Origin of the sequence: Cellulosimicrobium sp. MI9406, from assembly GCF_040595865.1 — a bacterium.
In the GTDB taxonomy this organism is placed as follows: domain Bacteria; phylum Actinomycetota; class Actinomycetes; order Actinomycetales; family Cellulomonadaceae; genus Cellulosimicrobium; species Cellulosimicrobium funkei.
On the sequence record NZ_JALIZI010000010.1, the window covers coordinates 1 to 112,838 of the forward strand.

At 74.0% G+C, this 112,838-nt stretch carries 104 protein-coding genes, 2 tRNA genes, 1 other RNA gene, 1 pseudogene and 1 riboswitch (1 of these 109 running past the window's edge); of the genes and pseudogenes, 61 read left to right on the plus strand and 47 right to left on the minus strand.

What is annotated here, in order from left to right; all coding sequences use genetic code 11:
• Positions 1–3,898, plus strand: a pseudogene (locus MT994_RS17250) (hypothetical protein); the annotation flags it as partial.
• Positions 3,899–3,929: 31 nt separating this feature from the next.
• Here MT994_RS17250 and MT994_RS17255 read toward each other — a convergent pair.
• The 3 genes from MT994_RS17255 to upp all read right to left on the minus strand — a co-directional run bounded on the left by MT994_RS17255 (position 3,930) and on the right by upp (position 6,426).
• Positions 3,930–4,652 carry an NAD(P)-binding oxidoreductase gene (locus tag MT994_RS17255; protein ID WP_034651883.1) on the minus strand — a complete coding sequence of 241 codons (723 nt, stop codon included), beginning with the start codon at positions 4,650–4,652 and terminating at the stop codon, positions 3,930–3,932.
• 139 nt (positions 4,653–4,791) lie between these two features.
• Positions 4,792–5,475: a winged helix-turn-helix domain-containing protein gene (locus MT994_RS17260; protein ID WP_354807237.1), complete on the minus strand. Its 684-nt coding sequence runs from the start codon at positions 5,473–5,475 to the stop codon at positions 4,792–4,794.
• A gap of 315 nt (positions 5,476–5,790) precedes the next feature.
• Entirely contained in the window at positions 5,791–6,426 is a 636-nt protein-coding gene (gene upp / locus MT994_RS17265; RefSeq protein ID WP_021482058.1) for a uracil phosphoribosyltransferase, read from the minus strand.
• 325 nt (positions 6,427–6,751) lie between these two features.
• Between upp and MT994_RS17270 the strand changes: the two genes are divergently transcribed.
• The gene (locus tag MT994_RS17270) at positions 6,752–7,183 is read left to right on the plus strand and encodes a nucleoside deaminase (protein ID WP_074804208.1); all 432 of its coding nucleotides are present in this window, start codon (positions 6,752–6,754) and stop codon (positions 7,181–7,183) included.
• A gap of 144 nt (positions 7,184–7,327) precedes the next feature.
• Here MT994_RS17270 and MT994_RS17275 read toward each other — a convergent pair whose 3' ends face one another.
• The 4 genes from MT994_RS17275 to MT994_RS17290 form a co-directional block, all read right to left on the minus strand.
• Positions 7,328–8,131: an NAD-dependent protein deacetylase gene (locus MT994_RS17275; RefSeq protein WP_043656515.1), complete on the minus strand. Its 804-nt coding sequence runs from the start codon at positions 8,129–8,131 to the stop codon at positions 7,328–7,330.
• An 800-nt stretch (positions 8,132–8,931) separates the two neighbouring features.
• Positions 8,932–11,025 carry a carbohydrate-binding domain-containing protein gene (locus tag MT994_RS17280; RefSeq protein ID WP_354807238.1) on the minus strand — a complete coding sequence of 698 codons (2,094 nt, stop codon included), beginning with the start codon at positions 11,023–11,025 and terminating at the stop codon, positions 8,932–8,934.
• Positions 11,025–11,909, minus strand: a complete 885-nt coding sequence (locus tag MT994_RS17285; protein ID WP_354807240.1) for a polyphosphate polymerase domain-containing protein — start codon at positions 11,907–11,909, stop codon at positions 11,025–11,027. Before MT994_RS17285 ends, MT994_RS17280 begins: the two co-directional genes overlap by 1 nt.
• Positions 11,906–12,589 (minus strand): DUF4956 domain-containing protein, encoded by a 684-nt coding sequence (locus MT994_RS17290; RefSeq protein ID WP_354807241.1) that lies wholly within the window; start codon positions 12,587–12,589, stop codon positions 11,906–11,908. The genes MT994_RS17285 and MT994_RS17290 overlap by 4 nt, the downstream gene beginning before the upstream one ends.
• A gap of 223 nt (positions 12,590–12,812) precedes the next feature.
• Between MT994_RS17290 and MT994_RS17295 the strand changes: the two genes are divergently transcribed.
• From MT994_RS17295 to MT994_RS17305, 3 genes are all read left to right on the plus strand, one after another.
• Positions 12,813–13,652, plus strand: coding sequence for a siderophore-interacting protein (locus tag MT994_RS17295; protein ID WP_354807243.1), 840 nt, complete (start codon positions 12,813–12,815; stop codon positions 13,650–13,652).
• An 8-nt stretch (positions 13,653–13,660) separates the two neighbouring features.
• Positions 13,661–14,683 carry an iron-siderophore ABC transporter substrate-binding protein gene (locus MT994_RS17300; RefSeq protein ID WP_354807244.1) on the plus strand — a complete coding sequence of 341 codons (1,023 nt, stop codon included), beginning with the start codon at positions 13,661–13,663 and terminating at the stop codon, positions 14,681–14,683.
• A 201-nt stretch (positions 14,684–14,884) separates the two neighbouring features.
• Positions 14,885–14,974: transfer RNA gene (locus tag MT994_RS17305), tRNA-Ser, on the plus strand.
• Positions 14,975–15,020: 46 nt separating this feature from the next.
• Here the strand turns inward: MT994_RS17305 and MT994_RS17310 are convergent.
• From MT994_RS17310 to MT994_RS17330, 5 genes are read right to left on the minus strand one after another with little or no spacing between them, the layout of a single operon-like run.
• Entirely contained in the window at positions 15,021–16,256 is a 1,236-nt protein-coding gene (locus MT994_RS17310; protein ID WP_354807245.1) for a tyrosine-type recombinase/integrase, read from the minus strand.
• Between the two features lie 3 nt (positions 16,257–16,259).
• Positions 16,260–16,493, minus strand: a complete 234-nt coding sequence (locus MT994_RS17315) for a helix-turn-helix domain-containing protein (protein ID WP_354807247.1) — start codon at positions 16,491–16,493, stop codon at positions 16,260–16,262.
• Positions 16,490–18,058 carry a replication initiator gene (locus MT994_RS17320; protein WP_354807248.1) on the minus strand — a complete coding sequence of 523 codons (1,569 nt, stop codon included), beginning with the start codon at positions 18,056–18,058 and terminating at the stop codon, positions 16,490–16,492. Before MT994_RS17320 ends, MT994_RS17315 begins: the two co-directional genes overlap by 4 nt.
• A complete protein-coding gene (locus tag MT994_RS17325) occupies positions 18,051–19,562 on the minus strand; it encodes an FtsK/SpoIIIE domain-containing protein (RefSeq protein ID WP_354807250.1) in 1,512 nt (503 codons plus the stop codon). The genes MT994_RS17320 and MT994_RS17325 overlap by 8 nt, the downstream gene beginning before the upstream one ends.
• Positions 19,559–20,005 (minus strand): plasmid replication, integration and excision activator, encoded by a 447-nt coding sequence (locus MT994_RS17330; protein ID WP_354807377.1) that lies wholly within the window; start codon positions 20,003–20,005, stop codon positions 19,559–19,561. Before MT994_RS17330 ends, MT994_RS17325 begins: the two co-directional genes overlap by 4 nt.
• A gap of 259 nt (positions 20,006–20,264) precedes the next feature.
• Between MT994_RS17330 and MT994_RS17335 the strand changes: the two genes are divergently transcribed.
• The 4 genes from MT994_RS17335 to MT994_RS17350 all read left to right on the plus strand — a co-directional run bounded on the left by MT994_RS17335 (position 20,265) and on the right by MT994_RS17350 (position 25,450).
• Positions 20,265–21,029, plus strand: coding sequence for a DUF5919 domain-containing protein (locus tag MT994_RS17335; RefSeq protein ID WP_354807252.1), 765 nt, complete (start codon positions 20,265–20,267; stop codon positions 21,027–21,029).
• Positions 21,013–21,795 carry an inositol monophosphatase family protein gene (locus tag MT994_RS17340; RefSeq protein ID WP_354807253.1) on the plus strand — a complete coding sequence of 261 codons (783 nt, stop codon included), beginning with the start codon at positions 21,013–21,015 and terminating at the stop codon, positions 21,793–21,795. Before MT994_RS17335 ends, MT994_RS17340 begins: the two co-directional genes overlap by 17 nt.
• Before the next feature lie 257 nt (positions 21,796–22,052).
• Positions 22,053–23,993, plus strand: coding sequence for an N-6 DNA methylase (locus tag MT994_RS17345; protein ID WP_354807254.1), 1,941 nt, complete (start codon positions 22,053–22,055; stop codon positions 23,991–23,993).
• Positions 23,990–25,450 carry a hypothetical protein gene (locus tag MT994_RS17350; protein WP_354807255.1) on the plus strand — a complete coding sequence of 487 codons (1,461 nt, stop codon included), beginning with the start codon at positions 23,990–23,992 and terminating at the stop codon, positions 25,448–25,450. The genes MT994_RS17345 and MT994_RS17350 overlap by 4 nt, the downstream gene beginning before the upstream one ends.
• A 651-nt stretch (positions 25,451–26,101) precedes the next feature.
• Here the strand turns inward: MT994_RS17350 and MT994_RS17355 are convergent.
• Both MT994_RS17355 and MT994_RS17360 read right to left on the minus strand, forming a co-directional pair.
• A complete protein-coding gene (locus MT994_RS17355; protein ID WP_354807257.1) occupies positions 26,102–28,567 on the minus strand; it encodes a TIR domain-containing protein in 2,466 nt (821 codons plus the stop codon).
• Between the two features lie 1,236 nt (positions 28,568–29,803).
• Entirely contained in the window at positions 29,804–30,211 is a 408-nt protein-coding gene (locus MT994_RS17360) for a hypothetical protein (RefSeq protein ID WP_354807259.1), read from the minus strand.
• 230 nt (positions 30,212–30,441) lie between these two features.
• On the opposite strand from MT994_RS17360, the gene MT994_RS17365 reads away from it, so the two are divergent.
• Positions 30,442–31,107, plus strand: a complete 666-nt coding sequence (locus MT994_RS17365; RefSeq protein ID WP_354807261.1) for a Type 1 glutamine amidotransferase-like domain-containing protein — start codon at positions 30,442–30,444, stop codon at positions 31,105–31,107.
• A gap of 85 nt (positions 31,108–31,192) precedes the next feature.
• Here MT994_RS17365 and MT994_RS17370 read toward each other — a convergent pair whose 3' ends face one another.
• Both MT994_RS17370 and MT994_RS17375 read right to left on the minus strand, forming a co-directional pair.
• Positions 31,193–32,863 carry a DHA2 family efflux MFS transporter permease subunit gene (locus MT994_RS17370; RefSeq protein ID WP_354807262.1) on the minus strand — a complete coding sequence of 557 codons (1,671 nt, stop codon included), beginning with the start codon at positions 32,861–32,863 and terminating at the stop codon, positions 31,193–31,195.
• A gap of 82 nt (positions 32,864–32,945) precedes the next feature.
• Positions 32,946–33,536, minus strand: a complete 591-nt coding sequence (locus tag MT994_RS17375; protein WP_354807264.1) for a helix-turn-helix domain-containing protein — start codon at positions 33,534–33,536, stop codon at positions 32,946–32,948.
• A gap of 21 nt (positions 33,537–33,557) precedes the next feature.
• Between MT994_RS17375 and MT994_RS17380 the strand changes: the two genes are divergently transcribed.
• Positions 33,558–35,021: a YbfB/YjiJ family MFS transporter gene (locus tag MT994_RS17380; RefSeq protein WP_354807265.1), complete on the plus strand. Its 1,464-nt coding sequence runs from the start codon at positions 33,558–33,560 to the stop codon at positions 35,019–35,021.
• Here the strand turns inward: MT994_RS17380 and MT994_RS17385 are convergent.
• Complete coding sequence (locus MT994_RS17385; protein WP_354807267.1) at positions 34,916–36,409, minus strand: DNA polymerase IV; 1,494 nt, start codon at positions 36,407–36,409, stop codon at positions 34,916–34,918. The genes MT994_RS17380 and MT994_RS17385 overlap by 106 nt on opposite strands.
• A 216-nt stretch (positions 36,410–36,625) precedes the next feature.
• On the opposite strand from MT994_RS17385, the gene MT994_RS17390 reads away from it, so the two are divergent.
• Positions 36,626–38,293, plus strand: coding sequence for a glycosyl hydrolase family 18 protein (locus MT994_RS17390; RefSeq protein WP_031316338.1), 1,668 nt, complete (start codon positions 36,626–36,628; stop codon positions 38,291–38,293).
• A gap of 141 nt (positions 38,294–38,434) precedes the next feature.
• On the opposite strand, the gene MT994_RS17395 is transcribed toward MT994_RS17390, so the two are convergent.
• The 3 genes from MT994_RS17395 to MT994_RS17405 are packed head-to-tail and all read right to left on the minus strand — an operon-like array spanning position 38,435 to position 40,279.
• Positions 38,435–39,130: a phosphatase PAP2 family protein gene (locus MT994_RS17395; protein WP_076404469.1), complete on the minus strand. Its 696-nt coding sequence runs from the start codon at positions 39,128–39,130 to the stop codon at positions 38,435–38,437.
• On the minus strand, positions 39,130–39,828 hold the full coding sequence (locus tag MT994_RS17400; protein ID WP_354807269.1) for a phosphatase PAP2 family protein: 699 nt from the start codon (positions 39,826–39,828) through the stop codon (positions 39,130–39,132). Before MT994_RS17400 ends, MT994_RS17395 begins: the two co-directional genes overlap by 1 nt.
• Positions 39,829–39,883: 55 nt before the next feature.
• Complete coding sequence (locus MT994_RS17405; RefSeq protein WP_021483795.1) at positions 39,884–40,279, minus strand: RidA family protein; 396 nt, start codon at positions 40,277–40,279, stop codon at positions 39,884–39,886.
• 159 nt (positions 40,280–40,438) lie between these two features.
• Between MT994_RS17405 and MT994_RS17410 the strand changes: the two genes are divergently transcribed.
• Positions 40,439–40,936: an NUDIX domain-containing protein gene (locus tag MT994_RS17410; RefSeq protein WP_354807270.1), complete on the plus strand. Its 498-nt coding sequence runs from the start codon at positions 40,439–40,441 to the stop codon at positions 40,934–40,936.
• Positions 40,937–40,982: 46 nt separating this feature from the next.
• On the opposite strand, the gene MT994_RS17415 is transcribed toward MT994_RS17410, so the two are convergent.
• The 5 genes from MT994_RS17415 to MT994_RS17435 form a co-directional block, all read right to left on the minus strand.
• The gene (locus MT994_RS17415; RefSeq protein ID WP_255179672.1) at positions 40,983–41,111 is read right to left on the minus strand and encodes a hypothetical protein; all 129 of its coding nucleotides are present in this window, start codon (positions 41,109–41,111) and stop codon (positions 40,983–40,985) included.
• A 193-nt stretch (positions 41,112–41,304) separates the two neighbouring features.
• Positions 41,305–42,537, minus strand: coding sequence for an acetyl-CoA C-acyltransferase (locus tag MT994_RS17420; protein ID WP_354807272.1), 1,233 nt, complete (start codon positions 42,535–42,537; stop codon positions 41,305–41,307).
• 115 nt (positions 42,538–42,652) lie between these two features.
• Positions 42,653–43,894, minus strand: coding sequence for an acyl-CoA dehydrogenase family protein (locus tag MT994_RS17425; protein WP_021482598.1), 1,242 nt, complete (start codon positions 43,892–43,894; stop codon positions 42,653–42,655).
• 165 nt (positions 43,895–44,059) lie between these two features.
• Positions 44,060–44,767 carry a nicotinamide riboside transporter PnuC gene (pnuC, locus tag MT994_RS17430; RefSeq protein ID WP_144722001.1) on the minus strand — a complete coding sequence of 236 codons (708 nt, stop codon included), beginning with the start codon at positions 44,765–44,767 and terminating at the stop codon, positions 44,060–44,062.
• 149 nt (positions 44,768–44,916) lie between these two features.
• Positions 44,917–45,042: riboswitch (FMN riboswitch) on the minus strand.
• 197 nt (positions 45,043–45,239) lie between these two features.
• Positions 45,240–45,998: a TetR/AcrR family transcriptional regulator gene (locus MT994_RS17435; protein WP_175009273.1), complete on the minus strand. Its 759-nt coding sequence runs from the start codon at positions 45,996–45,998 to the stop codon at positions 45,240–45,242.
• Positions 45,999–46,082: 84 nt separating this feature from the next.
• Here MT994_RS17435 and MT994_RS17440 point away from each other — a divergent pair, with 84 nt between their 5' ends.
• The 3 genes from MT994_RS17440 to MT994_RS17450 all read left to right on the plus strand — a co-directional run bounded on the left by MT994_RS17440 (position 46,083) and on the right by MT994_RS17450 (position 51,041).
• A complete protein-coding gene (locus MT994_RS17440; protein WP_168945307.1) occupies positions 46,083–46,544 on the plus strand; it encodes an MOSC domain-containing protein in 462 nt (153 codons plus the stop codon).
• Positions 46,545–46,734: 190 nt separating this feature from the next.
• Positions 46,735–48,306 (plus strand): 3' terminal RNA ribose 2'-O-methyltransferase Hen1, encoded by a 1,572-nt coding sequence (locus tag MT994_RS17445; RefSeq protein ID WP_251176759.1) that lies wholly within the window; start codon positions 46,735–46,737, stop codon positions 48,304–48,306.
• The gene (locus MT994_RS17450; protein ID WP_354807274.1) at positions 48,303–51,041 is read left to right on the plus strand and encodes a polynucleotide kinase-phosphatase; all 2,739 of its coding nucleotides are present in this window, start codon (positions 48,303–48,305) and stop codon (positions 51,039–51,041) included. Before MT994_RS17445 ends, MT994_RS17450 begins: the two co-directional genes overlap by 4 nt.
• A gap of 42 nt (positions 51,042–51,083) precedes the next feature.
• On the opposite strand, the gene MT994_RS17455 is transcribed toward MT994_RS17450, so the two are convergent.
• The 3 genes from MT994_RS17455 to MT994_RS17465 all read right to left on the minus strand — a co-directional run bounded on the left by MT994_RS17455 (position 51,084) and on the right by MT994_RS17465 (position 52,513).
• Entirely contained in the window at positions 51,084–51,344 is a 261-nt protein-coding gene (locus MT994_RS17455; RefSeq protein WP_061268988.1) for a hypothetical protein, read from the minus strand.
• Positions 51,345–51,593: 249 nt separating this feature from the next.
• Positions 51,594–51,881 carry a hypothetical protein gene (locus tag MT994_RS17460; RefSeq protein ID WP_240949347.1) on the minus strand — a complete coding sequence of 96 codons (288 nt, stop codon included), beginning with the start codon at positions 51,879–51,881 and terminating at the stop codon, positions 51,594–51,596.
• Positions 51,878–52,513 (minus strand): TetR/AcrR family transcriptional regulator, encoded by a 636-nt coding sequence (locus MT994_RS17465; RefSeq protein ID WP_163188691.1) that lies wholly within the window; start codon positions 52,511–52,513, stop codon positions 51,878–51,880. Before MT994_RS17465 ends, MT994_RS17460 begins: the two co-directional genes overlap by 4 nt.
• Positions 52,514–52,655: 142 nt before the next feature.
• Between MT994_RS17465 and MT994_RS17470 the strand changes: the two genes are divergently transcribed.
• Both MT994_RS17470 and MT994_RS17475 read left to right on the plus strand, forming a co-directional pair.
• Positions 52,656–54,503, plus strand: a complete 1,848-nt coding sequence (locus MT994_RS17470; RefSeq protein ID WP_354807275.1) for an ABC transporter ATP-binding protein — start codon at positions 52,656–52,658, stop codon at positions 54,501–54,503.
• Between the two features lie 102 nt (positions 54,504–54,605).
• On the plus strand, positions 54,606–55,205 hold the full coding sequence (locus MT994_RS17475) for a dihydrofolate reductase family protein (protein WP_354807276.1): 600 nt from the start codon (positions 54,606–54,608) through the stop codon (positions 55,203–55,205).
• Between the two features lie 33 nt (positions 55,206–55,238).
• Here MT994_RS17475 and MT994_RS17480 read toward each other — a convergent pair whose 3' ends face one another.
• A complete protein-coding gene (locus MT994_RS17480; RefSeq protein WP_076404477.1) occupies positions 55,239–55,439 on the minus strand; it encodes a DUF2510 domain-containing protein in 201 nt (66 codons plus the stop codon).
• A gap of 136 nt (positions 55,440–55,575) precedes the next feature.
• Here MT994_RS17480 and MT994_RS17485 point away from each other — a divergent pair, with 136 nt between their 5' ends.
• Positions 55,576–55,872 carry a hypothetical protein gene (locus MT994_RS17485; RefSeq protein WP_354807277.1) on the plus strand — a complete coding sequence of 99 codons (297 nt, stop codon included), beginning with the start codon at positions 55,576–55,578 and terminating at the stop codon, positions 55,870–55,872.
• 31 nt (positions 55,873–55,903) lie between these two features.
• Here the strand turns inward: MT994_RS17485 and MT994_RS17490 are convergent, their stop codons facing one another.
• Together MT994_RS17490 and MT994_RS17495 are read right to left on the minus strand one after the other, a co-directional pair.
• On the minus strand, positions 55,904–56,797 hold the full coding sequence (locus tag MT994_RS17490; protein ID WP_354807279.1) for an LLM class flavin-dependent oxidoreductase: 894 nt from the start codon (positions 56,795–56,797) through the stop codon (positions 55,904–55,906).
• Positions 56,798–56,807: 10 nt separating this feature from the next.
• A complete protein-coding gene (locus MT994_RS17495; protein ID WP_354807280.1) occupies positions 56,808–57,254 on the minus strand; it encodes a hypothetical protein in 447 nt (148 codons plus the stop codon).
• Between the two features lie 49 nt (positions 57,255–57,303).
• Here MT994_RS17495 and MT994_RS17500 point away from each other — a divergent pair, with 49 nt between their 5' ends.
• The 3 genes from MT994_RS17500 to MT994_RS17510 all read left to right on the plus strand — a co-directional run bounded on the left by MT994_RS17500 (position 57,304) and on the right by MT994_RS17510 (position 60,038).
• Positions 57,304–57,603, plus strand: a complete 300-nt coding sequence (locus MT994_RS17500; protein WP_354807282.1) for a Dabb family protein — start codon at positions 57,304–57,306, stop codon at positions 57,601–57,603.
• A gap of 77 nt (positions 57,604–57,680) precedes the next feature.
• Positions 57,681–58,604 (plus strand): LLM class F420-dependent oxidoreductase, encoded by a 924-nt coding sequence (locus MT994_RS17505; protein WP_031315298.1) that lies wholly within the window; start codon positions 57,681–57,683, stop codon positions 58,602–58,604.
• A 99-nt stretch (positions 58,605–58,703) separates the two neighbouring features.
• A complete protein-coding gene (locus tag MT994_RS17510; RefSeq protein ID WP_043652277.1) occupies positions 58,704–60,038 on the plus strand; it encodes a solute carrier family 23 protein in 1,335 nt (444 codons plus the stop codon).
• A gap of 77 nt (positions 60,039–60,115) precedes the next feature.
• Here the strand turns inward: MT994_RS17510 and MT994_RS17515 are convergent, their stop codons facing one another.
• Genes MT994_RS17515 through MT994_RS17525 form a run of 3 tightly spaced genes read right to left on the minus strand, consistent with a single transcriptional unit; the run spans position 60,116 to position 61,751 of the window.
• On the minus strand, positions 60,116–60,724 hold the full coding sequence (locus MT994_RS17515) for a GNAT family N-acetyltransferase (protein WP_061268979.1): 609 nt from the start codon (positions 60,722–60,724) through the stop codon (positions 60,116–60,118).
• Between the two features lie 54 nt (positions 60,725–60,778).
• Positions 60,779–61,429: a LytR C-terminal domain-containing protein gene (locus MT994_RS17520; protein WP_061268978.1), complete on the minus strand. Its 651-nt coding sequence runs from the start codon at positions 61,427–61,429 to the stop codon at positions 60,779–60,781.
• Positions 61,430–61,454: 25 nt separating this feature from the next.
• The gene (locus MT994_RS17525; protein ID WP_021480409.1) at positions 61,455–61,751 is read right to left on the minus strand and encodes a type II toxin-antitoxin system VapB family antitoxin; all 297 of its coding nucleotides are present in this window, start codon (positions 61,749–61,751) and stop codon (positions 61,455–61,457) included.
• Positions 61,752–61,980: 229 nt separating this feature from the next.
• Between MT994_RS17525 and MT994_RS17530 the strand changes: the two genes are divergently transcribed.
• The 8 genes from MT994_RS17530 to MT994_RS17565 all read left to right on the plus strand — a co-directional run bounded on the left by MT994_RS17530 (position 61,981) and on the right by MT994_RS17565 (position 70,524).
• The gene (locus MT994_RS17530) at positions 61,981–62,118 is read left to right on the plus strand and encodes a hypothetical protein (protein WP_163188684.1); all 138 of its coding nucleotides are present in this window, start codon (positions 61,981–61,983) and stop codon (positions 62,116–62,118) included.
• Entirely contained in the window at positions 62,115–62,204 is a 90-nt protein-coding gene (locus tag MT994_RS17535; protein ID WP_021480408.1) for a potassium-transporting ATPase subunit F, read from the plus strand. Before MT994_RS17530 ends, MT994_RS17535 begins: the two co-directional genes overlap by 4 nt.
• Entirely contained in the window at positions 62,204–63,877 is a 1,674-nt protein-coding gene (gene kdpA, locus MT994_RS17540) for a potassium-transporting ATPase subunit KdpA (protein ID WP_354807285.1), read from the plus strand. Before MT994_RS17535 ends, kdpA begins: the two co-directional genes overlap by 1 nt.
• Positions 63,878–63,880: 3 nt before the next feature.
• Positions 63,881–66,034, plus strand: a complete 2,154-nt coding sequence (kdpB, locus tag MT994_RS17545; protein WP_354807286.1) for a potassium-transporting ATPase subunit KdpB — start codon at positions 63,881–63,883, stop codon at positions 66,032–66,034.
• A gap of 25 nt (positions 66,035–66,059) precedes the next feature.
• A complete protein-coding gene (kdpC, locus tag MT994_RS17550) occupies positions 66,060–66,674 on the plus strand; it encodes a K(+)-transporting ATPase subunit C (RefSeq protein ID WP_354807288.1) in 615 nt (204 codons plus the stop codon).
• 2 nt (positions 66,675–66,676) lie between these two features.
• A complete protein-coding gene (locus MT994_RS17555) occupies positions 66,677–69,190 on the plus strand; it encodes an ATP-binding protein (RefSeq protein WP_354807290.1) in 2,514 nt (837 codons plus the stop codon).
• A complete protein-coding gene (locus MT994_RS17560; protein WP_021483553.1) occupies positions 69,187–69,897 on the plus strand; it encodes a response regulator transcription factor in 711 nt (236 codons plus the stop codon). Before MT994_RS17555 ends, MT994_RS17560 begins: the two co-directional genes overlap by 4 nt.
• Positions 69,898–70,029: 132 nt before the next feature.
• On the plus strand, positions 70,030–70,524 hold the full coding sequence (locus MT994_RS17565; RefSeq protein WP_354807291.1) for a hypothetical protein: 495 nt from the start codon (positions 70,030–70,032) through the stop codon (positions 70,522–70,524).
• A 28-nt stretch (positions 70,525–70,552) separates the two neighbouring features.
• Here the strand turns inward: MT994_RS17565 and MT994_RS17570 are convergent, their stop codons facing one another.
• The 5 genes from MT994_RS17570 to MT994_RS17590 all read right to left on the minus strand — a co-directional run bounded on the left by MT994_RS17570 (position 70,553) and on the right by MT994_RS17590 (position 75,119).
• Positions 70,553–71,380 (minus strand): hypothetical protein, encoded by an 828-nt coding sequence (locus MT994_RS17570; RefSeq protein WP_061268970.1) that lies wholly within the window; start codon positions 71,378–71,380, stop codon positions 70,553–70,555.
• 64 nt (positions 71,381–71,444) lie between these two features.
• On the minus strand, positions 71,445–73,112 hold the full coding sequence (locus tag MT994_RS17575; RefSeq protein ID WP_354807293.1) for a hypothetical protein: 1,668 nt from the start codon (positions 73,110–73,112) through the stop codon (positions 71,445–71,447).
• Complete coding sequence (locus MT994_RS17580) at positions 73,109–74,044, minus strand: ABC transporter ATP-binding protein (RefSeq protein WP_354807294.1); 936 nt, start codon at positions 74,042–74,044, stop codon at positions 73,109–73,111. The genes MT994_RS17575 and MT994_RS17580 overlap by 4 nt, the downstream gene beginning before the upstream one ends.
• Positions 74,041–74,742, minus strand: coding sequence for a TetR family transcriptional regulator (locus MT994_RS17585; RefSeq protein ID WP_076404487.1), 702 nt, complete (start codon positions 74,740–74,742; stop codon positions 74,041–74,043). Before MT994_RS17585 ends, MT994_RS17580 begins: the two co-directional genes overlap by 4 nt.
• Positions 74,743–75,033: 291 nt before the next feature.
• A tRNA-Ser gene (locus MT994_RS17590) sits at positions 75,034–75,119 on the minus strand.
• A 166-nt stretch (positions 75,120–75,285) separates the two neighbouring features.
• Here MT994_RS17590 and ffs point away from each other — a divergent pair.
• From ffs to MT994_RS17635, 9 genes are all read left to right on the plus strand, one after another.
• An RNA gene (ffs, locus tag MT994_RS17595) (signal recognition particle sRNA small type) lies at positions 75,286–75,382 on the plus strand.
• 474 nt (positions 75,383–75,856) lie between these two features.
• The gene (locus tag MT994_RS17600; protein WP_354807295.1) at positions 75,857–76,756 is read left to right on the plus strand and encodes a MetQ/NlpA family ABC transporter substrate-binding protein; all 900 of its coding nucleotides are present in this window, start codon (positions 75,857–75,859) and stop codon (positions 76,754–76,756) included.
• A gap of 215 nt (positions 76,757–76,971) precedes the next feature.
• Positions 76,972–78,135: a methionine ABC transporter ATP-binding protein gene (locus MT994_RS17605; RefSeq protein ID WP_354807379.1), complete on the plus strand. Its 1,164-nt coding sequence runs from the start codon at positions 76,972–76,974 to the stop codon at positions 78,133–78,135.
• A complete protein-coding gene (locus MT994_RS17610) occupies positions 78,135–78,797 on the plus strand; it encodes a methionine ABC transporter permease (RefSeq protein ID WP_021483094.1) in 663 nt (220 codons plus the stop codon). Before MT994_RS17605 ends, MT994_RS17610 begins: the two co-directional genes overlap by 1 nt.
• Before the next feature lie 78 nt (positions 78,798–78,875).
• On the plus strand, positions 78,876–82,058 hold the full coding sequence (locus MT994_RS17615) for a DNA polymerase III subunit gamma and tau (protein ID WP_354807297.1): 3,183 nt from the start codon (positions 78,876–78,878) through the stop codon (positions 82,056–82,058).
• Between the two features lie 43 nt (positions 82,059–82,101).
• Positions 82,102–82,698 (plus strand): RNA polymerase sigma factor, encoded by a 597-nt coding sequence (locus MT994_RS17620; protein WP_163188676.1) that lies wholly within the window; start codon positions 82,102–82,104, stop codon positions 82,696–82,698.
• Positions 82,695–83,561 carry a hypothetical protein gene (locus MT994_RS17625; protein ID WP_168945297.1) on the plus strand — a complete coding sequence of 289 codons (867 nt, stop codon included), beginning with the start codon at positions 82,695–82,697 and terminating at the stop codon, positions 83,559–83,561. The genes MT994_RS17620 and MT994_RS17625 overlap by 4 nt, the downstream gene beginning before the upstream one ends.
• An 86-nt stretch (positions 83,562–83,647) precedes the next feature.
• Entirely contained in the window at positions 83,648–84,247 is a 600-nt protein-coding gene (gene recR, locus MT994_RS17630; protein WP_021483478.1) for a recombination mediator RecR, read from the plus strand.
• A 15-nt stretch (positions 84,248–84,262) separates the two neighbouring features.
• Positions 84,263–84,832 (plus strand): DUF5063 domain-containing protein, encoded by a 570-nt coding sequence (locus MT994_RS17635; RefSeq protein ID WP_043659926.1) that lies wholly within the window; start codon positions 84,263–84,265, stop codon positions 84,830–84,832.
• A 33-nt stretch (positions 84,833–84,865) separates the two neighbouring features.
• On the opposite strand, the gene MT994_RS17640 is transcribed toward MT994_RS17635, so the two are convergent.
• Both MT994_RS17640 and MT994_RS17645 read right to left on the minus strand, forming a co-directional pair.
• On the minus strand, positions 84,866–85,420 hold the full coding sequence (locus MT994_RS17640; protein ID WP_354807299.1) for an SRPBCC family protein: 555 nt from the start codon (positions 85,418–85,420) through the stop codon (positions 84,866–84,868).
• Complete coding sequence (locus MT994_RS17645; RefSeq protein ID WP_168945295.1) at positions 85,417–85,782, minus strand: metalloregulator ArsR/SmtB family transcription factor; 366 nt, start codon at positions 85,780–85,782, stop codon at positions 85,417–85,419. Before MT994_RS17645 ends, MT994_RS17640 begins: the two co-directional genes overlap by 4 nt.
• A gap of 114 nt (positions 85,783–85,896) precedes the next feature.
• On the opposite strand from MT994_RS17645, the gene MT994_RS17650 reads away from it, so the two are divergent.
• The 8 genes from MT994_RS17650 (at position 85,897) to MT994_RS17685 (ending at position 93,462) form a co-directional block, all read left to right on the plus strand.
• Positions 85,897–86,712, plus strand: coding sequence for a TSUP family transporter (locus tag MT994_RS17650; protein WP_354807300.1), 816 nt, complete (start codon positions 85,897–85,899; stop codon positions 86,710–86,712).
• Positions 86,713–86,806: 94 nt separating this feature from the next.
• The gene (locus tag MT994_RS17655; RefSeq protein ID WP_354807302.1) at positions 86,807–87,337 is read left to right on the plus strand and encodes a histidine kinase; all 531 of its coding nucleotides are present in this window, start codon (positions 86,807–86,809) and stop codon (positions 87,335–87,337) included.
• A 73-nt stretch (positions 87,338–87,410) separates the two neighbouring features.
• Positions 87,411–88,253, plus strand: coding sequence for a DUF4097 family beta strand repeat-containing protein (locus tag MT994_RS17660; RefSeq protein WP_076404493.1), 843 nt, complete (start codon positions 87,411–87,413; stop codon positions 88,251–88,253).
• Between the two features lie 31 nt (positions 88,254–88,284).
• The gene (locus MT994_RS17665; RefSeq protein WP_085387298.1) at positions 88,285–89,121 is read left to right on the plus strand and encodes an ATP-binding cassette domain-containing protein; all 837 of its coding nucleotides are present in this window, start codon (positions 88,285–88,287) and stop codon (positions 89,119–89,121) included.
• Positions 89,118–89,882: an ABC transporter permease gene (locus tag MT994_RS17670; RefSeq protein ID WP_354807303.1), complete on the plus strand. Its 765-nt coding sequence runs from the start codon at positions 89,118–89,120 to the stop codon at positions 89,880–89,882. Before MT994_RS17665 ends, MT994_RS17670 begins: the two co-directional genes overlap by 4 nt.
• A 167-nt stretch (positions 89,883–90,049) precedes the next feature.
• Positions 90,050–90,844 carry a formate/nitrite transporter family protein gene (locus MT994_RS17675; protein WP_354807304.1) on the plus strand — a complete coding sequence of 265 codons (795 nt, stop codon included), beginning with the start codon at positions 90,050–90,052 and terminating at the stop codon, positions 90,842–90,844.
• A 138-nt stretch (positions 90,845–90,982) separates the two neighbouring features.
• Entirely contained in the window at positions 90,983–92,320 is a 1,338-nt protein-coding gene (locus tag MT994_RS17680) for an aspartate kinase (protein WP_031316267.1), read from the plus strand.
• A gap of 23 nt (positions 92,321–92,343) precedes the next feature.
• Positions 92,344–93,462 carry an aspartate-semialdehyde dehydrogenase gene (locus MT994_RS17685; RefSeq protein WP_163188664.1) on the plus strand — a complete coding sequence of 373 codons (1,119 nt, stop codon included), beginning with the start codon at positions 92,344–92,346 and terminating at the stop codon, positions 93,460–93,462.
• Positions 93,463–93,561: 99 nt separating this feature from the next.
• Here MT994_RS17685 and MT994_RS17690 read toward each other — a convergent pair whose 3' ends face one another.
• Together MT994_RS17690 and MT994_RS17695 are read right to left on the minus strand one after the other, a co-directional pair.
• Positions 93,562–93,969, minus strand: a complete 408-nt coding sequence (locus MT994_RS17690) for a VOC family protein (RefSeq protein ID WP_168945292.1) — start codon at positions 93,967–93,969, stop codon at positions 93,562–93,564.
• Positions 93,970–94,094: 125 nt separating this feature from the next.
• A complete protein-coding gene (locus MT994_RS17695) occupies positions 94,095–94,787 on the minus strand; it encodes a hypothetical protein (RefSeq protein ID WP_354807306.1) in 693 nt (230 codons plus the stop codon).
• 190 nt (positions 94,788–94,977) lie between these two features.
• Between MT994_RS17695 and MT994_RS17700 the strand changes: the two genes are divergently transcribed.
• From MT994_RS17700 to MT994_RS17725, 6 genes are all read left to right on the plus strand, one after another.
• Positions 94,978–95,397 (plus strand): GntR family transcriptional regulator, encoded by a 420-nt coding sequence (locus MT994_RS17700; protein WP_031316974.1) that lies wholly within the window; start codon positions 94,978–94,980, stop codon positions 95,395–95,397.
• Positions 95,398–95,402: 5 nt separating this feature from the next.
• Positions 95,403–96,386, plus strand: coding sequence for an ABC transporter ATP-binding protein (locus MT994_RS17705; protein WP_354807307.1), 984 nt, complete (start codon positions 95,403–95,405; stop codon positions 96,384–96,386).
• The gene (locus tag MT994_RS17710) at positions 96,383–97,174 is read left to right on the plus strand and encodes a hypothetical protein (protein ID WP_168945289.1); all 792 of its coding nucleotides are present in this window, start codon (positions 96,383–96,385) and stop codon (positions 97,172–97,174) included. The genes MT994_RS17705 and MT994_RS17710 overlap by 4 nt, the downstream gene beginning before the upstream one ends.
• Before the next feature lie 87 nt (positions 97,175–97,261).
• Positions 97,262–98,344, plus strand: a complete 1,083-nt coding sequence (locus MT994_RS17715) for an ABC transporter ATP-binding protein (RefSeq protein ID WP_354807309.1) — start codon at positions 97,262–97,264, stop codon at positions 98,342–98,344.
• Positions 98,341–99,150, plus strand: a complete 810-nt coding sequence (locus MT994_RS17720; protein WP_061268016.1) for an ABC transporter permease — start codon at positions 98,341–98,343, stop codon at positions 99,148–99,150. The genes MT994_RS17715 and MT994_RS17720 overlap by 4 nt, the downstream gene beginning before the upstream one ends.
• 118 nt (positions 99,151–99,268) lie before the next feature.
• Positions 99,269–100,003: a glutamine amidotransferase gene (locus tag MT994_RS17725; protein WP_354807310.1), complete on the plus strand. Its 735-nt coding sequence runs from the start codon at positions 99,269–99,271 to the stop codon at positions 100,001–100,003.
• An 87-nt stretch (positions 100,004–100,090) separates the two neighbouring features.
• On the opposite strand, the gene MT994_RS17730 is transcribed toward MT994_RS17725, so the two are convergent.
• Both MT994_RS17730 and MT994_RS17735 read right to left on the minus strand, forming a co-directional pair.
• Positions 100,091–101,020 carry a sulfite exporter TauE/SafE family protein gene (locus tag MT994_RS17730; RefSeq protein WP_034652036.1) on the minus strand — a complete coding sequence of 310 codons (930 nt, stop codon included), beginning with the start codon at positions 101,018–101,020 and terminating at the stop codon, positions 100,091–100,093.
• Positions 101,021–101,140: 120 nt separating this feature from the next.
• Complete coding sequence (locus tag MT994_RS17735) at positions 101,141–101,599, minus strand: Rrf2 family transcriptional regulator (protein ID WP_354807311.1); 459 nt, start codon at positions 101,597–101,599, stop codon at positions 101,141–101,143.
• A 79-nt stretch (positions 101,600–101,678) separates the two neighbouring features.
• Here MT994_RS17735 and MT994_RS17740 point away from each other — a divergent pair, with 79 nt between their 5' ends.
• Both MT994_RS17740 and MT994_RS17745 read left to right on the plus strand, forming a co-directional pair.
• Positions 101,679–102,491: an alpha/beta hydrolase gene (locus tag MT994_RS17740; protein WP_354807313.1), complete on the plus strand. Its 813-nt coding sequence runs from the start codon at positions 101,679–101,681 to the stop codon at positions 102,489–102,491.
• Entirely contained in the window at positions 102,491–104,059 is a 1,569-nt protein-coding gene (locus tag MT994_RS17745) for a PP2C family protein-serine/threonine phosphatase (protein WP_076404509.1), read from the plus strand. Before MT994_RS17740 ends, MT994_RS17745 begins: the two co-directional genes overlap by 1 nt.
• On the opposite strand, the gene MT994_RS17750 is transcribed toward MT994_RS17745, so the two are convergent.
• Positions 104,033–104,530: an NUDIX domain-containing protein gene (locus MT994_RS17750; protein WP_076404510.1), complete on the minus strand. Its 498-nt coding sequence runs from the start codon at positions 104,528–104,530 to the stop codon at positions 104,033–104,035. The two genes, MT994_RS17745 and MT994_RS17750, sit on opposite strands and share 27 nt — an antisense overlap.
• Positions 104,531–104,913: 383 nt before the next feature.
• Between MT994_RS17750 and MT994_RS17755 the strand changes: the two genes are divergently transcribed.
• The 6 genes from MT994_RS17755 (at position 104,914) to MT994_RS17780 (ending at position 112,656) form a co-directional block, all read left to right on the plus strand.
• Positions 104,914–105,996, plus strand: a complete 1,083-nt coding sequence (locus tag MT994_RS17755) for a 3-deoxy-7-phosphoheptulonate synthase (protein ID WP_074804177.1) — start codon at positions 104,914–104,916, stop codon at positions 105,994–105,996.
• Positions 105,997–106,158: 162 nt separating this feature from the next.
• Positions 106,159–106,731, plus strand: coding sequence for an ECF RNA polymerase sigma factor SigK (gene sigK, locus MT994_RS17760; protein ID WP_076404668.1), 573 nt, complete (start codon positions 106,159–106,161; stop codon positions 106,729–106,731).
• Positions 106,724–107,491 (plus strand): anti-sigma factor, encoded by a 768-nt coding sequence (locus MT994_RS17765; RefSeq protein ID WP_354807314.1) that lies wholly within the window; start codon positions 106,724–106,726, stop codon positions 107,489–107,491. The genes sigK and MT994_RS17765 overlap by 8 nt, the downstream gene beginning before the upstream one ends.
• Before the next feature lie 133 nt (positions 107,492–107,624).
• On the plus strand, positions 107,625–108,326 hold the full coding sequence (locus tag MT994_RS17770) for a fasciclin domain-containing protein (RefSeq protein ID WP_251176782.1): 702 nt from the start codon (positions 107,625–107,627) through the stop codon (positions 108,324–108,326).
• 157 nt (positions 108,327–108,483) lie between these two features.
• Positions 108,484–110,487, plus strand: a complete 2,004-nt coding sequence (locus MT994_RS17775) for a cytochrome c biogenesis protein DipZ (protein ID WP_354807315.1) — start codon at positions 108,484–108,486, stop codon at positions 110,485–110,487.
• Between the two features lie 183 nt (positions 110,488–110,670).
• Entirely contained in the window at positions 110,671–112,656 is a 1,986-nt protein-coding gene (locus MT994_RS17780) for a LamG-like jellyroll fold domain-containing protein (protein ID WP_354807316.1), read from the plus strand.
• Between the two features lie 58 nt (positions 112,657–112,714).
• On the opposite strand, the gene MT994_RS17785 is transcribed toward MT994_RS17780, so the two are convergent.
• Positions 112,715–112,838, minus strand: the 3' portion of a protein-coding gene (locus MT994_RS17785) for a DUF4232 domain-containing protein (protein WP_354807317.1). Its footprint extends 1,361 nt past the window's final position; 124 of the gene's 1,485 nt are visible here — the last part of the coding sequence; its start codon lies off the right edge, out of view; it ends in the stop codon at positions 112,715–112,717.

The window sequence follows — 112,838 nt, forward strand, 5'->3', positions numbered from 1 at the left end:
CGGGGCTGCTGCGGTGGGCGGAGCGGCGGCCGTCGGCGGTGCGGCGGCGGGCGGCGGCGCCCTGGCCGCGGCCGGGGCCGGAGGCCTGCTCGCGCTGGTCGCGTCCGCGCCGATCGCCGCGGCGGCGGTGACCGTGGGCGTGCTCGCGGTCGCCGGGCTGGGCGTCGCGGGCGCGCTCGGAGCCTTCACCCCCGACCCCACGCCGTCACCGACCTCGCAGTCGTCCCCGACGCCGTCCGGCTCGTCCCCGTCTCCGTCACCGTCGCCCTCGCAGAGCCCGGGGACGACCTCCCCGACGCCCGACCCCACGACAGACCCGACGTCCCCCACCAACATCCCGCCGGCGCCGGCGGACCCCGCCACCCCCGACGCGACGACGGCTCCGCCTGCGGATGGGGGCGCGCCCGGCGGGACGAGCCCAGTCGGCTCGACGCCCACCGACCCGGCTCCCGGCGGCTCGACCCCCGTCGACCCGGGGACCGGCGAGCCGACGCCCGTCGACCCGCCGCCGGAGCCCGCTCCGGCCGCGCTCGACGTCGCGCTCGGGACCGGCATCGAGATGGAGGCGCGCAAGCCCGCCGACGTGCGCCTGACGGTGTCGAACTCGGGCGGGAGGGCGGCGCAGGACGTCACGGTCGAGATCGACCTGCCGGCCGGCGTCGAGGCCGTCACGTCGTCGGTCGTCGCGCGCGGCGCGTCGGTCGCGCCCGTGCTGCGCACGGCTGCGCTCCCGTGCGGGCCCGCCGCTGCGGGCGGGACGCTCGCGTGCGCGGTGGGCGTGCTCGCGCCCGGCGAGGCGCGCGACCTCGTCGTCACGGTCACGGCCCGGGGCGGCGGCGTCTACGAGTTCCCGGCGCGCGTGAAGGCGGAGGGCCTGCGCACGGTGGAGCGCAACCTCACGCCGCCGCCGCTGAAGTATGTCGGCGCAGAGGTCCGGCTCGACGACGAGCGCGTGACGCTCGCGGCGAACCCCGGGTCCGCGACGCTCACGCTCACGGCCGCCAACACGGGCGACCGTGATGCCCAGGGCGTCCGCTTCACCGTGCCCGAGCTGCCGAAGGGGCTGTCCCTCCGGCCTGTCGACGACGACTGGACCTGCACCACCCCGACGCGGGGCGCCGCGCTCGAGTGTGCGAGCGACACGGTGCTGCCCGCTCCGGCGCGCGGCGCGTCTGCGGGCCGCCCGGTAGAGCTGACCGTCGAGCTGCGCGCCGAAGACGGGTTCACGCCCGAGTTCCAGCAGCGCGACGACGGCGCGCTCCGCGTGCTCCCCGCGGACGTGCCCGTCGAGGTGCGGGCCGGAGCCGACGACCAGGCAGTCACGGCGAGCCGCACCCTGAGCGCGGCGGTGCCGCTCGCGTGGCTCGGGGCCGACGACGTCCAGGTCCGCGCGGAGAACGCGGGCGGCGCGGTGCGGTTCGTCGCCGACCTGACGAACGGGACGGGGACCCCTGTCACGGTCGGCCTCGTCGCGCCCGACACGCCCGCGTGGCGCGCGGCCGACCTCCCCGGGCGCGCGAGCGTGGGGGAGAACGCCTCGCTGGTCGTCGACGTCAACGCGCCTGCGGTGCCCGCGAGCATGCTCCTGCTCTCGCAGGAGAGGCTGCTCGTCGGCCCGGGTGGCGGGACGGTCGTCTCGCGGCCGCCGAGCGATCTCGCGCTCGCGCTCGGCCGCCAGGCGATCGCGCCGAGGGTCGCGGAGCCGACGGTCGCACGGTGCGTGTTCGACCCGGCGACGGACACGTCGTCCGCGCCGGTAACGCTGCACCTGGACAACGCGGCATCGACGGTGCCGGTGACGTTCTCGGTCGTCGGCCGCGACGACCTGACCGCGACGCTCGAGGGTGGCGAGACACGTGACGTCGTCGTGCCCGGTGGTGTCGGTGCGCAGGGCGCGACGTTCGCGGTCGTCGCGGACGGGGAGACCGTCGCGCGGCACGTGGTCGACGGCGTCGACTGCTTCGAGTGGCGCGTCGAGGGCTCGGCGACGGCGGAGTGGGCGCCCACCGAGGGCGGCGGCTCCGTGGTGGTGAGCGGGACCTTCCGCAACGACCACGCGGCGGCGACGCTGCGCGTGGCGCTGGACGGTGGAGACCTCGGTACGACGCGCGCGGTCGACGTCGCGCCCGGCACGGAGGCCGTGCTGACCCTCGACACCGGCTCCCGGCAGGTCGCCGCCGGCGAGGTCGCGTTCCGCGTCTCCCGGCTCGACGGCTCGGGCAGGTCGCACGTCGTGACCGCCGCGTACGACGCCGTGCGGCACGCGCCCGCGGTGGACGCGCCGACCGTCGGGGCGTGCGTCCTCGACCCGGCGACCGAGCGGTCGTCCGCCCCGGTCGCGCTGCGCTACGACAACACGCGCTCGACCGTCCCCGTGGTGTTCGCCGTCGCCGGTCGCGACGACCTGACGCGCACGGTCGACGGCGGCCGGGACGCCGTCGTCGACGTGCCCGGCGGTGTCGGGGAGGCGTCGCTGACGCTCGACGTGCTGGCCGACGGCGCGGCCCTCGCGAGCCACGAGATCCCGGGCGTTGACTGCTTCGACTGGTCGGTCGCGGACGGCTCCGCGTCGGCGACGGCCACGTGGGTCGTGCCGGACGGTGCGGGCGCCGGCTCGACGGTCGTGCGCGGGACGTTCCACAACCCGTACCGGGCGACGACGCTGCGGGTCACGATGACGACGCCGTACGGCGGCGCCGCGCCCGTGGAGGTCGCTCCGGGCGCGACCGAGACGCTCGCCGTCGACACCCGCGTGCGCGACGTCCCGGCGGGGACGGCCACGTTCGCGGTCGAGCGGGTTCACGCCCCCGGCCTGGCGGGGAGCACGGTAACCGCGTCGTACGCAGCGACGACCTACGCGCCGTCGTGGGCGCGCACGGCGACGGTCGAGGCGCGCTGGGAGGACGGCTCGATCCGGCTCGTCGGCACTCTCACGAACGACACGGCGGAGACGCTCGACGCCCGGATGCTCGGCGGCGCGCTCGGGGACTCCGCCCCGGTGAACGGCATCAGACCCGGGGAGACGGCGACGTTCACGATCGACACGGGGAAGCTCGACGTCAAGGCCGGGAAGGTGACCTTCCGCCAGTACCGCTGGGTGCTCGGGAAGGGTTTCCAGGACTCGGCCCTCGCGGCGACCTACCGGGGCGCGGCGTACGTGCCCGACTGGGCGGCGACCCTCACGGCGACGACGCAGTGCGCGCCCGGCGGGGGCGGGGTGGTGCTCACGACCGGTCTGCGGAACGACGCCGACGAGCCGACCCGCGTCGTCGTCCGCACCCCGTTCGGCACGCGCGACCTCGGCGAGGTCGCGCCGGGTGCGAGCGCGAGCGTCGACCTGCCCGCGGGCGCCCTCGCGGTGCGGTCCGGTGCGGTGACGTTCGAGCTGTCGCGCACGGTCCTCGGCACCCCGTTCGCGGAGACGGTGACGGCCCGGTTCGACGCGCTCGACTGCGCGGTCGTGGCGCCCGGCGGGAGCCTCGTCCTCGGTGACCCGTACTACGACGCGAAGCGCGGTGACTCGTTCCGCACGGTGTCCGTGCTCCTCGACAACGCGGGCTCCAACGTCCCGCTGACCTTCCGGGTCACCGGGCAGGCGAAGGGGCAGTGGGACCTCGCGGCCGGCGAGCGCCGCACGGTGGCGCTGGGGGAGGCCGCCGGGTCCGGGGCGAAGTACGTCCTGCACGCGGGATCGTGGTCCGAGCAGCTCGTGGTCGACCCCTTCAGCGCGGCGCCCGCGTGCTACGCCGCGTGGGAGGTCGACGAGTGGTACGGCTTCGGCGACAAGGTGTCCTACGGCGGCTGGAACTACACGGCGCGGATCGCGAACGTCCTCATCCGGCCCGACCGTGACCCGCTCGGGGTGATCTGGCAGCGCGAGGCCCGCTGCGCGGGCTGACGCACCCGACGTCCGTCGCCGGGCCGGGCGGTCAGGGCAGGACGTCGGCGAGCGCGTCCTCGACGGGGCGGTCGCCGCCCACGAGGTCGAGCACGAGTCCGGCCGAGCGGGGCTCGTGGAGCACCGCCGCGAGCACGAGCGCGACGTCGTCGCGCGTCACGTCGGACCGCTCGCCGACGGCGGCGCCGGGCTTGCGCCGCTTGCCGCGCGGCTTGTCGCCGTCGCCCACGGGGGCGAGGGCCACGAGCCCGACGCCCGGGTCGTCGGTGAGACGGCCGGGCCGGACGATCGTCCACTGCAGGTCGGTGCGGGCGCGCAGGTCGTCCTCCGCAGCGGCCTTCGCCCGCAGGTAGGCCCAGAACACGTCGTCGACGCCGTCGGGGCGCTCGTCGGCACGGGCCGCCTCGACGCCGCGCGACGAGACGAGGACGTATCTCCCCACCCCGGCGCGCTCGGCGGCGTCGGCGAGGAGGGCCGCGCCCGCGCGGTCGACCGCGTCCTTGCGCGGCGCCCCGCTGCCGGGCCCGGCGCCCGCGGCGAACACGACGGCGTCCGCGCCCTCGAGCTCGAACGACACCGCGACGGCGTCGTCCTTCTCGAGGTCGACCAGCGCGACGTGCGCGCCGAGCTCTGTGAGATCCGTGATCTGCGCGGCGGACCGCACGAAGGCGACGACGTCGTCCCCGCGCTCCACCAGCGTCCGGGCCAGGCGACGGCCCACCTGGCCGTGACCTCCCGCGATGACTGTGCGCATGGGCCGAACGTATCGCCGCACGCGCGTCCGCGCCCGGCGAGCGGGCGGCCTCCGAGGGTCGTCACAGGAGGGGGTTGCGCTGCCGGGCGCGTGGTCCCCCACGTACCCCCACGTCGACCGCGGCCCGGCAGCGCGGTCCTCAGGCGGCGTCCCCCGAGCCGCCGAGGACGACGGGGGTCTGCGGGTCGAACCGGTAGCCGAGCCCGCGGACCGTGGTAATGACGTGCTCCAGCCCGAGCTTCTCGCGCAGGCGTCGCACGTGGACGTCGATGGTGCGGCTGCCGCTCGCGACCTCGTGGTCGGCCCACACGGTCTCCAGCAGCTCGGCGCGCGTCACGACGCGGTGCGCCGTGCGCGCGAGGTACGACAGCAGCTCGAGCTCGCGGAACGTCAGGCGCGCCGAGCGGCCCTCCACCGTGACCGTGCGCCCCGCGGGGTCGATGACGACGCGTGGCACGGGGGAGAGGGTCGCGAGCCGCTCGCGGAACGCGGCGATGTCCTGGACGGGCGACGTCGTCGCGGTCGTGGGCTCCGCGAGGGCGAGCGCCGTGTACGTCTCGGCGCTCGGCAGCCAGTCGCGCGCGAGCTCGCCCAGGGCCTCGGCGAGCTCGACGAGCTGCGCCTGCGGCTGCTCGCCCGGCGCGGCGTCGACGCCGACGTAGAGCACGAAGCCGGGGTTGCGCCGCGGGGCGGCGGGCTCGGGCGCCGCCGCGCGGGGTGCGGGGGCGGGCCGCGGTGCGGTGGGGCGCGGCGTCGTCGTCCGGGCAACGGGGACGCGGGCCGACGGCGTGCGGCGGGCGGTGCGGGTAGCGGTGAGCGTCATGGGTGGCTCCGGGTGCGTCGGGCCGACGGCGACGCCGGGAGTCCGGCGGGTCGGCAGGGGTCGAGGGCTGAACCGAGGTGCGGGAGAGGGTTCAGGCCTGACAACAGACGCACACGACCGCGCCCGGGAGCACGCCGGACGGCGCGCTGACGGGACGGGTCGAGGTGCTCACGGGAGCGAGCATGGCAGCGGAGCGCACGGCACGCCAAGAGGAGCCGTGGAAGTTCTCAGCATGCGGACCGCGGCGATCTCGCGTTCCGGGCGTGCCGAGCGGGCGCCGGGGCGTCCCGGCGGGTGTTCGTGCAGGTGGGAGGGTCAGACGACGCCGTACAGGCGGTCGCCCGCGTCGCCCAGCCCGGGCACGATGTACGCCTTCTCGTCGAGGCGCTCGTCGACCGCGGCGACCACGAGCTGGACGTCGACGCGCTCGCCGACCGCCTTCTCGAGCACCTGGATGCCCTCCGGCGCGGCGAGCAGGCACACGGCGGTGACGTCGCGCGCCCCGCGCGCGAAGACGTAGTCGATCGCCGCGACGAGCGTGCCGCCGGTCGCGAGCATCGGGTCGAGCAGGAAGACGTGCCGGCCCGTGAGGTCGTCGGGGAGGCGGTTCGCGTACGTGACCGCCTCGAGCGTCTCCTCGTCGCGCTGCATCCCGAGGAACCCGACCTCGGCCGTGGGCAGGAGCCGCGTCATGCCCTCGAGCATGCCGAGGCCCGCGCGCAGGATCGGCACGACGAGGGGGCGCGGCTCCGCGAGCCGGACGCCGACCGTCCTGGTCACGGGCGTCTCGATCTCGTGCGGCTCGACGCGTACGTCCCGCGTCGCCTCGTAGGCGAGGAGGGTGACCAGCTCGTCGACGAGGAGCCGGAACGTCGAGGACGTCGTCTCCTTGTTCCGCAGGACGGTCAGCTTGTGGGCCACGAGCGGGTGGTCGGCGACGTGCAGGCGCATGGTGACAACGGTATCGGACCGCGGGCCGTCCGCCGTACCGGCCGGTAACCGATCCGCGCACGGGGCGAGCGCGCGGTCGCTAGCCTGGTGCGGCCCGCTCCTACCGACCGGAGGTCCCGTGCCCGACGACGTCGCCCACCCCGGCGAGCCGGCCCACCCGGGCGGCCCCGCCCGCTCGGGCGACCCCGCCCACCGGGGCGACCTCGCGCACCCGGAGGAGGGGACGGCGTCGGGCAGCGTGCCGCGCGGGCTCGCGATCCCTGCCGCGGAGGGTGCGTTCCCGCCCGCCACGGTCGCGGGGCGCCGCCGGACGTGGGACGCCCTCATGGGCCTCGCGCTGCACGAGGCGACCCACGCGCTCGCGAGCGCCGACGTGCCCGTGGGGGCGGTCGTCGTCGGGCCGGACGGTCGGCTGCTCGGCGTGGGGCGCAACCGGCGCGAGGAGACGGGCGACCCGACCGCGCACGCCGAGGTGCTCGCGCTGCGCCAGGCCGCCGCGACGTGGGGGGAGTGGCGCCTCGAGGGCTGCACGCTCGTCGTCACGCTCGAGCCGTGCGTCATGTGCGCGGGCGCGCTCGTGCTGGCGCGCGTCGAGCGGCTCGTGCTCGGGGCGTGGGACCCCAAGGCCGGCGCGACCGGCTCGGTGTGGGACCTCGTGCGCGACCAGCGCGCCAACCACGCCGTCGAGGTCGTCGGCGGCGTGCGCGAGGACGAGTGCGCACGGCTGCTCCGCGACTTCTTCGGCGCGCAGCGCTGACCGCACCCCCTGTCGTCGCGGTCGCGGCGGGCAGGAAGGACGGCGCCGGGTCTACCATCCGGCGCCTCGTCCCTCGGCGCCTCCCGCCAGGCCCGCCACGACCCGGCGCCGTCCTTCCTCCCCACCGCTCGTGGGTCGGTCGCCTCAGCGCGCGAGCGCCTCGGCGAGGGCGGTGAGGGTCTCCGTGGTGCCGGCCTCGATCTTGAGCGTCGCGAGCGGGTCACCGCGCGTCCAGCCACGGTTGACGATGACGACCGGCTTGCCGTCCTTCGCCGCGTGCCGCACGAACCGCAGCCCGCTCAGCACCGTGAGCGACGACCCGGCGACGAGGAGCGCGTCGCCCTCGTCGACCATCGCGAACGCACGGTCGACCCGTTCGCGCGGCACGTTCTCCCCGAAGTACACGATCTCCGGCTTGAGGACCCCGCCGCAGAACTCGCACGGTGCGGGCCGGAAGTGCGACGTCTGCTCGATCACGGCGTCCGCGTCCGGCGCGATCTCCACGTCGCCGACGTCGCCGACGCTCTCCAGGAACCCCGGGTTGAGCGCGGTCAGGCGCTCGGCCAGGTGCTCGCGCGAGATGACGCGCCCGCACTGCAGGCAGATCACCCGGTCGTAGCGGCCGTGCAGGTCGATGACGTTGCGGCTGCCCGCGTCCTCGTGCAGCAGGTCGACGTTCTGCGTGATGAGCCCGACGAGCACGCCCGCGTCCTCCAGCCGCGCCAGCGCGCGGTGGCCCGCGTTCGGGTGCGTGCGGTGCACGTGCTGCCACCCGACGTGGTTGCGCGCCCAGTAGTGGCGGCGGAACGCCTCGTCCTGCACGAACTGCTGGTACGTCATCGGGTTGCGCGGCGGCGAGTCCGGGCCGCGGTAGTCCGGGATCCCCGAGTCCGTCGACACGCCCGCGCCCGTGAGCGCCGTGACCCGCAGCCCGCGCAGCAGCTCCACCGCGTCCTCGACCGTCCCCGTCCGCGGCGCCGGCTCCGCGCCCGCCGGTGGCTGGCTCGGCCGCCACGCGAGCCGCGACGACAGGGTCGGGACGGCAGACGGCAGGTCGGCGGCCGACGTCGCCACGTGCGCGGGGGAGGCGGTCGTCGGTTCGGTCGGGTCGGTCGGGGACGGTGCGGTCGGGTCGCTGGGCACGTCTCCCACGGTACGACGAGAGCGGGGACAGAACTCCGGCCTGCGGAGGTAGCGCCGGTCACCCCGAGGGAGACCCGAGGCCCCGCGAGGTAGAGCTGAGGTCGCGCGAGGTAGAGCCGTGGTTCGGTCGAGGTAGAGCCGTGGTCCCGTGAGGTGGACTCGAGGTCTGGCGAGGTAGAGCCGTGGTCGCGCGAGGTAGAGCCGTGGTTCTGCGAGGTAGAGCCGTGGTTCTGCGAGGTAGAGCCGTGGTCTTGTGCCCGACGGCGCGGGTCGGGTCTGGATGGTGGTGCCGCCTTGCTGGTGGCCGGCTGAGGCGCCCTCGCCGCGGGCGACCGACCGCCGTCGGGCACGACGGTGCTCCAACGCGAGGACGCGGCACGACCACGGCAAGGGCTCCTCGCGACCAGGTGGCCGCACGGACCGGAGTGGGGACGATCCTTGGCGCGCTCCTGCCGGTGCCCGACCGCGGGTCTCTCTCGGATGACCTCGGCTCTACTTCGCGGGACTTCGGCTGTACGTCGGGGAACCACGGCTCTACCTCGCGGGACCGGGGCTCTACCTCGGCAGGGCGCTCGGGCTGAGATCCCCGGCCGGACGACGCGCGGTCAGGACTCGGTGGTCTCGCTCTGGCCCGTGGTGTCGTCCTGAGCCCTGGTGTCGTCCTGGGCCGTGGTGCCGTCCTGCGTGCCCGGGTGGGTGGGGCGGCCCCCCATGCCGCCGCCGGTCCATTCGCCCGCGACGGCGGTCACCGAGCCGGACGGGGTGGTCACCGTGTAGGTCTCGCCGGTCGTCACGTCGGGAGAGGAGACGACGACGTTCGCCGTCTCCTTGGTGACGGTGAGCTCGGCGACGACGGTGCCGTCCGACGCCGTGACGGTGACGGTGTCGCCGGCGCTCGCAGAGACGTCGGCGGCGAGCCAGCCCTGCTCGGAGTCCGTGGCCGGTACGACGACCATCCCCGCGCTGCCCGCCGCGACGAGCGAGCCGCCGGAGACGGTGAACGTGCCGTTCACGTCGAGCGCGCCGTTGCCGTCGTTCGTCGGGCCCTGGACGACCGTCTCGCCGCCCGTGACCGTGAGCGACCCGTTCGAGTCGATCCCGTCGCCGCCCGCGTCGATCGTGAGCGTGCCGCCGGAGATCGTCAGCGACGAGCCGTCGTCGGCGTCCATGCCGCCGCCCGCCATGCCGCCCGCCCCACCGCCAGGGCGGCCCTGCGGCAGGTCCGTGCCGTCGGGGGGCTCGACACCGTCAGGCAGGTCGTCGCCCTGCGGGGGCTCGGGCATCTCGCCGTCCGCCGGCATCTCCGGCGGGGTGCCGCCCGTCGTCCCGCCCGGCGCACCGTCCGGCGGCTCCGGCATGGTGCCGGCGGCCGAGCCGCCCGCCGAGCCGCCCGCTGCCGAGCCGCCTGCGGCCGTGTCGCCTGCTGCCGTGCCGCCCTCGCCGGTGCCGGTCGTCGACCCGACCGTCGCGTTGAGGCCGTCGTCGCTCGCCGTCACGTCGACGTCACCACCGGAGATCGTGAGGGTCGCGCCCTCGATGCCCTCGACGGACGTCGTGACCGTGAGGTCGCCGCCGGAGACGGTGACGTCGCCGTCGGCGTGCACGCCGTCGTCGCCGGACGACAGCTCGACGGTCCCGCCCGAGACGGACACGGCGCCGTCCGAGTGCAGCGCGTCGTCGGCGGCGTCGACGGTGACCGTCGCGTCGTCGCCGACCACGACGCCCACGTCACCCTTGAGGCCCTTCGCGGAGGCGTCCTCGCTCACGTCGGCGCCCGCGCCACCGGCCGCGGTGACGGTCAGCGTGCCGCCGGAGACGACGACGTCCGTCACCGCCTGGACGCCGTCGTCGCCCGACGTGACGGTGACGTCCCCGCCCCGCACGTCGACGAACCCGAGGGCCGCGTCGCCGTCCTCGGTGGACTTCAGCCCGTCCTGCGCGGCGGTGACGTCGAGCGTCCCGCCTGTGACGACGAGGTAGTCCTTGCCGCGCAGGCCGTCGTCGCCCGCGTCGACGGTGAGGTCGCCGCCCGCGATGGCGAGGCCGTCCTTCGAGACGATGCCGTCGTTCGCGTGCGACGTCACGGTGACCGCGCCGTCGCCGCCGATCACGAGGTCGGCCGTCGAGAACAGCGCGCCGTCGGGCTCGCCGTCGGCGTCCAGCTCGGAGGGCTCCTCGGCGTCGGTGAGGCTGTTCGTCGAGCCGTCGGCGAGGACCACCGCGACCTTCTCCGCGTCCTGGACGTTCACGGCGGCGTTGGTCGTCGAGGTGATGTCGGCGTCGTCGAGCACGAGCTGGACGAGCCCGTCCTCGGCGGTGTCGACCACGACCTGGCCCTCCAGCGTGCCGCTCAGCACGTACGTGCCGGGGGCGGTCACGGTGACGGTCGCGCCGTCGACGGTCACGCCGTCGCCGTCCACGGTGGCGGTGCCGCCGTCGAGCGCGATGGTCGTCGCCGACGCCTCGTCGACCGCGAGGTCGGCGTCGTCCACCGTCACCTCGGTGTTGTCGGCGCGCGCCTCGTCGGGGGTGAGGCCGGCGACGGCGTCGGGCGCGGTGGTCGAGCCGCCGCTCGCGGTCGTGCTCGCGCTCGCGGACGTGTCGTCCGTGGCGGCGTCGCTGCCCAGGACCGAGCAGCCGGCGAGGACGGCGGCCGCCGCAGCCGCGGTGAGGTACGTGAGGGGTCGTCGGATGCGCATCACAGGCTCCTGTCGTCGTGCCCGGGGGTGCGGGCGAGGTGGTGGGCGGGAGTCCGGTCGGACGTCGTGCCGCCCGGGGAGGGGGTGAGGTGGCGGCGGATCACGCGCCGCCAGGGGCCGTCGGGCAGGTCGGGGCGCAGCAGCGCCAGCCCGGTGCCGTACTTCGAGATCCGCTCGGGGCGGTGGCCGTGCCGCCACAGCAGCCGGTCGAGGTCCGACGGCGTCGAGCCGCCCTTCGTCTCGACGACCGCTAGGTGGCTGACGGGCCAGGAGAGGGGCCGGGCGCCGTCGGGCCCGTCGAGCTCCCACGTGAGCCCGGTGTCGACGGTGGCGCGCGCGGCGCCGTCGGGCCGGGGGAGCAGGAGCGTCGTGCGGCGGTAGCGCGACACGAGGCCGGGTGCCAGCGCGTGCTCCGGCACGCCGTCGATGCCCTCGGCGGCGAGCGTCCGGTGGACGAACTCCTGCCCGCCGTCGAGCGCCGTCGGGCAGTCGTGGGCGACGCGCTGCTTGAGCGTCGTGCCGCGCGCGGCGCGCGTCTTGACCTCGAGGAAGCTCGTCCCGGAGTCGAGGTAGGTGCGCGTGCGGACCTTGAACCGCCGACGGCGGCGCGTCGCCGTGAGGCGGAACGACGCGAGGTCGGGCGTGTCGAAGTACACCGACTCGTAGGCCGCGCTGCGTGCCCCGTCGATCTCCAGGACGCGCGCGGCGGTCGTGCGGGCGAGGGTGTCGAGCACGGCGACTGCGTCGTCCACCGGCAGGACGTACTTGCGGTCGACCCGGGTCAGCAGCGCGGCCGTCCCGACGAGCTCGTCGAGGTCCACCCCGGCGAGCGGCTGGAGGGCGGCGCGCAAGCGGTCGTCGGCCGGGAGGGTCTGCGGGCTCATGCGCGCACCCCCGTCCGGGCGGGGAGACCGTCCGGGGCCGTGGCGGCCACGCGGAGCGGCGCGGCGTCGGCCGCGAGCGGGGGGACGGCGTCGGGCAGGACGGCGGGACGGGCGGGGCGCGCGCCCCGGCGCGGCGTCCGTGGGGCGGTCCAGCGGACGTCGACCCAGGTCGTGTCGTTGACGAGGTCGAGCCGCTGCACGCTCACCCCGCGGACCTCGGCGCCGAGCAGCTCCTCCAGGTAGCGCGTGAGCTCGGCCGGGTCGGCGAGGGCGCGGTCGACGACGACGGTCTGGCTCTGCGTGCGGCGCAGCACGCGCGGGTGGTCGACGACGGCCATCACGCCGACGACGAGCGCCATGCCGGCGAGGGACAACCAGCCGGTGGCCGCGCCGAGGCCGCCGAGGAGGCCCAGCGCGAGGGCGGCGAAGTAGTAGGCGACCTCGGTCTGCGAGAGCTCGGTCGAGCGGAGGCGGATGATCGACAGGACACCGAAGAGCCCGAGCCCCAGACCGGCGCCGACGCTGCTCGTCGCGAGCGTCGCCGCGACCGCGAGCACCCCCACGTTGACGCCGAGGTACGCGACGACGAGGTCGCGGCGGCGGTGCCGGGGGAAGTAGAGGCCGAACGCGAGGACGGTGACCGCGACGAGGTCGACGAGGTACAGGACGGGCTGGGACACGAGGCCTCCGGGTGCCGGGGCGCTGGGCGCCGTGGTCGAGGACGTCCCCATTCCGCCGGGCGAGCCTGTGCGGTCGCTGTGGAGGGCACAGGGTGCGTGTATGAGTTCCCTCGGGCGCCACGACCGCGCGACTCGCGCTGCTCCGCAGGGCGGTGACCGGCGTCACGACCCCGCGCCCAGGCGGTGATGTTAGCCTCACCTAAGTCACCGACGAGAGGTTGTCATGTCGACCACCACCGCGCCCGCCCCGCGGCGCGCCCGCCCCCAGACGGTCCTCGAGGTCCTCGAGACCGCGTGGCTCTCCCCGCACCTCGTGCGCGTCGTCGCCGGGGGCGACGGGTTCGCCGCGTTCACGACGAACGAGCACACCGACAAGTACGTCAAGATCTACTTCGCCAAGCCCGAGCTCGGCCTCGAGCCGCCCTACGACGTCGCGGCGCTGCGCGACACGCTCGCGCCCGAGGACGTGCCCGTCACCCGCACGTACACCGTGCGCTGGGTCGACGAGGCGGCGCAGCGGCTCGCGATCGACTTCGTCGTGCACGGCGACGAGGGCCTCGCCGGGCCGTGGGCCGCGCGCGCGAAGCCCGGCGACCGCCTCGTCCTCTCCGGCCCTGGCGGCGGGTACCTGCCCGACCCGGCCGCCGACTGGCACCTGCTCGCCGGCGACGACTCCGCGCTCCCCGCGATCGCCGCCGCGCTCGAGGCCATGCCGCGCGACGCCGTCGGACACGCCGTGCTCGAGGTCGGGACCGAGGCGGACCGCCTGCCGCTCGAGGCGCCCGACGGCGTCCAGGTCACCTGGGTGCTGCGCGGCGACGCACCCGCCGGGACGACGACGCTCCTGCCCGACACCGTCGCCGACCTCCCGTGGCGCGAGGGCCGCGTCCACGTCTTCGCGCACGGCGAGCGCGGGGCCATGAAGGCCCTGCGCCGCGTCTTCGCGGAGCGCGGCGTGCCGCGCTCCGACCTGTCGCTCTCCGGCTACTGGGCCTACGGCCGCGCGGAGGACCGCTTCCAGGCGGAGAAGCGCGAGCCCGTCGGCCAGATCTTCGAGGACTGAGGAGTCCCATGCACCGCACCAGCACCACCCGTCCCCGCCGCGCGCTCGCGGCCGTGTCCGCGCTCGCCGTGCTCGCGCTCGCCGCGTGCTCGTCCGGCGACGGCGACGCCGAGGCTTCGCCGTCCGGCAGCGCGACCGCCGACGGCGCCGCCGACGCCTTCCCCGTGACCATCCCCACGGCGTTCGGCGACGTCGAGATCCCCGAGGAGCCGGAGCGCGTCGTCGCGCTCGGGTGGGGCGACGCCGAGACCGCCCTCGCGCTCGGCGTCCAGCCCGTCGGCGCGAGCGACTGGCTCGCGTTCGGCGGCGACGGCGTCGGCCCGTGGCTCGCCGACGCGTACGACGAGTCGCCCGAGATCATCGGCACCCTCGAGCCGTCGTACGAGCAGATCGCCGTGCTCGACCCCGACGTCATCCTCGACGTGAAGTCGTCCGGCGACCCCGAGCGGTACGAGCGGCTCTCCGAGATCGCCCCGACCGTCGCCATCCCCGAGGGCGGCGAGGCCTACCTCACGCCCATGGAGGACCAGGTCGGCATGATCGCCGCCGCCCTCGGGCGCAGCGAGGCCGGCGACGAGCTGCTCGCCGAGGTCAACGACGCGTTCGCCGCCGCGCGCGACGAGCACCCCGAGTTCGCGGGCAAGACCGCCGTCATCGGGTCCTACTGGGCCGAGGGCTTCGGCGCCTACGTCTCGACCTCCAGCCGCGGCGAGTTCATGCAGGGCCTCGGGTTCGACACCAAGCCCGAGATCGACGAGGCCGCCGGCGAGGAGTTCTCCGCCACCCTCGGCACCGAGAACGTCGACCTGCTCGACGCCGACCTCACCGTCATCCAGCCCATCGGCTTCACCGCCGCCGACGTCGAGGCCCTCCCGATCTTCCAGACCGTGCCGTCCGTCGCCGACGGCCGCTACGTCGTGTTCGACGACAAGGACCTCTCCAACGCCTTCTCGCTCGGCACGCCCACCGCCGTGATCTACGCGATCGACAACGTCACCCCGCTGTTCGCCGAGGCGCTCGCCGGGAAGTGACGCCCGTGCCTCCGGCGTGGTGCGCGACGCCCGCGCGGTCCGGCGGCGGGTGTTGCCCGACGGCGTGGGGTGGGCCGGGTGGTCCGGCTCCGCGCGGGCGTCGAGCGGGGCGGGCGTGACCCGACGCAGGACCGGCTGACCGGCCGATTCGGTGTCCGGGGGTGTGACCAGGTATCCTTCCTGGGCCGGGTATCCCGGCGAGGTAGCGTGTCCGAGCGGCCTAAGGAGCACGCCTCGAAAGCGTGTGTGGGTGAAAGTCCACCGTGGGTTCAAATCCCACCGCTACCGCCACCCGAAGGGCCCCACCCGCAGAATCCTGCGGCGGTGGGGCCCTTCGTCATGTGGAGGTCACCGGAAACTCACCTGTTTCGTGCTCGGTGGCCGTCGACCCGGCCGCCGAGATCAGCTGGTCGATGACGACCCGCAGGTCCGGCGCCACGTGGGTGCGCTTCACGTAGTGCCGGACGGTCGTGCCCTCGTCGGCGTGGCCGAGCAGCGCGGTCGCGTTGCCGATCGTCGTCGAGTTCGCGACCTGCGTCGCCACGGTGCGGCGGAAGTCGTGCGGGGTAACCGTGGTGCCGATGGAGGCCTGCGCGTCGCGGAGCTGGTCACGCACCCGGCTGGGGGAGCGCGGCGTCGCTCGCGTGGACGGGAACACCAGGGCGTCCGGACCGCCGTCCAGCCCGAGGTCCAGCGCCTCGCGGATCGCGGTGACGACGAACGCGGGGAGCGTGATCGTGCGCCGCGACGAGTCGGACTTTGGCTTGGGCTGCCGCACGAGCCGTCCCTCCGCCCGGACGACGGTCCCGGTCACCGTGAGCGTCGGGACCTCGGCGTCGAGGTCGGCATCCGCCTCCCGCAGCGCCAGGCACTCACCGATCCTCAGCCCGGTGCCGAGCATCGTGTCCACGATCTGCGGCAGCAGCGTGACGTTGCGACGCCCCCGTGCGAGCGCGGGACGGTCCTCCCACTCGCGCACGGCCTTGCGCAGCAGCGCGATGTCCTCCAGCCCGAGCGTGCGGACCTCGGCACGGCGCGGCTTGCGGACGGTCACTGCGTCGCGGACCGGGTTGAACGGCGCAGCCCCGTAGCGCACGCACAGCATCATGACCTGGGACATGACGTTGCGCGCCTGCCGCGCGGTGTCGAACTTCTGCGCCGTGCTGAGCGCCATGAGCACCCGGTTCACCGCGACGGGCGTGACCTCACGGACCCGCAGCAGGCCGAACGCAGGCCGCAGGTCGCGTTCGAGGACGCCGCGATAGGTCTCCAGCGACTGCATGGTGATCTGGCCCTCGACGCGCTTCTCGACGAGCCAATGGTCGAACACCACCCCCATGCGGGTCGCCGGGGTGATCGTCGCCGTCCCCGCGACCGCGGTCTCCGTGCTCGCCTGGTGCAGCTTGTCTTCCAGGGCTCGCTGCGCCGCCGCACCGGAGCGGCCTCGCGCTTCGACGGCTCGGAGGTTCCCGGCCAGGTCGCGGTACCTCGCCCGCGCACGCCAAATCCCCGGGGCGATCTCCGTCCGCGTGATCCGTCCCCAGCGGCCGGGCTCGATGGGCTTGCGCGCCATGCTTCAGCCCGCCGTGCCGCAGTCGGTCACGCGGTCGAGCCACTGCTCGACGTCGGCCGGCCGGTACCGGAGCCGCGCCCCGACCCGCACGACCTTGGGACCGCCGCCGCGGCTGGACCACGCGTACACGCAGTGCAGGCTCACGCCGAGGTACTCGGCCAGCTCCTCGGGCGTCATGAGCCGCGGCCTGCCGCTCGGCCTGTCCATCGTCGGGGTGTTCGTGGTGGTGCTCGTCATCGTGCTGCCTCCCTGCTTCCGTTCCGAACCGATGCCGTCGCGTGCGCCTTCCACTGCGCGTACTCGCGGGCGCGTGCCGCCGCCGCGTCGGCCAGGGCCTTGTCGCCCGGGTTGGTCCACCCGGAGCCCTCGTAGGTCCAGGAGCCGACGACGAGGGTCGTCTCGTCGTCCTCGGCGAGCAGGCGTGCTTCAAGGTCGGCGACGTCCATCGGCGTGCCATCGCGCTCGGCGTCTGCCTTGAGCCGCTGGAACCTCATGCGGGCCCGGCGCAGCCTTCCGAGCGGGATCGAGTAGCGCCGCGACTTGCTCGAGAAGTGGCCACGGAAGCCGAGCATGTGCGCCCACTTCGCGAGCAGCCCGTACGGGCTGTCCGCGCACTGCCCGCAGACGCAGCCCTCGTCGTCCTCCGGGTCTGGCCCGGCGAGGCCACGGCACGCGGTGCGGGCGCGCTCGGCGAGCCACCGGCAGGTGCGGACCATGCGCTGGTGGTGCGGGCGCGGTGTCGCGAGATCGGTGCCGGTGCCCTTGGTCGAGTACTTCGCGAGGTAACCGGCCACCTGCTCGGGCCGTAGGTCGTCGGAGCCGTCGTCGTTCTCCGGTACGCCAGTGCGCACGCACCGCACGTCGAGCTGCGTACCGAAGCGCAGCACGCGCGGGACGTCCGCACCGTCCACCGGAGGAGCCGTGACGGCCACTGCCCGAGCAGCAGCCCGCGCGGCGTGCGCGAGGGTCGACCCGTCGACGGGAGCGGGGCTGCCCGGGCCGTCGGGGCCGTCGAGCCGGATGAGGGCGTGGAAGTGCACGAGGCCGCGCACCTGATACTCGGCGACCTTCGCGAACTGCACCGAGGCCACCGTCCCGAGCGTCGACTCGCGCACGCCCAGAGCCTCGGCGACCTGGCGACGCAGCGCGATCGTGAAGCGCCGCCACAGCTCTGGGGCGTGCCACTGCCACACGACGGCTGAGTGCCAGTCGTAGCAGGCGTCGCACAGCGGAGACCCGACGGCGGGGTCGGGGTCAGCGTGCTGCGTGGTGCACCCGCGTGGGCGGCCGTGTGGGCACGTCCCGGTGCTGTGCGGACGGCAGCGCGCGGACCTGCCGTGCTTGGCGCGGGTGCCGTGCACGTGACCGAAGGACGGCGCGGTGAGGGTCGCGAAGACGAGCGGGTTGTCCGCGACGGTCGCAGGGACGGTCTTGCCGCCCAGGAGGCCCGCCCGGATCATCTCGAACGTGTCGCGCGCGTAGACGCGGGAGCAGGCCGGGCAGACCGACTCGCGCCGGTTGCCGCACGCGCGGTACAGGACGCCGAGCGGCGCGTCGTCGGAGCTGAACTGCGACAGCACCTCACCCGTGGCCGCGTCGACGGTGGTCGAGGAGCCGCGCAGCCGGATCGGGTGAGAGCAGAAGCCCGTGCGGGCGGCGGCGTCGGAGAACGCGGCGGCGGTACGGTCGCGCAGCCGTGCGGCGATCCCGACGACCGCCGCCGGGGTGAGGTTCCCGAGGTCGAGCGGGGCGTCCAGCCCGAACCCCGGGAACCCACCCTGCGCGGGAGCGACGTCAGGCATCCGACGCCTCAGCGGCGGACGTCGTGCGGGTCGCCGTCTCGCGCGGCTTGCGAGGAGACCGCGGCTTGCGCGGTGCACGCGGAACCCGCTGCTCCTCGGCAGGGACCCGCGTGGGCGTGGTCGCCTTGTCGTCAGCGTCGGGAGTTGGCGGGCCGACGAAGATCGGCGGCGGCATGTACCGGTCGGGCGCGGGGTAGGTCTCGGCGACCATCCGAATGAACGTGTCCTCCCAGAAGTCCGCCCGAACCCGCTCCACGTTCCCGTCGTCTGCGACCACGTAGCCCGTGCCGGGGTGGGCCGGGCTGATCTGGTGTGCGGGCGCGACGTCGGCCATGCCCTCGCCGAGCACCATCACCGTCTCGGACGCCGACCGCAGCCGCAGCGCGACGGTCTGCGTGAACAGGCCACGCATCGCCACGGTCTCCTTGCGCGGGTCTTGCACGAACGCGACGACGAGCACGCCGAGCGCCCGGCCCTGCGTGAGGACGCGCCGCAGCAGGTCCGACGCCTCGCTCTGCACCTGCTTGGACGCGTAGGCGGTGAGGACGGCGAGCTCGTCGATGAGGAGCACGTGCACCGGGTCTCCGGGCGTCGGCACGAAGTCGCGCGTCCGCCCGTACATGGCCCGCTGGCGCTGGTCGACGACGGCGAGCAGGTCGCGCAGCGCGTCCACGGCCTGGTGCTCGTCCGTACTGACCCGGTAGAAGAGACGGTCGCCCATGCCGATCTCGATGCCGCCCTTGAGGTCGATGCCCCAGAGCCGCACGAGGCCCGCCTGCACGGCCGGGGCGAGGTTCCCGGCGATACCCCAGAACACCGACCCCTTGCCGGAGCCGGAGCAGCCCACGACGAGCGTCTGCAGCCCGCGCAGCGTGAGGCGCCACCGGTTGCCGTCCTGGATGCGGCCAAGCTGCACCCCGGTCGGGTCGACGTCGTTCGGGATCGTCGCGTAGAGCGGCTGGTCGAGGAGGTCGGCCATCGTCAGCACGATGTCGAGCACCCCGGGCCGCACGCGACGACTCGTCGACGCCTCGGCGCCCATGATCGTGCCGACCGCCTCGACGGCGCCGCGCAGGTCGTCGAGCGTCTGACCTGACCGGGCGCGGACCCGGATCGTCAGCGTGTTGTCGCGTGCTCGGACGCGGAGCAGCCGCGGGACGGTCCGGTTCTCCCGGACGACTCGGTCGGCGAGCCCGCAGGACTTCGCCATCGACGGCCACTGCCGACGCACGAACCGCCGCCACCGGTGACGACGCAGCGGCCCGCCGAGCAGCGGCTCGTACGTCATCGGGCTGAACACCGCCCAGAACGCGCGGACCAGGTTCCATGCCGGGACGGACCAGTAGAGCGCCGCCGACAGCCCGTCGTAGGCGAGGAGGCCGACCACGCCGCCCACAAACAGGGTCGCCACGATCCACCGCCACGCCCGCACGGTCCACCGCAGCGCGAGCCACAGCGCTGCGAGGACCCGGCGAACCCCCTGCCAGAGCCGGGCGGTGATCACGCCGCGGCCTTCGGGGTCGTCTTCGCCGCGTCACGGGCCTGGCCGGGCGCGACGAGGTCGGACGCACGGAACGACCAGGCGATGCGGGGACGCATCCCGTTGTCGTCGACGTAGGGCAGGGCCGTGAGGCCCACGAACTCGACGGGCGTCCACGGGAACCCGGACTTGTTCTCCGGCGGAACCGGCTGGTACTTCGCCGCGAACTTCACCGTCACGCCGATCTCCTTACGGCCGGCGTCCTCGTCACCGTCGATGACGACGCACTGCCACAACGGCAGGCCCGTCTCCTTGTCGTGCTGCTGCGGGCGCGTGCCGTCCGGTCGCTGCGCCGCGTTGAAGTCCGCTACGGGCTCGACCTCGCCGCGCAGGAACGCACCCTTCGGGAACGCCACCGAGTGCTCGATCTCGAACCGCTGCTTCATCGCCATGTGGATCACTCCCATTCGCACGTGGAGCGCGCTAGTCGCTGCTCCTGCGAATGACTACACACCCAAGCGAGTCGCGTGTCAAGCGACCAAGCGCATGAGATTCGCGTGTCACGCGATCCGTGCGAGGATGACGGATGTGAGCGGGACATGGGATGCAGTGGTTCGCGAGGTGCTCGACCAAGCCCGCAAGGCGGCTGGAGGTGGTGCGCCACTCGCGCTCGCTCTGCGCTCTGCCGACGTCGGCCCGGACTCGGGCACCTACTCGGAGTCGGCCGTGAGCAACTGGATCAAGGGCCGCGCTCGTCCCCCAGCGGACGTCGTCCTCGCGGCCGCGTCGCTCTACGGAATCTCGCTCGATTCCCGACTTGGCTCCACATCGGAGTCCGATCCCAAGGAAGCAACAGACCTCGAGCAGCTTCGCGGTGCTCTGAGTCGGCTCGAGACCCTTGTTCACGAACGACTGAGGCCTCACGGCGCCGTGAGTTCGTTCACCACACGGGACGTTCGTGGCGTCTTTGCCACGCGATCGGAGGCTCAGGCAGCCATGCCCGTGCTTAAGACGCTTGCCAACGCTGAGCGAGTCGATGTTATGGGGCTCAGTCTCAACGCTCTGTGTCAGGGCGTGTCGGACGTGACGCTCGCCGAGTTCGTCGAGAACGGGCTCACGCTTCGATGCCTGTTCTTGGACCCGGACGGCGATGCGACGGCCGCGCGGGAGGCCGAGGAAGAACTACCCGTCGGACACATCGCCGAGCTCACACGAACAAACATGCTCGCCGTAGCGCGACTCCGGAGGCGGCTCTCGCCCGAGGCGCGTGAGCGGGTGCACGTGCGGACCTACGACGAGCCAGTCCGCTTCAACATCACCACGGTCGACTCAACCCGCACCCTAGTGCAGCTCTATCTCCCGAATCTCCGCGGCCTGGACGCACCTACGCTCCTGATCGAGCCCGATGATGCGGAGCCACATGGGCTATTTCCGGTGTTCGAACGCATCTTCGCTGAGTCATGGGAGCGCGGTCGTGCTGTCGGAGACTGAACGGGCTGCGGAGAGCGCGATCGACCTCGCGCTCTCGATCCTTCACGCGGGAGTCAACGGCGACCGCGTATACAAGACGGATCGAGACTTTGCGACGGCCACAGACTTCGCGATCGAAGACGCCGTCCGGGAGCACCTCGCGCGTGAGACCCCAGGGTTGGGCTTTCTTGGCGAGGAGCGTGGCCACACCGGCAGCCGCGACCGATACTGGTGTCTTGACCCCATCGACGGGACAACGAACTTCGCGCGTGGATTGCCCAACTACGGGGTGTCGCTTGCTCTCATCGAGGATGCGGCACCGGTAGCCGGCACCATTGCGCTGCCTGCACACGATGAGCGCTACGTCACACGCGGCGGTATGGCCTGGCTCAACGATCGACACGTACGGGTTTCGACGACGTCAGATGCGCGTGAGGCCGTCGTCTCGATGGGCGACTTCGCCACCGGGCCACGAAGCACTGAGAAGAACGAGCGACGGCTCGGCATGATCAAGAGGCTTGCTGAGTCGGTAGGTCGTGTCCGTATGCTCGGGTCGGCTGCGACCGACCTCGCGTGGCTGGCGGCTGGCCGACTCGATGCTGTCGTCATAGATGCGAACCGCACCTGGGACGTCGCCGCAGGTATCGCCCTCGCCCGGGCGGCGGGCGCAGTCGTCAGCCAGACGGATGGCACGCGCTATGCACTCGACGGGCGCGACCTCCTCGCGGCGGTCCCCGGAGTGCACGCCTCGCTGATCGCAACCCTTGTGAGCGTCGAATCTGGGTAGCGGGTCGGCCTTGTGTCAGTCCGTGGAGCCGTACACCCGTGCCCGACCATCTGGGAGGCGGAGCACGGATGAGATCCGCCTCCTGAGCCAAGGGAGCTAGTCGCTAGCGGCGACAGAGTAGGCTCTGCCGGGCTGCGAGGGCCCCAGGATGTTTAGGCCGGTCGCTCGAACGGGTGTGCGGTCGGTGGTCAAGTAGGGTTGCGGTGTGCCGCTTGTCGGCATCGTCCCTGTTCCACCCCAACCGTGTTGGAGTCCTCGTGACCACTTCCGCCCTTGTCCGCGACGACGGATTTGCCATCGTCCCTCCCGGCAAGGTGCTGGACTTCATCAACGGCACGCTACGCAACGATACTCCGGAGGAGTACGTGCGTCAGGAGACGCTCAAGTCCCTGGTGCGCGAGTACAAGTACCCGAAGGAAGACATCGCGGTCGAATGGCCGATGCGGATTGGGTCCAGGAATGTCCGCGCGGACATTGCTATTTTCCCTTCCGGGACCGCACCCGAAGCGCGCAGTCAGGAGAACGTCTACCTACTGGTGGAGTGCAAGAAGCCGGGCACCAACGAGTCCGACCGCAATGATGGCGTGCGCCAGCTGCAGAGCTACATGGCTGCCTGCCCGAACGTCAGCGTCGGGATGTGGACGAACGGGCCCACCGGTGGCATGAAGGCGTACCGCTCGGTCATCGAGGGTGGCAAGCGTCGGTTCCCCGAGATCCCGGATCTTCCGCGCTATGGCGCCGATGAAGAGGTCGACCGGCCCTCTTTCGAGCAGTTGCGCCCTGCTGCTTCGGCTTCGCTACTGTTCGCCTTCCGCCGCTCTCATGACTACATTTCCGGCAACCAGGGAATCCACAAGGAAGGCGCCTTCTGGGAACTGCTGAAGCTGATCTTCTGCAAGATTGATGACGAGCGGAACTCCGAGCGACCCGAGTTCTACGCCACCCCGGACGAGCGCGGGTCGGCGCTCGGCCAGGGCCGCGTAAAGAAGCGCATCGCTGCGCTGTTTGAGCACGTAAAGGCCGAGTATCCGCAGATCTTCAAGGCGGCCGACGTCATCGAACTGCAGCCACCAATCCTGGCCTACATCGTTACCCAACTTCAGATGTACTCCCTGCTTTCGTCTGATGTAGACGTCAAGGGAAAGGCGTATGAGGAGATCGTCGGGTCGAATCTACGCGGGGACCGGGGTGAGTTCTTCACCCCACGCAACGTGGTTCACATGATGGTCGCCATGACCGATCCCAAGGAGGATCAGCTTGTTCTGGACCCGGCTTGCGGCACGGGCGGGTTCCTCATCTCGGCTATGAATTACGTTGTGGACGGCATTAAGGAGCAGGTGCTCGCTTCTGGACGTCGCCCCGCCGACCGGGAGAACGCGATCCGCACCCGGGTCCAGCACTTCCTGAGCAACAACCTTGTCGGCCTGGACTTCAATCCCGAGTTGGTCAAGGCCACGAAGATGAACATGGTCATGAACAACGATGGGTCCGGCGGCCTGTACCAGGCGAACTCACTGGCAGCACCCCCGACCTGGGCCGACGACTTGCGCAATCGCAAACTCATCGGCTCGGTCGACGTGGTCCTGACCAACCCCCCCTTCGGCTCAAAGATCCCCATCGACGACCCGGCGATTTTGGACCAGTATGAACTCGGGCACCAGTGGGTCTACGACGAGGACGAGGACACCTGGTCGAAGCGACCGGAAACTACCTCCCGTCCGCCCGAGATTCTGTTCATCGAGCGGTGCGTGAAATTCCTCAAGCCCGGTAGTGGAGTGGCCGCGATGGTCCTGCCCGACGGCATCCTCGGCTCTCCCGGCCTCGGGTTCGTGCGCCAGTGGTTGCTTGACAACACCGTCATCCTGGCCTCGGTAGACCTGCACCCGGACACCTTCCAGCCGGGCACCAGCGTGCAGACCTCGGTGCTGGTCGTGCGTCGCAAGTCTGATGAGGAACGCCGCTATATGCCGGACTACCCGGTGTTCATGGCCATCTGTGACCGCATCGGGCACGACAAGCGCGGGAACACCATCTACGTGCGCGACGACGAGGGCTTCGAGGTCGTGGCCGAGGTCGAGGACGCCGTGACTGTGGACGAAGACCGGGTCGAAGAAGAGTCGTTCAAGACCCATGCGCGAGTTGTGGACGATAACACCAAGGAGATCGCTGACGCCTTCCGCGAATGGATGAGCGCATGACTACCGCCGCCCCGACTCCGACGCACTTGAAGGACCTAGACCGCTCGGTCGCCTGGGGTGAGGTCGCCGTATCTCTGTTCTCGTCCGGCGACCGGCGCCTGGAAGCGCACACCTACCTGGCCGACGGCTACGGCCTGCGCAAGCGCATTGAGACCAAGGACGGCATCAGCGTCCCGTTGAGCACCCTGGCCAGGGTGTGGCAGCCTTCCCGGCTCAAGGGGTACGTCGTGCCCGCCGGCAAGGGGCTGCCATTCCTTTCCGCCGGGCAAGTGTTCGAGGCGCGCCCGCGCGTGCGCAAGTGGATCGCCACCGCCATGGTTAGGGACGCTGTCCTGCGACAGGTCGAAAAGGAGTGGCTGCTGCTGTCGTGCTCCGGAGAGGTCGGTAAGCTCACGGCGGTATACGACGAGCATTTGCACAAGGTCATCACGCACGACCTGCTGCGCATCGTTCCACACAATGCCTCGGATTACGGGTGGCTGTACGCCTACATGCGCACGCCGACGTTCTACTCCATTGCCCGCTCTGCTCAGTACGGGCACATGATCAAGCATCTTGAAGCGGCCCACGTGCTGACAATGCCGGTCGTGATGCCGGACTTGTCCACGCGGGCCTTGATCGGGCACAAGGCGTCCCGCGCGCTGGAACTGCGTCAGGAGTCGCGCCGCACCCAGATCGCGGCAGACGCCGAGTACGCCAGGCTCATCAACCCGACCGGACTACCCGTGGCCCAGGAGGTGTTCCAGGAGGTCAATGCGACCGAGCTAATGTTCGGGCGCCGCCGCTTCGAAGGTCAGTACTTCCGGTCGGACTTCCGCATCATCGAGTCCCTGATCCGCGCGGCGGCGACTCGAGGGGTCGACACGGTTGGATCGGCGACAAAATCAGTCACGCTCGGCAACCGATTCAAGCGGTACTTCGGCGAGAACGGCACGCCGTACCGCAGTGCTGGCGAGTTGTTCGACGTGAACGCGCCTGTCACAAAGCGCATCTACTCCGCACTGTTGGACGACCCGGAGCGCTACATGCTCCAGCCCGGGCACCTCGTCATGGCCCGCTCCGGCCAAACCTACGGGCTGTTGGGCAGGACGATGATCCTTAATGAGCAGCACCGGGGAGTGTTTGGGTCCGACGACTTTATCCGCATCGAGCCGGACCCGCAGAAAATCCGGATCGGGTACCTGCAGACGGCGCTGGCCCACGAGACGTACGGGCGCCCATTGGCTATTCGTCATGCCTCGGGCACATCCATCCCGCACCTGGACCCGGTGGATATTCGCGAGGTACCGATCCCGAGGTTTGACCCCTCCGACGAGGGTCGCATCGCTGACCTGTGCGAGAGCGCCAGCCAAATGTCTGCCGAAGCCGATGCCATGGAGACGGAGGCCATCGCCGAGGCCGAGAGCGCGATCGAGGAAATGACCGGAGTCCACGCGGTCAGCTCGCTCGACGAGTAGGCGGCAAGACAGAAGCCTCCATTCGGGTCCCCGCTACCCAGTTCACCCGCTGTCCAGGGCCACGGGCCAGGTTCGGTGACGCAAATGAGGAATGCCGGAACCCGATGTGACCGGCACGTAGCCGTTGGAGCCTGACGAGAGAATCTACCTGCCGACCGCGCCCATACTGACCCGCTTTGTTGGACGACCGCGCGGACCCGGCGGGAGTGGGCAAGCTCCGCCTGCCGTGCGTGGCCTTCCCGCTGAGCAGCTGCTGAGTAAACCCGTCTCGGGTGCGCTCCTTCGCGGGTTCTGCGTGACAGGATCTGGCAGCAGTCGCGTCGTCTGTGCTTCGGATATCTCCCCCGCGGAACTGCGTTGGGCCCTCCACCAGGGACTAAACACGCGCGGTCCATATGCGCAGTGGGCTGTCACCCTCGATCGGACCGCCTTGTGGCAAGTTGCGATGCGCCCCGTACTGCATTTCGAAGAGGAAAAGGCAAACGGGTTCCGCCATGCGACGGGGGAGATTCGCGGCTTGGAATGGGCGGCACTCGTCGTCCGCACCAACCTGGGGCAGACCGGAGGCAGCGACTGGACTCACGAACGCGAATGGTGCTACTCCTTCCCAGGAGACAGATCCGCTGCTGGCAGCAAATTCACAGGTGCTCGCTACTCAAAGTACTTCGGGTGGCGCTGCGAATGTTCCAGTACCAGCGCGAGGCCGCCGGTGCTATCCAACTCCTTGGCAAGCAACTTCACCTGCGCGGCAGCCTGTCCCACCGACATTTCATTTGCTTCCGCTCGTGCAATCAGTATCCTGATTGCTAGCGCGAGATTCTGTGAATCACGTTGCGCCTTGAGAGCTTCCTCGACGGTCGCCTGAGCTCCGGACAGATCGCGCTCCGCTAGCGCCAGTTTGGCACGAACGTTGAGTACCACTGCGCGGGGCGCGCTCGGAGATTTCTCTGCGGCGGCTAGGGAGACCTTCGCATCCTCGACTGCGCCGTCGTCGATCTGCATGCTGGCTAGCGAGAGTTGCGAGTCAACAAAACTCGGATCGATTTCTATAGTGCGCTTGAACTCTTCCATGGCCCGAGGCCGATCGTTAAGTCTTAGCGCGATTCGGCCCAGTCTGTGGCGGTATCGTGGATTGTTCGGCTCGCGGCGGACCGCGCGGATCATCATCTCCTTGGCTTCAGGGAAAAGCCCTTGCGCTTCCAGCGCTTGCGAGTAGATGGAGAGAGCGTAGGGCGTGTCACCGCCCGTGTCTATTGCTGTCTTTGCCGCTGCTGCGGCTCCGGGCCAATCCTCAAGCCGAATTCGAACCTGTGCGATGTCTGCATAGAGCTGTGCGGCGTTCCTGCGGAACGGGATAGCGCGCTCATACCATTGAATAGCCTCTCGCCACTTTCGATCAATTTGCTCGACCCGCCCGCGATCACGAAGAACGGCGCCGTTTCGTGGGTTCTCAGCTACCAGCCGGTCTCCAATTTCGCGCGCTTCAGCAAGCCGGCCGAGACTAGCCAGGGTCTTGATGATCACCTGGTTAGCAGGTAGGTCGATCTCGGCGTTCCCTGTGAGGCTCTCCTGTAGGTGCTGCAGTGCCAAGTCGTACCTCCGCTCCTGAAACAGTTCGAGCCCGGTCTGGTACAGCGTTCCGATGAGCCCTTGTCGAAGATCACGGGCTTCGCCGAGGCGACCGGCCAGACCAAGAACCTTAACGGTAGAGAGAAGCGTTGCGACGTAGGTTTCGTCTGTCGTCGAGATGGCCGAGAGGCGCTCGACGAGTAGGCTGGCTAGGGCATCGGTCCGTTCCGTGTACTCCGGATTCTTACGGTAGGACCGCAAGAAGTAGTCTCGGAGCAGGGGGTGAAGACTCAGGGTTCTTGAGTGTCCGATCCGAACGAGCGAATACTCAGTGCCTTCATCTACGGCAGCGTTGAAGTCCTCCGCAGATAGGCCAAGCACCGCGGCAAGATCCTCACCGCTCAGTGGCCCATCTACGAGAGAGAGCGCCTCAAGAAGATGCCATGTCGATGGCGCGACGCGCGCTGGGTCGATGAGGTCGGTGGCTATCTCATGACGCTTATCCATGAGGGCTGTGGGCGCGAGTGGCAATTGGGGCGCGATTACCTCGAGGGCAAGAGGGTGTCCGTCGAGTTCTTTCGCAATCTCGGTCAACTCAGGGTCACTTCCGATCGCCCCGTGGGATCGAAGGAGTGGTAGTGCGTGCTTGTTAGCAAGACCCTGGAGGTAGAAGCTTGCCATGGCCTGCTGCGCCTTTGGGCGTCTGCGTGATGTGAAGACGATGAGTCGATCGGTATTCTCGCCAGGCTTGAAGACCGCGTCGACGACCTGAGCGGCGAGGCGACCATATGAGCCGTCCTCTGTGATCCAGTGCTCGGCGTCTTCGAATACGAGTACGCCCCCGGCATCGACGAAGTCGGCAATGAGACCGTGACTATGTGCCACAAGTGTGGTCAGGTCGGCATCCGAGTCTGCGGGTACTGAATGTACAGCGGAAGCTAGTTTGAGGTTCAGTTCTGGCTCTGCGGTTCCCTCAGTAACCACAATGGTCGCAACGGTTCCGGATCCAGCGGTGAGTCGATGCAGTGCTTCGTGCGCAAGAGAGCGTTTACCGCTTCCTGGTACTCCGCATATCCATACGGCTACGTGTTCTGAGTCATATAGGAGTTCTTCAATCCGCCCGATCTCATCGTTGCGATTGAAGAAGCGGCGCCTTGGAACAGGCGCCGGAGAGGTTCGACTCAGAGCAGCAGCAATTTCGTGGGCGGTCTTGGCGTTCCTTGCTTGCAAGAAAGGCCGGAACCGAAGCGGAGGTTTCGTGTCATCAAGGCAGACAATGCGAAGTGCGATGGCGCTGTCTTCGAGGTATCGAGTGAACGCGAGCGTTGTCTCGTACTGCACCCACTTCGATGCGGCGGAGTGGCGCGACCAGAGCAGGACAAAGTCCGTGGCGGCCTCGATCCCGTCGCTGATTTCGTGCCAAAGAATGTCGCCAAGGTCGATTTCGTGCAGATCGACCCAAGCGTCACCGTGCAATTGGTCCTTCAACTCTAGGGCAATGGGCTTGTCTGGTCCGGCATGGGAGATGAAGAACCGCTTAGTCGCCATTTACGCCCCTCGTGTCGGACCTGGTCATCCTGTCTGGAGCCATGCTACGGCCTACGCTCCGCTCCATGAGAGAGTCCGGCATCGCGGAGGAGGCCGTCGCCGAGTGCGGAGGATCGCCCTGAAGCTCCTCGCGAAGGGGTCTGTGTAGTTGTGGTCGACTCCCGCTACGGACTCAACTCGGTGCCGCGGTGCTCTTTTCGTCTCCTCACGAGGTGGCGTGAGTAGTTTCCCTACTGACTCAAGGAGCGCGCGCCCCGAGCCCGGCGCGCGCTCGGCGTCGTCCACGGACAGCGAGACGAGGCGCGGCGGCTTGTCGCGCGTCGTCCATGGGTATTTGGTGGCGCCCCCGTCATCGCGCCGAAGGCGACGACGTCGCGGCGGCCAGTTGCGCGGCCTCCCGGTGGGGCCCCGCGCTCCGCTCGCTGCGCTCGCTACGCGCACCCCACCGCTCGACCGCGCTGCCCGACCGCCGCGTCGTCGTCGCTGGGGAGCGGTACCGGGGTTGCGCTCCGTAACCTGCGGACGGTCACGGCGGGCGGCACCCGTAGCCCCGTGCGTGCCGCTGCCGCCTACCAACCGCCCGCGTCGGAGCCTCCGAGCTCCGGAAGCCATGGGTATTTGGTGGCGCCCCGTGTGCCTGAGGGGGTCCGCGATGCGTCTCCGCAGGTCAAGCCATGTTCATTTGGTGGCGCCCCACCTTGCTCCTGAGCCGGATGCCGGAAGATCCAGGCCACCGGACCGTGGGCGATGCGCACCGCCATGTCTCTTGCGCGACCCTTCGGGATCACGCTCGCCCCCATGCACATCTGGTGGCGCATCGCGAGGGCGACGTGGCCCGATCTCCGGTATATGCGCAGGTCGGGCCATGGGTATTTGGTGGCGCCCCCGGGCTTCGCCCCGAAGCCGGGGGGCCGCTCCGCAGGGGCGACCGGTTCTGCATCCCTCCGGGTGTAGCCGGATGCCTCACCTCTTTCCCTCCGTTTTGGCGACAGATCCCGTGCTCCAAGACGCAGACCAGTCCAGACTGCTCCTGAGTATCGCCGCATGTCAGATGCGTTTTCTTCCGGGTTCGACCTACGACGTCGAAGGCGACCATCCAAGCCCACCGCTACCGCCACCCGAAGGGCCCCGCCCGCAGAATCCTGCGGCTGTGGGGCCCTTCGTCATGCGGAGGTGGCGGTCGCTCTCTCGGACTTCCATGGCCCGGCCGGGGCGCGCCGAGCGCTCCGCTGCTCGTCACCCCACGGTTGTCGGCTGTGCCGCTGCTGCTCGTCGCTCCTGCACAGCGTGCAGCTGCGCGGCGATGTGCCGGGCAGCGGCCCACATCGCGCCGTACCGGGCGATCGCTCCGAGGACGCAGCCCATGCCGCCCCACATTCGCATGGCGTAGTAGGCCGCCACGAGCGCCGTCACCACCGCGACGGCGCCCGCTGCTATCCGTCGGGGCGTCTTCTCGTCCGCCGGGGGATGCCATCGGCGGGTCCGTGCTTGCTCCCACATCAGGACGATCGTGCTGGGGGTGAAAGCCGCCAGCAGTAAGGCGGTCATGCCCGGCGGGACCGGGACGAGGACAGCCGACACCAGGAACGGCGGACCCATCAGCGGAGGGGCCCACAGTCGGAACTTCCAGGTCCACGCGTCCATCCGGGCCAGTCGGGGGTGTTGGACTGATACCGGTCGCACGGCGCTCTCCTTGTCGCCGGCTGTCCGACCGACGACCGCCGTCGGTGACCGCACTGTAGCGAGCGCCGAGCACCCGCGGTGACGGACGACGGCCGGTCGCCTTAAGACTCTCGGGCCGTGCGGCGGTGCAGCGATGAGTTCCCCTCCGCGCCGCGGTCTGCGGTGCAGACCGTCGGAGCCAGGAGGACGCGATGAAGCTGTTGCTTACGTCAGGGGGAGTCACGAACCCGACCATCGAGGGGGCGCTCGTCGGGCTGCTGGGCCGGCCGATCGGTGAGTGCTCGGCGCTGTGCATCCCGACGGCGTTGTACGGCCACCCGTGGGCGGGGCCGGGGAAGAACGCCCGGGACTTCATCACGGGGGAGTCGGACCACATGGCGGGGCTGGGGTGGGGGTCGGTCGGCGTGCTGGAGCTGACGGCGCTGCCGAGCATCCCCGCGGACCGCTGGGTGCCGCTCGTCCGGGAGACGGACGTCCTGCTGGCCGCGGGCGGTGACGCGGGCTACCTGGCCTACTGGATGCGACGGTCGGGGTTCGCGGACCTCGTGCCGTCGCTCACTGAGACGGTCTACGTCGGGATGAGTGGCGGCAGCATGGCGCTGACGCCGCGCATCGGCGAGGAGTTCGTGGGGTGGGAGCCGCCCGACGGCGAGGACGCGACGCCGCTGGGGCTTGTCGACTTCTCGATGTTCCCCCACCTGGGCCACCCGGACCTGCCCGACAACACGGAGGCTGCGGCGCGGCGGTGGGCCGCCGCCCTGGGCGGGCCGGCGTACGCGGTCGACGACGAGACCGCCTTCGTGGTCGACGGCGCGGTCGAGGTCGTGTCCGAGGGCGTCTGGCACCGCCTGGCGTAACCCGCGTCGGCTCGACCCGGCCCCGGCCCCGGGCCCGGCGCGACCCCGCGCCGCTCGACCCTCGCTCCGGCGTCGGGCCCGACCCTCACCCCGACCGACGCGACGCCCGCACGACGGCCGTCGCGGACGCGAGGCCGAGCACGAGGAACGCCCCGGCGACGAGCAGGGACCCGCGCGTCGCGTCGGCGAACCCGGACGCGAGCGCGTCGACGACCTCGGGTTCCTGCGGCCCGAGCTCGCCGTGCGTGCCCTCCGCGCGCAGCTTCGCGATGACGTCGCCGGCGGAGCCGCTCGTCGCGTCGGCGAGGCGCGTGACCTCGGCGTCGGGCAGGCCCTCGCCGTCGAGGGCCGCGGGCACGGCGCTCGCGAGCAGGACGGCGAGCGCGGTCCCGACGAGCGCGGTCCCGAGCGCGGAGCCGACCTGTCGCGCCGTCGACTGCGTGGCGGAGCCCTGGCCGGACTCCTCGGCGGGGACCTGCACGAGTGTCGTGCTGGTGAGCTGCGCGGAGGCGAGGCCGAGCCCGACGCCGTAGACCACGAGGAGGACCGCGAGCAGCCACGGGGAGACGGTCGCGGTGACGGTGAGCGCGACGGCGGCGACCCCGACGATCTCGAGCGCGAGGCCGATGACCACGACGAGCGGGGCGCCGACGGCGGCGGCGAGGTGGCGCGCCGACGCACCGGAGAGGAACGCGCCGAGCGCCATCGCCGCGAGCACGAGCCCGGCGCCCATGGTGGACAGCGCCAGCACGTTCACGAGGAAGAGCGGCAGGACGAAGATGATGCCGAACTCGCCGACGGCGACGGTCGTCGCGGTGACGTTGCCCCACCGGAACGTTGGGATGCGGAAGAGCGTGAGGTCGAGCAGCGCGGACCGCCGCACCCGCGCGCGGTGCCGCTCCCACACGACGAAGAGCACGAGCAGGAGCAGCCCGGCGGCGAGGAAGACGGGCGTCGGCGAGACGGGCGCGGACGCCGGCCAGGTCGCCCCGAGCAGCTCGACGTTACCCTTCGGGCTCCACCAGCCGAACGTCTGGCCCTCGATGAGCCCGAACACGAGCGCGCCGAACCCGAGCGCGGACAGCAGGAGCCCGATGAGGTCGAGCCCGGGGGCGAACGCGTGGGCGCGGGTCTCGGGCACCCAGAGGTAGGCGCCGACCATGACGAGCGCGCCGACGGGGACGTTCACGAGGAAGATCCACGGCCAGGTGAACGACGTCGTGATCCACCCACCCGCGAGCGGGCCGACCGCGGCGGCGCCCGAGATGACGGCGCCCCACACCCCGAACGCCGCGGCCCGGTCCTTGCCGCGGAACGTCGCGTTCACGGTCGACAGCGTCGAGGGCAGGATCGCGGCCGCGCCGAGGCCCTGGGCGAGCCGCCCGACGATGAGCGAGCCGCCGTCGTCGGCCGCAGCGGCGAGCAGTGACCCGGCGAGGAAGACGACGACGCCCACCACGAGGAGCCGCCGTCGCCCGAGCCGGTCCCCGAGACGGCCCGACGAGAGCAGCAGCGCGGCCAGCACGACGGCGTACGAGGCGCTGATCCACTGCGCCTCGCTCAGCCCGAGGTTCAGGTCGGCGACGATGTCCGGGACGGCGACGGCGACGATCGTCCCGTCGATGACGACCATCGACAGCGCGACCGCCAGGACGACGAGCGCCCGCCACCGGTTGGCGTGGGCCCGCGGGTCGACGGCGGGTTCGTCGTCCTCGGGCGGTTCGGTCTGCGGCGCGTTCCCCTGCACGGACTCCACGGGGCCTCCCTCGTGTCGTGACGCGGCCCTGCCTCCAGGATCGCCGCGCACGCGGGGGAGCGCATCAGCAGCGCCGGGCAGGTCAGGCGCGGTGGCGCGCGACCGCCCCGGCTGCGAGGTCGCGCCACGGGAGGGGCGTCGGGCCGTCGTCGCCCGCGACGGCGCGGCGCGTGCGGGAGGCGAGCGCGGCGTCGTAGAGCGCGAGGAGCGCGGCCGCGAGGGCGTCCGGGTCGCCGGCGCCGGTCGCGGCGGCCAGGTCGCGCAGCCGGTCGACGAGCAGCCGGGTGTCGGCGGCGAGCCACCGGTATGCGGGGTGCTCGGGGTCGGTGACCTCGACCGCGGCGGCGAGGAAAGCGCAGCCTCGAGTGCTCGTCGCGGTGGGGAACCCGTCGAGCGCGTCGAAGACGGCGAGTATCCGCGCGTCCGCGTCGTCACCGCAGCGGTCCAGCGCCGCGTCCCACGCGGCGCGCCAGCGCTCGTGCCGCCGCTCCAGGTAGGCCGCGACGAGGTGGTCCTTGCCCGGGAAGTGCGCGTACAGGGTCGCGGGGGAGACCTCGGCGCGGCGGAGCACGGCGTCGACGCCGGTCGCCGCGATCCCGTGCTCGACGAACAGCGCTTCCGCGGCGTCGAGCAGGCGGTCGCGGGCCGGTCGGCGTGCGTCGGTCCGGGGCATGGGGATAGCGTAACGATCACTATGCTGAAACGATCGTTATACCCCGCCGCGCCCATCCCGGGCCGCCTGGTCGCCGCGGGCACCGGCCTCGTCGCGGTGACGTACGGCGTCGTCCGCTACGGGTACGGCCTCCAGCTCCCGACGCTCACGACCGAGCTCGGCCTCTCGTCCGCCGCCGCGGGCGCGATCGCCGCGGGCAGCTTCGCCGCGTATTGCGCCGCCGCGCTCGGGGCGCAGCGCGCGATGGCCCGACGCTCCCCGCGCGCGGTCGTCTGGGCCGCAGCGGCGCTCGCCGCGGCCGGGGCGGTCCTGGTCGGGCTGTCGTGGTCGTCCGCGAGCCTCGCGGCGGGCGTGCTCGTCGCGGGCAGCGCCGCCGGTGCGGCGTCGCCCGCGCTCGTCGCCGCGGTCGGCGCGACGGTCGACGGCCGCCGGGCCGGGCGCATGCAGGCCGTCGTGAACTCCGGGACGGGCGTCGGCGTGGCGCTCGTGGGGGTAGCGACGCTCGTCGCGCCGGACGTCTGGCGGCCCGTCTGGTTCGCCGCTGCGGTCGGGGCGGTGGTCACGGCGGTAGTCGTCGACCGGAGCGCGCGCTGGCCCGCGACCCCCGAGTCGCCGCCCGCGCCCCGCGGCGCGGGCGAACGCTCGCTCGCACGCGCCGGGGTCGCGGCCGCGGTGGCCGGGGTCGGCAGCGCCGCGGTCTGGACGTTCGGGCGCGACCTCGTCACCGTGACCGGCGGCCTCCCCGGCCGCACGACGGCGGCCCTCTGGTGCCTCCTCGGCGTGGCGGCGGTCCTCGGCGCGCTCAGCGGCGACGCCGTCCGCGTGCTCGGCCTGCGCGGCGCCTGGGTCGCGACGGCCGTCGCGACGGCGGTCGGCACCGCCGCCCTGGCACTCACCCCGGGCAGCGTGCCCGTCGTGGCGGTGGCGGGCGCTCTCTTCGGCGGCGCCTACACCGCCCTCAGCGGCGTGCTCATCGCGTGGGGCACCGTGCTGCGCCCGCACGCCGCCGGACGCGCGACCGCCGCGCTCTTCGTCGCGCTCACGGCCGGGCAGGCGGTCGGCGCGCTCGCGACGGGCGGGCTGAGCGACGTCGTCGGGCCGCAGGCCGCGTTCTGGGTGGGCGCGGCGCTCCTCCTCGTCGCGGCCGGGGTCGTCCCGCGGCTGCCCGACGGCGCGGGGCCCGGTCGGGAGCGCGCCGACCGCCCGTCGTCGGGCAGGACCGGGACGGTGGGCGCGCGCACGGACGGCGCGCGCACGGACGGCGCGCGCACGGACGTGGCGAGCGCGGACGAGATGAGCCCGGACGGGACGAGGGCGGTCGGGACGAGCACGGACGGGACTAGCGCGGGCGGTGCGAGCGCGGGCGCGACGGCTCGCGGCTACGCGTCGTCGTCCGCGGGCGAGGCGCGCACGGGCTCGCCGTCCGGGCCGAGCGGCTCGACGAGCGCGAGCTCCTCCGCCTCCGGATCGACCCAGCGCTGGTAGCCCGGGCCGGTCCGCGCGGTCTCGAAGCGGACGGCGACACGGCCGTCGTCGCCGACGCGCACGACCCACCCGCGCCCGTCGGCCGGGGTCGCGACGTCGAGGCCGGGGGCGAGGAGGGCCGCTGTCGTCCGGACGGGGCCTGTCGCGGCCGGGCCGGGCGCCTCGGCACCCGCCGACTCTGCACCCACCGACTCTGCACCGACCGCCTCGGTGCCGGCCGTCTCATCGCCCGCCGCCTCGGCGCCCACCACCTCCGCGGCGATCGGAACGGCGGGGTCCTCCGCCGCGTCCGCGCCGAGCGGCAGCATGAGCTGCGCGTGCTCGGACAGCGCGTGGAACGCGACCCCGAGCAGGCGGACGGGCTCGGTGACGTCCGCGAGGCGCAGCGCGCGGTGGGCCGCGTCGCGGAGGGCGCCCTCGTCGGTCGTCGGGCGGGACAGCGTGACCGAGCGGGTGAGGGTCGTGAACGAGGCGAGGCGCACCTTGACCACGACGGTGCGCGCCGCGACGGCGTGCCGCTCGAGGCGGGCCAGCGCGGCGTCGACCACCGGGTCGAGCGCCGCGGCGATCGCGGACCGCCCGTGGAGGTCGGTGTCGAACGTGTGCTCCGCGCCCGCGGACTTGCGCTCCCGCACCGTGGAGACCGGGCGGTCGTCCCAGCCGCGCGCGATCCGGTAGAGGTTGGTGCCGCCCGCCTCGCCCGCGACGAGGAGCAGCGTGTCGAGCGGCTGGCGGCGCAGGTCGGCGACGGTGCGCACCCCCAGCTCGTCGAGCCGCGCGGCCGACACCGGGCCGACGCCCCACAGCGCCCGCACGGGCAGGTCGAGCAGGAACGGGTCCTCGTCGTCGGCCCCGACGACCCGGACCCCGCCCGGCTTCGCGGCCTCCGAGGCGAGCTTCGCGACGAGCTTGGACCGCCCGAGCCCGAGCGAGACGGGCAGGCCGCTCAGCTCGCGCGCCCGCTCGCGGATCCCCGTGGCGAGCGCCTCGAGGTCGGTCTCCGGCCCGACGGCCGCGGCGACGTCGGCGAACGCCTCGTCGATGCTCACGGGCTCGACGAGGTCCGTCACCTCGCGCAGCGCCGCCATGATCCGTGCCGAGTAGGCCGAGTACGCGGCGAACCGCGGCACGACGACGACCGTCGACGGCGGGCACAGCCGTCGCGCCTGCTCCATCGGCATCGCCGAGCGGGCGCCGTACTGCCGGGCCTCGTACGACGCCGTCGCGACGACGCTGCGCGGCCCCACGCCGCCGACGAGCACCGGCCGCCCGCGCAGGGACGGCCGCTGGTGCTGCTCGACGGCGGCGAAGAACGCGTCGGCGTCGAGGTGCGCGATCGTCGGGCGGGCGCGCAGCAACGGGGCGTGCGGCGCACGGTCGAAGCTCACCGCCCTACTCTGCGCCCTGCCACCGACAGCGGTAACGGTTTCGTTCGGACCCTGGCGTTTCGGGGATGCGCACGGGTATCTTGCAGGAGACCGAACAAATCCCGGGATCCCCAGCCCGGGCCGAAGAGCAACGAGGCCTTCATGACCGATCGATCGACACCCAGCGCGGCTGCCCCCGGCCGCTCGTTCGCCAGGACCTCGCCACGACGCTCGCGCGTGGTCACGGCCTCCGCCGTCGTCGGGGCGCTCGCCCTCACGGCCGCCACCTTCGCGTCGCCCGCCGCGGCGGCGCCCCAGCCCACGGCCAAGCCGGCGGCCTCCGTCGCCGGGCCGTCGGACATCAACGGGTTCCGCAGCGTCGGCTACGTCATGGCCGACTCGCGCGTCACCCGCGACTTCCACGTGGCCGACCTCGTGCGCACCGGAGCGATCGAGGACCTCACCCACATCAACTACGCGTTCGGCAACGTCACGACCGACCTGGTGTGCGACATCGCCGACGTCCCCGGCGAGGGCGACCCCCTCAACGACTTCGTCGCGGAGGTGCCCGCCGCGGACTCCGTCGACGGCAAGGCCGACAAGCCGGGCCAGAAGCTCGCCGGCAACTTCAACCAGCTCAAGAAGCTCAAGGCCGTCAGTCCGGAGACGAAGATCCTCGTCTCCCTCGGCGGCTGGACCTGGTCGGACAACTTCTCCGAGGCGGCGTCCACGGCCGAGGGTCGTACGCGGCTGGTCGACTCGTGCCTCGACCTCTACATCGACGGCAACCTGCCGGTCGTCGACGGCAAGGGCGGCCCCGGCGTCGCGGCCGGCATCTTCGACGGCATCGACATCGACTGGGAGTGGCCGGTCACCGGCGGCGAGACGGCGAACGTCCGCCCGGAGGACAAGGAGAACTTCCTGCTCCTCATGGAGGAGTTCCGTGCCGAGCTCGACGCGCGCGGCGCGACGACCGGCCAGGACTACCTGCTGACGGCGTTCGCGCCCGCGGGCGGCTGGAACGCCGGGCAGGGCGGCTGGCTCGACCCGCGCCTGTTCGCGGTCGTCGACTTCCTCAACGTCCAGGGCTACGACTTCCACGGCGGCTGGGTCCCGAACAAGACGGGCCACCAGGGCAACCTGCACCCCGACGGCGCGGAGAACTGGGGCCTCGGCCTCGACGGCGCGCTCGGCATGTACGTGAAGGCGGGCGCGGACCCGTCGCAGATCAACGCGGGCCTCGCGGCCTACGGCCACGGCTGGTACGGCGTCAAGGACGGCACGAAGGGCTGGCAGCCCGCCGCCGGGTACGTCGGCACCAAGACGTACGCCGAGCTGCGCTCCTTCGGCGGGAAGAAGTTCTTCGACCCGAAGATCGGCGCGAGCTGGCTGTACAACGGCGACCAGTGGTGGAGCTACGACGACCCGGCGTCGGTGACGGCGAAGGCCGAGTTCGTCGCGACGCAGGGTTACGGCGGCGCGATGTGGTGGGACCTCTCCGGCGACTACCGCAACGAGCTCGGCGACGCCCTGGGCTCGACGCTGCGCGCCGCGACCCCGGGTCCCGGCGTGGCCGAGGAGTGCGCGGTGCCCTGGTACGGCACGGGCGTCTACACCGGTGGTGAGGTCGTCTCGCACGAGGGCACGGAGTACAAGGCCCAGTGGTGGACCCGCAACCAGGAGCCGGGCGCCAGCAACGCCTGGAAGAAGATCGGCCCCTGCGGCACCGCGCCCGAGGTCGAGGCGGCGGTCTGCGCCCCGGCCTGGTCGCGCGAGGCCGTCTACACCGGCGGGCAGACCGTGTCCCGTGCGGGCGTGAACTACACGGCCCAGTGGTGGACGAAGGGCGAGCTCCCCGGTTCCGTGACGTGGGGCTCGTGGGACCCGGTGGGTCTGTGCGAGTGATCTGACGGGTCGTCCGGGCGCCGCGTGCGCCCGGACGGCCCCCGCACGACGACGGCGGGCCCGGTCTTCGGACCGGGCCCGCCGTCGTCGTGGTGGGGGAGCGCGGCGCCGACGGGCGCCGGGAGCGCGTCCCCGGGGGTGTCAGCGCTTCGCGCGCAGGTCGCGGCGCAGGTAGTGCCACGCGAGGACGCAGCACACGATGCCGTTGAGGAGCCCCACGACGACGTCCGCCGGTCCGTGGGCACCGCGGTAGAGCCGCGAGAGACCCACGCCGAGCGGCACGAGGCAGCACAGCACCGTCACGACGACGCGCAGCACCGGGTTCGTGATGCGCTGCGCGAGCAGGGCGAGCGTCAGGTAGAACGCCGCCGACGCGCCCGTGTGCCCCGAGGGGAAGCTGGACGTCGGGGGCGCCTCGTCGAGCCGCGAGACGTCGGGCCGCTCACGCCCCACGACGATCGACGACGTGAGGAAGATCAGCGCCTGCAGCGCGACGGCGAGCGCGGGAACGAGGGCGAACCACCACTGCCGGGTGCGCCACCACACGAGCGCGACGGTGAGCAGCGTGCCGCCGATGATGAACTCGGTCGTGCCGATGAGGGAGAGCACGTCGGTGACGGTGTCCCAGAACGGCGTGCGCCGTTGCTCGAACCACCGGTTGACCGCGACCTCGCCCGGCAGGTCGCCGAGCGGCCCGGTGACGAGGAAGCCCGTCGCGACGATGACCACCCACAGCACCGCCCCCGGCAGGAACGCCCGCAGGCCGACGTCGCGCAGCACCTCCTTCGCCGTGGGGCGGGTCGTGTCCAGCTCGTAGCGGTGCACGAAGGGTTGCATCAGACCTCGTTCCTGGGAGTGTCACCGGAGGGACGGCCGGACCGCGCGGCGGTCCACCCGTGGTAGCCGACGGCGGACGCCCCCGCGACCGCGCCGCCGAGGAGGATCCCGCCGACGACGTCGGAGGGGTAGTGCGCACCGAGCAGCACGCGGTCGGCCGCGGTGACGAGGGCGAGCGCCGTCGCGCCGCCGACCACCCCGACGCGGCCTCGCCGCCCGAGCAGCGGCCAGACGAGCACGCTGAGCGTCACCCCGACGGCCGCCGCGTTCATCGCGTGCCCGGAGGGGAAGCTCGCGCCCGGCACGGTCGACACGGCGTCCTCGAGGACGGGCCGCGCGCGGCCGACGACCTCCTTCGCGCCGAGGCCGAGGGCCCACGCGCCCCAGATCGTCCCGGCCGCCCAGGCCGCGCGCGACCCGAGCCCGTGGCGTCGCCACGCCCAGACGCACACGCCCATCGCGGCGAGGTTCATCCACCGCGCGGCCAGGGCCTCCTGCCCCACGAGGAGCGCACGCTCGAGCGCGGGGCGCTCGCCGGCGAACCGGGTCGCCGCGGCGACGGCGGCGCGGTCCGCGTCGACGACGACTCCCGACTCCGCACGCACGAGCCACGCGAGCGCGAGCACGGGGAGGGATGCCGCGACCCCGTACGCCGCGGCCCGCCAGAGGGCGCGGTACGGGGTCCGGTGGGCTGGCACCCCCGGACAGTAGCGGCACCCCCGTGTCGTCGCGCGCGGGAGCCGGTGCCCCGCGTCAGGCGGGGAGCGCCGCGACCGCCTCGATCTCGACGAGCGCGCCCGGCCGTGCGATCCCGACCCGCAGGACGGTCACGGCGGCGGGGTGCTGGCCCCAGACCTCTCCGACGGCGCCGAACCCCTCCATGAGGTCGGCCTCCGGGTCGAGGTAGACGGCGAGCCGCGCCACGTCCTCCGGCCCGGCGCCTGCCTCGGCCAGCACGGCGAGGACGTTGCGCAGCGCCTGGGCCGTCTGGGCCGCGATGCCGCCCTCGACGATCGCGCCGTCCGCGTCGGTGCCGTTCTGGCCCCCGACGTAGAGCGTGCGACCGGTCTCGACGATCGTGCCCTGGGAGAACGCCGGGTTGCGGTGCAGCCCGGGCGGGTTGAGGTGCGTGACGCTCTGCGTGGCCATGGTCGTCCCCTTCTGCGGTCCCGGTCCTGGTGCTGCCGACGCTACGCCGCGCCCCTGACACGCCCCGAAGATCCCCGACACCACCCCGAGACGACCCCCGGCGGGTGGTCCGCGCGGCCCCGACGGGCCGGTCCGGCGTCGGCTGTGTAGGAAGGAGGGGTGAAGCAGTCAGCAGGGCTCGTGCTCTACCGGTTCCGTGCCGACGTCGTCGAGGTGCTCCTCGGGCACATGGGGGGCCCGCTGTGGGCGCGCAAGGACGCGGGCGGGTGGACGATCCCCAAGGGCGAGGTGGAGCCGGGGGAGGACGAGCACGCGGCGGCGCTGCGCGAGTTCGCCGAGGAGCTCGGCGTCCCTGCTCCGTCCGGCGCGGTACCGGACCTCGACCTCGGCACGGTGCGCCAGCGCGCGGGCAAGCTCGTCGCGGCGTGGGCGCGGGAGGCGGACCTCGACGTCACGACGATCGCGAGCAACACGTTCGCGCTGGAGTGGCCGCCGCGCTCGGGACGGATGCAGGAGTTCCCCGAGCTCGACCGGGCCGGCTGGTTCTCGCTCGCGCGCGCCCGCGGGCTCGTGGTCGCGGGCCAGGTCCCGCTGCTCGACCGGCTGGAGGAGCTGCTCGCGCGCGAGCCGGCGCAGAGCGCGACGACCGAGGGATGACGAGAGCCCGGGACCGTGCGGTCCCGGGCCCGTCGAGCGGGAGGCGTCAGCCGAGCAGGTAGGGCGCCGCGGCGAAGCCTGCGGCGAGCCCGACGAGCGCGACGGCGACGGCGGACAGGTGCGAGCGGCGCGCACGGCTCGCGGTACGGCGGGCTGCGTCGGTCACGGTGGTCATGACGGTCCTCTCGTGGGGGGCGGTTCCAGGGAGAGGGACCACGTCAGACGCGATCCATGACGCGAAACCCGGCCGTCGTGGCGCGATCTGCGTCACACCGCGGCGGCCGAAACGCGCCAACCCTGGTGCAGCATCGTGCACCAGGGTTGGTCGGCTCGCGCGGCGGAGCCCCGACGAGGGCTCGTCCGGAGGGTCAGGCGCGCAGGACGAGCGCGTCCCCCTGACCGCCGCCGCCGCACAGCGCCGCCGCGCCGACGCCGCCCCCGCGGCGACGGAGCGCGAGCGCGAGGTGTAGCGCGAGCCGGGCGCCCGACGCGCCGACCGGGTGGCCGAGCGCGATGGCGCCGCCGTCGGCGTTGACGACGTCCGCGTCGATGCCGAGGTCCGCGACCGACTGCAGCGCGACGGCGGCGAACGCCTCGTTGATCTCCACGAGGTCGAGGTCCGCCGCGGCGATCCCCTCGCGCTTCACGGCAGCCTCGATGGCCCGCGCCGGCTGGGAGTGCAGCGAGTTGTCGGGTCCCGCGACCTGCCCCGCCGCTCCGATCTCGGCGAGCCACGGCAGGCCGTTGCGCTTCGCGAAGGCGCGGCTCGCGACGACGACCGCCGCCGCGCCGTCGGACAGGGGCGAGCTCGACCCGGCGGTGATGGTCCCGTCCTGCACGAAGGCGGGGCGCAGGCGCTCCAGGGCCTCGAGCGTCGTGTCGGCGCGCACGCCCTCGTCGTGCTCGACGACGACCGGCTCGCCCCGCCGCTGCGGCACCTCGACGGGGGCGATCTCCTCGGCGAGACGCCCGGCGTCGCGCGCCGCGGCGGCCCGCTGGTGCGAGCGCAGCGCGAACGCGTCCTGCTCGGGGCGGCCGATGCCGCGCGTCACGCAGCCGCGGTCGGTGAGCTCGCCCATGACCTCGCCGCTGAACGGGTCGTTCAGGCCGTCGTGCGTGAGCGAGTCGGCCATCGTCACGTCCCCGAACGCGAACCCGGAGCGCGACCCGACGACGAGGTGCGGCGCGTTCGTCATGGACTCCTGGCCGCCCGCGACGACGACGCTCGCCTCGCCCGTGCGGACCAGCCGGGCCGCGTCGATGATCGCGGTGAGGCCCGAGAGGCACAGCTTGTTGATCGTCACGGTGGGCACGTCCCAGCCGAGGCCCGCGAGGATCGCGGCCTGGCGCGCGGGGCCCTGCTTGGCGCCCGCCTGCACGACCTGCCCGACGATCACCGTGTCGACCTGCTCCGGCGCGACGCCCGCGGCCGCGAGCGCGCCCCGGATCGCGTGCGCGCCGGGCTCGGCCGCAGAGAGCGAGGCGAGCGCGCCGCGGAAGCGCGCGAAGGGGGTGCGCGCGCCGTGCAGGAGGACCGGGGTGACCTCGTCCTCGGGGGTGACGGCGGCGGCGTCGGGCAGGGGGCTGGCGTCGGTGCTCATGGGACTCCGATCCGGGGAGGGCGAGGAGACGGGGCGAACAGGAAGGAGCCCCGGCGCCGCGAGGAGGGGCGAGCGGCGCCGGGGAGCGGAGGGAGGGCGTGCGCCCTCGGGACCGTCAGACGAACGCGGAGACGCCCGTGATGTCGCGCCCGACGATGAGCGCCTGGACCGACTCGGTGCCCTCGTAGGTGTGCAGGGCCTCGATGTCGGCGAAGTGCCGCGCGACGCGGTTCTGGAGCAGGATCCCGTTGCCGCCGAGCAGGTCGCGCGCGCTCGCCGCGACCTCGCGCGCCCCGCGGGTGCACGTGTACTTCGCGAGCGACGCCTGCGGGCCGGTGAGCGTCCCCGCCTCGTCGAGCCGCGTCATCTGCGCGACGAGGAGCTGCAGCTGCGTGATCGTCGAGAGCATCCGGGTGAGGCGCTCCTGCACCATCTGGTTCGCGGCGAGCGGGCGCCCGAACTGGACGCGCTGCTTCGCGTACGCGACCGCGGCCTCGTAGCACGCGACCGCGTGCCCGACGGCGGCCCACGCCACCCCGAGGCGCGTCGCGAAGAGCACGCGCGAGGTGTCCTTGAACGACCGCGCGCCCGGCAGGGCGTTCTCGGCGGGGACGAACACGTCGTCGAGCACGACGTGCGCCTGCCAGATCGCGCGGAGCGACACCTTGCCGGTGATGGTCGTGCCCGTGTAGCCCGGGGTGTCCTGCGGCACGACGAACCCGTGGACCTGACCATCGCCGTCGTCGCCGACGAGGCGCGCCCACACGACCGTGACGTGGCCCGACGACCCGTTGCCGATCCACTTCTTCTCGCCGTTCAGCACGTAGCCCTCGACGCCGTTGCGCGTCTCCTTGCGCGCCGTCGTCTCGAGCGAGACGGAGTCCGAGCCGTGGGTGGGCTCGGTGAGCGCGAACGCGCCGAGGATCTCCCCGCGCGCCATGGGCTCGGCGTACTTCGCCCGCTGCTCGTCGGAGCCGAGCATCTGGATGCTGCGCAGCGCGAGACCGCCCTGGACGCCGCAGATCGTCGCGACGGAGCCGTCGCCGCGCGACATCTCCATGGCGGCGAGGCCTGCCGCGAGCTGGCTCACGTGCGGACGACCGTCGACGTCGACACCGTCGCGCAGCAGGTCGAGCTCGCCCATGCGCTTGACGAGGTCGAACGGGACCTCGGCGCGCTCCCAGTAGTCGTCGATGACGGGGAGCACCTCGTCCTGGACGAACTGCCGGACGCGCTGCAGGTGGGCGCGGTCCTCCTCGGTCGCGTCGGCGAACGCGCCGGCGTAGTCGAGGTCGAGCGGGGTCGCGAGGTCGTAGGTGGGCTCGGTGACGCCGGGCATGATCGGGGTGGTGGGCATCGGTGCTCCCCTGGGAGGGCGGCTGCGGTCGGTCGACCGTCCTCGACGCGGTTGCCCGGGGTGCGGGCCCGGCTTCGGCGGCGGTCCCTCCCATAGTGCAGCGATACCCCGTCTCAGTCAATCGAGACGGGGTATCGGGGTGGGTGGGGCCGGGTGACCGGCGGGTCAGGCGGGCGCGCCCGCCGCCGCATCCGCCTCGGCAGCGGCGGCCGCGCGGCGGTTGACGCGCCACCACACGAAGAACCCGACGAGCGTGAACGCGCCGTAGAACACGTACATGAACGCCGACGCGTAGAAGCCGGCCGAGATCAGCAGCGGCACGCCCACGACGTCGACGGCGACCCAGATGAGCCAGAACTCGACCCAGCCCTTCGCCATGCCGTACGTCGCGAGCAGCGAGCCCATGAAGATCCACGCGTCGGCCCAGACGGGCTCGTACGACTCGAGCGCGCGGAACACCGGGGTCAGCAACGCCGTGCCGCCGACGAGCGCGACGACGAGGAACACGCGCTGGCGCCACGACGCCCAGCGCGGCACGACGGCGACGCCGTGGCTGTCCGCGTCGGCGTCACCGAGCCGCGCCTGGGTCTTGCGCCACTGCACCCACCCGTAGACCGACACGACGACGAACATCACCTGGCGGCCCGCCTGGCCGAGCAGGTTGACGGGGTTGGGCGTCGCGAACACCGCGCCGAGGAACACCGTGAGCAGCAGCAGGTTGCCGACGATGCCCACCGGCCACGCCCACACCTTGCGCCGCATGCCGCCCAGCGCCGACGCCAGGCCGAACCCGTTGCCCACGATCTCGCGCCACAGCAGGTGCTGGTCGCCGATCGTCAGCTGCGCGTCGAACAGCGCGTGGATCAGGTCCATCGGATGTCCTCGTCCTCCCGGGCACGGGCGCTCCGGGGTGAGGGCGGGCGGCGGGACCGGGCCACGAGGGCCCGACGGCGTCGCTCACCACGGCGAGAGCGCGCCCCGTCGCGCGGGCTCGCGAGAGCCCGGCCGAGGACGGCCGCGCCGCACGTGCTTCCTCCCATCCGGACTTTCACCGTCGGTCCTGGAGTTCCACCAGGTCAACCGCGCGTGGGCGCGGGTCGCGGACTGTCACCGCCGGCTCGGAATTGCACCGACCCCGGAGCACGTTCGTGCGTACTGCGTTCTGCAACCGCCGATGCTACTCGTGCATTCCACGCTCGGCGCGAACCGTTCGGCAGCGCGGACGCGGTTCGGCACCCGGAGCGGCATTCGGCGTCTCGTGCTGCCGACCTGCATGCTCCGGTGCCGAAGCGTCGTGCGCTGACCGAGTCCCAGGGCGGGACCGCGGGGTGGCGGGAGGTGGTGCTCAGGCCAGGGCGTCGCGGACGGCGCGCGCGACGTCGTCCGCGACGCCCTGCGCGTCCGCGTCCGCGTCCACCACGGTCACGACGACGCGGCGCGCCGCGGGCACGCCGTCCCCGCTGCGCTCCTGGGCGGCGCCGTCCGGCGCGGCGTACCGGCCGACGGCGGCGCGGCGCAGGTCCGCGAACGCCTCCTCGAGCTGGGGGCGCAGGTCCTGCTCGGGGGAGCGCAGCCACCGGCGCAGGAGCGCGTTGTGCACGGCGACGACGGACGCCGCGAACGCGATGGACGCCGTCGAGCGGCGCTCGTCCGGCGGGAGCGCGTCGCGCAGGTACGCGGTGAACGCGCGCTCGTAGCGGTGGGTCGTGACGAGCTCGCGGTCGCGCAGCGCCGGCACCTGCTGGAGGAGCTGCCAGCGGGCCAGGGACGTCTCGCGCTGCCCGACGTGGTGGTCGAACACCAGCCGCGCCGCGCGGCACACCTCGAGGTACGGGTCGACCGTCGGGTCGGGCGTGAGGTGCCCCTCGGCGTCGGGCACGGGCCGCGTCGCGGCGAGCATGACGACGACCTCGTCGAGCAGGAGCTCGTGGTCCGCGAAGACCACGTCCTCCTTGGACCCGTAGCGGCGGAAGAAGGTGGCGCGGCTGACCTGGGCGGCGTCGGCGATCTCCTCGACGGTCGTCTGCTCGTACCCCTTGCGGGTGAAGAGCTCGATCGCTGCGTCGACGGCCTGGGCATGGGTGCGGCTGCGGACGTCGGTCATGCACCGGACGGTACACCGGTACCCGGCGCTCGCCCGGCCCGGGGACGGTGGTCCCCGGGCGGCGCCGGGTGCGAGGCTGGTGCCATGCCGGACCAGCCTCGTGTGCACGCGATCCACGTCGCGAAGGCCCGTCGGCTGCCGACGCGGGTCGTCGCGTCGGTCGAGGCCGAGGAGGGCAAGGGCCTCGTCGGCGACCGGTACCACGGGTCGAAGCACCGGCACGTGACGATCCAGACGCTCACCGACCTGGCGGCCGCCTCCGCGGACCTCGGGCAGGAGATCGACCCCGGCCTCACCCGGCGCAACGTCACGCTCACCCACGGCGACCTGCCCACGAAGCCGGGGTCGTTCCTGCGGATCGGGGACGTCGAGCTGCAGGTGCTCCGGATCGCCGCCCCGTGCCGGCTGCTCGACGACTGGATCGCGCCCGGCGCCATGCGCGCGATGCACGCGCGGGGCGGCGTCGTGTGCCGTCTGCTGTCGTCCGGCACGGTCCGGGCGGGCGACGTCGTGGTGTGGGACGCGGCGGGTGCCCGCGGGGTCTGAGCCCCGGGGCGGCCTCCGGCCCGACGGTGGCCGGGCGCGTGCCGTCGGCAGCGGCGCCCGTGCTTCGACGGTAGACCTGTGGTGGCCCCGCGTCGATGGCTGGGGCGGGTGAGACGACGGCCGTCCACAGCCCCGACGGTCGTCCACAAACCCGGTGCCGTGGTCCCCGCAGGGTGGCACCATGGCGGCCATGCTCGTGACCCTCGCCGCGACGGCGTCCCCCGGGACGCTCGACGACGCCACCGACCTCGGCTTCCTGCTGCACAAGCACCCGGACCGGGCGCAGGTGTTCGACCTGCCCGTCGGCCGCGCGCACGTCTTCTACCCCGAGGCGACGGCGGAGCGGTGCGAGGTCGCGCTGCTGCTCGAGGTCGACCCGGTGGGGATCGTGCGGAACAAGCGGTTCGGCGGCGGCGACGCGTTCGCGCTCGCGCAGTACGTGAACGACCGCCCGTACGCCGCGTCGTCGATGGTCGCGGTCGCGCTCGGCAAGGTGTTCGCGACGGCGATGAGCGGCCGGTGCGACGCACGACCGGCGCTCGCGGACGCCCCGATCCCGCTCGACGTGCACGTGCCGTCCCTGCCGTGCCGGGGCGGCGCGGACCTTGCGCGCCGGCTGTTCGAGCCGCTGGGGTGGAGCGTCACGGCGACGGCGGAGCCGCTCGACCCGACCGTGCCGTCGTGGGGCGCGTCGCGCCACGTCGACCTGCGCCTGCGCGGTACCCGCCGGCTCGCGGACGCGCTCGCGCAGCTCTACGTGCTGCTGCCCGTGCTCGACGACGCGAAGCACTACTGGGTCTCGACCGACGAGGTGGACAAGCTCGTGCGCGCGGGCCGCGGCTGGCTCGCGGACCACCCGGAGCGTGCGCAGATCCTGCGCCGCTACCTCGCGCACCAGCGCCGCTACGTCGAGGACGCCACCGCGCGTCTCACCGCGCTCGACGGGGACGTCCCCGAGGAGGGCGCCGCACCCGCCGCCGGCACGCCGGCCGGCGCCGTCGCGTCGTCCGACGTGGGCCCGCAGGGCGCCCTGACGGGGACCGGCGTCGTCACGGCGGGCGACGCCGAGGACACGCCGGAGCCGCCGCTCGCGCGGCAGCGGGCCGACGCGGTGCTCGCGGCCCTGCACGACGCCGGGGCACGGACCGTCGTCGACCTCGGGTGCGGCGAGGGCGCGCTCCTGCGTCGCCTCGCCGCGGACCGGACCTTCACGCGCGTGCTCGGGACCGACGTGTCGGCGCGCGAGCTCGAGCGGGCGGCGGTGCGCCTGCGCCTGCACGAGGCGAGCGACGCCGAGCGGGAGCGGGTGCGGCTCGTGCAGTCGTCGCTCACGTACGTGGACGACCGGGTGGCGGGGTTCGACGCCGCGGTGCTCATGGAGGTCGTCGAGCACGTCGACCCGTCGCGCCTCGACGCGCTCACGGCCGCGGTCCTGGGCCACGCCCGGCCGCGGACCGTCGTCGTGACGACGCCGAACGCCGAGTACAACGTCCACTACCCGAACCTGCTGGACGGGCCCGGGGGCGCGCTCGTGCGCCACCCCGACCACCGGTTCGAGTGGACGCGCGCGGAGCTGCGCGCGTGGGCGGCCGCGGCGGGGGAGCGCTACGGGTACGCGGTCGAGCTGCGCGACGTCGGCCCGCTCGCCCCCGACGTCGGGGCGCCCACCCAGATGGCGGTGCTGACCCTCGTCGGGGACGCGGCGTCGCCCGACGTCGCGCCGGCCCCGGCCGCGGCACGGACCACGGAGGAGACCCGATGACCGGGCAGGAGACCGAGAGCGCGAGCCCGACCTCGGGCGCGACGCCGACCCCGACCCCGACCTCGACCTCGACCCCGAGCACGACGCGCGAGCTGCGCGTGCCTGCGTCGAGCCTCGTGGTGCTCGTCGGCGTGTCCGGCTCGGGGAAGTCGACCTTCGCGCGCGAGCACTTCGGGCCGTACGAGACGGTGTCGTCGGACGTGTGCCGCGGGCTCGTGTCGAACGACGAGAACGACCAGGCGGCCACGCGCGCGGCGTTCGAGGTCCTGGAGACCATCGTGTCCAAGCGGCTGGAGGCGAACCTGCTCACGGTCGTCGACGCGACGAACGTGCAGCGCGAGGCCCGCGGGTCTCTCGTCGCGCTCGCCCGCGCGCACGACGTCCTGCCCGTCGCGATCGTCCTCGACGTGCCGGAGAAGGTGGCGGTGGAGCGGAACGCGGCGCGCCCGGACCGCGGGTTCGGCGCGCACGTCGTCAAGCGCCAGCGCGCGGCGCTGCGGTCGTCGCTGAAGAGCCTCCAGCGCGAGGGCTTCCGCACCGTGCACGTGCTGCGCGGCGAGGACGAGGTGGCAGCGGCCCAGGTCGTGCGCACGCCCCTGCTCACCGACCGTCGCGACGAGCACGGTCCGTTCGACGCGATCGGCGACGTGCACGGCTGCCTCGACGAGCTGGTGGCGCTGCTCGGGGTGCTGGGCTACGCCGTCGTGCGTGACGACGCCGGCCGGCCCGTCGACGCCGTGCACCCCGAGGGCCGGCGCGCGATCTTCCTCGGCGACCTCGTCGACCGCGGGCCCGACTCCCCGGGGGTGCTGCGGCTCGCGATGGGCATGGTCCGTGCGGGGCACGCGCTCGCGGTGCCGGGCAACCACGAGCACAAGCTCGTGCGCGCGCTCGGCGGGCGCGACGTGAAGGTCTCCCACGGCCTCGAGACGACGCTCGCCCAGCTCGCCGCGGAGCCCGAGCAGTTCCGGCGCGAGGTCGAGGCGTTCTGCCGTGACCTCGTGTCCCACCTCGTGCTCGACGACGGTCGCCTCGTGGTGGCGCACGCCGGGCTCAAGGAGTCCTACCAGGGCCGCGCGTCGGGCCGCGTGCGCAGCTTCGCGCTGTACGGCGACACGACCGGCGAGACGGACGAGTTCGGGCTGCCCGTGCGCTACCCGTGGGCCGACGACTACCGCGGACGCGCCATGGTCCTCTACGGGCACACGCCGACGCCCGAGGTCGAGTGGGTCAACGGCACGATGTGCCTCGACACCGGGTGCGTCTTCGGCGGGAAGCTGTCCGCGCTGCGCTACCCCGAGAAGGAGGTCGTGCAGGTGCCCGCCGCGCGCGAGTACTACGCGCCCGCGCGCCCCTTCCTGCCCGACGGCGCGACCGGTCCCGGATCGTCCGCGCGCGCGGACGACCTGCTGAGCGTCACGGACGTGCTCGGCCGCCGCGGCGTCGAGACGGGGACGCACGGGCGCGTGAGCGTGGGCGAGGAGCAGGCGGCGGGGGCGCTCGAGGTGATGAGCCGGTTCGCCGTCGACCCGCGCCTGCTGCTCCACCTGCCGCCGACGATGAGCCCGGTCGCGACCTCGACGCTGCCCGGCCTGCTCGAGCACCCCGACGGGGCGTTCGCCGCGTACGCGCGCGACGGCGTCGACCGCGTGGTGTGCGAGGAGAAGCACATGGGGTCGCGCGCCGTCCTGCTCGTCGCGCGCGACTCGGGGCCGGGCGGCTCCCGCGTCGTCGCGGAGCGGTTCGGCATCGAGGCGCCCGGCGCCGTCCACACCCGCACCGGGCGGTCGTTCCTCGACGGCCCGACGACGGAGCTCCTCCTCGCGCGGGTCGCCGCGGCCCTCGACGCGGCCGGGACGTGGGACGCGCTCGGTGCCGACTGGGTCCTGCTCGACGCCGAGGTCCTGCCGTGGTCGCTCAAGGCCGACCAGCTCCTGCGCGACCAGTACGCGAGCGTCGGCGCGGCCGCGCGCGCCGTCATGCCCGCGGCGCTCGCGGCCCTCGCCGCGGCGGAGGCGCGGGGCGTCGACGTGGGCGAGCTGCGCCGTCGGACGGCGCGGCGCGCGACCGACGCCGAGCTCTTCGTCGAGGCGTACCGGCGCTACCGCTGGGACACGGGCGCGGTCGGCGACGGTGGGGGCGGCGGCGCCGACCCGCTGCACGCCGTCCAGGTCGCCCCGTTCCAGGTGCTCGCGAGCGGGACGGCGGGGCGACCGGGCTCGCCGGAGGTCACCGGAGCGACGTACGCCGGCCGTGACCACCTGTGGCACCTCGGCGTCGCGGACGCGCTCGTCGCCGCGGACCCGGCGCTGTTCCGGGCGACGCGGCGCGTGGTCGTGGACCTCGCCGACGAGGCGTCGCGCGCCGAGGGCACGGCGTGGTGGGAGGAGCTGACGGCAGCCGGGGGAGAGGGAATGGTCGTCAAGCCGCTCGCCAACCTCGTGCGGCGACAGGGGGCGCCGGGCAAGGGCGGCGGGCTCGTACAGCCCGGCCTCAAGGTCCGCGGCCGTGAGTACCTGCGCATCATCTACGGACCCGAGTACACCGAGGAGCGCAACCTCGAGCGCCTTCGCGAGCGGTCGCTGGGGCGCAAGCGCTCGCTCGCGCTGCGGGAGTACGCGCTCGGTCTGGAGGCGCTGGACCGGGTCGCGCGCGGCGAGCCGACGTGGCGCGTCCACGAACCGGTGTTCGCGGTGCTGGCGCTGGAGTCGGAACCGGTCGACCCGCGGCTCTGAGGCGCCTCGGCCGCGCTGCGGGCGTCGTGGGGGCAGGGTGGGTCAGCCGCCGAGGAACGCCTTCATCGCGAGGGTCGAGAAGAGCACCGCGCCGGCGGCGACGGCCAGGGCGACGACCCAGCCGTTCGCCCGCTCGACCGGGGGGACGGCGGGCCGACGCGCGGGGGCCGCGCCCCGCCGTCGGGCCCGGGACGCGCGGCGCGCGGTGAAGCGCAGGCCGCGCGCTGCCGCGCGGGCGGACGGCTGCTCGGGTGCGCCGTCGTGGGCGGGGAACGCGGTGTCCCGGGCGGGGGTGGGGGTCACGGTGCGCCTCCGGAGGTTGGCCGGCGCCGCTGACCGGCGCCGTACCGACAGTCTGTCCCGCGGCGCACCCCGGGCGCGTCGCCCGTCCGGTGGATCCTGCGGCCCGCCGGGGTGCGACCTCCGGATGACGAGCGCGTGGTCCTCATGGCCCGCGAGGTGCATGCTCTCGCACCGCCGACCGCACCGCCGACCGCACGGGCGACCCCACGGCCGACCGCGCGACGGCCCGCACGAGCGACCGCTCGGCGGTCAGCGCGGGGCGTTCTCCTGGTACCGGGGCCGCCCGCCCCGGGCGGCGCGCTGCAGGTAGCGGACCTCGCGCAGCGCGACGGCCGCCGCGACCACCAGCGGGACCCACGCCCAGACGCGCCCGCGCAGCACCAGCACGAGGCACACGACCGCGACGACGATCCCGCCGAGCACGGTCGCGAGGCTCGCCCAGCGCACGCCGGTCCGGACGTCGTCGGCCCGCTGCCACCAGCGGCGCAGCCGCTCGCCGAGGCCGGGGCGGGGCGCCGGCTCCGGGCTGACGCTCATGCGCGGCCCTCGCGCGTGAGGGCGACGCCCTCGATGCTGCGGACAGCCATGCGGAGCGCGTCGGCGCGCGAGATCTCGCCGTCGTCGGCCATGGACCACGCGTTGAAGAGCATCCACCACAGCGTGCGGACGATCCACGCCACGCTGAGCTGATCGTCGACGACGCCGGCCTCCTGCCCGCGGCGCAGCAGCTCCCGCACCGGCTCCTCGGCCTGCTCGGACTCGGCCCAGAACGCGGACTCGGCGTCGGCGAGCTCGGTGAACAGCACCATGTACCAGGGGCCGAGGTCGAAGTACTCGAAGGCGAGGCGGCGCAGCGCGGAAGCCGGGGGCCCGTCGTCGAGCCGCGCGGCGGCGATCGCCGCGCGCGTGCGCTCGACGGTCTCGGCGCCGATCGCCTCGACGAGGTCGGCGCGCTCGGGGAAGTAGCGGTGGAGGGTCGTGCGGCCCACCTGGGCGGCCTGCGCGACGTCGCCGAGCGACGCGGACTTGTCCGTGCTGAGCACCGAGACGGCCGCGTCGAGGATCGCGCGCCGGGTCCGGGTGCGGGTGCCGCTCGTGGGCGGCGCGTCGGGTGCCGCTCCGGAGGGCGTGGCCGCGGCGGTGCTCCGCGCGCTCGTTCGTGCCGTCACGCGGCCCACGATAGCCCGCGCCGTGACGGAACGCCGCTTGTCACGGATGGAACACTCGTGTTCCACTAGGGGCGTCGAGCGCTCCGGCGCGCGACCGCTTGCGCCGCGTCAACGACGGTTGACACGAGAGAGGATGTCAACCATGGTTGACGACATGTCCCCGACCGCCACCACGCCCGAGGCCTCGCCCGCTCCTCGCGACGCCACACCGCGGGGCCCGTTCCTCCCGCGCCTCGCGGTGCTGTGGCAGTTCGTCCGCCCGCACCGACGCACCCTGCTGCTCGGCCTCGTGCTCGGTCTCGGGACGACGGCCGCGACCCTCGCGACGCCGATGGTCACCAAGTGGGTGCTCGACACGCTCGGCACGGGGGAGTCGCTGACCCCGGCCGTGCTCACGCTCGTCGGGCTGCTCGTCGTCGGGCTCGTGCTCGGGCTGTGGCAGTGGGTCCTGCTCGGCACGCTCGCCGAGCGCGTGGTGCTCGACGCGCGGTCGTCCATGGTGCGGCGCTTCTTCCGCGCGCGGATCGGCGCGCTCACCGGCCGCCCGACGGGCGAGCTCGTCACGCGCGTCACGTCCGACACGGTGCTGCTGCGCGAGGCGGCGTCGTCGAGCCTGGTCAACCTCGTGAACCTGGCGGTGTCCCTGGTCGGGACGGTCGTCCTCATGGGCGTGCTCGACCTCGTCCTGCTCGGCACGACGCTCGGGGCGATCGTCGTCATCGGCGTCCTCGTGGGCGCGCTCATGCCCCGCATCGCGAAGGCGCAGGAGAAGGCGCAGGAGTCGCTCGGCAGCCTGGGCGGCACGCTCGAGGGCGGGTTGCGCGCGATCCGCACCATCAAGGCGAGCCGCGCGGAGGGCCGCCAGATCGACCGCGTGCTCGACGACGCGCAGGACTCCGCGCGCCACAGCGTGCGGGCCGTGCGGACCGAGGCGGTCGCCTGGAGCATCGCCGGGGGCGGCATCCAGCTCGCGATCATCGTCATCCTCGCGCTCGGCGCCTGGCGCGTGGACCAGGGGCTCCTGGCCGTGTCGAGCCTCGTCGCGTTCCTGCTCTACGCGTTCCAGATCGTCGAGCCCGTCACGGGGCTGACCATGAACGTCACCCAGCTCCAGGCCGGCATCGCGGCCGCGGGGCGGATCCGCGAGGTCCAGGCCATCGAGCCGGAGGAGGACGACGACCCCGCCGCGCGTCGCCCGGCCGGGGTGGGCGCGGCGTCGGGCACGGCGGCCCCGCACGACGCGCCGCGGCTGTCGCTGCGCGGCGTCACCGCGCGCTACCTGCCGGGCGGCGAGCCCGTGGTGCGCGACCTCGACCTCGACGTGCCCGCGCGCGGGCAGGTCGCGATCGTCGGCCCGTCCGGGGCGGGCAAGACCACGACCTTCTCGCTCCTGCTGCGCTTCCTCCAGCCCGAGTCGGGACGGATTCTCCTCGACGGCGTGCCCTACGACGACCTCACGTTCGACGACGTGCGGCGCCGCTTCGCGTACGTCGAGCAGGAGACCCCCGTCGTGCCGGGCACCATCCGCGAGAACCTGCGCCTCTCGGACCCCGCCGCGACCGAGGAGGCGATGTGGGCGGCGCTCGCGCAGGTGCGGCTCGACGCCAAGGTGCGCTCGCTGCCCGACGGCCTCGACACGTCGCTCGTCGGGACGACCGTCTCGGGCGGCGAGCGCCAGCGCGTCGCCCTCGCGCGCGCCGTCCTGCACGCGCCCGACGTGCTGCTCCTCGACGAGGCCACCGCCCAGGTCGACGGGCTCACCGAGGCCGCCGTGCACGCCGTCATCGAGGACCTGGCCCGGGACCGCGCCGTCGTGACCATCGCGCACCGCCTGTCCACGGTCATCGACGCCGACGTCATCCTCGTCATGGAGGACGGCCGCGTCCGCGCGCGCGGCACGCACCCCCAGCTTCTCGCGACCGACGAGCTCTACCGCGAGCTCGTCGCCGCCCTCCGCATCGCCACCGAGGAGGCCCCCGCACCGCGCTGACCCGGGTGCGGCGATGAGTTCCGCGCCCGCCCGCGGTCGGACGTGTCGTCAGGACGGACGACGGCGGCCGCGGCGCACGCGGACGCGGAGGGTGAGGGCGGCATGGGGAACGTGACGTGCGACGTGGCGGTGTCGGTGGACGGGTACTCCTCGCGCCCCGACCAGACGCTGGAGCACCCGTTCGGCGCGGGCGTGGACCTGCACCGGTGGATGGTCGAGACCGCCGACGAGAACGCGGCCGAGATCGCCGCGATCGTCGACGCGGGGGCGTTCGTCATGGGCAGGAACATGTTCACGCCCGGGCGAGGGGACTGGGACCCGGACTGGCAGGGCTGGTGGGGCCTGGAGCCGCCGTACCACGCGCCGGTGTTCGTGCTCACGCACCACCCGCGCGAATCGCTCGTCCTGGAGGGCGGGACGACGTTCTTCTTCGTCACCGACGGCGTCGAGTCAGCGGTCGCGCAGGCGCGGGAGGCCGCGGGGGACCGGGACGTCGCGATCGCGGGCGGGGCCGCGACCATCAACCAGGTGATCACGGCGGGGCTGCTCGACGAGCTCCGGCTGCACGTCGTGCCCCAGGTCCTCGGCCACGGCGACCGCGTGCTCGACGGCGTCCCGCCCCTCGCGCTCGAGACCGTCGCCGTGCGAGCGGCGTCCCAGGTGACCCACGTGACCTACCGGGTGCGGGGGCCGCTCGGCTGACGTGCCTCCCGGCGCGAGGCTCTCCCGGCAGGCTCAGCCGAGCACGGCGAGGAGGAGCGGCGCCGCGACGACCAGCACGACCACCGACCCGAGCACGACGACCCGCCGCCACGGCCCGACGTCGTCCCGCGCCCGGCGCTCGCGCGTCCGGTCGGTCCACGCCGCGCCGTCGTACCAGCGCTCGCTCCCCGAGCCCGGTACGTCCGCGTACCACCCCGCCGGTGCCTTGCGCACGTCGCCTCCTCGCGTCCCGGTCCGGTGAGCCCTCGCACGACATGTGTCGCGGGCCCTCTGTCTCTGACACGCAGCGACGCCCCGAGAGGTTCCACCCGGGCGGGAGGACGTGCCGGAGGTGCGGCACACTGTGCGCGTGGAGAACACCCCCGAGGCGTCGCCCAGCGGTCCCGAGCTCGACCCGGTCGGGGCGTGGGGCCTCGTGATCAGCCTCGTGCTGGGCGGGGTCGCCGCCGTGCTGTCGCTCGTCGGCTACCTGGTCGACCTGCCGCCGTGGCTCGTGGGCGTCTGCCTGGGTGCCGCGGTCCTCGGGGGGATCGCCGCCGCCGTCTTCTCCGCACGCCTGGCGCGCCTCGAGCAGAGGTCGGCCGGGCGTGTGCTGTGGGAGGCGGTGACCGCCCCGGTCCGCTTCGTGCTCGACGTCCTGTTCTAGCCCGTCAGCCCGAGGCGTGACGGACCGCGCCCTACAGCTGGGCGACCTGCGCGGCGCCGTCGGTCGCGATCTGCTCGAACACGCGCTCGTCGCCCGCGAACTGGGTGCCCGGGATGGGCCGGTGGACGACGATCTCCGTGATGCCGGCCTCCGCGTACCCGTGCGCCGTCTCGACGAACGCGTCGACCGACTCCAGCGCGGGGTCGGGCGTGAAGCCCGTGAGCAGGATGCGCTCCACCGACCCCGGGTCGCGACCGGCGTCGCGGCACGCGGTCTCGAGCCGCTCCACCTGGTCGCGGACGGCGGCCCGCGACTGCGCCGGGGTCGCGTCGTCCCCGAGGCGGCCGTCGCCCGTCGTCACCCACGCCTCCCCGTAGCGCGCGGCCAGCCGCAGCCCGCGCGGGCCGGTCGCGGCGATCGCGAAGGGCACCCGGGGCGACTGGACGGGGCCGGGGATGGTCCGCGCCTCGTGCGCCCGGTAGTGCCCCTCGTCGTGCGTGACGGCGGGCTCGGTGAGCAGGCGGTCGAGCAGGATCGTGAAGTCGCGCAGTCGGTCGGCGCGCTCCCGGGCCGACCACGGCTCGCCGCCGAGGACCGTCGCGTCGAAGCCCGTCGTCCCCGCGCCGAGGCCGACGGTCACGCGCCCGCCCGACAGGTCGTCGAGCGTCATGACGTCCTTCGCGAACGTCACCGGCTCGCGGAAGTTCGGCGACGACACGAGCGTGCCCAGCCGCACCCGCTCGGTGACGCCCGCCGCGGCGGCGAGCGTCGGGACCGCGCCGAACCACGGGCCGTCGCGGAACGACCGCCACGACAGGTGGTCGTACGTGTAGGCGCCGTGGAACCCGAGGTCGTCGGCGGACCGCCACACGTCCCGGCCCTCGCGCCACGGGTAGATCGGCAGGATCACGGTGCTCACGTGCATGGTCGCCAGCCTAGGGACAGCGGCCCACGCTGTCCGCCTGCCGGGTGTATCGCAGGAACGGCGTGGTCGTCCCCTCCGGGCACAGGTCGACGTCCGTGGCGAGCGTCCGGCCCGTCTGCGCGAGGAACCGGCAGACCGCGTCGAGGGCGTGCTGGTCGTGGATCTCCCGGGCGTCGACGTCGAAGGCGATCTCGTCGTCGGGCCACAGGAACAGGTTGACGGAGACGCCGGGGGCGAGGCGGACGAAGACCGTCGGGAGCGCGTGGTCCGCGGCGCGGTGGAGTGCGCAACCGTCCCATGGCCGGCCGTCCCGCTCGACAGACCAGCCGAGAGCGCGGTACCGCTCGACGAGCCGCGCGCCGTCGGACGCCCGGCTGCCGCGCACGAAGCCGTCCGGCAGGCGCCCGTCGACGCTCTCGTCGAAGAACCTCGCGACGTCACGCCAGAGGATGCGCACGCGGCGAGACTAGCGGGCGCAGGTGACGTGCCCCGTCTACCGTGGCGAGGTGATCCAGCACACCGTCGCCTTCCGCCTCGTCCATCCCGCCGGCAGCGCGGAGGAGGCCGAGTTCCTCGGCACCGCCCGCACGACGCTCACCGGGGTCCCGGGCGTCCGGGACTTCACCGTCTCGCGCCAGGTGAGCCCGAAGAGCCCGCTGACGTTCCAGTTCTCCATGGTGTTCGACGACGACGCCGCGTACGCCGCGTACGACGCCCACCCGGACCACCGCCGCTTCGTCGCCGAGCGGTGGGTCACCGAGGTCGCGGAGTTCCAGGAGCTCGACCTCGTTCCTCTGACGGACTGACCGCACCGCCTTCGCGGAGCGGGCGTCGTGCGGGCGGGGGCGGGTGCGCGATGTGGCAGGGTGACGGCATGACCCAGATCGACCTGCGCATCTTCACCGAGCCCCAGCAGGGGGCGTCGTACGACGACCTCCTCGCTGTCGCGAAGGCCACCGAGGACCTCGGTTTCGACGCCTTCTTCCGCTCCGACCACTACCTCGTCATGGGCGACGGCGACGGGCTGCCCGGCCCGACCGACGCCTGGACGACGCTCGCCGGCCTCGCCCGCGAGACGAGCCGCATCCGGCTCGGCACGCTCGTGTCGTCGGCGACGTTCCGCCACCCCGGCGTGCTCGCGATCCAGGTCGCGCAGGTCGACCAGATGTCGGGCGGCCGCGTCGAGCTCGGCCTCGGCGCGGGCTGGTACGCCCGCGAGCACGAGGCGTACGGCATCCCGTTCCCGGAGAAGCGGTTCGGGATCCTCGAGGAGCAGCTCGCGGTGATCACCGGGCTGTGGGAGACGCCGGTCGGCGAGACGTTCTCGTTCAGCGGCGAGCACTACACGCTCACGGACTCCCCGGCCCTGCCGAAGCCCGCGCAGGAGCGCGTCCCGGTGATCGTCGGCGGCCACGGGCCCCGGCGCACCCCGGCGCTCGCGGCCCGGTACGCCAGCGAGTTCAACGCGGCGTTCCCCGACCCGGGCGTCCTGCCCGACCGGTTCGAGAACGTGCGCGCCGCGTGCCTCGACGCCGACCGCGACCCCGACTCGCTCGTGTACTCGGCGGCGTTCGTCGTCGCGGTGGGCAAGGACGAGGCGGAGTTCCGCCGTCGGGCCGACGCGATCGGGCGCGAGCCCGACGAGGTCCGCCGCAACGGTCTGGCCGGCACGGTCGGCGAGGTCGCGGACAAGATCGCGGCCGCCGCGGAGCAGGGCGCGACGCGCTTCTACCTCCAGGTGCTCGACCTGCACGACCTCGACCACCTGGAGCTCGTCGCGAGCGAGGTCGTGCCGCAGCTGCCGTGACGCCCGTGCCCACGGGTCGCCCCGGAAACACCGCCGTGACGTCGGGCCACTACCCTGCACCGGGGGTTTTTTCACACGGGCTTCACGGACGGGAGAGACATGAGCGCCATCGGGTGGCGGTTGCACGGTGACGGGAAGACGGTCCGACCGGGGGACGTCGTCGACCCGGACGAGCGTCTGACCTGGCCGCGGACCATCGGGATCGGGATGCAGCACGTCGTCGCCATGTTCGGCGCGACGTTCCTCGTGCCGCTCCTCACGGGCTTCTCGCCCGCGACGACGCTGTTCTTCTCGGCGATCGGCACGGTCGGGTTCCTGCTCATCACGCGGAACCGCCTCCCGAGCTACCTCGGGTCGAGCTTCGCGTTCATCGCGCCGATCGGTGCGGCGACCGCGTCCCAGGGCCAGTCGGTCGCGGTCGGCGGGATCCTCGTCACGGGCCTCGTGCTCGCGGCCGTCGGCCTCCTGGTCCACGTCGCGGGCGCGCGGTGGATCGACGTCGTCATGCCGCCGATCGTCACGGGCACGATCGTGGCGCTCATCGGGCTGAACCTCGCCCCGGCGGCGTGGGGCAACTTCCAGCAGGCGCCGGTCACGGCCGTCGTCACGCTCGCCGCGATCATCCTCGTGAGCGTCCTGTTCAAGGGGATCCTCGGGCGGTTGTCGATCCTCGTCGGCGTGGTCGTCGGCTACGTCGTGGCCGTGATCCAGGGCGAGGTGTCGTTCGACGAGGTGCGCAAGGCTGCCTGGGTCGGGCTCCCGGAGTTCGTCACGCCGACGTTCGACGTCGCCGTGCTCGGCCTGTTCGTCCCGGTCGTGCTCGTGCTCATCGCGGAGAACGTCGGGCACGTGAAGTCGGTCGCCGCGATGACGGGCAAGAACCTCGACGACCTCACCGGTCGCGCGCTCTTCGCCGACGGCCTCGCGACGACGTTCGCGGGCGTCGGCGGCGGGTCGGGCACGACGACGTACGCCGAGAACATCGGGGTCATGGCCGCCACGCGCGTGTACTCGACCGCGGCGTACTGGGTCGCCGCGGCGACCGCGCTGGTGCTCTCCCTGTCGCCGAAGTTCGGCGCGCTCATCGCGACGATCCCGGTCGGCGTCCTGGGCGGTGCCGCGACGATGCTCTACGGCATGATCGGCATCCTCGGTGCGCGCATCTGGGTGCAGAACAAGGTCGACTTCTCCGACCCGGTCAACCTCACGACCGCGGCCGTGCCGCTCGTCGTCGGCATCGCCAACTTCACGTGGGCCGTGGGCGACCTGACGTTCGAGGGGATCGCGCTGGGCACCGCCGCGGCGCTCGTGATCTACCACGTGATGCGGAACCTCTCGCGGTGGCGCGGCACGACGCAGGAGCCCGCGAGCCCGGCGTCGGCCCCCGGGGGCGACGAGCCCGCCGTCCACGAGACGGTCGAGGACGCCCGCTGACGCGACACGCGGGAGCGGCCTCCTCGAGGTTCCACGGAGACGACGGCCCGGCAGGCGTGAGCCCGCCGGGCCGTCGGCTAGAGGCGCAGGCCCAGGACGAGGCCCTCGGCGACGTCGAGCCGGGTGAAGCCGAGGTGCTCGTAGAAGCCGATCGCGGACGCGTTGTCCTCCGCCACGCCGAGGTGCACCCCGGGCGACCCGGCGGCGCGGAGCGCGTCGAAGAGCACCTCCATGAGGCGGCGGCCGTTGCCGCCGCCCTGGGCGGACGGCAGCAGGTCGACGTGCAGGTGCGACGGGTAGTCGCCGAGCACGGACGGGTCCGTGCGGTGCGGGCGGTGGATCTGCTCGACGAGCGCCTCGTCGCGCGACCCCGCGGGGAAGCTCCCGAGGGGGTAGCGCTCCCGCAGCGGCGGCCACCACTCGCGCTCGCACCGGTCCTCGAACGCGGCGGTGTCGCGGGCGCCGAGCACGTAGCCGGCGGCGACGCCGTCGGCCTCGACGACGGACGCCAGGCCCGGCTCGAGCGCGAGGTACGCGCCGAGATAGACCTCGCCGAGGAGGCGCTGGTCGGCGTAGAGCCCGCTCGCGTCGGCGCCGGACGCACCGGTCCGCAGGCAGATCTCGTACAGGCGGTCGACCTCGGCGGGGTCGGTGGTCCGGGCGGGCCGGAGGGGCAGGGTGCTCATGGGTACCGTTCGGCGGTCAGGGTGCCCGGCGGGCGCCGGGCCGGGACGTGCTAGCTAGCCCTCGGCGGGGGGCACGGGCAGCGGGCGGGGCGTGATCTCCTCGATCGGGACGCACCCCGTACGGCTCTCGAGCGGGACGTCGCCGGACAGGCCGACGAGCTCCGGGTCCACGATGTTCTCGAAGTCGGCGCCCACGTAGAGGTCGACCGTCGCGTCCCCGCGCGCGTCGAGCACGAGGCCAGGGTTCTCGTAGTGCGCAGCGAGGGTGTACGCCTGCGCGATGCCCGCGGCACCGAAGTGGATCTGCGTGCGCGACACGACGTCGGACTTCCCGTCGCCGTCGAGGTCCGGGGCGTTGCCCGTTGAGAGCACCGCGAACCCGCGCGACGTGAGGATGTCCTGGTTGAGCCGACCCAGCGGGTCGTCCTTGCCGGACGCGTTGTAGACGTTGACCTGGATCTCGCCGGTGGCGACGGGCAGGGTGCCGTCCGCGAGGCAGGGGACCTTGACCCCCGCGAGGTCGTCGACGGGCTCGGGGGAGGACAGCTCCCGGTCGAACGGCGCCTCGATCGCGCCGGTGTACACGGCGAGGGCGCCGATCCCGACGACGGCGAGCGCCGCGATGAGCAGCCCGAACACGACTGCCTGGCGCTCGTGCATGCGCCGGCGGCGGACGGCGCGCGCGGTGTCGGGGCGGAGTGTCACGCCAGCAACCTACCGGACCGGCCGCTCATCGCAGCGTCAGCACGCGCGCGTGCAGGATCGCCCGCTGCTGCAGCGCGGCGCGGACGGCGCGGTGCAGGCCGTCCTCCAGGTAGAGGACGCCGTCGAACTCGACCACGTGCGCGAACAGGTCGCCGAAGAACGTGGAGTCCTCGGCGAGGAGCGCGTCGAGGTCGAGCGTGCGCTTGGTGGTGACGAGCTCGTCGAGGCGCACCTGACGCGGGGGCACCTCCGCCCAGTCGCGGGCGGTGACCCGGCCGTGGTCCGGGTAGGGGCGCCCGTCGCCGACGGCCTTGAAGATCATGCGGGACATCCTAGGTGCCCGACGGCGGCCGCCGCCCCCGATGGCGGGGCGTCGGTCACGCACTCGTCACGAACTCCCCACGGGAACCGACGGGCTCGTCCGCGACCGCCCGGACCGACGGCCGGGCGTCAGGAGATCGTTAGCGTCGCGCCCCCGCCCGTATGGGTCCCGTGAGGACGGGCTCCGCCGCGCCGGAGCGGGTGTTCGATCGTCGTCGGCGCCCCGTCCGGTGGGTGCCCGGCCGCCCGACAGGGGGCCGTCGGTCTCGACCTGGGGACGTCTCGTGCTCGACATCGTCTACGTGCTCGGCGTGATCGCCGTGTTCGTGCTGGTCGCCGGAATCGGGAAGGCGGTGGAGAAGCTGTGATCGTGCTCGAGCTTCTCGCCGTGGCTCTCGGTGCGGCGGCGATCGTGTATCTCGTGGTGGCGCTCGTGAGACCGGAGCGCTTCTGATGACCTGGATCTTCGCGCTCCTCGCGCTCGGGACCGTCGCCCTGGTCCTCGCGGCGCTCTACCGCCCGCTGGGCGACCACATGGCGCGGGTCTACTCCTCGCCGAAGGACTGGCGGGTGGAGCGGGGCCTGTACCGCGTCCTGGGCGTCGACCCCCGCTCCGAGCAGACGTGGCCCGCCTACCTGCGCAGCATCCTCGCGTTCTCGGCCGTGGGCCTCGTGCTGCTCTACCTGCTCCAGCGCACGCAGCAGTGGCTGCCGTACTCGCTCGGGCTGCCCGCGCCGTCGGAGCACCTCGCCTTCAACACGGCCGCGTCGTTCGTGGGCAACACGAACTGGCAGTCGTACTCGCCGGAGCAGACGCTCGGCTACACCGTGCAGCTCGCCGGGCTCGCGGTGCAGAACTTCGTGTCCGCGGCGGTCGGCATGGCGGTCGCCGTCGCGCTCGTGCGGGGCTTCGCGTACCGCCGGGTCGGCACGATCGGCAACTTCTGGGTGGACCTCGTGCGCGGGTGCCTGCGCATCCTGCTCCCGATCTCCCTCGTCGGCGCGGTCGTGCTGCTCGTCGGCGGGGTCGTGCAGAACTTCGACGGCTTCACGCAGGTCGCGACCCTCGCGGGCGGCACCCAGAGCGTGCCGGGCGGGCCGGTGGCCTCGCAGGAGGTCATCAAGCTGCTCGGCACGAACGGCGGCGGGTTCTTCAACGTGAACTCGGCGCACCCGTTCGAGAACCCGTCGGCGTGGACGAACGTCGTCGAGGTCCTGCTCATGCTCGTCATCCCGTTCTCCCTGCCGCGCACGTTCGGCCGCATGGTCGGCGACGACCGCCAGGGCTACGCGATCCTCGCGACGATGGGCGTGCTCTTCGTGGCGTCGTTCGTCGCGCTGACCGCGCTGGAGTCCGCCGGGAACGGCGCCGCGCCGCAGCTCGCCGGGGGTGCGATGGAGGGCAAGGAGGCGCGGTTCGGGATCATCGGCTCGACCCTCTTCGCCACGACGAGCACCACGACGTCGACCGGCGCGGTCAACTCGATGCACGACTCCTACACGGCGCTGGGCGGGATGCTCCCGCTGCTCAACATGATGCTCGGCGAGGTCGCCCCGGGCGGCGTCGGCTCCGGGCTGTACGGGATGCTCGTGCTCGCCGTCATCGCGGTCTTCATCGCGGGCCTGCTGGTCGGTCGCACGCCGGAGTATCTGGGGAAGAAGATCGGGCCGCGCGAGATCAAGCTCGCGAGCCTCTACATCCTCGTGACGCCGACGCTCGTGCTCGTCGGCACGGCCCTGAGCTTCGCGATCCCGCCCGTGCGCGAGAGCGTCGAGACGGTGTCGATCTGGAACCCCGGCGTGCACGGCACGACCGAGGTGCTGTACGCCTTCACGTCCGCGGCCAACAACAACGGGTCGGCGTTCGCCGGGCTCACCGCGAACACCCCGTGGCTCAACACCGCGCTCGGCGTCGCGATCCTGCTCGGCCGGTTCGTGCCGATCGCCCTCGTCCTCGCGCTCGCGGGCTCGCTCGCGCAGCAGGACAAGGTGCCCGCGACCGTCGGCACGCTGCCGACCCACCGCCCCCAGTTCGTGGGGCTCCTGATCGGCGTGGTGGTCCTCCTCACCGCGCTCACGTACTTCCCCGTTCTCGCGCTGGGTCCCCTGGCTGAAGGGCTGCTGTAACCCATGTCCACGCTCACCCACCCGTCCCCGCGCGCCGTGCACCAGCCGGCCGCGACCACCGGCGGCCTCTTCACCTGGTCGCAGGTGCGCCAGGCGCTGCCCGGCGCGTTCCGCAAGCTCGACCCGCGCCAGATGTGGCGCAACCCCGTGATGTTCCTCGTCTGGGTCGGGGCCGCGCTCACCACCGTGATCGCGGTCGTCGAGCCGTTCCTCGGCGGCCCGGAGGAGTCGGGCGGCACGCCCGTCCCCGGGTCCTTCACCGCGGTCATCGCCGTGTTCCTGTGGCTCACCGTCCTCTTCGCCAACCTCGCGGAGTCGGTCGCCGAGGGCCGCGGCAAGGCCCAGGCCGACTCGCTGCGCCGGACCCGCACCGCGACCGTCGCGCACCGCGTCGCCGCGTACGACGAGACGGGCGACCCCGGCGCCCTGCGCGCCCGCGCGGTCGAGGTGTCCTCGGCCGACCTGCGGCTGGGGGACGTCGTCGTCGTCGAGGCGGGGGAGCTGGTCCCCGGCGACGGCGAGATCGTGTGGGGCATCGCGTCGGTCGACGAGTCCGCGATCACGGGCGAGTCCGCGCCGGTGATCCGCGAGTCGGGCGGCGACCGGTCCGCCGTCACCGGCGGCACGCGCGTCCTGTCGGACCGCATCGTCGTGCGCGTCACCTCGATGCCGGGCGAGACGTTCGTCGACCGGATGATCGCGCTCGTCGAGGGCGCGAGCCGGCAGCGGACGCCGAACGAGATCGCGCTGAGCATCCTCCTCGCGTCGCTGTCGATCGTGTTCGTCGTGGTCGCCCTCACGCTCAACCCCGTCGCGTCGTACGCGGCGAGCCCCGTGAGCGTCGCCGTCCTCGTCGCTCTCCTGGTCTGCCTCATCCCGACGACGATCGGCGCGCTGCTCTCGGCGATCGGCATCGCGGGGATGGACCGCCTCGTGCAGCGCAACGTGCTCGCGATGTCCGGCCGCGCGGTCGAGGCGGCGGGCGACGTCACGACCCTCCTGCTCGACAAGACGGGCACCATCACCTACGGCAACCGGCAGGCCGCGCGGTTCGTCGCGCTGCGCGACGTCGACGAGCGCGAGCTCGTCCGCGCCGCCGCGCTGTCGTCCCTCGCCGACCCGACGCCGGAGGGCACGTCGATCGTCGAGCTCGCGCGCCGCGGGGGCCTCGACGTCGGGCCGACCGCGCCGGGCGAGATCGTGCCGTTCACGGCGCAGACCCGGATGTCGGGGCTCGACGAGCCGGACGGGACCCAGATCCGCAAGGGCGCCGGCTCCGCCGTGACGGCGTGGGTCGAGCAGGGCGGCGAGCGGGCGGCGTCGAGCGTGCTCGCGGAGCTCGACGACGTCGTGGAGGAGGTCGCGCAGTCGGGCGGCACGCCGCTCGTCGTCGCGGTGCGCACGCCCGACGGCGCGAGCCGCGTGCTCGGCGTCGTCCACCTCAAGGACGTCGTCAAGGAGGGCATCGCGGACCGCTTCGCCGAGCTGCGGTCGATGGGCATCCGCACGGTGATGATCACGGGCGACAACCCGCTCACCGCCGCCGCCATCGCGCAGGAGGCCGGCGTCGACGACTTCCTGGCCGAGGCCACGCCCGAGGACAAGCTCGCGCTCATCCGCGCCGAGCAGGAGGGCGGCAACCTCGTCGCCATGACGGGCGACGGCACGAACGACGCGCCCGCCCTGGCGCAGGCCGACGTGGGCGTCGCGATGAACTCCGGCACGTCGGCCGCGAAGGAGGCCGGCAACATGGTCGACCTCGACTCCGACCCGACGAAGCTCATCGACGTCGTGCGCATCGGCAAGCAGCTCCTCATCACGCGCGGGGCGCTCACCACGTTCTCGATCGCCAACGACGTCGCGAAGTACTTCGCGATCATCCCCGCGATGTTCATGGGCGTGTTCCCCGGCCTCGAGGTGCTCAACGTCATGGGCCTCAGCTCGCCGTCGTCGGCGGTGCTGTCGGCGATCGTCTTCAACGCGATCGTCATCGTGCTGCTCATCCCGCTCGCGCTGCGCGGCGTGCGGTACCGGCCGGCCGACGCCTCGACGATCCTCGGGCGGAACCTGCTCGTCTACGGCGTCGGCGGCCTCGTGGCGCCGTTCGTCGGCATCTGGCTCATCGACCTCGTCGTGCGCCTCCTCCCCGGCTACTGACCCGCACGACGACCAGGAGAACCCCATGAACACCACGGCACGCAGCACCGGGCGGGTCGTCTGGGTCGCGACCCGGGCGATGCTCGTCCTCACCCTCCTCCTCGGCGTCGGGTACACGCTCGTCGTCACCGGCGTCGGGCAGCTCGTCCTTCCGGCGCGCGCCGACGGCTCGCTGGTGCACGACGGCGCGGGCCGGGTCGTCGGGTCGGCCCTGCTCGGCCAGGCGTTCACCGACGCCGACGGCGACCCGCTGCCCGAGTACTTCCAGCCCCGGCCGTCGGCGGCGGGCGACGGGTACGACGCCGCGGCGTCGTCGGGCTCGAACCTCGGCCCCGAGAACGAGGACCTCGTCGCCGCGATCACGGAGCGGCGCGCCCAGATCGCGGAGCTCGAGGGTATCGACCCGGCCGACGTCCCCGTGGACGCGCTCACGGCCTCGGGCTCCGGCCTCGACCCTCACATCAGCCCGGCCTACGCCGCCGTCCAGGTCGACCGCGTCGCGGCGGCGCGCGGTCTGACCACCGCGCAGGTCGAGGAGCTCGTCGCGCGGCACACTGGGGGACGTGCGCTGGGGTACCTCGGCGAGCCGACGGTGAACGTGCTCGAGCTCAACGTCGCCCTGGACCGGATCGGAGGCTGAGCATGGCGCGCGGACGGCTGCGGGTCCTCCTCGGCGCGGCGCCCGGCGTCGGGAAGACCTACGCCATGCTCGAGGAGGGCCGCCGTCTGCGCGAAGAGGGCCGGGACGTCGTGGTCGCGGTCGTGGAGACCCACGGCCGCGCCGCGACGGCGGCCATGGCGGAGGGCCTCGAGGTGGTGCCGCGCGTCCGCGTGACCCACCGGGGCGTCGAGCTCACGGACCTCGACCTGGACGCCGTCCTCGCGCGGCGCCCGGACGTCGCGCTCGTCGACGAGCTCGCGCACACGAACGCGCCGGGCCTCGCCCACGAGAAGCGCTGGCAGGACGTCGACCGGCTGCTCGACGCCGGGATCGACGTCATCTCGACCGTCAACATCCAGCACATCGAGTCGCTCAACGACGTGGTCGAGAAGATCACGGGCGCCGTGCAGCGCGAGACGATCCCCGACGCCGTCCTGCGCGGCGCCGACCAGATCGAGGTCGTCGACCTCGCGCCCCAGGCGCTGCGCGACCGTCTCGCGGGCGGGTACGTGTACCCGGCCGAGCGCGTCGACGCGGCGCTGTCGAACTACTTCCGCCTCGGCAACCTCACCGCGCTGCGCGAGCTCGCGCTGCTCTGGCTCGCCGACGAGGTGGACGCGGCGCTCCAGCTCTACCGGACCGAGCACGGGATCGACAGCACGTGGGAGGCGCGCGAGCGCGTCGTCGTGACGCTCACGGGCGGCCCGGAGGGGGAGACGCTCGTGCGGCGCGGCGCCCGCATCGCCGCGCGGTCGGCGGGCGGCCAGCTCCTCGCGGTGCACGTCACGACGCAGGACGGCCTGCGCGACGCGGCCCCCGGCGCGCTCGCGCACCAGCGCGCGCTCGTCGAGCAGCTCGGCGGGACGTACCACCAGGTCGTGGGCGACGACGTCCCGACCGCGCTCGTCGAGTTCGCCAAGGGCGTCAACGCCACGCAGCTCGTCATCGGGGTCTCGCGCCGGGGCCGGCTCGCGTCGGCCCTCAGCGGCCCCGGCATCGGCGCGACGGTCACGCGCGAGGCGGGCAACATCGACGTCCACATCGTCAACCACGCCGCCGCCGGGGGAGGGGCGCGCCTGCCCCGCTCGGGCGGCGCGCTCACCCTGCGCCGCCGCGTCGCCGGGTTCGTGCTCGCGCTCGTCGGCGGACCGCTGCTCACCTGGCTCCTCGTCACGGCGCGCGACGAGGACACGCTCGTGACCGACGTCCTGGCGTACCAGCTGCTCGTCGTCGTCGTCGCGCTCGTCGGGGGCGTCTGGCCCGCGGTCTACGCCGCGGTCCTGTCGGGCGTCACGCTCGACTACTTCTTCGTCGAGCCCCTGCACACGATCACCGTGGGCGAGCGGTTCCACCTCGTGGCCCTCGTCCTGTACGTCGTCATCGCCGTCCTCGTGAGCGTCGTCGTCGACCGCGCGGCGCGCACGACGCGCGCGGCCCGGCGGGCGGCCGCGGAGTCCGAGGTGCTCGCCACGGTCGCGGGCAGCGTCCTGCGCGGGCAGGACGCCGTGCAGGCCCTCGTGAGCCGGGCGCGCGAGGCGTTCGGCATGGTGGGGGCGCGGCTCGTCGTCTCCGGGACGGAGCTCGCGGCCGACGGCGACCCGGGGCCGGGTGCGCCCAGCACGACGGTGCGCGTGGACGACCGCGCCGACCTCGAGCTGTTCGGGCCGGACCTCGCCGCGTCCGAGCGGCGCCTGCTCAACGTCATCGCCGTCCAGCTCGAGGCGGCGCTCGAGCACAGCGACCTCGCCGAGGTCGCGAGCGAGATGGACCAGCTCGCCGAGTCCGACCGCGTGCGCAGCGCGCTGCTGTCGGCGCTGAGCCACGACCTGCGCCGCCCCCTGAGCGCCGCGACCGCCGCCGTGAGCGGCCTGCGCTCGACGCGCGGCGCGCTCAGCCCCGCCGACCGGGACGAGCTGCTCGCGACCGCCGACGAGAGCCTCGGCGCGCTCGGCACGCTCATCACCGACCTGCTCGACGTGAGCCGGCTGGAGGCGGGCGTCCTCGGGGTGTCGCGCACCGAGGTCGAGCCGGCCGACGTCGTGCTGCCCGCGCTCGACGAGCTCGGTCTCGGGCCCGCCCAGGTGGAGCTCGACCTCGAGCTCGACGTCCCCGCGGTCGTCGCCGACCCGGTGCTGCTCCAGCGCGTGCTGGTCAACCTGCTCGCCAACGCGACGCGGCACTCGCCGCCGGACGAGCGCGTGCGGATCTCGACGAGCGCGTTCGGGGGGTCGGTCGAGATCCGCGTCGTCGACCACGGCCCGGGCATCCCGCCCGAGCGGCGCGAGGACGTGTTCGTGCCGTTCCAGCGCCTCGGCGACACCGACAACACGACCGGCCTCGGGCTCGGCCTCGCGCTGTCGAAGGGGTTCGTCGAGGGCATGGGCGGCACGCTCACCCCCGAGGACACCCCCGGTGGAGGGCTCACCATGGTCGTGGCCCTGCCCGCCGCAGGCCCGACGCCCCACCCCGACGCCCCGGAGACCAGCGCGCCATGAAGATCCTCATCGCCGACGACGACCCGCAGATCCTGCGCGCCCTGCGCATCACCCTCACCGCGCAGGGCTACGAGATCATCACGGCGACCTCGGGCTCGCAGGCGATCGCGCGCGCGATCGACCACCGGCCCGACGTCCTCATGCTCGACCTCGGCATGCCCGAGCTCGACGGCCTCGACGTGATCCACGCCGTCCGGGGCTGGTCGGACGCCCCGATCCTCGTGGTGTCCGGGCGCACGGGCGCCGCCGACAAGGTCGAGGCCCTCGACGCGGGCGCCGACGACTACGTCACGAAGCCGTTCTCCATCGAGGAGCTGCTCGCCCGCATCCGCGCGCTCACGCGCCGCGTCGCGCACGAGGACTCCGCGCCGGTCGTCGTGCTGGGCGACGTGACGGTCGACCTGTCGGCCCACAGCGTCGTGCGCGTGCGCGACGGCCAGACCGAGCAGGTGCGGCTCACCCCGACGGAGTGGCAGGTGCTGGAGCGGCTCGTCCGCAACCCGGGCAAGCTCGTCACGCGGCAGACGCTGCTCACGGAGATCTGGGGCTCCCAGCACGTGAGCGACACGGGCTACCTGCGCCTGTACGTCGCGCAGCTCCGCAAGAAGCTCGAGCCGGAGCCGGCGGCCCCGCGTTACCTGCTCACCGAGGCGGGCATGGGCTACCGCTTCGAGCCGGACCCCGGGGCTCCGACCGCGGCGTCCTGAGGGCCGTCCGCGGGCGGCCCTCAGGACGGGCGGCGACCACGCCCGTCGGGAGGCCGTGAGGATCCGGGCGCGGGCCGTGTGCGTTCCGTCAGGCCCGGTTCCCGCCCCCGCCGCGCGCGGTAGACCGGAGCCATGACCCTCGTGCACACCGCGTTCTCCGCCCGGCTCGCCGCGCTGCGCGGCGCTCCCTCGTCGGCCTGGCCGGGCGGCACCGTCCTCGCCCCGCACGACGTGCTCGTCGACGGGACGAGCCTCGCCGCCTGCGCCCGGCTGCGCGCGACCCCGACCGTCCACGTGCCCGCGAGCGCCGACCCGGGCCGCGTCGGGCGGCTGTGGGAGGCGTCGCCGCGGTGCGTCGTGCTCGCCGGGGTGGAGGACGTCGTCCCGCGCCTCGGGGGCCACCACCGGCAGGTGTGGCTCGACGCCGACCTCGACGCGTGCGGCGCGGCGGTCGAGGAGGCCCGGCTCGTCGGCCGCGTCTCGGCGGCACCCCTGCGCCGTTTCACCGTGCACCCCGCACCCGGTCGCGCCGGGGGCGTCGCGCGGCTCCCCGAGGACCTGCGGCGTGGTGACGTCGTCGCGGTCCCGTGCCCCGGCGTCGTCCACGAGCGCGAGCTCCGGCGCTGAGCGGGAGCCGCGGGCCGTGAGGGGACCGCTACGGTGTCACGGGGCCCGCGGCGTCGTCGACGAGGCGCGCGAGCTCGCGCACGACCGCACCCGGCAGGGCCGGAGGGAAGAGCAGCGCGCGCTGCCGCTCGCCCGCCCGCCAGCCGTCGCACGCGAGCGCCGCGAGCACGAGGGACGACGGCGCGCCCTCCTCCCGCCACGCGCGCAGCACGTCCGCGTGGACGGTGTGCTGGCCCTCGGGCACGTCGTCGCGCGCCACCCCGCCGAGGGCGTAGAGGCGCAGGAGCGCCGCCGCCTTGCGCGAGTCGTCGAGCGCCGCGACGGACGCCGCGACCGCGGCGCGCGACGGGTCGAGCCGCAGCGGCGAGAGGTCGTCGAACCCGGACTGCACGACCTCGATCGCGACGTCGTCGACCAACGTCTCCGCGTCCCCGAACATCGACCGCAGGGTCGACTCGCTGCGGTCGCACCGCCGCGCGACCGCGGCGAAGGTGACGTTCTCGACCCCCTCCTCGAGCGCGACACGCAGCACCGCGTCCACGAGCGGGCGCTCGTCGTCGCGGAACGGGTCCTCGTCGAGCTCGACGTCGCGGAACACGACGGCGCGCGCGGGCGGCCGGACGTCGGCGTACCGGGAGAGGTCGTCGACCAGCTCGTCCCACTCCGTCTCGGTGAACCGGTACGCGTCCTGGTACAGGCCCAGCCACGTGCCCTCGAGCGCGAGGGCCGCGACCCACGTGCGCGGCTCGCGGGCTCCGGCACCCTCGGTCGGCTCCCGCGTGGGGATCGCGTCGACCCACTCGTGCAGGGTGGCCCTGGCCGAGCGCGTCGCGTCGCTCCGGTCGGGCGTGGACATGACCGTCACCTCCGTGGTCGGAAAAGGTGGATCGAGCCTAGCCGGAGCCCACGACGGCCACGCGTCAGGGGCGCGGGACGTCGCGGCGGCGGAAGCCCGCGAGGCCCAGCGCGACGAGCACGACGGCGAGGAGCGTGAGCCACACGAAGGGCCACGGCTCGGCGTCGGCCCCGGGGAGCTGGGGCACGTGCCAGAAGGGCGAGAGCCCGCTCACCCACGACGGGAGGTCGAGCAGGGCGCCGAACATCGTCACGACGAACGAGTAGGCGAGGAGCGCCCACGCGAGCGCCGCGAGGCCAGGGCGCGACCCGAACGCCGCCACCGCGACCCCCGCGACGACCGCGACCGCGGGCAGGTACGCGAACGACGCGGCGAGGTGGTCCCCGAGGCCGAACGCGTCCTCCCCGACGCTCAGGGCGCCGAGCCACAGCCCGACGGCGCTCACGGCCAGCAGCACGCACGTCCCGACCAGCGTCACGACGAGCTGGCCCGCGAGCCACCGCACGCGCCCGACGCCTGTCGCGAGCACCGGCTCGAGCCGCCCCGCGGTCTCCTCGCCCCGCGCGCGCTGGGCCGAGGCGACGGCGAACCCGCCCGCGCCGAGCCCGAGGAAGAGCGCCATGACGGCGACGAAGCCGGCCACGAGGTCGGACGCGTCGCCGATCATCTGGGCGACCTCGGGGTTGGCCGCGACCATGTCGCCCACCGAGTCGACGAACGTCCCGCACGCGAGCGCCGTGACGCCGACCCCGATCGCCCACGCGAGCACGGACGCGCGCTGCTGACGCCACGCGAGGGCGAGCGGGCTCGCGAGCCAGCGGGCGGCGTCGGGCCGGCCCGCGCGGGGCGGCACGAGCCCGGCGCCGAGGTCGCGCCGGGCGGCGAGCGCCGCGCCCAGAGCGAGGAGCAGGACCACGAGCGCGACGGAGAGGCCGAGGGGCCACCAGCGCAGGTCGACGAACGCCCGGATCTGCTGCGCCCACCCGATGGGGGAGAGCCACGAGACCCAGCTCCCGTGCTCCTCCTGCACGTCGCCGACGGCGCGGAGCAGGAACGCGACGCCGAGCACGGCGAGCGCGAGCCCGCTCGCGCCGCGCGCGTGCTCGGTGACCTGGCTCGTCACGACGGCGACGGCGGCGAACACGAGGCCCGTGACCCCGACGGCGGCGCCGAGCGCGAGGGAGTCCACGGCGTCGAGCCCGGTCGCGACGAGCACGACGCCGGTCGCGAGCGCGATGGCCGCGTTCGCGACGACCGCCGCGACGAACGCCGCGGTCGCGGGTGCGTGCCGCCCCACGACGCCCGCCCGGACGAGCTCGGCCCGGCCGGTCTCCTCCTCGGCGCGCGTGTGCCGCACGACGAGGAAGATGCTCATGATCGCGACGGCGACCATGACGGTGAGCGCCATCTCGTTGGCGATCATCGCGCCGAGCGTGTAGTCCTCGATGCCGTACTGCGGCCCGGACAGCATGATCCCGGCCGGGCTCGAGACGAGCGCCGCGCGCGCCTGGCGGTCGGCCGCCGTCGGGTAGAGCGTGTCGAGGGCGACGGCCGCGTACCCGAAGAGGAGCGCGACGGACGCCGTCCACACGGGGATGCGGACCCGGTCGCGGCGCAGGACGAAGCGCAGCAGGGTGAGCCAGCCCGTCGCCGCGCGGCCCGGGCGGGGAGGCTCGGGGGCGACGGCGGTCGCGCGCCGTCCGCGGGGCGGCGCCGCGGTGGGGGCGCTCACAGCGCACCGGCCCCGTCGAGCTGGGCGAGCTCGTCGCCGTAGTGGCGCAGGAACAGCTCCTCGAGCGACGGCGGCGTGACCGTGACGGACCGCAGCCCGAGGTCGGTGAGCGCGCGCAGCACGGGCTGCACGTGGTCGTTGTCGACGTCGAACCGGGCTCGCGTCCCGTCGGCGCCGGGCTCGACGAGGAGGTCGTGCACGCCGTCGAGCGCGTCGAGGGCGGCGGGGTCGCGGTCGGTCACCGCGGTGACCGACGACCGCGTGAGGTGCCGCAGCTCGGCGAGCGTGCCGGACTGGACCGTGCGGCCGGCCCGGATGATCGTCACGGTGTCGCACAGCTTCTCGACCTCCGCGAGGATGTGGCTCGAGAGCAGCACCGACCGGCCCTCCGCCGTGACCTCGCGCACGCACTGCGTGAACACCGACTCCATGAGGGGGTCGAGGCCCGACGTCGGCTCGTCGAGCACGAGCAGCTCGACGTCGGACGCGAACGCCGCGACGAGCGCGACCTTCTGCCGGTTCCCCTTGGAGTACGTGCGCGCCTTCTTCGACGGGTCGAGCTCGAAGCGTTCGAGCAGGAGCTCCTTGCGGCGCGGGTCGACGCGCCCGCGCAGCCGGGTGAGCAGGTCGATCGCCTCGCCGCCGGTGAGGTTCGGCCACAGGCTCACGTCGCCCGGCACGTACGCGAGGCGGCGGTGCAGGTCGACGGCGTCGCGCCACGGGTCCCCGCCGAGCAGCCGGGTGGTCCCCGAGTCGGCGCGCAGCAGCCCGAGCAGCACCCGGATCGTGGTCGACTTGCCGGCGCCGTTGGGCCCGAGGAACCCGGCGACCTCGCCCGTGCGGACGGTCAGGTCGAGGCCGTCGAGCGCCTGCACGTGGCCGAACGCCTTGCGCAGGTCGTGCACCTCGACGGCGGGGGTCGTGCTCGTCATCGCGTCTCCTCCTGGTGGGTGGTGTGCCGGACGTACGCGTCGAGCAGCGTCGGCTCGACGAAGAGCCCCTCGGTGAAGACCTCGAGCGCGGGCAGCATCACGCGCTCGACGTACTCGCGGAGGTCGGTCTCGGGGTCGCGCGGCTCGGTCCGCTCGCGCAGCGCGCCGTCGACGAGGAGCGAGCCGAGGGAGAGCGAGACGAGGTACCGCGCGCGGGCCGGCTCGTCGCGGCTCGGGCGGATCACCCCGGCGGCGACGCCGTCCTCCATGTACTCGAGCGTGACCTGCGTGAGGTGCTCGACGAACGACCGCGCGAGGTCGCCGCCCGCCTGGAGGCTGCGCAGCGTGTACTCGAACACGGGCGCGTAGTCCTCGATCCCGGCGAGCTGCGTGAACAGCGCCATTGGCCCGGCCGCCGGGTCCTGCGGCGAGATCGCGTCGGTCTTCGCGGCGCGGACGGCGTCGAACACGTACGCGTCGCAGGCCCGGCGCAGCCCGTCCTTGGAGCCGAAGTGGTGCACGACGAGCGCCGCGCTCACGCCCGCGTCCGCCGCGACGGTGCGCAGCGGCGCGCCGAACCCGTCGCGCGCGAACCGCGAGATCGCGGCGTCCCGGATGCGGGCACGGGTCGTGAGGTCGTCGGTGCCCGACGGCGCGGGCGTGGCCCGACCGGTCCGCGGAGGCTGCTCTGAACGCATGTTCAATAGACTAAACACGCGTTCAACGCCTGTCCAGGGGTCCAGGGGGCTCCCAGGGTGGGTGGATGTGGCGAAGATCCGGGACTCCGGGGCTCTCCACCCCTGCCGTTCCGGGCCGGACACCCGTAGGCTGGGGGGAGCCGTCGGCGGCACCGCCGGCGCCACGTCCCGGCGCGTCGGACCGTCGGGACGTCGAGAGGCCCGTCGCACCTGTGCGACGGGCCTTTTCGGTGTGCGCCCGCACCCCGACGACGAAGGGCCCGCCGCGAGTGCGGCGGGCCCTTCGGTCTGCGGAGGATGGGGGATTCGAACCCCCGAGGGCTGTTAACCCAACACGCTTTCCAAGCGTGCGCCATAGGCCACTAGGCGAATCCTCCTGGCGACGGTCGGCGACGCACGGATGCGCACCGACAGCAGCGCAACGAGGATACCGGACGGCGGCGCCCCGGCCGAATCGCCTCCGGGGAGCCTGTGCTGGGGCGGGCGTTGCGGTGCGCGGCGGAGCGGGTTTCGAGCGCGGCGCCGACCTGGGCTAGGGTGGGTGCAGACCCCTCGTGCGGCATCATCTCGCCGAACTCCCCCAGGGCCGGAAGGCAGCAAGGGTAGGTGAGCTCTGGTGGGTGTGCGAGGGGTCCTTTGCGTCCCCGGACCGCCCGCTCCGCCGTCGGGCCGCGCTGTCGGCGACCACGTGGCATTCGCCCCTTTTCTCCCGGTCGAGGGGCTTCCGTTCCCGACATGCGGCCACTTTCCGGTCCACATCGTGGACTTTCGCGGTCGGAGATTGGCGTGCGGGCCGTCGTCGTGCCCATGATGTCGGCATGACCCGTCAGCACGTCGTGACCACGACCCCGCGCGCAGCAGCCTGCGCCGGCTCGTCGTGCTGTCGCCGCGTGCGCACCGGGCGAATGTGCGGCTGCTGACGCCGTCGTGACCCGCAGGGAGACCTGCGCCGCACCCGCCGCGTCGTCCTCGACGACGACCGGCCCCCGCTCGCCGCGTGGCTGATGGCCCGCCGGAAGCACCCCGAACCCCACCGCCTCGCAGGGACCCCCTGCACCCCCGGCCGTGCCGGTCGCCACCCGTGACCGCGCCGCCGTCATCGGAAGGAACCCCCATGTCGTTCTCCACCACCCGCAAGCGTCTGACCTGGACCGCGATCGCCGCGACGGCCCTGACCCTCACCGCGTGCGGTGGCGGCGACTCCTCGGGCGGCGCCTCCGGCGAGAGCGGCGACGAGGGCCCGATCCGCGTCGGCGTCGTCGGCGCGTCCGACGACAAGTGGGCCGTCTTCCAGGAGCAGGCCGAGGCCGAGGGCATCGACGTCGAGCTCGTCGACCTCCAGGACTACACGCAGGCCAACCCCGCGCTGTCCCAGGGCGAGCTCGACGTGAACCAGTTCCAGCACCTGCAGTTCCTCGCGGGCTACAACGTGGACGCGAACGACGACCTGCAGCCCATCGGCGCAACCGCCGTCTATCCGCTCGGCCTGTACTCGACGAAGCACACGTCGCTCGAGCAGATCCCCGACGGCGGCCAGGTCGCCGTGCCCAACGACCCGACGAACCTCGCCCGCGCGCTCCTCGTGCTGCAGGAGGCCGGCCTCGTCGAGCTCAAGGACGGCGGGAGCTCCATCTCCACCGAGGCCGACGTGCTGCCCAGCTCGAAGGTGACCGTCACGCCCGTCGACGCCGCGCAGACCCCGATCCAGCTCCAGTCGGTCGACGCGTCGATCATCAACAACGACTTCGTCGAGGACGCGGGCCTCTCGCCCGACGAGGCCCTGTTCCAGGACGACCCCGACTCCGACGCCGCGAAGCCCTACATCAACGTGTGGGTCGCGCGCGCCGAGGACAAGGACGACGAGACGCTGCTCAAGCTCGCCGAGCTCTCGCACTCGCCGGAGGTCGTCGAGGCCGAGAAGAAGGCGTCGGGCGGCACCGCCGTCATCAAGGAGAACTCCCCGGCGGAGCTCCAGGAGATCCTCGCGGGCATCGAGGACGACATCCGCGGCTGACCCCGGCACGTCCCGGGCGACGGGAGGGCGGGCGCGCACGACGCGCCCGCCCTCGCGCGCCGTCGTGCCGGGGAGAGACGATGGCAGGCGGACGGCTCGCCCGACGGCGGGCCCCCGACCGCGCCAGGCGGCCCGGCCCTCGGCCCGGCCTCCGACGAGAGGATTCCGACGTGACCGACGTCCCCCGCGACCCGGGTGGTGACGAGCAGCCCGCGATCGAGCTGCGCCACGTGAGCAAGACCTTCGGCGAGGGCGACGGTGCCGTGCACGCGGTCGACGACGTCTCGCTGTCCATCCGCCGCGGCGAGATCTTCGGCGTCATCGGCTACTCCGGCGCCGGGAAGTCGACGCTCGTGCGGCTCGTCAACGCGCTGGAGACGGTGACGAGCGGCGAGGTCGTCGTCGACGGGCAGGTCATCACGGGCCTGCCCGAGCGCCGCGTGCGCGAGGTGCGCTCGCGCATCGGGATGGTGTTCCAGCAGTTCAACCTCCTGTCGTCGCGCACCGTGGCCGGGAATGTGGCGTACCCGCTCAAGGTGGCGGGCTGGTCGCGCGAGAAGCGCGCGGCGCGCGTCGCCGAGCTCCTCGCGTTCGTCGGGCTCGCCGACAAGGCGAAGGCGTACCCGCGCCAGCTCTCGGGCGGGCAGAAGCAGCGCGTCGGGATCGCCCGCGCGCTCGCGGCGCAGCCCACGATCCTCCTCGCCGACGAGGCGACGTCCGCGCTCGACCCCGAGACGACGCGCGAGGTCCTCGCGCTCCTGCGGCGTGTCAACGCCGAGCTCGGCATCACCATCGTCGTCATCACGCACGAGATGGAGGTCGTGCGCTCGACGTGCCACCGCGTCGCCGTGATGGAGCACGGGCGGGTCGTCGAGACGGGCGACGTGTACGACGTCTTCTCCGCGCCCCGCGCCGACGCCGCGCAGCGGTTCGTCGGCACCGCGCTGCACGACCGGCCGTCGCGCGAGACGCTCGCCCGCCTGCGCGAGCGCCACCCGGGCCGGCTCGTGACGGTCGGCGTGCGCGAGGGCGCGAGCACCGGGACGGACCTGTTCCGCCTGCTGCGCGAGCACGACGTCGACGGGTCCGTCGTCTACGGCGGCATCTCCGAGGTGGGGGAGCGGCCGTTCGGGTCGCTCACCGTCGAGCTCGACGCGCCCGAGGACCGCATCGCGCCGTTTCTCCTCGCGCTGGGCGAGCGCGCCGACGTCGTCGACCTCGGGACGGCGGAGCACCCGCTCGACGACCCGCGCGTCGCGCGCCTCGCCGCGGCTCCGGCCGACGAGGACGCCCCCGACCCGACCGACGACGACCCGGGCGACCCGTACGGTCTCGCCCGCGACACCCTCTTCCGCCACGGCAACCTCGGAGGCCGCTGATGAACCGCGACTGGTCCCAGCTGTGGCCGATCCTCGTCGAGTCGTTCGGCCAGACGCTCCAGATGGTGTCCGTCGCCCTGCTCACGGGCGGCGTCGCGGGCCTCGCGCTCGGCATCGCGCTCTACGTGACGCGGCGCGGCAACCTGCTCGCCAACCGCTGGGTGTTCGGCGTGCTCAACGTGCTCGTCAACATCGTGCGGCCGATCCCGTTCATCATCTTCGTCACGCTGCTCGGGCCGGTGACGCTCCAGGTGGTCGGGACGACGCTCGGCACGGAGGCGTTCATCTTCCCGCTGTCGGTGATGACGGCGTTCGGCACGAGCCGCATCGTCGAGCAGAACCTCGTGGGCATCGACCCGGGCGTGATCGAGGCGGCGCGCGCCATGGGCGCGTCGTCGTGGCGCATCATCACGACGGTGCTCGTGCCCGAGGCGCTCGCGCCGCTCATCCTCGGCTACACGTTCCTCTTCATCGCGGTGCTCGACATGTCGGCGATCGCCGGGATCATCGGCGGCGGCGGGCTGGGGAACTTCGCGATCGTCTACGGCTACCAGCGCTACAACTGGGGCGTCGTGGTCGTGACGGTGCTCGTCATCATCGCGATCGTGCAGGTCGCGCAGCTGCTGGGCAACTGGCTCGCGCGCAAGGCGCTGCACCGCTGACGTGGCCGGGCCGGGACCGGCGGGACCGACGGCGGAGCGACCTCGTGCGTGTGGGTCGCGACGTCTAGAGTGACCGGGGTGAGCACCGCCCTGTACCGCCGCTACCGGCCCGAGACCTTCGCCGAGGTGATCGGTCAGGACCACGTGACCGCACCGCTCATGCAGGCGTTGCGCAGCGGTCGGGTGAACCACGCCTACCTCTTCTCCGGGCCCCGGGGGTGCGGCAAGACGACGAGCGCGCGCATCCTCGCGCGCACGCTCAACTGCGAGCGCAACACCCCCGAGAGCCCGCTCGACACGCCGTGCGGGCAGTGCCCGTCGTGCGTCGAGCTCGCGCGCGGCGGCCCGGGCAGCCTCGACGTGGTCGAGATCGACGCGGCGTCGCACAACGGCGTGGACGACGCGCGCGAGCTGCGCGAGCGCGCCGCGTTCGCCCCCGCGCGCGACCGGTACAAGATCTTCATCCTCGACGAGGCGCACATGGTGACGCCGCAGGGCTTCAACGCGCTGCTCAAGCTCGTCGAGGAGCCGCCGGAGCACGTGAAGTTCGTCTTCGCGACGACGGAGCCGGACAAGGTCATCGGCACCATCCGCTCGCGCACGCACCACTACCCGTTCCGCCTCGTCCCGCCGGACGTGCTCGGCCCCTACCTCGAGGAGCTGTGCGCGGCCGAGGGCGTGTCGATCGGCAGCGGCGTGGTCCCGCTCGTCACGCGCGCGGGCGGCGGCTCGGTCCGTGACTCGCTGTCCGTCATGGACCAGCTCATCGCGGGCGCCGAGGACGGCGCCGTCGAGTACGAGCGCGCGGTCGCGCTGCTCGGCTTCACGCACGCGACCCTGCTCGACGACGTCGTGGAAGCGCTCGCCGCGCGCGACGGCGCGAGCATCTTCCGGGTCGTGGACCACGTCATCGCGACGGGGCACGAGCCGCGGCGCTTCGTCGAGGACGTGCTCGAGCGCCTGCGCGACCTCATCGTCATCGCGGTCTCGGGCGACGAGGCGCAGGCCGTCCTGCGCGACCAGCCCGCCGACCAGCTCGACCGCATGCGCACGCAGGCGCAGCACCTCGGGGTGGCCGAGCTGTCCCGGGCCGCCGACCTCGTCAACGCCGCGCTCACCGAGATGACGGGCGCGACGTCGCCCCGCCTGCACCTCGAGCTCCTCATGGCCCGCCTGCTCCTGCCCGGGGCGGACGACGGCGCGGCCGGGTTCGCGGCGCGCCTCGACCGGCTCGAGCGTGGGGGCCTGGGCAACGTCGTGGTCCCCCCGGCCGCGGGGACGCCCGCCCCGGGCGACGGCGCCACGGCCACCGCGACGGCCCCGGCTGCTGCTCCGGCCGGCGCGCCCTCCTCGGGCCTCACCGGTGCCGCTGCCGTCCGCGCGGCGCTCCGGCCCGCGCGACCGGGCCAGCCCGCCGCGGCACCCGCGAGCGCGCCGGCCGCGCAGGACCCGACGCCGGTCGGGCACGTCGCGGCTCCCGCCGCGCCGGAGCAGGAGCGCCCGTCCAGCGACGTCTCCGCGTCGCCTGCTGCCGCGTCGCCCGCTGCCGCGTCGCGCGCGGCCGACGGCGCGGGGTCGTCGGCGGTCGACAGCGCCGGGTCGGCCGTCGCGTCGCCCGCTCCCACGCACTCGTCCGCGCAGGGCGAGGAGACCACGCCTGCCGAGGCGTCCGGCCCCGAGCGGACCGGATCCGTGTCCGGTGCGGCGAGCACCTCGCCCCCTACCGCGTCCGATGCGACGTCGGGCACCGAGTCCGGCACGACGTCCGTCGCGGAGTCCGAGGCCCCGGACGACCACGCCCGCGAGACCGCTGCCTCTGCTGCCTCGGGGGATGCTCCCTTCCACGCCCCCGAGGCACGGCACCCCGAGGCGTCGCGCCCGGAGAGGTCGCGCCCGGAGGCGTCACGCGAGGAGGCGCCGCGCGAGGAGACCCCGCGGCCGTCGACGCCGCGCGAGGCGGCTCCCCGGCAGGAGGCGGCTGCGTCGTCTGCTCCGGCGGCGGGTGGCGCGAGCCCTGCCCTGACGACGGAGGAGCTGCGCCGGCGCTGGCCGGAGGTCCTCGAGAACCTGCGTGCGAGCCCCGTGACGTGGTCGCTGGTGAGCGCCAACGCGCAGGTCGCGGAGCTCGGCGCCGACGTGCTCTACCTCGCCTTCCCCTCGCCCGGGCTGGCCCGGACGTTCTCGTCGTCCCGGCACACGAGCGCGGTCCAGGACGTCGTCTACCAGACGCTCGGGCTCCAGGTCCGCGTCGAGCCGCGCCTCGACGAGGGCGGCCCGGCGGGCGGCGGCTCGGCGGGCGGTGGCTCGGCGCCGTCGTCCGGCCCTGCGCCGGTAGCGCCCGCGCCGTCCGGCGGCTCCGCGCCGTCGGGCCCCGCGTCGCCCGTCGCCACGTCGTCCGGCCCGGCGGCGAGCGCCCCGACGGCAGCGGCTCCTGCCGTGCCCGGCCCCGCGGGGTCCGCCTCGGCGAGCGTCGGGGCTGCCGCCCTCCACGGACCGGGCGGCTCGCAGGCAGGGACGCCGGTCGCGACCGTCGCGGCGCCGAGCGCGCCCGGCGCCGCGCGCTCCGCGAGCACCTCCCGCCCGGCGGACGAGGCCGCGGAGGCGCACGAGACCCCGCGCACCGCCGTCGCGCTCCAGGAGCGACCGAGCACCGAGACCGCACCCGCCGCGCCGCGGGCAAGCTCGACCGTGGTGGACGCCGCCGACGAGGCATGGCTCGCCGGGGCGTCGGTCCCGGCGTCCGCACCGGCGCCCGCACCGCGCGTGGACAGCGCGGACGAGGCGTGGCTCGCGGGGCTGCCCGCGGAGCCGCCCGCCGACCTCGACGACGGCCCCGAGCCGGAGCCCGTGCTCGAACCGGCCCCGCCGACCACCCCGGCCTCCACGCACAACCCCGCCCGCACCGCGTCGTCCGCCGCCCCCGCGCCGACGGCGCCCGGACGACCGGTCGCGGCGTCGCCCGCGGCCTCGCCGCAGGGGGCGCCCGCCCGCGCGGCGGGCCCCGCCGCACCGGCGTCCGCAGGCACGTCGGCCGCACCGCTGCGCGGCGTCTCCGCAGCGCGCGCGGCCATCGCGGCGGCCCGCGTCCCGCGGCCTACCGAGGAACCCGCCCGGCGGGGCGAACCGTCCACGGCCGACCCCATGGACGACCTCCCGTCCGCCGACGACCCCGACATCGTCTCGACGGGCCTCGTCGGGACCGCGCTCGTGGTGAGCCTGCTCGACGGCAAGATCATCGAGGAGATCCAGGACCAGGGCTGACGCCCCTCGAAACAGCGGGCCGGCTGCCGGACACGTACGAGGTATGAGCCCACCTCCCGTGGCGGACCGTGAGGAACGGTTCCGCGACCTCTACCGAGACACGTACGCCGACGTGCTGCGCTTCGTGCGGCGACGCACCGACGACGACCACGCCGAGGACGTCGTCCACGAGGCGTTCGTCGTCGCGTGGCGGCGGATGCGCGACCTCCCACCGACCCGGGACGCGCAACGGGCGTGGCTGTTCGGGGTCGCGCGCGGCTGCCTCCTCAACGACCGGCGGGCGAGCACGCGACGCGGTGCGCTCGGTGTCCGGCTCGCCGCGCAGCCCGAGCCGATGCTCCCGGCCCCCGACGAGCAGACCGCCGCGCGCTCCGACCTCGCCGCGGCGTGGCGCCGGCTCACCCCGGAGCAGCAGGAGGTGCTGTCGCTGCTCCTCTGGGAGGACCTGCCGTCCGCTGACGCCGGACGCGTCCTCGGCATCTCGGCGGTCGCCTATCGGCTCCGCCTGCACCGCGCTCGCACGGCGCTCCGCCGGCTGCTCGCCCTCGACGAGGGAACCGGCGCGGACGGCGAGGACCACCGGCCCGCCGCCCTCCCGACCCCATCCCTCGACGTCACCGCCCAGGAGGCGCTCCGATGACGCACGACGACCTGACCATGCTCCGCGGGCTCGATCACGCCCCCGCGTCCGACCTCTCCGCCGCCGAGGCCGCGCGAGCGGCGCAGGGCCTCGACCGCATCCTCGCCGGCGAGGAGCCGGGCACGACGGGCGCGCTCGCCGTCGGGCACCTCGCCGTGCAGGCCCGGCGCCGCGCGGCCCGCCGGATCGGCATCCCGGTGGCCGTGGCCGCCGCCGCGGCGGCGGCGTTCGCGCTCCCGTTCGTCGGTCCGGCACCGCACGCGCTCGCGTCGTGGACGCCCGAGCCGGACGCCCTCTCCTCGCAGGACCTCGCCGTGCTCGACGCGGCGTGCCAGGCGCGGCTGGGCTCCGAGCGGGCGGTGACCGTCGACGACGTGGTGCTCGCGGAGCGTCGCGGCTCGTGGGCGGCCGTGATGTACCTCCACGACGACGCGCAGGGGCAGATGCTGCAGTCGTCGTGCGTCGGCTACCTGCCCCCGGGCGCGGACGAGGCGGAGGACGTCTCCGCCGGGTCCGCGGGCGGTGGCGACCTCGTCCCCTCCGCCCGGGGCGTCGCGGAGGGCGCGATGTTCCAGTCGGGCGGCAAGGCCTACCCGTGGAGCCGCGAGCGTCCCGTCCTGTCGATGACGGGTGGCCGTGCCGGCGCCGACGTCGTGGCGCTCACGCTCCGGCTCGCGGACGGGACCGCCGTCGAGACGACGCTCGAGGACGGCCGCTTCGTGGCCTGGTGGCCCGGGCCGATCTTCGACCCGGAGACCGTGGATGGTCCCGACGGCGAGGGCGGCCCGCTGCCGACCCTCGCTTACGAGGCGACGTACACGGACGGCACCACGCGGACCGTGACGCCCGAGCTCCCGGACTGACCCCGGTGCCCGGGCACGGGCCCGGCCTGTCCGCGACGGCGGCGGGCCGGGTCCGCCGTGCGGGCCGCGCCCCGTAGGCTGGGGGCGTGTACGAAGGCGCTGTCCAGGACCTGATCGACGAGCTCGGCCGGCTTCCCGGCGTCGGGCCCAAGAGCGCGCAGCGCATCGCGTTCCACCTGCTCGCCGCGGACGCGGTGGACGTGCGCCGGCTCGCCGACGCGCTCACCGAGGTGAAGGCGCGCGTCCGCTTCTGCGAGACGTGCGGCAACGTCGCGGAGTCGGAGCAGTGCCGCATCTGCGCGGACCCGCGCCGCTCGCCCGAGGTGATCTGCGTCGTCGAGGAGCCCAAGGACGTCGTCGCGATCGAGCGCACGCGCGAGTTCCGCGGCCGGTACCACGTGCTCGGCGGCGCCATCAACCCGATCGAGAACGTCGGGCCGGGCGACCTGCGGATCGCGGAGCTCATGAGCCGTCTCGCGGACGGTCAGGTGACCGAGGTGATCCTCGCGACCGACCCGAACGTCGAGGGCGAGGCCACCGCGACCTACCTCGCGCGCATGCTCGGCCCCATGGGCCTGCGCGTGACCCGCCTCGCGTCGGGCCTCCCGGTCGGTGGAGACTTGGAGTACGCGGACGAGGTGACGCTCGGCCGGGCGTTCGAGGGCCGCCGCCTCGTCGGCGGCTGACGGGAGGTGACGAGCATGGGGGAGATCCACAACGACCCCGACCTGCGGGAGATCGCCGAGGGCATGGCGGAGCAGGCCCGCGCCTACCTCACCACGACGACGCAGGTCGCGTCCGGCGCGGCCCCCGGCGCGGTGCTGCCGCTCCTGCTCCTCGCGCTGTCCGACGCGCTCGCCGCGGGCGCCCGCCTGGGGGCCGTGGGCGACGTCGTGCCGGTCGAGCGCTTCGAGCCCGACGCCGGCCGCGACACGGACGTCGACCCGCTGCGGACGGCGCTCGCGCGGCTCTTCGACGGGTTCGACGACTACGCCGAGATCACCGACCCGCTCGTCGGCGCCGAGGTCGGTGCGGCGTCGCTCTCGGGCGACCTCGCGTGCGTGGCCGAGTGCCTCGCGAAGGGCCTGCAGCACTACGACGGCGGCCGCGAGCTCGAGGGCCTGTGGTGGTGGCAGTTCTCCTACGTCTCGCTGTGGGGGGAGCGCGCCGCGAGCGCGCTGCGCGTCCTGCAGCTCGCGCTCGCGCACCTGCGTCTCGACGTCGAGGACGACGTCGCGACCGAGGCGGAGTACGACGCCCTCCAGTCCTGAGCCGTCGGTCCCGGCGCCGCGGGCGTCCCGCGGTCAGACGGCGCCGGCCGCCCGGCCGTAGTGGTCCGCCAGCCCGGCGAGGTACGGCTCCCACGGCACGGTGGCGGCGTCGCGCCCCTCGCGCACGGCGACGAGCCGGTCGAAGTAGTACTCCCACCCGGGCCCGATGTTTCGGGCGTCGTCGTCGGGGCCGAGGAGCTGGCGGAAGGTCAGCGTCGTGACGCCGCCCTGCTCGGTGAGCTCGAAGGACAGGTGCCACGTCTGGTCGCCCGAGGACGTCACCCCGGCGAAGCGGTGCGGCGGCTCGCACCGGGTGATGCGGTACTCCTCGGGATCAGGGTCGTCGCTCTCGGCCGTCATGAAGAACTCGACGCGGCCGGTCGCGGGGTCGCCCTCCCAGTAGCCGATCCACCGCGCGAGCCGGTCGGGCTCCGTGAGGCTCGCCCACACGTCGTCGGCCGCCGCGTGGAACGTCCGCGTGACGACGAGCTCGTCGCCCGCGGGGCCGCGCTCCACCGTCCCGCCGGGTGTCGGCAGGCTGGGTGCCGGCGGGACGGGCGCTGCCGAAGGGGTCGTCGGGTCGCTCATGCGCTCTCCTCGTGCCGGGTCGTGCCGCGCTCGGCACGACGTTCTCGGGTCGTGCGGCGGACCTCGAGGTCGAGGCCGTCGAGCGCCCGCGCCGGGACGGGCGGGGCGGGTCTGGTGAGCGCCGCGACGAACGCGGCGAGGGGGTCGAGCGCGGCGGGCCGCAGCGAGTAGACGCGACGACGTCCCGCGACGACGGCCTCCACGAGCCCCGCCTCGCGCAGCACGCGCAGGTGGCGGCTCACGGCCGGGCGGGAGACGTCGTCGCGCACGCGCGCGAGGTCGCCCGCGCTGAGCGACCTGGCCTGCAGCGCGCGGAGCAGGTCGCGGCGCACATCGTCGGCGACCGCCTCGAACACGTCCATGCGTCAAGCGTAACCGTGCGGTTACGCGTGGGGAAGGGGTGCGGCGTCCTCGACGCCCGGGACCGGCCGTGGACCCGGCCCGGGCGCGGCCCGTGGGCGTGGTACCACTGGGGGGTGCTTCCCGCCTTCTCCCTCCCGGTCTCCGGCGGGCTCGAGATCGACGGCGTGACCGTCCTCCTGCTCGTCCTCGCCGCGCTCACGGCGGGGTGGATCGACGCCGTCGTGGGCGGGGGCGGGCTCGTCCAGCTCCCGGCGCTGCTCCTGGTCCCCGGCATCAGCCCCGTGCAGGCGCTCGCGACGAACAAGCTCGCGAGCATCATGGGGACGTCGGTGAGCGCCGCGACGTACTACCGGCGCGTCGGGCCGGACCTGCGCACCGCGGGGCCCATGGCGCTCGCGGCGCTCGTGGGTGCCGTCGGGGGAGCGGCGCTCGCGTCGCGCATCCCGGCCGACCTGTTCAAGCCGATCATCCTCGTGGTGCTCGTCGGCGTCGCGGCCTACACGATCGCGAAGCCGAAGCTCGGGCACACGACGAACCTGCGCTGGGAGGGCAACGGCCACCGCTGGGCCGCGGCCGGGATCGGTCTCGTCATCGGCACCTACGACGGCCTGCTCGGCCCGGGCACGGGGACGTTCTTCGTCATCGCGCTCGTGAGCATCCTCGGGTACGCGTTCCTGCCGGCGTCGGCGCTCGCGAAGATCGCGAACTTCGCCACGAACGCCGGCGCGCTGATCTTCTTCGTGCCGTACGGCGCGGTGCTGTGGGGGCTGGGCCTCGTCATGGGCGCGGCCAACCTGCTCGGGGCGTACGTGGGCGCCCGGATGGCGGTCGCCAAGGGCAGCGCGTTCGTGCGCGTGGTGTTCGTGGTCGTCGTCGGCGCGCTCATCGTCAAGCTCGGGTACGACGTCGTCCACGACCTCACGACCTGAGGTCCCGGCGTCTCGAGGCGGGTGCCATCCGTGGTGTCATCGTGTTGTCAACCAGGGGTTGCGGTGACACCACCCGTGGTGCCATGATGGCGTCATGGACCTCACCCCGTACGTCGACGACCTCCAGGACCGCCTCGCCGCTGCTGCGGACGCCGCCGGTGACGACGGCCGTCGGCTCGCCGAGCGCCTGACCGCTCCGCTGGACGCGGCCGTGCGCCTCGTCCTCCTCGACGCGCTCTCCGCCGCGGCGGGAGAGATCTCCGCGGAGCTCGCCCCCGGGTCGGTGGACGTGCGGCTGCGCGGTGGTGCCCCTGAGTTCGTGGTCGCCGTCCCCGCCGTCGCGCCCGCCCCGACCGAGGCGCTCGTCCCGGCGAGCACCTCGGCCGCGCCGGCCGGCCCCGCGCCGGCCGACGTCGAGGCGGGGGCCACGACCCGCACGACCCTGCGCCTGCCCGACCACCTCAAGACGCAGGCCGAGACCGCCGCCGCGCGCGACGGCGTCTCCGTCAACACGTGGCTCGTGCGCGCGGTCGCCGCAGCGCTCGAGCAGTCCACCGGACGCCCTGCCGCGCAGGCCCGCCCGCAGCAGCGCGGCTCCGCCCGCGTCACCGGCTGGGTGCGCTGACCGCCTCGGTCCCCGCCCCCGCCTCCTCCGACCGCACCTGACACCACCACGACACCACTCCTGGAGCTTCGTCATGCCCACTTTCCCCGCCCCTCAGCCCCTGCCCGTCGTCGTCGACGTGCCGTTCGCCCAGCTGCACGTGGTCGCCGGGGACCGCGACGACGTCGTCGTCACGGTCCTGCCGACCGACCCCGCGAAGTCCGGCAGCGTCCGCGCCGCCGAGGCGGTCCGCGTCGACGGCGACGGCAGCGCCCTGACGATCTCCTACCCCGGGTCGTGGAAGCAGTACGTGCTGCCGTTCGCGTCCGGCACCGCCGACATCACCGTCGAGCTGCCCGCGGGCTCCGACGTGCGCGGCAAGGCGGGCTCGCTCTACGCCGAGGGCAGCCTCGGCACCGTCGAGATGGCGCTGTCCGCCGGGGACGCCCGCGTCGAGGACGTCGACCGGCTCGACGTCAAGGCCTCGGCGGGCTCCGTGGCGGCGCGCCGCGTGCGGGGCTCGCTGGACGCCCGCGTCAGCGCCGGGTCGGTCCGCGTCGAGGAGGTCCGTGGCGAGGGCACCATCAAGGCGACCAACGGCACGACGACGGTCGGTGCCGTCACCGGCTCGCTCGCCGTGCACGGCGCGCACGGCGACATCGCGGTGGCGCGCGTGAGCGGCACGCTCACGGCCAAGTCCGCGCACGCCGGCATCCGGGTCGAGCGCCTGGAGTCGGGGAGCGTCACCCTCGCGACGTCGTACGGCTCGATCGAGGTGGGCGTGCCCGAGGGCACCGCCGCGTTCCTCGACGCGAGCTCCGAGCACGGCAGCGTGCGCAACCACCTCACGCCCACGGAGGGCCCCGTCGAGGACGAGGCCACCGCGGAGATCCACGCCAGCACCGGGTTCGGCGACGTCGTCGTCCGCCGGCCCTGAACCCACCAACCTCAGGATCGGAGATCCGCAGATGTCTGCTGACCAGACCCTCGCCCCGGCCGTCCGGGTGCGAGGCATCGAGAAGTCGTACGGCGACCTGCGCGTGCTGCGCGGTGTCGACCTCGAGGTGGCGCGCGGGAGCATCGTCGCGCTGCTCGGGTCCAACGGTGCGGGCAAGACGACGCTCGTGCGGATCCTGTCCACCCTGCTCGCGCCGGATGCGGGGACCGCGGCCGTCGACGGGCACGACGTCGTCGCCCAGCCCGGGCAGGTGCGCGAGTCCATCTCGCTGACGGGGCAGTTCGCCGCGGTCGACGAGGTGCTCACCGGGCGGGAGAACCTCGTGCTCGTCGCGCGACTGCGGCACCTGGCCGACCCGGGCCGCGTCGCGGACGACCTCCTCGCCCGGTTCGCCCTGACCGACGCCGGGGCCCGCCGCGCCGGGACCTACTCGGGCGGGATGCGGCGTCGGCTGGACATCGCCATGAGCCTGGTCGGCGACCCGTCCGTCATCTTCCTCGACGAGCCGACGACGGGCCTCGACCCGCAGGCCCGCAACGAGGTCTGGGCCACGGTGCGCGAGCTGGCCCGGGGCGGCACCACGGTGCTGCTCACCACCCAGTACCTCGACGAGGCCGAGCAGCTCGCCGACCGGATCGCGATCCTGCACCGGGGGACGATCATCCAGAACGGCACCCTGGCCGAGCTCAAGGCCCTGCTGCCCCCGGCGACCGTCGAGTACGTCGAGAAGCAGCCCTCCCTCGAGGACGTGTTCCTCGCGCTCGTCGGCGACGCCGGCGACAGCGCCCCCACCGCGGACCGGACGAGCGTCGACGGCGCCCGCCCGGCAGGAGAGGAAGCCCGATGACCACCCACGCCCTGGCCGACACCCGAGCCCTCACGGGCCGCTCGCTGCGCCACGTCCTGCGCAGCCCCGACACGATCATCACGACCGCCGTGACCCCGATCGCGCTCATGCTCCTGTTCGTCTACGTGCTCGGCGGCGCGATCGACACCGGCAGCGGCGGGTCGTACGTCGACTACCTGCTGCCCGGCATCCTGCTCATCACCGTCGCGTCGGGCGTCGCGTACACGTCCTACCGGCTGTTCCTGGACCTCCAGGGCGGCATCGTCGAGCGCTTCCGGTCGATGCCCGTCGCCCGCTCCAGCGTCCTGTGGGCGCACGTGCTCACGTCGCTCGTGGCGAACCTCGTCTCCGTGACGCTCGTCGTCGGGGTCGCGCTCCTCCTGGGGTTCCGCACGAGCGCGTCGGTGGGATCGTGGCTGGCCGTGCTCGGCATCCTCGTCCTGTTCGTCCTCGCGCTGACCTGGCTCGCGGTCGTCGCCGGGCTGTCGGCCAAGACGGTCGACGGCGCGTCCGCCTTCAGCTACCCGCTGATCTTCCTGCCGTTCATCAGCTCGGCGTTCGTCCCGACGGACAGCATGCCGGGGCCGGTCGCGTGGTTCGCCGAGAACCAGCCCGTCACCGCGATCGTCGACACCCTGCGGTCCCTCTTCGCCGGCCAGCCCGTCGGGAGCGACATCTGGGTCGCGCTCGCGTGGCTCGTGGGCATCCTCGTCCTCGCCTACGCGTGGGCGACGGCGATCTACCGGCGCCGCGTCGGCTGACGACCGCCGGGGACCGACGCCCGAGGGGCCGCGAGCGGGAGACCGCGCGCGGCCCCTCGGGCGTTCCCGCACCGTGCGGCCCGGAGCCGGCGGGCGGACCTTCGGCCCCGCGGCGTCGCGACGACCGGCCCTGTCCGGGAGGCGGCCCGGCTGCGAGGATCGAGGGCGTGCAGACCCTCGCCCAGGCGGTGACCACCCAGTCGGAGGCGGCCCGGGAGAAGGTGCTCCTCGCCAGACGCCCCGGACGCTACCTCGTCGCGGCGATGCTCGCGGGCGCGTACATCGGCGTCGGCGTCGTGCTCATGGTCGCGACGGCGGGCCCGTTCCTCGCCGCCGGGGCGCCGGCCGAGCGGCTCGTCGCCGGCGGCGTGTTCGCCGCGGCGCTCACCCTCGTCGTCTTCGCCGGGGCCGAGCTCGCCACGTCCGCGATGATGGTCCTCACCCAGGGGGTCGCGACGCGCGCCGTCCGGGTGCGCGACGCCGTCGTCACGCTGGGCCTGTGCCTCGTCGGCAACCTGGCCGGGTCGATGCTCTTCGCCTGGGCCGTCACGCAGGCGGGGGTGCTGCGCTCCAACGCGGCGGCGGGCGAGATGGTCGCCTCGATGCTGCGGGCCAAGGCGCACGAGACCGGGGGAGAGCTGTTCTTCCGCGGCGTGCTCTGCAACGTCCTCGTGTGCGCCGCGATCTGGGCCTGCGGGCGCCTGCGCTCGGAGGCGGGCAAGGCGGTCATCCTGTTCTGGGGGATCCTCGCGTTCATCGCGTCCGGGTTCGAGCACGTCGTCGCCAACATGACGACGTTCTCCCTCGGGCTCTTCGGCGGCCTCGGCCCGACGACGTGGGCCGACTTCGGTCGCAACCTCACCTGGGTGGGCCTCGGCAACCTCGTCGGCGGGGCCGTCGTCGTCGGGCTGGCGTACGTCGTCGTGGCCGGTCCGCGGCTGCGCGTGCTGCCCGAGGTGTGACCCCGGCGTCGATCGCCACGGTCCGCAGGGCGGGACGGGCTTGGCCGGGGCGCGGGACGCGTGCCTATCATCGACCGACCCACAAGCACCCGGCGGGCCGTTGAGAGAGACGGAGGCCGGCGACAGATGGAGCAGCACGTGGCACTTGTCGTGCAGAAGTACGGCGGTTCGTCCGTCTCGGACGCCGAGAGCATCAAGCGGGTGGCCAAGCGCATCGCCGAGGCGAAGCGGGCCGGGAACGACGTCGTCGTCGTGGTCTCGGCGATGGGCGACACGACCGACGAGCTCATCGACCTCGCCCAGCAGGTCAGCCCCCTCCCTCCGCAGCGCGAGATGGACATCCTCCTCACCGCGGGCGAGCGCATCTCGATGTCGCTGCTCGCGATGGCGATCACGAGCCTCGGCGTGAAGGCGAAGTCGTTCACCGGGCAGCAGGCCGGTCTCATCACCGACGCGGTGCACGGCAAGGCGCGCATCGTCGACGTCGTCCCGACGCGCGTGCGCGAGACCCTCGACCGCGGCCAGGTCGCGATCGTCGCGGGGTTCCAGGGCGTGACGCAGTCGACGAACGACGTGACGACGCTCGGGCGCGGCGGGTCGGACACGACCGCCGTCGCGCTCGCGGCAGGTCTCGACGCCGACGTGTGCGAGATCTACACCGACGTGGACGGCGTGTTCACGGCCGACCCGCGCATCGTGCCGTCCGCGCGCAAGATCGACCGCATCACGTACGAGGAGATGCTCGAGATGGCGGCGAGCGGCGCGAAGGTCCTCGCGCTGCGCTGCGTCGAGTACGGCCGCCGGTACGGCGTCCCCATCCACGTGCGCTCGTCCTTCAGCGGCAAGGACGGCACGTTCGTCAGCGCGGACGCGTACACCGCGCGCCCCGGCGCGAGCGCCGGCTCCCCGGCCGGCACCGCCGGCAGCACCGCAGACCTTCCCGAGGAGACCGTCATGGAAGACCCGATCATCTCCGGCGTCGCGCACGACCGCAGCGAGGCCAAGATCACCGTCGTCGGCGTGCCCGACGTCCCGGGCACGGCCGCGCGGATCTTCGAGGTCGTCGCGGGCTCGGGCGTGAACATCGACATGATCGTGCAGAACGTGTCGGCGGCCCGCACGGGCCTCACCGACATCTCGTTCTCCCTCCCCGAGGGCGACGGACCCGCCGCGATGTCCGCCCTCTCGGCGCTGCAGGCCGAGATCGGGTTCGACTCGCTCCAGTTCGACGACCAGATCGGCAAGCTCTCGCTCGTCGGCGCGGGCATGAAGTCGCACCCCGGCGTGTCCGCGAAGCTCTTCGGCGCGCTGCGCGACGCGGGCATCAACATCGAGATGATCTCCACCTCGGAGATCCGCATCTCCGTCGTCACGCGCGAGGACTCGCTCGACGACGCGGTGCGCGCCGTGCACACCGCCTTCGAGCTCGACGCCGCCGACGGCGAGGCCGTCGTCTACGCCGGCACCGGCCGCTGACCCGACGCAGGAGAGGACCCACCATGAGCACCCAGAGCACCCCCGGTCTGCACCTCGCCGTCGTCGGCGCGACCGGCCAGGTCGGCGCGGTCATGCGCCGCCTCCTCGAGGAGCGCGACCTGCCCGTCGCGAGCGTCCGCTACTTCGCGTCGGCGCGCTCCGCCGGGTCGACGCTCCCGTGGCGCGGGACCGACGTCGTCGTGGAGGACGTCGCCGCGACCCCGACCGAGGACCTGCGCGGGATCGACGTCGCGCTCTTCTCCGCGGGCGGCGCGACGTCGAAGGCGCAGGCCGAGCGGTTCGCCGCCGCGGGCGCCGTCGTCATCGACAACTCCTCCGCGTGGCGCATGGACCCCGACGTCCCGCTCGTCGTCTCGGAGGTGAACCCGGGCGCGCTGCGCGAGGCGCGCAAGGGCATCATCGCCAACCCCAACTGCACGACGATGGCCGCGATGCCCGTCCTCAAGCCGCTCTCGGACGAGGCCGGGCTGGAGCGCCTCGTCGTCGCGACGTACCAGGCCGTCTCCGGGGCCGGGCTCGCCGGTGCGGAGGAGCTGCGCGCCCAGGCCGTCGCCGGCGCGGCGGCCGAGGGCACGGGCGCCGGGCTCGTCGGGCTCGTGCACGACGGCGGCGCGGTCGCCTTCCCCGAGCCCACCGTCTTCCCGCGCAACGTCGCGTTCAACGTCGTCCCGCTCGCCGGGTCGATCGTCGACGACGGGCAGGAGGAGACGGACGAGGAGAAGAAGCTCCGCAACGAGTCCCGCAAGATCCTCGGGCTGCCCGAGCTCGCGGTCGCGGGCACGTGCGTGCGCGTCCCCGTGTTCACCGGGCACTCGCTCGCGATCCACGCCGAGTTCGGCGCCGCGATCACGCCCGACCGGGCGCGCGAGATCCTCGCCGCCGCCCCCGGCGTCGCGCTCGCGGACGTGCCGAACCCGCTCGAGGCGGCGGGCAAGGACCCGTCGTTCGTCGGTCGCGTCCGCACCGACCAGTCCGTCCCCGGCGGACGCGGCCTCGTGCTGTTCGTCTCGAACGACAACCTCCGCAAGGGCGCCGCGCTCAACGCGGTGCAGCTCGCCGAGCTCGTCGCGCAGGACCTCGACGGCGTCCGCGCCGCGTTCGCCCCCGCCCTCGCGAGGTAGAGCCCCGGTCCCGCGAGGTAGAGCCCTGGTCCGCCGAGGTAGAGCCCTGGTCGTGACCAGGGCTCTACCTCGCGAGCCGGGGGTGTCAGCGGGCCGCGTTCAGCCCTCGACGAGCCGGGCCATGTCGTCCCCGTCCGCGAGGCCCACGATGTTGCCGGCCGGGTCGGTGAACCAGGCGCCGTCGCCGCCCTCCATGAAGCCGCGCGCGATCCCCTTCTCGTCCTGGTCGAACCCCTCGTAGCGCTCGAACGTCACGCCCTTCGCGGCGAGCTCGTCGACGACCTGGTCCACGTCGTCGACGGTGAGGTGCATGACCGTGAAGGCGGCCGGCCGATGGTCCTCCTTCGGGTAGACGAACACGTCCGAGCCGCCGCCGAGGTGGAGCACCAGACCGTTCCCGCCGTCGAGTGCCGTGACGGGGAGCCCGAGGGTGTCCCCGTAGAACGCGCGCGCCGCGTCGAGGTCGTCCGCCGAGAAGCTGGAGAACCCGCGCCTGATGGTGACCATCGTTGCCTCACTCCTTCGGGACCGCCGGCGGCCGGAGGGCGGGGCCCGCCGCAGACGCCGGATCCTCCCAGCGTCCCACCGCCGGCCCGCCGTGGGTACCGCCCGGGGCGGGTGAAGGGAGCGGGTCAGGGCGAGCGTGCGGGCGCGGGGCGGGTCCCGAGCGTCGGTGCGAGCACCCACAGGGCCGTGGCGGCGAGCACGTGCCAGACGGCGTGCCCCTGGAGCGTGACGCCGAGCGCGCCGTCGGCGTCGCACAGCGGCCAGCCCGGGCGGGTCAGGGTCCCCACCGTGCCGCCGACGGCGAGCAGCACGAGCGCGGCGACCGTGCGGCGTCGGACGGCGGGCCGTCGCCACGCGCGCGCGGCGCTCGCAGCCACGGCGACGCACGCCGCGACCACCTGGGCGGCGGTGGACGCCGGCACCGAGACCGCCGCGAGCACGACCCCGAGCAGGGTCGGCGCGAGCCACCACCACGTCCGCAGGCGGCGCCCGGTGAGGTCCGCGACGGCGTCGGCGGCGACGAGCGCGAGCGTCCCGAGCAGCGGCGGGTCGTGCACGACGGGGTTCCACGACGGCGACGGCCCGTGCTGCACCACGGAGCCCACCCCGATGAGGGCGACCAGCACCCCGAAGGCCACGCGCAGGCGCGACGCCGCACCCACGGCGTCGGCCACGCCCGGGGCTGGGTGCGTCCTGGTTCCGGACCGCCGCGCCGCCACCACGACGGCCGCGCCGGCCAGGACGAACGCGAGGCTCGTCCACGTGCTCAGCGGCTCGGCCCAGGGCGTCCCGCCCGCGAGCTCGCACGCTCCGCCCACCCCGCCTCCTCCGCCTCGCAGCCCGCCGGACCGGCGCGACCGGCACCGGTTCTGGCATCGACGCCCCCATCGTTCCGCCCGGCGTCGGTCGCCGCGCGTCCGGACGAGGGGTTGCGCCGGGCAGCCCATCTGTGGTTCATTACTCAAGTAATGAACCACAGAACGCGCGAGGCGGGAGAGGATGGGACCCATGTTCGACGGACCTGAACCCATCTACCTCCAGATCGCGCAGATGATCCGTGCGCAGGTGCTCGCGGGGGAGCTCGCGGAGGAGGAGCAGGTCATGTCCACGACGCAGTTCGCGACGACGTTCCGGATCAACCCGGCGACGGCGGCCAAGGCGTTCGCCGGCCTCGTCGACGAGGGCGTCCTCTACAAGCGGCGCGGGCTCGGCATGTTCGTCGCACCGGGCGCGCGCGAGCGGCTGCTCGCCGAGCACCGCGCGCGGTTCTTCGACGAGGTCCTCGACCCCGCGCTGGCGCAGGCGGACCTCCTCGACATCCCGGCCGCCGAGATCGTCGAGCACGTCCTCGGCCGCCCGCGGCCCGCCGGTCCCGGGACCGGCGACGCACCCCGTACCGGCCCCGACACCGACCCCACCCCGAGGTGAGACCCGTGACCGCCCGGCCCACCAGCCATCCCACCGACCACCCCGCCGCGACCGCGCCCTTCGGCGCCGAGGTGCGCGACGTCGTCGTGCGGTACTCCCGCGGCGACGACCCCGCGCTCGACGGCGCGACCCTGACGATCCGCCCCGGCGTCATCACCGGCCTCCTGGGCCGCAACGGCGCCGGCAAGACGACGCTCGCGGCCCTGCTCGCCGCGTTCCGGCGCCCGACGTCGGGCACGGTCCGCGTCGGTCCGGACGGCGCGCTCGAGGACCCGTTCGAGAACGTCTGGGCGACCATGCACACCCAGCTCGTGCGCGAGAGCGGCGACGTGGGGGAGTCCGACAAGGCGCGCGACACGCTCGAGTACTACGCGGACGTGCGACCGCACTGGGACGCCGACCTCGCCGGGCGCCTCCTCGACACCTTCGAGGTGGACGTCCGCAAGAAGCCCAACGAGCTCTCGCGCGGCAAGCGCTCGGCGCTCGGCGCGGTCGTCGGGCTCGCCGCCCGCGCGCCCCTGACGATCTTCGACGAGGTCTACCTCGGCATGGACGCCCCGAGCCGCTACGCGTTCTACGACGCGCTCGTCGCGGACTACGCCGAGCACCCGCGCACGATCCTGCTCTCGAGCCACCTGATCGCCGAGGTCGAACGGCTCTTCGAGGACGTCGTGATCATCGACCGCGGGCGGGTCCTGCTCGCCGAGAACGCCGACGACGTCCGCGCGCGCGGCGTCAGCCTCACCGGGCCGGCGGACGTCGTCGAGCGCCACACCGCGGGCCGGGAGGTGCTCGCCCGGCAGCGGCTGGGGAGCACGGCCCAGGTCACGCTCTTCGGCACGTTCGCCCCCGACGAGCGGGCCGCGGCCGCCGCGGCCGGGCTCGAGGTCGGGTCGGTGCCCGTCCAGGACCTGTTCGTCCACCTCACGCGCACCGACCGCACCGAGGACGGCGCGCTCGTCCGCACCCGCACGCAGGAGGCACGATGACCGCCACGACCCCGCGCTCCGCGGAGCGCCGCGCGCTCGAGAAGGCCGCCCACCGGCGCGGCGTCCGCGCCGTCGCCTGGTACTTCATCGGCGGCACCTGGTACGTCGGCGTGTGGTTCTGGCTCATCGCGCTCGCCATCGGGGCCCTCGTCCTGTGGATCATGCTGCGCAACGACGACGTGAGCATCGAGGGCGTGGGCGGCGTCGCGGGCTCCGCGAAGTTCTTCCTCTTCGTCATGGGCATCCTCCTGCCGCTCATGACCATCGCGCTGCACGTCGCCGCCGGCGGCACGCGGCGGTCGTACACGCACGGCCTGTGGATCGGCGCCGCCGTCTCCGGGCTCACGTTCGGGATCGCGACCGCGCTCGTGCGGTGGGCGGAGTGGGCGCTGTTCCGCCAGGCCGGCTGGCCGACGGAGCAGGACCTCACGCAGCTCTACACGGACGGGTCCGAGGTCGGGCTCATGATCCTCGTCGAAGGCACGTTCTGCGTCGTCTACTACCTCGCGGGCATGGTCGTCGCCGCGGGCTTCTACGGCTTCGGGTTCCTGCGCGGCGTGCTGCTCGTCGTCGCGTCGCTCGCGACCGTCCTGGTGAGCGAGGTGTTCCTGCGCTCCGGGTTCTTCGGCCACGCGCTCTCGCGCGTCGTCGGTCTCGACGGCACCCCCGTCTGGCTCGCCGTGCTCGGCGGGCTCGTCGGGGTCGTGCTCGCCGCACTGCTCCTGCGCGTCGTCCTGCGGGGCGTCGCGATCCGTCCGGTCGAGTTCGCGGGCACCGCGAGCGCCTGACCGGCAGCACCCTCCCACCGCATCCCCACCCGTCCGGGCGGCGCACGGCGCCGTCCGTGGGTGCCGCACACCCTCCTGGAGGTCACCATGAGCACCGCAGCACCGCCCCCGGGCGGCACGACGGCGACGTCGCCCGCCCCGCCCGCCGACCGCACGGCCGGGACCGCCCCGGTCGTCGAGATCCGGAACCTGCGCAAGACCTACCCGGGACCGCAGGGTTCCGGCACGCGCACCGTCGCGGTCGAGGACGTGAGCCTCACCGTCCGGCCGGGCGAGATCTTCGGCATCCTCGGGCCCAACGGGGCCGGCAAGACGACGACCGTCGAGTGCCTCGCCGGGCTGCGCCAGGCCGACGGCGGCACGGTGCGCGTGCTCGGCGTCGACCCGCAGGCCGACCCCGCCGCGGTGCGCGACGTCGTCGGCGTCCAGCTCCAGGAGGCCGCGCTCAACGAGAAGATCACGGTCGAGGAGGCGATGCGGCTCTTCGCGTCGTTCTACGCGTCGCCCGGCGACGTGGAGGAGCTCCTCGACCTGCTCGACCTCGCCGCGCACCGGCGCGTCGCGTTCGCCAAGCTCTCGGGCGGGCAGAAGCAGCGGCTGTCGATCGCGCTCGCGCTCGTGGGGAACCCGCGCGTCGCGGTCCTCGACGAGCTGACCACCGGCCTCGACCCGGCGGCCCGCCGCGCGACGTGGGAGCTCGTCGAGCGTGTGCGCGACCGCGGCGTGACGATCCTGCTCGTCACGCACTTCATGGACGAGGCGGAGCGCCTGTGCGACCGGCTCGTCATCATCGACCGCGGCCGGGTCGTCGCGCAGGGCACGCCCGCGGAGCTCGTCGACTCCGTCGACACGTCGCGCACCGTGCGCCTGCGCGTGCCGCCCGCGGACCACGACCTCGCGCTGCACACGATCGCGGGGCTCGCGGACGTCGAGCGCGTCGAGGCGTCGCCGACCGGCGGGCGCGAGATCGAGGTCACGGGCTCCCGGCGGGTGCTGCCCGCCGTCGTGCTCGCGCTCGCCGAGCACGAGGTCGTGCCCGACGACGTCCGGACCGTCTCCCGCACGCTCGAGGACGTCTTCGTGGCCGTGACCGGCCGCACGTACGACCCGGACGCGACCGACGCCTCGGACGCGACCGACGCTCGATCGACCCGAGGGGAGTCCCGATGACCGCCACGACCCTGACCCCGTCCACCGTGCCCGTCCGCCGCAGCAGCGGCTGGCGCGGGTTCGGCGTCCTGCTCGCCACGGAGGCGCGGCTCTGGCTGCGCGACCCGGGGACGGTGTTCTTCGCGCTCGTGTTCCCGACCGTCCTGCTCGTCGGGGTCGGTTTCGCCATCCCCGGGATGCGCGTGCCGATCGAGGACGCGCCCCCGCCGTGGGGCGGGCTCACACCCGTCGCTCTCTACGCGCCCGTGGTGCTCGCCGCGGCGATCGCGACCCCGGCCCTGACGACCATGCCGGTCTACTTCGCCACGTTCCGCGAGAAGGGCCTGCTGCGGCGGCTGTCGACGACGCCCATGCGCCCGCAGGGGATCGTCGTCGCGCACCTCGTGATCAACCTCGTGGCCGTCGTGGTCGCGTCGGCCGTCGCGCTCGTCGTCGGGCAGCTCGTGTTCGGCCTGCCGGCGCCGCAGAACGCGGCGACGGTCGTGCTGGCGTTCGTCCTCGGCGTCGCGTCGATGTACGCGCTCGGCACCCTCGTCGCGGCGCGCGCGCCCAAGGCGAGCACGGCGTCCGCGATCGGGACGCTCATCTACTTCCCGCTCCTGTTCCTCTCCGGGCTGTGGACGCCGGGGCCGATGATGCCGGAGGCCGTCGCGCAGGTCGGCAGGTTCACGCCGCTCGGCGCCGCGTCGCAGGCGATGACGGCGGGGTGGTTCGAGGAGGGCTTCCCCACGGTGCAGGTGGTCGTCATGGTCGTGTGGACGGCCGTGCTCCTGCCGCTCGGCATCCGGCTGTTCCGCTGGAGCTGAGGCGGGGACCGACCGCGGGGCCGGGCCGTCGGCTCGCCCCGCGCCACCGCTCGGCCTCGTCCGGGCCGCGGCCCGGCCCCGCGGGCGTGGCCGCCCGAGCGCCCCTAGCCTGACCGGCATGAAGCCCTTCCTGCTGCTGGCGTCCCGGGCGGAGGACCCGGCCGCGGACGGCGAGCACGCGGCGGTGCTGCGTCACTCCGGCCTCGCGCCGCACGAGCTGCACCGCGTGCGGATGGAGGCGGGCCCGCTGCCGGCGATCGACCTCGACGCGTACTCGGGGGTGATCGTCGGCGGCAGCCCGTTCGACTCGTCGCGGCCCGAGGCGGAGAAGTCGGCGACGCAGCGCCGGGTCGAGCGCGAGCTCGCACCGCTCCTGGACGAGATCGTCGAGCGCGACGTCCCGTTCCTCGGGGCGTGCTACGGCGTCGGGACCCTCGGCCTGCACGAGGGCGCGGTGCTGGACGACACGTACGCCGAGCCCATCTCGCCAGTGACGATCCGGCTCACCCCGGAGGGCCGGGCCGACCCGCTGCTCGCGGGCCTGCCCGACGCGTTCGAGGCGTACGTGGGCCACAAGGAGGCGGTGCGGGAGCTGCCGCCGCACGCGGTGCTGCTCGCGACGTCGGACGCGTGCCCGGTGCAGATGTTCCGCGTCAAGGAGAACCTCTACGCGACGCAGTTCCACCCGGAGCTCGACCTGGAGGGCATCCTCACGCGCATCGGCGTCTACCGGGACTACGGCTACTTCCCGCCCGAGGCCGCGGGCGACGTCGAGGCGGCCGTCCGGCGCGGCGACGTCCGGGAGCCCCACCGCATCCTCGCAACCTTCGTCCGCCGCTACGCAACCGACTGAGACCGAGCCGGTCCCGGAGGTCGAGCAGGTCGTCGTGGTCCGTCCTGCCGCCAGGACGGACCACGACCACCTGCTCGGCGGAGCGGGTCAGCGGGTGGCGGGGGCCGGGTGGGGGGTGTCGGCGGGTGTCGGGTCGGCCGCTGCCTCCGCCGCTACGGCGCGGCGGTGCGCCCGCACCGACCAGACGACGGCGGCCGCCCAGACGACCGCGACGAGCGCCAGCACGACGCCCTGGACCGCGCCGCTCGCGTCGACCCAGTCGGAGCGCAGCAGCGTGCGGACGTTGGTGAGCACGATGACGCCGCCCACGGCCGAGCCGAGGATCCGCGGCGGGAGCATCCGCACGAGCCAGGCCGCGATCGGCGCGGCGACGAGCCCGCCGAGGAGGAGCGCCACGACCCACGTCAGGTCGATCCCCTGCGAGCCGAGCGACCAGAGGAACCCGAGCGACGCGGCGACCGCGACGAGGAACTCGCTCGTGTCGACGGACCCGATGACCTTGCGCGGCTCGATCCGGCCCGAGGCGAGCAGGGCGGGCGTGCCCACGGGGCCCCAGCCGCCGCCGCCCGTGGCGTCGACGAAGCCCGCCACGAGACCGAGCGGCGCGAGGAACCGCTTGCGCAGCGGCAGCCCCAGGCGACCCGTCGGCAGCCCGGCGAACGTGAAGCGCGAGAGCACGTACACCCCGAGCGCGAGGAGCAGCAGCGACATGACAGGGGCGGCGACCTCGGTCGACAGGTTCGCGAGGAACGTCGCGCCCGCGAACGCCCCGAGCGCGCCCGGCACGCCGATGCGCAGCACGACCTTCCAGTCGACGTTCCCGAACCGCCAGTGCGCCGCGCCGGACGCGAGCGTCGTCCCGATCTCCGCGAGGTGGATCGTCGCGGACGCCGCCGCGGGGTTGGTCCCGATCGCGAGGAGGAGCGTCGTGGACGTCACGCCGTACGCCATGCCGAGGCTGCCGTCGACGAGCTGGGCGCCGAGGCCCACGAGGGCCAGCAGGACGAGGGTCCGCACCGGGGCCTCCTTGCTCGGGCCGCCGGGAGGGTCCCGACGTGTCCTGACAAGGTTGACCGGGCGGGTCCACTATGTGAAGCGCCGCCCGCATCGTGGGCCAGTGTTAACGGGAGCGTCCCGTCAGGGGTTCTCCCACGCGTCGGCGCGGGCCGCGAGCGCGTGCAAGTCGTCGGGCAGGTCGCGGCGCACGACGTCGTCGATCGTCACGCGGTCCAGCACGTCGCGGACGCTCGCGCGCAGGGCGATCCACACCTCGAGCAGGCCCGCGGCGGAGCCGTCGTACTCGAGGCTCGGGGGGCGCTCGTCGCGGACCGTGACGAGCGGGCCGTCGACCGCGCGGAAGACGTCGGCGAGCGTCACCTCGGACGCCGGGCGCGCGAGGCGGTGGCCGCCGGAGCGCCCGCGGACGCTCGCGACGATCCCGGCCCGGCGCAGGTCGCCGAGGATCCGTTCGAGGAAGCTCACCGGGAGGCCCTGACCCGTCGCGAGGTCCTCCGCCCGTACCGGGTCGCCGTGCGGCGACGCCGCGAGCTCGGCGCACGCCCGCACCGCATAGTCCGCCTTCGCCGAGACACGCATGAGGACATTGTGCCGTGCGCGGGTCTCACCCCGGGGCGCCGCTGCCCCTCGCGACCCCTTCCCCCCTACGCTGTGACGCGTGGACGTGCACGAGCGCAACAACGTGCGGGTCATGGGGGCGCAGGACGGCCCGACGATGGTCTTCGCGCACGGTTTCGGCTGCGACCAGTCGATGTGGCGCTTCGTCGCGCCCGCGTTCGCGACGGACCACCGGGTCGTGCTGTTCGACCACTCGGGGTGCGGGGCGTCGCACCCCACCGCGCACGACGCCGTCCGGCACGCCGACCTCGCGGGCTACGCCGCGGACGTGGTGGAGATCGTGGAGGCCGTCGGGCCGGGGGACGGGCGCGGGCCCGTGGTGCTCGTGGGCCACTCGGTGAGCGCCGTGATCGCGCTGCTCGCGGCGGCCGACCGCCCGGACCTGTTCGACCGGCTGATCCTCGTGGGCCCGAGCCCGCGGTACGTCGACGACGACGGCTACCGCGGCGGGTTCACCGCCGAGGAGATCGACGAGCTCCTGGAGACGATGGACGCGAACTACCTCGGCTGGACGCAGGTCATGGCACCCGTGATCGCCGGGAACCCGGACCGCCCGGCGCTCGGCGACGAGCTCGCCGCGGTGTTCCGGCGCAACGACCCGGCGGTCGCCCGGCAGTTCGCGCGCGCGACGTTCCTCGGCGACAACCGGGCGGACCTGGCGCGCGTGCGCACCCGGAGCCTCGTGGTGCAGAGCCGGGAGGACGTCATCGCGCCGCCCGAGGTCGGGCGCTACGTGCACGAGCACCTGCCGGGCAGCGACCTCGTCGTCATCGACTCGGTGGGGCACTGCCCGAACCTCTCGCACCCGGACCTCCTCGTGCGCGCGATGCGCGACTGGCTGGGCGCCGCCTGATGGCGATGTCCCGGGCCGAGCGCTGGGCGCTCGCCCCCGTCGCGCTGCTCCTCCTCGACACCGAGGCGCGCGTCCTCGACGCCAACGACGAGTTCCTGCGGACGATCGAGGTCCCGGACGTCGAGGCGGTCGCGGGCCGCCGGCTGGCGGACCTGCTCACGGTGGGCGGGCGCATCTTCTGGGAGACGCACGTCGGCCCGCGCCTGCACATCGAGGGCCGCGTGGACGAGGTCGCGGTCGAGCTCCGCACGCCCGGGGGCCGCGAGCCCGTGCTGCTCACGGCGATCGAGCGCGAGGCGCGCGGCGAGCGGCTGATCGAGGTCGCGATGCTCGGCGCGCGCGAGCGGTCGCGCTTCGAGCACGAGCTCGTCGAGGCGCGCCGCGCGGCGGAGGAGGCGGAGCGCCGGGTGCGGCTGCTGCACGGCGTCGCCGCCGACCTCGCGAGCGTCGCCGGTCTCGACGGCGTCGCGTGGGTCCTGCTCCGCGCGGCCGTCACGATGCTGGGCGCGGGCGACGCCGCGCTGTGGACGGCGCAGGAGCGCGGCCCGCTGCGGCGGTGGGGCGGCGCCGTCGGCGTCCTGGCGCCGACGATCGACGAGCTCACGGAGGCGACGGTGCGGGACGACGGGACGGTCGTCGTGCCGCTGCGCACGGCGGGCGCGCTGCTCGGCGTGCTCGCGCTCGAACCACGTCGCGCCGCAGGCTCCGACCCGGTCGACCTGGGCACCGCCGCCGCCGCGGGCCAGCTCGCGGCGCTCGCGCTCTCGCGCGCGCGGGTCCACGAGCAGAGCGTCTCGGTCGCGAGCGAGCTCCAGGGCGCGATGCTCTCGGACGGGATCGTCACCGACCCGCAGGTCGAGGTCTCGGCGTGCTACCGCCCGGGCGTCCACGACCTCCAGGTCGGCGGCGACTGGTACGACACCTTCCGGGTCGCGCCCGACGTCGTCGCGCTCAGCGTGGGGGACGTCGTCGGCCGCGGGCTCAAGGCGGCGACGTCGATGGGGCAGCTGCGCACCGCCGTCCGGGCCGCGTCCGACACGGGGCTGCCGCCGGAGGAGGTGGTCGAGCGCGTCGACCGCTTCGTCGACCGGACGGGCACGGGCTTCATGGCGAGCCTCGTGTACGGGGAGCTCGACCTGCGGGCCGGGGTGCTGCGCTACACGTGCGCGGGCCACCTGCCGCCCCTGCTCGTGCGGGCCGGCGGCTCCGCGGCGTACCTGTGGGAGGCCCGGTCGACGCCGCTGGGCGTGCGGGGCACGACGCCGCGCGTCGCGAAGGCCGTGCGGCTCGCCCCGGGCGACCTGCTGCTGCTCTTCACGGACGGCGTGGTCGAGCGCCGCGACCGGCCGCTCGCGCTCGCGCTCGACGAGCTCGCGGACGTCGTCACGCGCGCCCTCGACGTCGGCCTGCGCGACGACCGGCTGCTGGAGGCCGTCGTCTCGCGCGCTCCGGAGGACGACGACGCGTGCCTGCTCGCGGTGCGCTGGCTGGGCCCCGCCACGGACGGGAGGGCGCCGGTGCCCGACGCGCCGGCCGCCGCGTCAGCGGACGAAGAACGGGCCGGCTGAGGGGTCGGCGAGCCGCGCGAGGGCGTGGCCGAGGCGCTCGGTCGACGAGCGCGCGACGTCGTCGGGCAGGGCGTCCGGGGCGAACCACGCGACGGCGAGGGACTCGTCGTCCGCGACGTGCGCCGCCGCGGCGGCCGCCGGCGACGCCGGGCGGCACAGGAACGCCAGGTCGAGGTACTGCGACCGGTCGCCGTTGGGGTACTCCATCGGCTCCGTGACCGTCACCGCGACGAGCGCGTCCACCACGACCTCGACGCCCGTCTCCTCGAGCACCTCGCGCGCGAGCCCGACCGCCGGGTCCTCGCCCGGCTCGAGGATCCCGCTGATCACGGCCCACTGGCCGGAGTCGGCGCGCTGCCCGAGCAGCACCCGGCCGGCGTCGTCCACGACGACGCCCGACACCCCCGGCATCCACAGCAGGTCGGTCCCGACGTGGGACCGGAGGGCGGCGACGAACTCGGGGATCGGCATGCCCCGAGCGTAGGCGCTGCCCGACCGGCCCGTGAGACGGGCCGTCCGCCCCTCGGAGGCGCTGTGCTACCGTCGGCTCGTGACTTCTCAGTGGTATTGGCGCTTTACGCAGGCTCCCGGTGGGGCCGTGCGGGCGTCAGCCTGACCACAGATCACCACCCGGAGCCAGCACAGGGCCTTGGACGCGACCGCGTCCGGGCCCTTCGTCGTGAGACGGGCCGCTCCGGGACCACGGGCGGCAGCAGGCCGGTGGAGCGCCGCTGGGCATCCCGACTCACGGCGTTCCCAGACCCCGCCGCACAGACCAGGAGCCCCCCGTGACCAGCACCACCACCTCGCCCGAGACCGCGACGACCGACGGCGCGACGAGTACCGTCGACCCCGTGGACAGCCCCGAGCTCCAGGCGCGCACGAGCGACCTGCGGGTCCGCGCGCTCGACGCCCTCCCCGCGCCGCGCGCCATGCTCGCCGACCTGCCCCTCGGTGCGACGCGCAGCGACCTCGTGACGACGTCGCGCCGCGAGGTCCGTGACGTCCTCGCGGGCGACGACGACCGCCTCCTCGTCATCGTCGGCCCGTGCTCGGTGCACGACCCCGAGGCCGCGCTCGAGTACGCGGGGCGCCTGGCCGCCGTCGCGCACGAGCTCGCGGACGACCTCATGGTCGTCATGCGCGTCTACTTCGAGAAGCCGCGCACGACCGTGGGCTGGAAGGGCCTCATCAACGACCCGCACCTCGACGGCTCGCACGACGTGCACCACGGCCTGCGCCTCGCGCGCGAGGTGCTGCTCGGCGTGCTGGACGCCGGCGTCCCGGCCGCGTGCGAGTTCCTCGAGCCGACGAGCCCGCAGTACATCGCCGACGCGGTGTCCTGGGGCGCGATCGGCGCGCGCAACGCCGAGTCGCAGGTGCACCGCCAGCTCGCCTCGGGCCTGTCCATGCCCGTCGGGTTCAAGAACGCGACCGACGGCGACGTGCAGATCGCGGTCGACGGCTGCATCACCGCGGCGAGCGAGCACACGTTCTTCGGCATGGACTCGCTCGGCCGGGCCGCCGCCGTGGAGACCGCGGGCAACCCCGACTGCCACGTCATCCTGCGCGGCGGGCGCTCGGGCCCCAACTACGGGGCCGACGACGTCGCGGCGGCGCTCGCGGTCGCGCGCACCTCGGGTCGCGGCGGGGTCACGGAGCACGGGCTCGTGGTCGACGCGTCGCACGGCAACTCCGGCAAGAGCCACGTGCGCCAGGCGGAGGTCGTGCGCGAGGTCTCCGCACGGCTGGCCGAGGGCGAGCAGGGCATCACGGGCCTCATGATGGAGAGCTTCCTCGTGGCGGGCGCGCAGAAGCCCGCGCCGAGCGGCCTCGTCTACGGGCAGTCCGTCACGGACGCGTGCATCGACTGGGACACGACGGCCGACCTCCTGCGCGAGCTCGCGGGCGCGGTCCGCGCCCGACGCGCGCTCTGAGCGGTGCCCGCGGGCGGGGACCCATCCGTCCGCGCGTCGGCGCCGAACCCAGGGTGTCCCGGACGGACCGGGACGGCGCTGGCGACGGGAGGTCGGGTGCCGAGAGCCGTGGTCGACGCGCCGCAGCGCGTGCGGGAGGCGCCCGTGCTGCACACTGACCGGGTGCCACCTCCCGTGACGACGAACCCGGCGGTCGACGCCGCCCTCACGGCGTGCGCCGGCGGCGACCCCGCCGCGTTCGCGCCCGTCTACGACGCGCTCGCGCCGGTCGCGTACGGCACGTGCCTGGGGGTCCTGCGGGACCCGGACCATGCGGCGGAGGTCGTGCAGGAGGTGATGGTGGAGGTGTGGCAGACGGCGGCGCGCTACGACGCGACCCGCGGCTCGGCGCGAACCTGGGTCGCCACGCTCGCCCGGCGGCGCGCGGTGGACCGCGTGCGGGCCGAGCAGGCGCGCCGCGACCGCGACCAGCGCGACGTGGACGCCTCGACGGCCGCGGCACCGCGGGACGTGGTGGTGGAGGACGTCGAGCGACGTCTCGAGGGCGCGGCCGTGCGGCGGTGCCTGGACTCGCTCACGGCGACGCAGCGGGAGGCGGTCGTGCAGGCGTACTACGGCGGGCTCACCTACCGGGAGGTCGCGGAGCGGCTCGACGCCGCGCTGCCGACCGTGAAGTCCCGCATCCGGGACGGGCTCCTGCGGCTCCGCGACTGCCTGGGGGTGCGTCGTGGCTGACCCGACCACGCCCCGCGGTGATGGCGCGGACGACCGTCCGGACGTCCGCGACCTGCTCCCCGCCTACGCGCTCGACGCGGTGGACGACGTCGAGCGGCGCGCCGTCGAGCGCCTGCTCGCGGCCGACCCCGACGCGCGGCGCGAGCTCGACGAGTACCGCGACGTCGTGGCGGCGTTCGCCGTCGAGAGCGCACCGCCGCCCGCGCTGCGCGACGCCGTCCTGGCCCGCGTGGCCGCGTCCGCGGACGCGGCCCCGTCCGCCGGGGAGAGCACGGGGGGCGTCGTCGTCGACCTCGCGGCCGCGCGCCGCGCCCGCCGTGGGCGCTGGACCGGGCTCGCGGCGGCGGTGGCCGCGGTGGTCGCGGTGGCCGTCCCGACGACGGTCGCGGTCCGCGCGACGCAGGAGCAGTCCCGCCTGGAGGCGCGGGCGGACGCGATCGAGCGCATGCTCGCCGACCCCGACGCGACGATCCTGCACGGCGACGTGGCGGGCGGCGGGCAGGCGTCCGTCCTCGCGGCGGGCGACGACATGTACTTCCGCGCGTCCGACCTGCCGGACGCGGGCGACGACCGCGACTACCAGCTCTGGGTGGTCGAGCCCGACGGCGCCGTCGTCTCGGCGGGCGTCCTCGACGTCCAGGACGGCAGCACGTCGCGGCTCGTCCAGGACGAGCCGGGCGTCGGCATGGCCGTGACGGTCGAGCCGGCGGGCGGCTCGGAGCAGCCCACGACGGACCCGGTGGTCGCGCTCGTCGGCTGAGCGCCGCGGCCCGGAGGGGTCGGGACGCGCGCGGGAAAACTCGTGCCGATCCCGACCCATCCACCCGGGCCAGCGCTCCGAACCCTCGGCATGACGCCCCGCACCGGCGGGGCGACGACCCGAGGAGAGACCGATGAACGTTCGCACCCGCACGTCGTACGCCGTCGCCGGCATCGCCACGCTCGCCGTGCTCGGCCTGTCCGCGTGCAGCTCGGACTCGGACACGGGGTCCGACTCGACGACGACCGACTCGCAGTCCGACACCATGACGGACGACTCGACGTCCGACGACATGACCGACGACTCGACCGAGGGCTCGGACGACATGGCGGCCGACCCCGCCGCGAACCTCGTGGGCCCCGGCTGTGCCGCCTACGCGGAGCAGGTGCCCGACGGCGCCGGGTCGATCACCGGGATGTCGACGGACCCCGTCGCCGTGGCGGCGTCGAACAACCCGCTGCTCACGACGCTCACCGCGGCCGTCTCGGGTGAGCTCAACCCGGACGTCAACCTTGTCGACACGCTCAACGGCGGCGAGTTCACCGTGTTCGCCCCCGTCGACGACGCGTTCGCCAAGATCGACGCCGCGACGCTCGAGTCGCTGAAGACGGACTCCGACACGCTGACGAAGATCCTCACGTACCACGTGGTGCCCGGCCAGCTCACGCCCGACCAGGTCGCCGGCGAGCACGAGACCGTCGAGGGCGGCACGGTCGAGGTCACCGGATCGGGCGACGAGCTCATGGTCAACGACGCGGCCGTCGTGTGCGGTGGCGTGATGACGCAGAACGCGACCGTGTACCTCGTGGACACGGTGCTCATGCCGACGATGTGATCCTCCCTGCGCGTCCAGAAGCGGGCGCGCGGTGGACCCGCGCGAGCGGGTCCCGACGGCCCCGACCGGACGGTCGGGGCCGTCGTCGTGCGCCCGGCGACGTGCCCTCGGCGCGCGGCGGACCCATCCGCGAGGGCCGCCGGTCCGAACCCCTGGCATGGAGACGCTCATCGTCATCGGCCTGCTCGGGGGACTCATCACGGGGATCTCGCCGTGCATCCTGCCCATGCTGCCCGTCATCTTCTTCGCGGGCGGTGTGCAGGGGGCGCGCACGGGGGCGACGCCGTCGGGCACCGCGGAGACCGGGACAGGCGGCGTCTCCCCGGGGCTGTTCGCGGGCGTCCCGGACGCGGTCCGCGTCGGCGGTCGCCCGGCCGCGGGGCCGCGCGGCCGGGGCGGCCCGAGCGGCGAGCCGGAGGCCGCCGGGGCGCGGGAGGTCGCGGCGCGGCCGACGCGCGGCGGGACGCTCACCCTCGACCTGTCGACGGGGGACGCGGAGCCCGCCGCCCCGGCCGGCGGCGGGCCCGGGCCCCGCGCGACGCGGCGGACCGCGCGCCGCTCGTGGCGCCCCTACCTCGTCATCGCGGGCCTGGTCCTCAGCTTCAGCGTCTTCACGCTCCTCGGCTCCCTCCTGCTGACCGCGCTCGGGCTCCCGCAGGACCTGCTGCGCTGGGCGGGCATCGTCCTCCTCGTCGCGATCGGCGTGGGGATGATCGTTCCGCGCGTCGAGGAGGTCCTGGAGCGGCCGTTCCGGCGGGTCGCGGCGCTCGGGGCACGACGCGGCGCCGCCCGCCAGGACCGCGGGGCGTTCGTGCTCGGCCTCGGCCTCGGTGTGCTGTACGTGCCGTGCGCCGGGCCGGTCCTCGCGGCGATCACCGTGGCCGGGGCGACGGGGAACATCGGCCCGGGCACCGTCGCCCTCACGGTGTCGTTCGCGGTCGGTGCGGCGATCCCGCTCCTGGTCTTCGCGCTCGCGGGGCGCCGCGTCGCGGAGCGGGTCCGCGGGTTCCAGCGGCACACGCGCGGCATCCGCGTCGCGGGCGGCGTCGTGATGATCGCGCTCGCCGGCGCGCTCGCGCTGAACCTCCCCGCCGCGCTCCAGCGCGCCCTGCCCGACTACACGGGTGCGCTCCAGCAGCGGGTCGACGAGAACGACGCCGTGCGCGAGGCGCTCGACCTCGGCGGGCTCGTCACCGACGAGAACCGCGAGCTGTCGAACTGCTCGAACGGCGCGCCCGTGCTGGAGGACTGCGGCACCGCCCCGGAGCTGCGCGGCATCGACACGTGGCTCAACACCCCGGGCGGCGAGGCGCTGACGCTCGAGGGGCTGCGCGGCAAGGTCGTGCTCGTGGACTTCTGGACCTACTCCTGCATCAACTGCCAGCGCGCGATCCCGCACGTCAACGCCTGGTACGACCGCTACCGCGACGTCGGCGCGGGGTTCGAGGTCGTCGGGGTCCACACGCCCGAGTTCGCGTTCGAGCGCGAGACGCGCAACGTCGTCGCCGGCGCGCAGGACCTCGGCGTCACCTACCCCGTGGCCCAGGACAACGCGTACGCGACCTGGACGGCCTACCGGAACCGCTACTGGCCCGCGCAGTACCTCGTCGACGCCGACGGGACCGTGCGCCACATCCGCTTCGGGGAGGGCGGGTACGAGGACACCGAGCGCCTGGTGCGCGAGCTCCTCGAGGACGCGAACCCGGGCGTGGAGCTGCCCGAGCCCACCGCCGTCGGCGACACCACCCCGCAGGACGAGACGACGCCCGAGACCTACTTCTCCATCAAGCGCGTCGTCAACTACGCGGGCGAGCCGCGTTATGCCGCGGGGCAGCAGGACTTCACGCTCGCCGACGACCAGCGGCAGGACACGTTCTCGCTCGGCGGCACGTGGGACGTCGACTTCCAGGGCGCGACCGCCGTGTCCGACGACGCGCGCGTGCGTCTCGCGTACCGCTCGACCGACGTGTTCACGGTGCTCGGCGGCGAGGGCACCGTCACGGCCCGTGTCACGACGGACGGGCGGACCACGACCCGCGAGATCGACGTGTCCGGCAGCCCGACGCTCTACCCCGTCCTGGAGGGCGACGGCCCGACAGCGGGGATCGTCGAGCTCGACGTCCCGCCCGGCGTCCAGGTGTTCACCGCGACGTTCGGGTGAGCACGGGCCGGTCCGCGGCCGGACGACGGCGCCGCGCGCCGCGGTGTCGCAGGGCGGGTGTACATTTCCGGCATCTGCCGTGGGACGACCTGGTCGAGGACGACCGGAGCATGCGGCAAGCACCTCGCCGACGACGGCGAGCGGGTGATCGGGGGAGACGTGGGACGAACGACGCGGAGGACCGTGGGCGCGCTGCTGGGCGCCGTGCTGGCCCTCTCCGGTCTGACGGCGGGCGCCGCCGCGGCGAGCGCAGGACCGCTGCCGGCCGGTGCGCTCGCGGAGGACGGCGCGCGCGTCGTCCTCGCGGGGGACGGCGCCGCGCGGACGGTGCTGCGGTCGGCGCTGCCGCGGTCGGCGTCCGGGTACGGGTCCACGGGCGCGCAGGCCGTCGGCGGGTGCGACTCCGGTCTCCTGTGCGCGGTGCTGGGCGAGACCCGCGTCGCGTGGGACTTCACGGACGCGATCGGCTCGGCGGTGCCCGCGGGCGCGACCGTCACCGGGGCGACGCTCCGGACGTCGGGCGTGCAGGGCGCGCAGTGCCGTACCGCGCCGGTCACGGCGCACGGGGTGGGCGCGGTGGTCCGGTCGAGCACGTGGGCGAACCACGCCTCGACGTGGGGCGCCGCCGTCGCGTCGGCCGCCTCGGCGGGGCGCTGCGACCGCTGGGGCGCCGTGTCCTGGGACGTCACCGCCCCCGTCGCGGAGGCGGTCGCGTCCGGCGGTCCCGTCGCGCTCGGCCTCTCCGGTGCACGGTCCGGGCTGGCGGTGCTCGGTGCGGGGACGGCGCTCGAGCTCGAGCTCGCGCCTGCCGCAGGGGCGACCGCGACCGCGCTCGGGACCGCGGAGCCCGAGAGCGCGTGCGTGACGGGCGAGGCCCGCCCGGCCGTGCGGTCGGGAACGCCGACGCTCCGGGCGGAGCTCTCCGGCGAGGGGTCCGGGGCGCTCCTCGCTCGGTTCGCCCTGCAGGACGTCGCGACGGGCGCCGAGCTGTGGACGGCGGAGACGCCGCCGCAGTCCCCCGGGACGGTCGCGTCGGTGGTGGTGCCGTCGGGTCTGCTGCAGCACGACGGCGTGTACTCGTGGGAGGCACGAGCGGCCACGGCGGACGGCGGGGCCTGGAGCGAGGCGAGCAGCTGCGAGTTCGTCGCCGACCTCGTGCGGCCCGAGCGGGAGCCCGTGATCACGCCCGTCGAGGGTGAGCCCGCGGTCTACCGGGAGGGTGCGACGACCGGGGGTGTCGGCGTGCGCGGCGCGTTCGTGCTGTCCACCGACGAGCCCGGGGTCGTGGCGATCCGCTACTCGTTCGACTCGGACGCGCTCGACCGTTCGGCGGTGCCGGGCGAGCGGGTCGAGTTCACGCCGACGGCGAGCGGGAGCCATCGCATCTCCGCGCAGGCGGTCGACGCCGCCGGGGCGACGGGCCCGGTGCGCCTCTACCGGTTCTCCGTGGCGAGCGCGGCGCCGGTGCGCTGGGCGTTCTCCGAGGGCGCGGGGCCGGAGGCGCGGGACGCCTCGGGCAGCCGCTCGCTCACGCTCGCCCATGGCGGGATGTGGGGTCGCGGTTACCTCGCGGACTTCGAGATCGACCCGTCGGACGGCGCGCTCGTGATCGCCGACGACGCGTCCGCCGCCTGGTCCGCGACTCCCGTGGCGCCGACGGGCGGGGCCTTCTCCGTGGGCGCGACGGTGCGGGCCGACGCGACCGGGGCGACGCGTGCCGCGGTGAGCCAGGCGGGCGACCGGGCGAGCGCGTTCTCCCTGGGCGTGCGGCACGACGCCGCGTGCGGGACGGCGTCCGGCACGTGCTGGGCGTTCTGGACGGCGGACGCCGACGCCGACGGCTCGGCGTCGACCGTCGCTCTCTCGGGCGTCGACGTGAAGCCCGGGGCGTGGGTGCGGCTGACGGGCGTGCGGGACGCCGCCGCGGGCGAGCTGCGCCTCTACGTCTGCGAGATCGGCTCGGTGGACGACCCGGGCGCGGGCGAGACGACGCTCGCGGGGACCGCCACGACCACGAGCCCGGGCTGGCCGTCGAGCGGTGCGCTCCAGGTGGGTCGGGCACAGCGCGACGGCACGTGGACGGACCACTGGCGGGGCGCGGTCGACCGGTTGTCGGTCGTCGACGGTGTGCAGTCGGGGAGCCAGATGGCTCGGGAGTGCCTGAGCTGACGCTCTCGGGGTCCGTCGGCAGGCCGCCGACGGGCCCCGCAGCCCGCGTGCGTTCTCGTCACCCCGCCCGCGCGGGCGTCCACGACCCGACCGTCGCGGTCCCGCCGCCGAGCAGGTCGAGGCCGTCCCCGACGCCGGGGATGCCCGCGAGCCCGACGACCGACTCGGGGTCGCCCGGGTGC

Excerpts from the sequence above, each read along its gene's own strand:
- MT994_RS17490 (WP_354807279.1), bottom strand. The coding sequence starts at position 56,797 with ATGCACGTGAGCACCGTGATCCTGCCGATCTACCCGTGGCGCGAGGGC.
- MT994_RS17750 (WP_076404510.1), bottom strand. The coding sequence starts at position 104,530 with ATGCCGATCCCCGAGTTCGTCGCCGCCCTCCGGTCCCACGTCGGGACC.
- MT994_RS17585 (WP_076404487.1), bottom strand. The coding sequence starts at position 74,742 with ATGCGTTCAGAGCAGCCTCCGCGGACCGGTCGGGCCACGCCCGCGCCG.
- MT994_RS17565 (WP_354807291.1), top strand. The coding sequence starts at position 70,030 with ATGACCCTCGTGCACACCGCGTTCTCCGCCCGGCTCGCCGCGCTGCGC.
- MT994_RS17415 (WP_255179672.1), bottom strand. The coding sequence starts at position 41,111 with ATGACCACCGTGACCGACGCAGCCCGCCGTACCGCGAGCCGTGCGCGC.
- MT994_RS17440 (WP_168945307.1), top strand. The coding sequence starts at position 46,083 with ATGCCGGACCAGCCTCGTGTGCACGCGATCCACGTCGCGAAGGCCCGT.
- MT994_RS17270 (WP_074804208.1), top strand. The coding sequence starts at position 6,752 with ATGGGCCTCGCGCTGCACGAGGCGACCCACGCGCTCGCGAGCGCCGAC.
- MT994_RS17735 (WP_354807311.1), bottom strand. The coding sequence starts at position 101,599 with ATGCGTGTCTCGGCGAAGGCGGACTATGCGGTGCGGGCGTGCGCCGAG.
- MT994_RS17300 (WP_354807244.1), top strand. The coding sequence starts at position 13,661 with ATGCACCGCACCAGCACCACCCGTCCCCGCCGCGCGCTCGCGGCCGTG.
- MT994_RS17655 (WP_354807302.1), top strand. The coding sequence starts at position 86,807 with ATGGACCTCACCCCGTACGTCGACGACCTCCAGGACCGCCTCGCCGCT.
- MT994_RS17315 (WP_354807247.1), bottom strand. The coding sequence starts at position 16,493 with ATGACGAGCACCACCACGAACACCCCGACGATGGACAGGCCGAGCGGC.
- MT994_RS17685 (WP_163188664.1), top strand. The coding sequence starts at position 92,344 with ATGAGCACCCAGAGCACCCCCGGTCTGCACCTCGCCGTCGTCGGCGCG.
- MT994_RS17470 (WP_354807275.1), top strand. The coding sequence starts at position 52,656 with ATGGTTGACGACATGTCCCCGACCGCCACCACGCCCGAGGCCTCGCCC.
- MT994_RS17450 (WP_354807274.1), top strand. The coding sequence starts at position 48,303 with ATGACCGGGCAGGAGACCGAGAGCGCGAGCCCGACCTCGGGCGCGACG.
- MT994_RS17690 (WP_168945292.1), bottom strand. The coding sequence starts at position 93,969 with ATGGTCACCATCAGGCGCGGGTTCTCCAGCTTCTCGGCGGACGACCTC.
- MT994_RS17380 (WP_354807265.1), top strand. The coding sequence starts at position 33,558 with ATGCTGAAACGATCGTTATACCCCGCCGCGCCCATCCCGGGCCGCCTG.
- MT994_RS17560 (WP_021483553.1), top strand. The coding sequence starts at position 69,187 with ATGAAGATCCTCATCGCCGACGACGACCCGCAGATCCTGCGCGCCCTG.
- MT994_RS17620 (WP_163188676.1), top strand. The coding sequence starts at position 82,102 with ATGAGCCCACCTCCCGTGGCGGACCGTGAGGAACGGTTCCGCGACCTC.
- MT994_RS17610 (WP_021483094.1), top strand. The coding sequence starts at position 78,135 with ATGAACCGCGACTGGTCCCAGCTGTGGCCGATCCTCGTCGAGTCGTTC.
- MT994_RS17435 (WP_175009273.1), bottom strand. The coding sequence starts at position 45,998 with ATGACCGACGTCCGCAGCCGCACCCATGCCCAGGCCGTCGACGCAGCG.
- MT994_RS17645 (WP_168945295.1), bottom strand. The coding sequence starts at position 85,782 with ATGGACGTGTTCGAGGCGGTCGCCGACGATGTGCGCCGCGACCTGCTC.
- kdpA (WP_354807285.1), top strand. The coding sequence starts at position 62,204 with ATGACCTGGATCTTCGCGCTCCTCGCGCTCGGGACCGTCGCCCTGGTC.
- MT994_RS17360 (WP_354807259.1), bottom strand. The coding sequence starts at position 30,211 with ATGGACGCGTGGACCTGGAAGTTCCGACTGTGGGCCCCTCCGCTGATG.
- MT994_RS17555 (WP_354807290.1), top strand. The coding sequence starts at position 66,677 with ATGGCGCGCGGACGGCTGCGGGTCCTCCTCGGCGCGGCGCCCGGCGTC.
- MT994_RS17475 (WP_354807276.1), top strand. The coding sequence starts at position 54,606 with ATGGGGAACGTGACGTGCGACGTGGCGGTGTCGGTGGACGGGTACTCC.
- MT994_RS17715 (WP_354807309.1), top strand. The coding sequence starts at position 97,262 with ATGAGCACCGCAGCACCGCCCCCGGGCGGCACGACGGCGACGTCGCCC.
- MT994_RS17280 (WP_354807238.1), bottom strand. The coding sequence starts at position 11,025 with ATGCGCATCCGACGACCCCTCACGTACCTCACCGCGGCTGCGGCGGCC.
- MT994_RS17255 (WP_034651883.1), bottom strand. The coding sequence starts at position 4,652 with ATGCGCACAGTCATCGCGGGAGGTCACGGCCAGGTGGGCCGTCGCCTG.
- MT994_RS17395 (WP_076404469.1), bottom strand. The coding sequence starts at position 39,130 with ATGCAACCCTTCGTGCACCGCTACGAGCTGGACACGACCCGCCCCACG.
- MT994_RS17770 (WP_251176782.1), top strand. The coding sequence starts at position 107,625 with ATGAACGTTCGCACCCGCACGTCGTACGCCGTCGCCGGCATCGCCACG.
- MT994_RS17745 (WP_076404509.1), top strand. The coding sequence starts at position 102,491 with ATGGCGATGTCCCGGGCCGAGCGCTGGGCGCTCGCCCCCGTCGCGCTG.
- MT994_RS17710 (WP_168945289.1), top strand. The coding sequence starts at position 96,383 with ATGACCGCCACGACCCCGCGCTCCGCGGAGCGCCGCGCGCTCGAGAAG.
- MT994_RS17670 (WP_354807303.1), top strand. The coding sequence starts at position 89,118 with ATGACCACCCACGCCCTGGCCGACACCCGAGCCCTCACGGGCCGCTCG.
- MT994_RS17570 (WP_061268970.1), bottom strand. The coding sequence starts at position 71,380 with ATGTCCACGCCCGACCGGAGCGACGCGACGCGCTCGGCCAGGGCCACC.
- MT994_RS17425 (WP_021482598.1), bottom strand. The coding sequence starts at position 43,894 with ATGCCCACCACCCCGATCATGCCCGGCGTCACCGAGCCCACCTACGAC.
- kdpC (WP_354807288.1), top strand. The coding sequence starts at position 66,060 with ATGAACACCACGGCACGCAGCACCGGGCGGGTCGTCTGGGTCGCGACC.
- MT994_RS17285 (WP_354807240.1), bottom strand. The coding sequence starts at position 11,909 with ATGAGCCCGCAGACCCTCCCGGCCGACGACCGCTTGCGCGCCGCCCTC.
- MT994_RS17660 (WP_076404493.1), top strand. The coding sequence starts at position 87,411 with ATGCCCACTTTCCCCGCCCCTCAGCCCCTGCCCGTCGTCGTCGACGTG.
- MT994_RS17420 (WP_354807272.1), bottom strand. The coding sequence starts at position 42,537 with ATGAGCACCGACGCCAGCCCCCTGCCCGACGCCGCCGCCGTCACCCCC.
- MT994_RS17700 (WP_031316974.1), top strand. The coding sequence starts at position 94,978 with ATGTTCGACGGACCTGAACCCATCTACCTCCAGATCGCGCAGATGATC.
- MT994_RS17720 (WP_061268016.1), top strand. The coding sequence starts at position 98,341 with ATGACCGCCACGACCCTGACCCCGTCCACCGTGCCCGTCCGCCGCAGC.
- MT994_RS17330 (WP_354807377.1), bottom strand. The coding sequence starts at position 20,005 with ATGGGAGTGATCCACATGGCGATGAAGCAGCGGTTCGAGATCGAGCAC.
- upp (WP_021482058.1), bottom strand. The coding sequence starts at position 6,426 with ATGCGCCTGCACGTCGCCGACCACCCGCTCGTGGCCCACAAGCTGACC.
- MT994_RS17775 (WP_354807315.1), top strand. The coding sequence starts at position 108,484 with ATGGAGACGCTCATCGTCATCGGCCTGCTCGGGGGACTCATCACGGGG.
- MT994_RS17320 (WP_354807248.1), bottom strand. The coding sequence starts at position 18,058 with ATGCCTGACGTCGCTCCCGCGCAGGGTGGGTTCCCGGGGTTCGGGCTG.
- MT994_RS17375 (WP_354807264.1), bottom strand. The coding sequence starts at position 33,536 with ATGCCCCGGACCGACGCACGCCGACCGGCCCGCGACCGCCTGCTCGAC.
- MT994_RS17665 (WP_085387298.1), top strand. The coding sequence starts at position 88,285 with ATGTCTGCTGACCAGACCCTCGCCCCGGCCGTCCGGGTGCGAGGCATC.
- MT994_RS17580 (WP_354807294.1), bottom strand. The coding sequence starts at position 74,044 with ATGACGAGCACGACCCCCGCCGTCGAGGTGCACGACCTGCGCAAGGCG.
- MT994_RS17725 (WP_354807310.1), top strand. The coding sequence starts at position 99,269 with ATGAAGCCCTTCCTGCTGCTGGCGTCCCGGGCGGAGGACCCGGCCGCG.
- MT994_RS17510 (WP_043652277.1), top strand. The coding sequence starts at position 58,704 with ATGAGCGCCATCGGGTGGCGGTTGCACGGTGACGGGAAGACGGTCCGA.
- MT994_RS17600 (WP_354807295.1), top strand. The coding sequence starts at position 75,857 with ATGTCGTTCTCCACCACCCGCAAGCGTCTGACCTGGACCGCGATCGCC.
- MT994_RS17350 (WP_354807255.1), top strand. The coding sequence starts at position 23,990 with ATGACTACCGCCGCCCCGACTCCGACGCACTTGAAGGACCTAGACCGC.
- MT994_RS17295 (WP_354807243.1), top strand. The coding sequence starts at position 12,813 with ATGTCGACCACCACCGCGCCCGCCCCGCGGCGCGCCCGCCCCCAGACG.
- MT994_RS17515 (WP_061268979.1), bottom strand. The coding sequence starts at position 60,724 with ATGAGCACCCTGCCCCTCCGGCCCGCCCGGACCACCGACCCCGCCGAG.
- MT994_RS17525 (WP_021480409.1), bottom strand. The coding sequence starts at position 61,751 with ATGATCTTCAAGGCCGTCGGCGACGGGCGCCCCTACCCGGACCACGGC.
- MT994_RS17260 (WP_354807237.1), bottom strand. The coding sequence starts at position 5,475 with ATGACGCTCACCGCTACCCGCACCGCCCGCCGCACGCCGTCGGCCCGC.
- MT994_RS17445 (WP_251176759.1), top strand. The coding sequence starts at position 46,735 with ATGCTCGTGACCCTCGCCGCGACGGCGTCCCCCGGGACGCTCGACGAC.
- MT994_RS17640 (WP_354807299.1), bottom strand. The coding sequence starts at position 85,420 with ATGAGCGACCCGACGACCCCTTCGGCAGCGCCCGTCCCGCCGGCACCC.
- MT994_RS17365 (WP_354807261.1), top strand. The coding sequence starts at position 30,442 with ATGAAGCTGTTGCTTACGTCAGGGGGAGTCACGAACCCGACCATCGAG.
- MT994_RS17355 (WP_354807257.1), bottom strand. The coding sequence starts at position 28,567 with ATGGCGACTAAGCGGTTCTTCATCTCCCATGCCGGACCAGACAAGCCC.
- pnuC (WP_144722001.1), bottom strand. The coding sequence starts at position 44,767 with ATGGACCTGATCCACGCGCTGTTCGACGCGCAGCTGACGATCGGCGAC.
- MT994_RS17460 (WP_240949347.1), bottom strand. The coding sequence starts at position 51,881 with ATGAGCGTCAGCCCGGAGCCGGCGCCCCGCCCCGGCCTCGGCGAGCGG.
- MT994_RS17310 (WP_354807245.1), bottom strand. The coding sequence starts at position 16,256 with ATGGCGCGCAAGCCCATCGAGCCCGGCCGCTGGGGACGGATCACGCGG.
- MT994_RS17635 (WP_043659926.1), top strand. The coding sequence starts at position 84,263 with ATGGGGGAGATCCACAACGACCCCGACCTGCGGGAGATCGCCGAGGGC.
- kdpB (WP_354807286.1), top strand. The coding sequence starts at position 63,881 with ATGTCCACGCTCACCCACCCGTCCCCGCGCGCCGTGCACCAGCCGGCC.
- MT994_RS17625 (WP_168945297.1), top strand. The coding sequence starts at position 82,695 with ATGACGCACGACGACCTGACCATGCTCCGCGGGCTCGATCACGCCCCC.
- MT994_RS17405 (WP_021483795.1), bottom strand. The coding sequence starts at position 40,279 with ATGGCCACGCAGAGCGTCACGCACCTCAACCCGCCCGGGCTGCACCGC.